This window comes from Polaromonas sp. P1_G1, assembly GCF_056405595.1.
In genome coordinates, this window is record NZ_JBFUBU010000005.1 from 1 (window position 1) to 114,011 (window position 114,011).

General features: G+C 64.6%; 99 protein-coding genes and 6 tRNA genes (1 of these 105 running past the window's edge). 35 read left to right on the forward strand and 70 right to left on the reverse strand.

What is annotated here, in order from left to right:
• Positions 1-53: 53 nt before the first annotated feature.
• Positions 54-770, forward strand: coding sequence for an aspartate/glutamate racemase family protein (locus AC1D1Y_RS02985; protein ID WP_477681050.1), 717 nt, complete (start codon positions 54-56; stop codon positions 768-770).
• Between the two features lie 60 nt (positions 771-830).
• Here the strand turns inward: AC1D1Y_RS02985 and AC1D1Y_RS02990 are convergent.
• The 12 genes from AC1D1Y_RS02990 to AC1D1Y_RS03045 all read right to left on the reverse strand — a co-directional run bounded on the left by AC1D1Y_RS02990 (position 831) and on the right by AC1D1Y_RS03045 (position 11,925).
• A tRNA-Pro gene (locus AC1D1Y_RS02990) sits at positions 831-907 on the reverse strand.
• Between the two features lie 36 nt (positions 908-943).
• A complete protein-coding gene (locus AC1D1Y_RS02995) occupies positions 944-1,447 on the reverse strand; it encodes a MerR family transcriptional regulator (RefSeq protein ID WP_477654612.1) in 504 nt (167 codons plus the stop codon).
• 173 nt (positions 1,448-1,620) lie between these two features.
• Positions 1,621-1,947 (reverse strand): integration host factor subunit alpha, encoded by a 327-nt coding sequence (locus tag AC1D1Y_RS03000; protein ID WP_477654611.1) that lies wholly within the window; start codon positions 1,945-1,947, stop codon positions 1,621-1,623.
• A gap of 48 nt (positions 1,948-1,995) precedes the next feature.
• On the reverse strand, positions 1,996-4,422 hold the full coding sequence (pheT, locus tag AC1D1Y_RS03005) for a phenylalanine--tRNA ligase subunit beta (RefSeq protein ID WP_477681051.1): 2,427 nt from the start codon (positions 4,420-4,422) through the stop codon (positions 1,996-1,998).
• Positions 4,423-4,458: 36 nt separating this feature from the next.
• Entirely contained in the window at positions 4,459-5,523 is a 1,065-nt protein-coding gene (pheS, locus tag AC1D1Y_RS03010; protein ID WP_477681052.1) for a phenylalanine--tRNA ligase subunit alpha, read from the reverse strand.
• 187 nt (positions 5,524-5,710) lie between these two features.
• The gene (rplT, locus tag AC1D1Y_RS03015) at positions 5,711-6,070 is read right to left on the reverse strand and encodes a 50S ribosomal protein L20 (RefSeq protein ID WP_477654608.1); all 360 of its coding nucleotides are present in this window, start codon (positions 6,068-6,070) and stop codon (positions 5,711-5,713) included.
• Between the two features lie 25 nt (positions 6,071-6,095).
• Positions 6,096-6,299, reverse strand: a complete 204-nt coding sequence (rpmI, locus tag AC1D1Y_RS03020; protein ID WP_007870723.1) for a 50S ribosomal protein L35 — start codon at positions 6,297-6,299, stop codon at positions 6,096-6,098.
• 255 nt (positions 6,300-6,554) lie between these two features.
• Positions 6,555-7,160, reverse strand: coding sequence for a translation initiation factor IF-3 (gene infC / locus AC1D1Y_RS03025; RefSeq protein ID WP_477681136.1), 606 nt, complete (start codon positions 7,158-7,160; stop codon positions 6,555-6,557).
• Between the two features lie 105 nt (positions 7,161-7,265).
• Positions 7,266-9,173 (reverse strand): threonine--tRNA ligase, encoded by a 1,908-nt coding sequence (thrS, locus tag AC1D1Y_RS03030; RefSeq protein WP_477681053.1) that lies wholly within the window; start codon positions 9,171-9,173, stop codon positions 7,266-7,268.
• A gap of 284 nt (positions 9,174-9,457) precedes the next feature.
• On the reverse strand, positions 9,458-9,637 hold the full coding sequence (locus tag AC1D1Y_RS03035) for a hypothetical protein (protein WP_153976329.1): 180 nt from the start codon (positions 9,635-9,637) through the stop codon (positions 9,458-9,460).
• A gap of 167 nt (positions 9,638-9,804) precedes the next feature.
• Entirely contained in the window at positions 9,805-11,124 is a 1,320-nt protein-coding gene (aceA, locus tag AC1D1Y_RS03040; RefSeq protein WP_477654605.1) for an isocitrate lyase, read from the reverse strand.
• 360 nt (positions 11,125-11,484) lie between these two features.
• The gene (locus AC1D1Y_RS03045) at positions 11,485-11,925 is read right to left on the reverse strand and encodes a gamma-glutamylcyclotransferase family protein (RefSeq protein ID WP_477681054.1); all 441 of its coding nucleotides are present in this window, start codon (positions 11,923-11,925) and stop codon (positions 11,485-11,487) included.
• A 135-nt stretch (positions 11,926-12,060) separates the two neighbouring features.
• Here AC1D1Y_RS03045 and AC1D1Y_RS03050 point away from each other — a divergent pair, with 135 nt between their 5' ends.
• Positions 12,061-13,008 (forward strand): DMT family transporter, encoded by a 948-nt coding sequence (locus tag AC1D1Y_RS03050; protein ID WP_477678912.1) that lies wholly within the window; start codon positions 12,061-12,063, stop codon positions 13,006-13,008.
• On the opposite strand, the gene AC1D1Y_RS03055 is transcribed toward AC1D1Y_RS03050, so the two are convergent.
• The 4 genes from AC1D1Y_RS03055 to AC1D1Y_RS03070 form a co-directional block, all read right to left on the reverse strand.
• Positions 12,953-13,831, reverse strand: coding sequence for an ABC transporter permease (locus AC1D1Y_RS03055; protein WP_477681055.1), 879 nt, complete (start codon positions 13,829-13,831; stop codon positions 12,953-12,955). The two genes, AC1D1Y_RS03050 and AC1D1Y_RS03055, sit on opposite strands and share 56 nt — an antisense overlap.
• A gap of 13 nt (positions 13,832-13,844) precedes the next feature.
• Positions 13,845-14,789 (reverse strand): ABC transporter permease, encoded by a 945-nt coding sequence (locus AC1D1Y_RS03060; protein ID WP_477681056.1) that lies wholly within the window; start codon positions 14,787-14,789, stop codon positions 13,845-13,847.
• A 36-nt stretch (positions 14,790-14,825) separates the two neighbouring features.
• Positions 14,826-15,932: an ABC transporter ATP-binding protein gene (locus AC1D1Y_RS03065; protein WP_477681057.1), complete on the reverse strand. Its 1,107-nt coding sequence runs from the start codon at positions 15,930-15,932 to the stop codon at positions 14,826-14,828.
• Positions 15,933-16,043: 111 nt separating this feature from the next.
• Positions 16,044-17,207 (reverse strand): extracellular solute-binding protein, encoded by a 1,164-nt coding sequence (locus AC1D1Y_RS03070; RefSeq protein WP_477681058.1) that lies wholly within the window; start codon positions 17,205-17,207, stop codon positions 16,044-16,046.
• Positions 17,208-17,457: 250 nt separating this feature from the next.
• On the opposite strand from AC1D1Y_RS03070, the gene AC1D1Y_RS03075 reads away from it, so the two are divergent.
• Positions 17,458-19,593, forward strand: coding sequence for an acyl-CoA dehydrogenase (locus tag AC1D1Y_RS03075; protein WP_477681059.1), 2,136 nt, complete (start codon positions 17,458-17,460; stop codon positions 19,591-19,593).
• 9 nt (positions 19,594-19,602) lie between these two features.
• Here the strand turns inward: AC1D1Y_RS03075 and AC1D1Y_RS03080 are convergent, their stop codons facing one another.
• The 6 genes from AC1D1Y_RS03080 to lgt form a co-directional block, all read right to left on the reverse strand.
• Entirely contained in the window at positions 19,603-21,123 is a 1,521-nt protein-coding gene (locus AC1D1Y_RS03080) for a malonate--CoA ligase (RefSeq protein ID WP_477681060.1), read from the reverse strand.
• Between the two features lie 3 nt (positions 21,124-21,126).
• The gene (locus tag AC1D1Y_RS03085) at positions 21,127-21,939 is read right to left on the reverse strand and encodes an enoyl-CoA hydratase/isomerase family protein (protein ID WP_477681061.1); all 813 of its coding nucleotides are present in this window, start codon (positions 21,937-21,939) and stop codon (positions 21,127-21,129) included.
• Positions 21,940-21,946: 7 nt separating this feature from the next.
• Entirely contained in the window at positions 21,947-22,945 is a 999-nt protein-coding gene (locus AC1D1Y_RS03090) for a Bug family tripartite tricarboxylate transporter substrate binding protein (RefSeq protein ID WP_477681062.1), read from the reverse strand.
• Positions 22,946-23,159: 214 nt separating this feature from the next.
• Positions 23,160-24,623: a malonyl-CoA decarboxylase domain-containing protein gene (locus AC1D1Y_RS03095; protein ID WP_477681063.1), complete on the reverse strand. Its 1,464-nt coding sequence runs from the start codon at positions 24,621-24,623 to the stop codon at positions 23,160-23,162.
• The gene (locus AC1D1Y_RS03100) at positions 24,620-25,288 is read right to left on the reverse strand and encodes a GntR family transcriptional regulator (protein WP_477654593.1); all 669 of its coding nucleotides are present in this window, start codon (positions 25,286-25,288) and stop codon (positions 24,620-24,622) included. Before AC1D1Y_RS03100 ends, AC1D1Y_RS03095 begins: the two co-directional genes overlap by 4 nt.
• Positions 25,289-25,569: 281 nt before the next feature.
• The gene (lgt, locus tag AC1D1Y_RS03105) at positions 25,570-26,385 is read right to left on the reverse strand and encodes a prolipoprotein diacylglyceryl transferase (protein ID WP_477681064.1); all 816 of its coding nucleotides are present in this window, start codon (positions 26,383-26,385) and stop codon (positions 25,570-25,572) included.
• An 82-nt stretch (positions 26,386-26,467) separates the two neighbouring features.
• Here lgt and AC1D1Y_RS03110 point away from each other — a divergent pair, with 82 nt between their 5' ends.
• A complete protein-coding gene (locus AC1D1Y_RS03110) occupies positions 26,468-27,058 on the forward strand; it encodes a DUF4124 domain-containing protein (protein WP_477681065.1) in 591 nt (196 codons plus the stop codon).
• Here AC1D1Y_RS03110 and AC1D1Y_RS03115 read toward each other — a convergent pair.
• A complete protein-coding gene (locus AC1D1Y_RS03115; protein WP_477681066.1) occupies positions 27,036-28,016 on the reverse strand; it encodes a LysR family transcriptional regulator in 981 nt (326 codons plus the stop codon). The two genes, AC1D1Y_RS03110 and AC1D1Y_RS03115, sit on opposite strands and share 23 nt — an antisense overlap.
• Before the next feature lie 128 nt (positions 28,017-28,144).
• On the opposite strand from AC1D1Y_RS03115, the gene ilvD reads away from it, so the two are divergent.
• Positions 28,145-29,845 (forward strand): dihydroxy-acid dehydratase, encoded by a 1,701-nt coding sequence (gene ilvD / locus AC1D1Y_RS03120; RefSeq protein ID WP_477681067.1) that lies wholly within the window; start codon positions 28,145-28,147, stop codon positions 29,843-29,845.
• Between the two features lie 146 nt (positions 29,846-29,991).
• On the opposite strand, the gene AC1D1Y_RS03125 is transcribed toward ilvD, so the two are convergent.
• A complete protein-coding gene (locus AC1D1Y_RS03125; protein WP_477654588.1) occupies positions 29,992-30,240 on the reverse strand; it encodes a TIGR04438 family Trp-rich protein in 249 nt (82 codons plus the stop codon).
• Between the two features lie 124 nt (positions 30,241-30,364).
• Here AC1D1Y_RS03125 and AC1D1Y_RS03130 point away from each other — a divergent pair, with 124 nt between their 5' ends.
• On the forward strand, positions 30,365-30,679 hold the full coding sequence (locus AC1D1Y_RS03130) for a c-type cytochrome (RefSeq protein ID WP_477681068.1): 315 nt from the start codon (positions 30,365-30,367) through the stop codon (positions 30,677-30,679).
• A gap of 60 nt (positions 30,680-30,739) precedes the next feature.
• Here the strand turns inward: AC1D1Y_RS03130 and acs are convergent, their stop codons facing one another.
• Complete coding sequence (acs, locus tag AC1D1Y_RS03135; RefSeq protein ID WP_477681069.1) at positions 30,740-32,737, reverse strand: acetate--CoA ligase; 1,998 nt, start codon at positions 32,735-32,737, stop codon at positions 30,740-30,742.
• Positions 32,738-32,888: 151 nt separating this feature from the next.
• Here acs and AC1D1Y_RS03140 point away from each other — a divergent pair, with 151 nt between their 5' ends.
• On the forward strand, positions 32,889-33,503 hold the full coding sequence (locus tag AC1D1Y_RS03140; RefSeq protein ID WP_477681070.1) for a YqhA family protein: 615 nt from the start codon (positions 32,889-32,891) through the stop codon (positions 33,501-33,503).
• A 3-nt stretch (positions 33,504-33,506) separates the two neighbouring features.
• On the opposite strand, the gene nhaA is transcribed toward AC1D1Y_RS03140, so the two are convergent.
• Entirely contained in the window at positions 33,507-34,703 is a 1,197-nt protein-coding gene (gene nhaA, locus AC1D1Y_RS03145; protein ID WP_477681071.1) for a Na+/H+ antiporter NhaA, read from the reverse strand.
• 200 nt (positions 34,704-34,903) lie between these two features.
• Positions 34,904-36,295, reverse strand: a complete 1,392-nt coding sequence (gene fumC, locus AC1D1Y_RS03150) for a class II fumarate hydratase (protein ID WP_477681072.1) — start codon at positions 36,293-36,295, stop codon at positions 34,904-34,906.
• A 171-nt stretch (positions 36,296-36,466) separates the two neighbouring features.
• Between fumC and AC1D1Y_RS03155 the strand changes: the two genes are divergently transcribed.
• From AC1D1Y_RS03155 to murI, 3 genes are read left to right on the forward strand one after another with little or no spacing between them, the layout of a single operon-like run.
• Positions 36,467-38,017 (forward strand): fumarate hydratase, encoded by a 1,551-nt coding sequence (locus AC1D1Y_RS03155; protein WP_477681073.1) that lies wholly within the window; start codon positions 36,467-36,469, stop codon positions 38,015-38,017.
• Positions 38,014-38,706, forward strand: a complete 693-nt coding sequence (locus AC1D1Y_RS03160) for a hypothetical protein (protein ID WP_477681074.1) — start codon at positions 38,014-38,016, stop codon at positions 38,704-38,706. Before AC1D1Y_RS03155 ends, AC1D1Y_RS03160 begins: the two co-directional genes overlap by 4 nt.
• On the forward strand, positions 38,703-39,515 hold the full coding sequence (murI, locus tag AC1D1Y_RS03165) for a glutamate racemase (RefSeq protein ID WP_477681075.1): 813 nt from the start codon (positions 38,703-38,705) through the stop codon (positions 39,513-39,515). The genes AC1D1Y_RS03160 and murI overlap by 4 nt, the downstream gene beginning before the upstream one ends.
• A gap of 7 nt (positions 39,516-39,522) precedes the next feature.
• On the opposite strand, the gene AC1D1Y_RS03170 is transcribed toward murI, so the two are convergent.
• Positions 39,523-40,518: a Bug family tripartite tricarboxylate transporter substrate binding protein gene (locus tag AC1D1Y_RS03170; protein WP_477681076.1), complete on the reverse strand. Its 996-nt coding sequence runs from the start codon at positions 40,516-40,518 to the stop codon at positions 39,523-39,525.
• 292 nt (positions 40,519-40,810) lie between these two features.
• Positions 40,811-41,716 carry a LysR substrate-binding domain-containing protein gene (locus tag AC1D1Y_RS03175; RefSeq protein ID WP_477681077.1) on the reverse strand — a complete coding sequence of 302 codons (906 nt, stop codon included), beginning with the start codon at positions 41,714-41,716 and terminating at the stop codon, positions 40,811-40,813.
• A gap of 131 nt (positions 41,717-41,847) precedes the next feature.
• On the opposite strand from AC1D1Y_RS03175, the gene AC1D1Y_RS03180 reads away from it, so the two are divergent.
• From AC1D1Y_RS03180 to AC1D1Y_RS03200, 5 genes are all read left to right on the forward strand, one after another.
• Positions 41,848-42,435 carry a cysteine dioxygenase family protein gene (locus tag AC1D1Y_RS03180; protein ID WP_477681078.1) on the forward strand — a complete coding sequence of 196 codons (588 nt, stop codon included), beginning with the start codon at positions 41,848-41,850 and terminating at the stop codon, positions 42,433-42,435.
• A 55-nt stretch (positions 42,436-42,490) separates the two neighbouring features.
• Positions 42,491-44,086, forward strand: a complete 1,596-nt coding sequence (locus tag AC1D1Y_RS03185) for a rhodanese-like domain-containing protein (protein ID WP_477681079.1) — start codon at positions 42,491-42,493, stop codon at positions 44,084-44,086.
• Between the two features lie 66 nt (positions 44,087-44,152).
• Positions 44,153-45,148, forward strand: coding sequence for a Bug family tripartite tricarboxylate transporter substrate binding protein (locus tag AC1D1Y_RS03190; protein ID WP_477654576.1), 996 nt, complete (start codon positions 44,153-44,155; stop codon positions 45,146-45,148).
• Between the two features lie 27 nt (positions 45,149-45,175).
• A complete protein-coding gene (gene metC / locus AC1D1Y_RS03195; protein WP_477681080.1) occupies positions 45,176-46,369 on the forward strand; it encodes a cystathionine beta-lyase in 1,194 nt (397 codons plus the stop codon).
• Between the two features lie 83 nt (positions 46,370-46,452).
• Positions 46,453-47,466: a YeiH family protein gene (locus AC1D1Y_RS03200; protein ID WP_477681081.1), complete on the forward strand. Its 1,014-nt coding sequence runs from the start codon at positions 46,453-46,455 to the stop codon at positions 47,464-47,466.
• A 16-nt stretch (positions 47,467-47,482) separates the two neighbouring features.
• Here the strand turns inward: AC1D1Y_RS03200 and oppF are convergent, their stop codons facing one another.
• From oppF to AC1D1Y_RS03240, 8 genes are all read right to left on the reverse strand, one after another.
• On the reverse strand, positions 47,483-48,469 hold the full coding sequence (gene oppF / locus AC1D1Y_RS03205) for a murein tripeptide/oligopeptide ABC transporter ATP binding protein OppF (protein WP_477681082.1): 987 nt from the start codon (positions 48,467-48,469) through the stop codon (positions 47,483-47,485).
• Positions 48,462-49,466 (reverse strand): oligopeptide/dipeptide ABC transporter ATP-binding protein, encoded by a 1,005-nt coding sequence (locus AC1D1Y_RS03210; protein ID WP_477681083.1) that lies wholly within the window; start codon positions 49,464-49,466, stop codon positions 48,462-48,464. The genes oppF and AC1D1Y_RS03210 overlap by 8 nt, the downstream gene beginning before the upstream one ends.
• 7 nt (positions 49,467-49,473) lie before the next feature.
• Complete coding sequence (locus AC1D1Y_RS03215; protein WP_477654571.1) at positions 49,474-50,403, reverse strand: ABC transporter permease subunit; 930 nt, start codon at positions 50,401-50,403, stop codon at positions 49,474-49,476.
• A 24-nt stretch (positions 50,404-50,427) separates the two neighbouring features.
• Positions 50,428-51,348: an oligopeptide ABC transporter permease OppB gene (oppB, locus tag AC1D1Y_RS03220; protein ID WP_477654570.1), complete on the reverse strand. Its 921-nt coding sequence runs from the start codon at positions 51,346-51,348 to the stop codon at positions 50,428-50,430.
• 154 nt (positions 51,349-51,502) lie between these two features.
• Positions 51,503-53,116 (reverse strand): peptide ABC transporter substrate-binding protein, encoded by a 1,614-nt coding sequence (locus AC1D1Y_RS03225; RefSeq protein ID WP_477681084.1) that lies wholly within the window; start codon positions 53,114-53,116, stop codon positions 51,503-51,505.
• Between the two features lie 339 nt (positions 53,117-53,455).
• Entirely contained in the window at positions 53,456-54,940 is a 1,485-nt protein-coding gene (locus tag AC1D1Y_RS03230) for an efflux transporter outer membrane subunit (protein ID WP_477681085.1), read from the reverse strand.
• Positions 54,933-58,112 (reverse strand): efflux RND transporter permease subunit, encoded by a 3,180-nt coding sequence (locus AC1D1Y_RS03235; protein WP_477681086.1) that lies wholly within the window; start codon positions 58,110-58,112, stop codon positions 54,933-54,935. Before AC1D1Y_RS03235 ends, AC1D1Y_RS03230 begins: the two co-directional genes overlap by 8 nt.
• Positions 58,113-58,124: 12 nt before the next feature.
• Positions 58,125-59,405 carry an efflux RND transporter periplasmic adaptor subunit gene (locus AC1D1Y_RS03240; RefSeq protein ID WP_477681087.1) on the reverse strand — a complete coding sequence of 427 codons (1,281 nt, stop codon included), beginning with the start codon at positions 59,403-59,405 and terminating at the stop codon, positions 58,125-58,127.
• Between the two features lie 182 nt (positions 59,406-59,587).
• Here AC1D1Y_RS03240 and AC1D1Y_RS03245 point away from each other — a divergent pair, with 182 nt between their 5' ends.
• Complete coding sequence (locus tag AC1D1Y_RS03245) at positions 59,588-60,259, forward strand: TetR family transcriptional regulator (protein WP_477681088.1); 672 nt, start codon at positions 59,588-59,590, stop codon at positions 60,257-60,259.
• Here AC1D1Y_RS03245 and AC1D1Y_RS03250 read toward each other — a convergent pair.
• The 11 genes from AC1D1Y_RS03250 to AC1D1Y_RS03300 form a co-directional block, all read right to left on the reverse strand.
• Entirely contained in the window at positions 60,256-60,888 is a 633-nt protein-coding gene (locus tag AC1D1Y_RS03250; protein WP_477654564.1) for a DUF6806 family protein, read from the reverse strand. The genes AC1D1Y_RS03245 and AC1D1Y_RS03250 overlap by 4 nt on opposite strands.
• A gap of 58 nt (positions 60,889-60,946) precedes the next feature.
• Positions 60,947-61,039: transfer RNA gene (locus AC1D1Y_RS03255), tRNA-Leu, on the reverse strand.
• 105 nt (positions 61,040-61,144) lie between these two features.
• Positions 61,145-61,218: transfer RNA gene (locus tag AC1D1Y_RS03260), tRNA-Cys, on the reverse strand.
• 97 nt (positions 61,219-61,315) lie between these two features.
• Positions 61,316-61,391, reverse strand: a tRNA-Gly gene (locus tag AC1D1Y_RS03265).
• 70 nt (positions 61,392-61,461) lie between these two features.
• A complete protein-coding gene (lon, locus tag AC1D1Y_RS03270) occupies positions 61,462-63,891 on the reverse strand; it encodes an endopeptidase La (RefSeq protein ID WP_477681089.1) in 2,430 nt (809 codons plus the stop codon).
• Between the two features lie 115 nt (positions 63,892-64,006).
• Positions 64,007-65,272 (reverse strand): ATP-dependent Clp protease ATP-binding subunit ClpX, encoded by a 1,266-nt coding sequence (gene clpX, locus AC1D1Y_RS03275; protein WP_436154012.1) that lies wholly within the window; start codon positions 65,270-65,272, stop codon positions 64,007-64,009.
• A 148-nt stretch (positions 65,273-65,420) separates the two neighbouring features.
• Positions 65,421-66,077: an ATP-dependent Clp endopeptidase proteolytic subunit ClpP gene (gene clpP / locus AC1D1Y_RS03280; RefSeq protein ID WP_305790672.1), complete on the reverse strand. Its 657-nt coding sequence runs from the start codon at positions 66,075-66,077 to the stop codon at positions 65,421-65,423.
• 167 nt (positions 66,078-66,244) lie between these two features.
• Positions 66,245-67,555: a trigger factor gene (gene tig / locus AC1D1Y_RS03285; protein WP_477681090.1), complete on the reverse strand. Its 1,311-nt coding sequence runs from the start codon at positions 67,553-67,555 to the stop codon at positions 66,245-66,247.
• A 115-nt stretch (positions 67,556-67,670) separates the two neighbouring features.
• Positions 67,671-67,757 (reverse strand) — tRNA-Leu (locus AC1D1Y_RS03290).
• 118 nt (positions 67,758-67,875) lie between these two features.
• Positions 67,876-71,121 carry an efflux RND transporter permease subunit gene (locus AC1D1Y_RS03295; RefSeq protein ID WP_477681091.1) on the reverse strand — a complete coding sequence of 1,082 codons (3,246 nt, stop codon included), beginning with the start codon at positions 71,119-71,121 and terminating at the stop codon, positions 67,876-67,878.
• A gap of 7 nt (positions 71,122-71,128) precedes the next feature.
• Positions 71,129-72,298 (reverse strand): efflux RND transporter periplasmic adaptor subunit, encoded by a 1,170-nt coding sequence (locus AC1D1Y_RS03300; protein WP_477681092.1) that lies wholly within the window; start codon positions 72,296-72,298, stop codon positions 71,129-71,131.
• Positions 72,299-72,420: 122 nt separating this feature from the next.
• Between AC1D1Y_RS03300 and hpnC the strand changes: the two genes are divergently transcribed.
• Genes hpnC through hpnE form a run of 3 tightly spaced genes read left to right on the forward strand, consistent with a single transcriptional unit; the run spans position 72,421 to position 75,466 of the window.
• Entirely contained in the window at positions 72,421-73,281 is an 861-nt protein-coding gene (gene hpnC / locus AC1D1Y_RS03305) for a squalene synthase HpnC (RefSeq protein WP_477681093.1), read from the forward strand.
• 59 nt (positions 73,282-73,340) lie between these two features.
• Entirely contained in the window at positions 73,341-74,183 is an 843-nt protein-coding gene (gene hpnD, locus AC1D1Y_RS03310) for a presqualene diphosphate synthase HpnD (protein WP_477681094.1), read from the forward strand.
• Between the two features lie 2 nt (positions 74,184-74,185).
• Complete coding sequence (hpnE, locus tag AC1D1Y_RS03315) at positions 74,186-75,466, forward strand: hydroxysqualene dehydroxylase HpnE (protein WP_477681095.1); 1,281 nt, start codon at positions 74,186-74,188, stop codon at positions 75,464-75,466.
• 24 nt (positions 75,467-75,490) lie between these two features.
• Here hpnE and AC1D1Y_RS03320 read toward each other — a convergent pair whose 3' ends face one another.
• Together AC1D1Y_RS03320 and AC1D1Y_RS03325 are read right to left on the reverse strand one after the other, a co-directional pair.
• Positions 75,491-76,123 (reverse strand): glutathione S-transferase family protein, encoded by a 633-nt coding sequence (locus tag AC1D1Y_RS03320; RefSeq protein WP_477681096.1) that lies wholly within the window; start codon positions 76,121-76,123, stop codon positions 75,491-75,493.
• A 40-nt stretch (positions 76,124-76,163) separates the two neighbouring features.
• Positions 76,164-76,859, reverse strand: a complete 696-nt coding sequence (locus AC1D1Y_RS03325) for an HAD family hydrolase (protein ID WP_477654555.1) — start codon at positions 76,857-76,859, stop codon at positions 76,164-76,166.
• A gap of 37 nt (positions 76,860-76,896) precedes the next feature.
• On the opposite strand from AC1D1Y_RS03325, the gene hemH reads away from it, so the two are divergent.
• Positions 76,897-78,030, forward strand: coding sequence for a ferrochelatase (gene hemH, locus AC1D1Y_RS03330; RefSeq protein ID WP_477681097.1), 1,134 nt, complete (start codon positions 76,897-76,899; stop codon positions 78,028-78,030).
• Between the two features lie 12 nt (positions 78,031-78,042).
• Here hemH and AC1D1Y_RS03335 read toward each other — a convergent pair whose 3' ends face one another.
• From AC1D1Y_RS03335 to AC1D1Y_RS03355, 5 genes are all read right to left on the reverse strand, one after another.
• Positions 78,043-79,020, reverse strand: a complete 978-nt coding sequence (locus AC1D1Y_RS03335; protein WP_477681098.1) for a Bug family tripartite tricarboxylate transporter substrate binding protein — start codon at positions 79,018-79,020, stop codon at positions 78,043-78,045.
• A 153-nt stretch (positions 79,021-79,173) separates the two neighbouring features.
• Positions 79,174-80,199: a Bug family tripartite tricarboxylate transporter substrate binding protein gene (locus AC1D1Y_RS03340; protein ID WP_477654552.1), complete on the reverse strand. Its 1,026-nt coding sequence runs from the start codon at positions 80,197-80,199 to the stop codon at positions 79,174-79,176.
• Positions 80,200-80,225: 26 nt separating this feature from the next.
• The gene (locus tag AC1D1Y_RS03345) at positions 80,226-81,728 is read right to left on the reverse strand and encodes a tripartite tricarboxylate transporter permease (RefSeq protein WP_477654551.1); all 1,503 of its coding nucleotides are present in this window, start codon (positions 81,726-81,728) and stop codon (positions 80,226-80,228) included.
• A gap of 1 nt (position 81,729) precedes the next feature.
• A complete protein-coding gene (locus AC1D1Y_RS03350; protein WP_477681099.1) occupies positions 81,730-82,248 on the reverse strand; it encodes a tripartite tricarboxylate transporter TctB family protein in 519 nt (172 codons plus the stop codon).
• Positions 82,249-82,373: 125 nt separating this feature from the next.
• Positions 82,374-83,333: a Bug family tripartite tricarboxylate transporter substrate binding protein gene (locus tag AC1D1Y_RS03355; RefSeq protein ID WP_477681100.1), complete on the reverse strand. Its 960-nt coding sequence runs from the start codon at positions 83,331-83,333 to the stop codon at positions 82,374-82,376.
• A 144-nt stretch (positions 83,334-83,477) separates the two neighbouring features.
• Between AC1D1Y_RS03355 and AC1D1Y_RS03360 the strand changes: the two genes are divergently transcribed.
• Genes AC1D1Y_RS03360 through AC1D1Y_RS03370 form a run of 3 tightly spaced genes read left to right on the forward strand, consistent with a single transcriptional unit; the run spans position 83,478 to position 86,099 of the window.
• Positions 83,478-84,182 (forward strand): response regulator transcription factor, encoded by a 705-nt coding sequence (locus AC1D1Y_RS03360; protein WP_477681101.1) that lies wholly within the window; start codon positions 83,478-83,480, stop codon positions 84,180-84,182.
• Positions 84,179-85,645, forward strand: a complete 1,467-nt coding sequence (locus AC1D1Y_RS03365) for a sensor histidine kinase (RefSeq protein WP_477681102.1) — start codon at positions 84,179-84,181, stop codon at positions 85,643-85,645. The genes AC1D1Y_RS03360 and AC1D1Y_RS03365 overlap by 4 nt, the downstream gene beginning before the upstream one ends.
• Positions 85,646-85,697: 52 nt before the next feature.
• On the forward strand, positions 85,698-86,099 hold the full coding sequence (locus AC1D1Y_RS03370) for an RNA-binding S4 domain-containing protein (protein ID WP_477681103.1): 402 nt from the start codon (positions 85,698-85,700) through the stop codon (positions 86,097-86,099).
• Between the two features lie 4 nt (positions 86,100-86,103).
• On the opposite strand, the gene AC1D1Y_RS03375 is transcribed toward AC1D1Y_RS03370, so the two are convergent.
• Together AC1D1Y_RS03375 and AC1D1Y_RS03380 are read right to left on the reverse strand one after the other, a co-directional pair.
• Positions 86,104-86,844, reverse strand: coding sequence for an aspartate/glutamate racemase family protein (locus AC1D1Y_RS03375; RefSeq protein ID WP_477681137.1), 741 nt, complete (start codon positions 86,842-86,844; stop codon positions 86,104-86,106).
• A 200-nt stretch (positions 86,845-87,044) separates the two neighbouring features.
• Complete coding sequence (locus AC1D1Y_RS03380) at positions 87,045-87,938, reverse strand: transporter substrate-binding domain-containing protein (protein ID WP_477654545.1); 894 nt, start codon at positions 87,936-87,938, stop codon at positions 87,045-87,047.
• 247 nt (positions 87,939-88,185) lie between these two features.
• On the opposite strand from AC1D1Y_RS03380, the gene AC1D1Y_RS03385 reads away from it, so the two are divergent.
• On the forward strand, positions 88,186-89,397 hold the full coding sequence (locus AC1D1Y_RS03385) for a D-amino acid dehydrogenase (protein WP_477681104.1): 1,212 nt from the start codon (positions 88,186-88,188) through the stop codon (positions 89,395-89,397).
• An 18-nt stretch (positions 89,398-89,415) separates the two neighbouring features.
• Here the strand turns inward: AC1D1Y_RS03385 and AC1D1Y_RS03390 are convergent, their stop codons facing one another.
• Positions 89,416-90,315: a LysR family transcriptional regulator gene (locus AC1D1Y_RS03390; RefSeq protein WP_436153990.1), complete on the reverse strand. Its 900-nt coding sequence runs from the start codon at positions 90,313-90,315 to the stop codon at positions 89,416-89,418.
• A 229-nt stretch (positions 90,316-90,544) separates the two neighbouring features.
• Between AC1D1Y_RS03390 and AC1D1Y_RS03395 the strand changes: the two genes are divergently transcribed.
• Complete coding sequence (locus AC1D1Y_RS03395) at positions 90,545-90,940, forward strand: response regulator (RefSeq protein WP_477678143.1); 396 nt, start codon at positions 90,545-90,547, stop codon at positions 90,938-90,940.
• Positions 90,941-90,958: 18 nt separating this feature from the next.
• Here the strand turns inward: AC1D1Y_RS03395 and AC1D1Y_RS03400 are convergent, their stop codons facing one another.
• A complete protein-coding gene (locus tag AC1D1Y_RS03400; protein ID WP_477681105.1) occupies positions 90,959-91,825 on the reverse strand; it encodes a LysR substrate-binding domain-containing protein in 867 nt (288 codons plus the stop codon).
• A 112-nt stretch (positions 91,826-91,937) separates the two neighbouring features.
• On the opposite strand from AC1D1Y_RS03400, the gene bla reads away from it, so the two are divergent.
• Positions 91,938-92,852: a class A beta-lactamase gene (gene bla, locus AC1D1Y_RS03405; RefSeq protein ID WP_477681106.1), complete on the forward strand. Its 915-nt coding sequence runs from the start codon at positions 91,938-91,940 to the stop codon at positions 92,850-92,852.
• A 32-nt stretch (positions 92,853-92,884) separates the two neighbouring features.
• Here bla and AC1D1Y_RS03410 read toward each other — a convergent pair whose 3' ends face one another.
• The 8 genes from AC1D1Y_RS03410 to cysS form a co-directional block, all read right to left on the reverse strand.
• On the reverse strand, positions 92,885-93,031 hold the full coding sequence (locus tag AC1D1Y_RS03410; RefSeq protein ID WP_477681107.1) for a hypothetical protein: 147 nt from the start codon (positions 93,029-93,031) through the stop codon (positions 92,885-92,887).
• 152 nt (positions 93,032-93,183) lie between these two features.
• Entirely contained in the window at positions 93,184-93,642 is a 459-nt protein-coding gene (locus AC1D1Y_RS03415) for an SRPBCC domain-containing protein (protein ID WP_477681108.1), read from the reverse strand.
• A 199-nt stretch (positions 93,643-93,841) separates the two neighbouring features.
• A tRNA-Ser gene (locus AC1D1Y_RS03420) sits at positions 93,842-93,934 on the reverse strand.
• A 35-nt stretch (positions 93,935-93,969) separates the two neighbouring features.
• Positions 93,970-95,238 (reverse strand): aspartate kinase, encoded by a 1,269-nt coding sequence (locus AC1D1Y_RS03425; protein ID WP_436153983.1) that lies wholly within the window; start codon positions 95,236-95,238, stop codon positions 93,970-93,972.
• Between the two features lie 133 nt (positions 95,239-95,371).
• On the reverse strand, positions 95,372-96,331 hold the full coding sequence (gene tilS, locus AC1D1Y_RS03430; RefSeq protein ID WP_477681109.1) for a tRNA lysidine(34) synthetase TilS: 960 nt from the start codon (positions 96,329-96,331) through the stop codon (positions 95,372-95,374).
• A 27-nt stretch (positions 96,332-96,358) separates the two neighbouring features.
• Positions 96,359-97,336, reverse strand: a complete 978-nt coding sequence (locus AC1D1Y_RS03435) for an acetyl-CoA carboxylase carboxyltransferase subunit alpha (RefSeq protein ID WP_477655711.1) — start codon at positions 97,334-97,336, stop codon at positions 96,359-96,361.
• A 27-nt stretch (positions 97,337-97,363) separates the two neighbouring features.
• A complete protein-coding gene (locus AC1D1Y_RS03440; RefSeq protein WP_477676946.1) occupies positions 97,364-98,071 on the reverse strand; it encodes a DNA-3-methyladenine glycosylase family protein in 708 nt (235 codons plus the stop codon).
• A gap of 61 nt (positions 98,072-98,132) precedes the next feature.
• Positions 98,133-99,509 carry a cysteine--tRNA ligase gene (cysS, locus tag AC1D1Y_RS03445; RefSeq protein WP_477681110.1) on the reverse strand — a complete coding sequence of 459 codons (1,377 nt, stop codon included), beginning with the start codon at positions 99,507-99,509 and terminating at the stop codon, positions 98,133-98,135.
• A 319-nt stretch (positions 99,510-99,828) separates the two neighbouring features.
• Here cysS and AC1D1Y_RS03450 point away from each other — a divergent pair, with 319 nt between their 5' ends.
• From AC1D1Y_RS03450 to AC1D1Y_RS03490, 9 genes are all read left to right on the forward strand, one after another.
• Positions 99,829-100,878 carry a tetratricopeptide repeat protein gene (locus AC1D1Y_RS03450; protein WP_477681111.1) on the forward strand — a complete coding sequence of 350 codons (1,050 nt, stop codon included), beginning with the start codon at positions 99,829-99,831 and terminating at the stop codon, positions 100,876-100,878.
• Between the two features lie 87 nt (positions 100,879-100,965).
• The gene (locus tag AC1D1Y_RS03455) at positions 100,966-102,204 is read left to right on the forward strand and encodes a L,D-transpeptidase family protein (RefSeq protein WP_477681112.1); all 1,239 of its coding nucleotides are present in this window, start codon (positions 100,966-100,968) and stop codon (positions 102,202-102,204) included.
• Positions 102,204-102,899 carry a peptidylprolyl isomerase gene (locus AC1D1Y_RS03460; protein WP_477681113.1) on the forward strand — a complete coding sequence of 232 codons (696 nt, stop codon included), beginning with the start codon at positions 102,204-102,206 and terminating at the stop codon, positions 102,897-102,899. Before AC1D1Y_RS03455 ends, AC1D1Y_RS03460 begins: the two co-directional genes overlap by 1 nt.
• Before the next feature lie 34 nt (positions 102,900-102,933).
• Positions 102,934-103,443 carry a peptidylprolyl isomerase gene (locus AC1D1Y_RS03465; RefSeq protein ID WP_477681114.1) on the forward strand — a complete coding sequence of 170 codons (510 nt, stop codon included), beginning with the start codon at positions 102,934-102,936 and terminating at the stop codon, positions 103,441-103,443.
• 12 nt (positions 103,444-103,455) lie between these two features.
• Positions 103,456-104,259: a UDP-2,3-diacylglucosamine diphosphatase gene (locus AC1D1Y_RS03470; protein WP_477681115.1), complete on the forward strand. Its 804-nt coding sequence runs from the start codon at positions 103,456-103,458 to the stop codon at positions 104,257-104,259.
• A gap of 52 nt (positions 104,260-104,311) precedes the next feature.
• Positions 104,312-105,082, forward strand: coding sequence for a M90 family metallopeptidase (locus tag AC1D1Y_RS03475; RefSeq protein ID WP_477681116.1), 771 nt, complete (start codon positions 104,312-104,314; stop codon positions 105,080-105,082).
• 130 nt (positions 105,083-105,212) lie between these two features.
• Complete coding sequence (locus AC1D1Y_RS03480; protein WP_477681117.1) at positions 105,213-106,100, forward strand: hypothetical protein; 888 nt, start codon at positions 105,213-105,215, stop codon at positions 106,098-106,100.
• Positions 106,101-106,135: 35 nt separating this feature from the next.
• Positions 106,136-106,747: a sigma-70 family RNA polymerase sigma factor gene (locus AC1D1Y_RS03485; RefSeq protein WP_477681118.1), complete on the forward strand. Its 612-nt coding sequence runs from the start codon at positions 106,136-106,138 to the stop codon at positions 106,745-106,747.
• Positions 106,744-107,901 (forward strand): ankyrin repeat domain-containing protein, encoded by a 1,158-nt coding sequence (locus tag AC1D1Y_RS03490; protein WP_477681119.1) that lies wholly within the window; start codon positions 106,744-106,746, stop codon positions 107,899-107,901. The genes AC1D1Y_RS03485 and AC1D1Y_RS03490 overlap by 4 nt, the downstream gene beginning before the upstream one ends.
• 24 nt (positions 107,902-107,925) lie before the next feature.
• Here AC1D1Y_RS03490 and trhA read toward each other — a convergent pair whose 3' ends face one another.
• The 3 genes from trhA to AC1D1Y_RS03505 all read right to left on the reverse strand — a co-directional run.
• Entirely contained in the window at positions 107,926-108,603 is a 678-nt protein-coding gene (trhA, locus tag AC1D1Y_RS03495) for a PAQR family membrane homeostasis protein TrhA (RefSeq protein WP_477681120.1), read from the reverse strand.
• Positions 108,600-111,437, reverse strand: coding sequence for a DUF349 domain-containing protein (locus AC1D1Y_RS03500; protein ID WP_477681121.1), 2,838 nt, complete (start codon positions 111,435-111,437; stop codon positions 108,600-108,602). The genes trhA and AC1D1Y_RS03500 overlap by 4 nt, the downstream gene beginning before the upstream one ends.
• A gap of 185 nt (positions 111,438-111,622) precedes the next feature.
• Positions 111,623-114,011, reverse strand: the 3' portion of a protein-coding gene (locus AC1D1Y_RS03505) for a DUF748 domain-containing protein (RefSeq protein ID WP_477681122.1). 1,610 nt of this gene lie beyond the right edge of the window; only the last 2,389 of its 3,999 coding nucleotides appear in the window; the start codon falls outside the window, past its right edge; it ends in the stop codon at positions 111,623-111,625.

Genomic DNA, 114,011 nt, shown 5'->3' on the forward strand with positions numbered 1-114,011 from the left:
GGTCAAACAGGCGCAAACAACCAGGCCATCGCACATCAACGCCCACCCAAGCCATGAACCCCACCCCCAAACCCCAGCACATCGGCATCGTCGGCTGTTCCGCGGAAGGCGCAGCGCTTTGCTACCAGACCATTTGCACCGAAGGCGCCAAACTGCTGGGCCCGCATGCCCATCCCGAGGTGTCCCTGCACACGCCCTCGCTGGCCGACTACATGGCCTGCATTTACCGGGACGACTGGCGCGGTGTCGGCGACGTCATGCTGGCCTCGGCCCACAAGCTTGCGGCGGCGGGCGCCGATTTCCTGATCTGCCCCGATAACACCATCCACCAGGCCTTCGCGCATGTCGAAGCACGCTCGCCCCTGCCCTGGCTGCACATCGCGGAAGTCGTCGCCGGAGAGGCTGCGCAACGCGGTTACCAGCGCATCGGCATCACCGGCACCCGATGGCTGGTGGGCAGCGAGGTCTATCCCGAGAAGTTCAGCGCGCGCGGGCTGGACTATCTTCGCCCCACGGACGCGGAACGCGACGAGATCAACCGCATCATCATGGATGAACTGGTTTATGGCGTCTTCACGCCCCAGGCGGTCGCGTATTTCCAGCAGGTGATGACCCGCATGAAAGGCGGGGGCTGCGACGCCGTGGTGCTGGGTTGCACCGAAATCCCGCTAATCATGAGCGATGCCAATTCGCCCCTGCCGACGCTGGATTCGACGCGTCTGTTGGCGCGGGCGGCGCTTCGCCGGGCGGTGCAGGGCGCGGCCGTGTAATTGCATCCAGAAACAAAAAAGCCGGTTAGCAAACGCTAACCGGCTCTCTGCTGGTTTTAATGGTCGGTGTGAAAGGATTCGAACCTTCGACCCCTTGCACCCCATGCAAGTGCGCTACCAGGCTGCGCCACACACCGACAAGCCTCAGATTATAGCCTGCCCCGAAGCGCTTCTCAGTGGTTGTTCCCGAGGAGATCGCGGATTTCGAACAACTCGCGACGCACAAGCTGCAGCCTTTGCTGCGCTGCGGTGCCCGTGGGCAAGTCAGACCCCTCACTGTCTTCAAAGTCGGAGTGGTCCGTCGAGTCCTCAAAATCGTCGAGTACCGAATCACCGCCTTCAAGCAGCGACTCCCCGCCTTCGAGCACTTCGACGCCGTCCAGCATGACCTCGCCATTGCGGCGCTTGTCGCGTTCGATCTGGACGATTTCCTGGAGTTTGTTGCGCGCGCCACTGATGGTGAAACCCTGGTCATAGAGCAGGTCACGGATGCGGCGGATCATGAGCACCTCGTGGTGCTGGTAGTAGCGGCGATTGCCGCGCCTTTTCATCGGGCGTAGCTGCGTAAACTCCTGCTCCCAATAACGGAGCACATGAGGTTTGACGCCGCACAAATCACTGACTTCACCGATAGTGAAATAGCGTTTCGCCGGGATGGGTGGAAGGGTTTTCTCCAATTAAATCAATGCGCTAAGGAGGAAACCTCTAAATCTACTCTAAGTCGAAAGTTAGCGCAAAGGGTTGCTGGGCTTTTTTGAAATCTGTTGTTCCGTCACACAGGTAACACCTAGTTACTAAGGTGATCGCCTTGGTGAAAATCACGCCGCAGAGGACCGGGCGCCGGCGGGACTCACTCGGCCGCGGTTTCGCCCTGGATTTGGTCTTTGAGCTTGTGGCTGGCGTGGAAGGTGACCACACGGCGGGCCTGGATGGGAATGGCCTCGCCGGTGCGGGGGTTGCGGCCGGGACGGGGGGCCTTGGTGCGGATCTGGAAATTGCCGAAACCGGAAATTTTCACGTCATTGCCGTCCACCAGACTGTCTGAAATCAGGTCGAAAAACGCGTCGATCATGTCCTTCGATTCGCGTTTATTGAGCCCGATCTGCTCAAACAGCAATTCGGCGAGGTGTGCCTTGGTCAGCGCCGGGGTTTCCAGGCTTTCTACAGAAAAATCCATGCGGCAGTGCTCCTGGCGTTTTTATTCTTGGAAGATTTCGTGGAAGCCTCAGGCACGCAAACGTGCCCCGAGTTGGCCTTGCAGATTCGCGAGAACCGCCTGAACGGCCGCCTCAATTTCCTCGTCGGTCAGTGTAGCGGTGTCGCTCGAAAGCACCAAGCGCACGGCCAGGCTTTTTTCGCCCAATTGCATGCTGGCGCTTGCTTGTTGCGGCCGGTAGACGTCGAACAAGGTCGCACCCTTGAGCAGGCCTTGCGTGGCGGCGCCATGGATGGTCCCCATGAGCGCGGCGTGCGTGACGCCCTCGGCCACGATGACGGCGATGTCGCGCTCCACGGGTTGCAGCTTGCTGACCTGCTTGAATTCGGGCACCTGGCGCTGCAAGACCGCGTCGAGGTCCAATTCGAACAACAGCGGTGCCTGGGCCAGGTCGTAGCCCTGGCGCCACTGCGGATGCAGTTCACCTACGAACCCGATCTGCTTGCCCGCCACAGAGACGCTGGCGCAGCGGCCGGGATGCATGGCGGGATGCGCGGCGGGGGCAAAAATCGCCTGCAGCGGCGCGAGCAAGGCTTCGACGTCACCCTTGATGTCGAAGAAATCCACCGCCTTGTCGGGCTGGCTCCAGTTCAGCGCAGCCCGCGGGCCGTAGGCCAAACCGGCCACGCGCATGGGCTGATTGAAGCCCGCCACGGTGGTGTCGGTGTTCTGGCTTTGGGCGTCTCGCAAGAAAACGCGGCCCAGCTCGAACACATTCACGCGGGACGCCTTGCGGTCCAGGTTGAACTTGAGCACCTGCAACAGCGAGCCCAGCAGCGAACTGCGCATCACGCTCATCTGGCTGGCAATCGGRTTCAGCAGCTTGATGGGRTTCGGGTTGCCGGCAAGCTCATGCTCCCAGCGCTCTTCCACAAAGCTGAAATTGATGGTTTCCTGGTAGCCCAGCGAAGCCAAAGCGCGGCGCACGCCAAAGGGGCTGCGCTCGGCCTCGGGGCGCAGCCGCGCCGTGATGGGCGCCAGCGGCGGCGTGTCGGGCAAATGGTTGTAGCCGACCATGCGCACCACTTCTTCGATGAGGTCTTCCTCTATCTGCAGGTCGAAGCGGTAGCTAGGAGGCGTCACGGTCAGCGTGCCCTCCCCTTGCGCCACCGGCAAGCCCAGGCGCTGGAGCGCATCCAGGCACTGTGCCTGCGTGAGCGGCATACCGATCACCTTGGCGGCTCGCGCGACGCGCAGGGTGACGGGCGCCGCCTTGGGCACATTGACCTGCTGGTCATCCATGGGGCCGCACACGGTTTCCGGCGTGCCGCAGATGTCGATGATCAGCTGGGTGATGCGTTCGATGTGCTCGACGGTCTGCCCGGGATCAACGCCGCGTTCGAAGCGATGGCCCGCATCGGTCGAGAAGTTGTAGCGGCGCGAGCGGCCGGCAATCGCCTTGGGCCACCAGAAAGCGGCCTCGACGTAGACGTGTTTCGTGTCGTCAGATACGGAAGTTGCGTCGCCGCCCATGATGCCAGCAAGCGATTCGACCTGTGCGTTGTCGGCGATGACACCGACCTTTTCATCGACCGTCACGGTATTGCCGTTCAGCAGCTTGAGCKKYTCGCCGGGCTTGCCCCAGCGSACGTCSAGMCCGCCRTGRATYTTGTCSAGGTCRAAGATGTGCGAGGGGCGGCCCAGCTCGAACATCACGTAGTTGGAGATGTCCACGAGCGCGGTCACGCTGCGCTGGCCGCAGCGGGCCAGGCGGTCCACCATCCATTGCGGCGTGGCAGCCTTCGTGTTGACGTTGCGCACCACGCGGCCGGAAAAGCGGCCGCACAGGTCGGCGGCGCTGATCTTGACAGGCACCTTGGTGGCATCAGCAGCGGCTACTGCAGGAAAAGACGGCGTATTGAGTGGAGCGCCGGTGAGCGCGGAGACTTCGCGCGCCACGCCATAGACGCTCAGGCAATGCGCGAGGTTGGGCGTGAGCTTGAGCGTGAACAAGGTGTCATCGAGCCGCAGGTGCTCGCGGATGTCCTGGCCCAGCGGCGCATCGGCGGCCAGTTCGAGCAGGCCGCCGTGGTCTTCGGAGAGCCTGAGTTCGCGCGCCGAGCACAGCATGCCCTGGCTTTCGACGCCGCGCAGCTTGCCGACCTTGATCAGGAAGGGTTTGCCGTCTTCGCCGGGTGGCAGTTCGGCACCGACGAGGGCGCAAGGCACCTTGATGCCGACGCGGGCATTGGGCGCGCCGCAGACGATGTTGAGCAGGCTGCCCTGCCCCACGTCGACCTGGCAGACACGCAGGCGGTCGGCGTCAGGATGCTGGACGGCTTCCTTGATTTCACCGACGACGATCTTGGTGAAAGGCGGCGCCACAGGCTTGAGCTCTTCGACCTCCAGGCCGGCCATGGTGAGGGTGTCGGCGAGCTGCTGGGTATCGAGCGGCGGGTTGCAGAATTCGCGCAACCAGGATTCTGGGAATTGCATGGTGAGGGACCTTGTTCTTGTTTTTGTTCTTGTGGCTTATGACTGGAACTGCGAGAGAAAACGGATGTCGCCGTCGAAGAACAGGCGCAGGTCGTTGACGCCGTAGCGCAGCATGGTCAGGCGGTCGGGGCCCATGCCGAAGGCAAAGCCGATGTATTTCTCGGGGTCCAGCCCCATGTTGCGCACCACGTTCGGGTGCACCTGGCCGGAGCCGGCCACTTCCAGCCAGCGGCCGGCGAGCGGGCCGGTCTGGAACTGGATGTCGATTTCGGCGCTGGGCTCGGTAAAGGGGAAAAAGCTGGGCCGAAAGCGCAGCACCAGGTCGTCGCTTTCAAAGAAGGTGCGGCAGAAATCGGTGAAGACGAACTTGAGGTCCTTGAAACTCACGTTCTCGCCTATCCACAGGCCTTCGCACTGGTGGAACATGGGTGAGTGAGTGGCGTCGCTGTCGACACGGTAGGTGCGGCCCGGCGCGATGACGCGTATCTCTGGCATGCGGCCGCCGGCATCAATCAGCGCGCGGTGCTTCTTGACATGCTGGACCGCATGGCGGATCTGCATGGGGCTGGTGTGGGTGCGCAGCAGGTTGGGCGCGGCTTCGGTGCCGCCCTCGACATAAAAGGTGTCGTGCATCGAGCGCGCCGGATGGTCTTCCGGTGTGTTGAGCGCGGTGAAATTGAACCAGTCCGTCTCGATCTCGGGGCCCTGGGCCACGTCGAAACCCATGGAACCGAAAATGCCTTCAATGCGTTCCAGTGTCAGTGACACGGGATGCAGGCCGCCCTGCACGCGCTGGCGGCCCGGCAGGCTCACATCAAGCGCTTCGGCTTTCAGCTGCTTTTGCAGCTCGGCGTCGGCCAGCGCCTGGCGGCGCTCGTTCAGCGCGGCTTCGATGGCCTGCTTGGCCAGGTTGATGGCAGCGCCGCGGGATTTTTTCTCTTCGACGCTGAGGGCCGCCATGCCCTTCATCAACTCGGTCACGCGGCCGGCCTTGCCCAGGAACTGCGCCTTGGCGTTTTCCAGGTCGGCGGGCGTGTGGGCCTGCGCAAAGCTGGCCTGGGCGCTGCTGACCAGTTCTTGGAGGGCATCAGGTTGGGTCATACGTTCTCTTGTTCGAAATACAAAACAGCGAAGGCGCTTTCGGCAGGACTCTCACCAAGCCGGCGGGCTGTGAGCGCTGCGGAAAGGGCCATGAAAAAAGGGCCAGAGCCTTTTCAAGCTCCAGCCCTTTATTTTCTTGCGTCGGCGGTGATTGATTCGATAGTCTCAATACCGCCTGGCCTGAAAATCAGGCGGCCAGCTTGGCTTTCACCTGTTCAACGATGGCGCCGAAAGCAGCGCTGTCATGGATGGCCATGTCGGACAGAACCTTGCGGTCGATCTCGATGCCGGCTTTCTTCAGGCCGTTGGCAAACTGGCTGTAGGTCAGGCCGAATGAACGGCTTGCAGCATTGATACGGGCGATCCACAACTGGCGGAACACGCGTTTCTTGGTACGGCGGTCACGGTAGGCATATTGCCCAGCCTTCATTACCGCTTCTTTGGCGATACGGAAGACGTTGCCGCGGCGGCCGCGGAAACCTTTTGCAAGGGTTAAAACTTTTTTGTGGCGGGCGCGAGCCGTTACACCACGTTTGACGCGAGGCATGTATGTACTCCTTGTTCGTCGTTAATTAAATGCCCTGGCCTGGGAGCATCTGTGCCATGTGACCCATATTGGTCTCATGAACAGTCACCGCACCACGCAGATGGCGTTTGTTTTTGGTGGTCTTCTTGGTCAGGATGTGACGTTTGAAGGCTTGGCCGCGCTTGACGGTACCACCCGGACGAACGCGGAAACGCTTTTTAGCGCCGCTCTTGGTCTTCATTTTGGGCATGTAGATGCTCCTTTTCATTTGTGCTCGTGAGGCGCTGCGAACCTTCCGCAGACTTGATGGCCCCGAGCCACTTGTAGTAGCGAGGTATGACCCTTGCCACTGCCGGCAGGCGTTTTTCAACACCCGCTGGTCGCGACAGGTTTGACCCCGTCACTTTCGGAGGAAGGCTTGTCGCCTGCCCTCACCGGAAACACCTTGCGGCATCCCCTACGGCCCGCCGGACGAATCCGGCAAACCAGTGTTCTTCTTCCTGCCTCAGGCCGCAGCCGAAGGCGCTGGAGCGGCGGTAGTTTCCGCTGCCGGCTTGCCGCCGGGCTTCTTGCGGCCCGGCGCGATCATCATGACCATCTGCCTGCCTTCAAGCTTGGGGAACTGCTCCACCACAATCAAATCCGCCAACTCGTCGCGAATGCGCGCCAGCAGGGCGAGGCCCAGTTCCTGGTGCGTGATTTCGCGGCCGCGAAAGCGCAAGGTGATCTTGCACTTGTCGCCCTCTTCCAAAAAGCGCTTGATGTTGCGCAATTTGATGTTGTAGTCCCCATCGTCAGTGCCGGGCCGGAATTTGACTTCCTTGATCTCGATCACTTTTTGCTTGGACTTCGCTTCCGCCGCCTTCTTCTGCTCGGCGTACTTGAACTTGCCGTAATCCATCAACCGGCACACGGGCGGAACCGCCGTGGGGGAGATTTCAACAAGGTCCACGTCGGCCTCACCTGCCAGGCGCAAGGCCTCCGCGATGCTGACAATGCCTAAAGGCTCGTTGTCCGGCCCACTCAGACGCACTTCGGGGGCCATGATTTCACGGTTCAAGCGGTGCTTGCGTTCTTCACGGTGACGGCGGTCACGAAATTCAGTAGCGATGGTTCTATCCTTTAACTCTTGCTATAAAAGCTATAGCGGCTTGCGCCCGTCCAGCATGGACGAGAAGCTTTAATGCCCACAAACTCGGAGGAATTCGTCAGCGATTCAGGCTTTTTGTGTGATGTCAGAAGCAATTTGCCGGGCAAATGCATCGAGAGGCATCACTCCAAGGTCTTTATTGCCCCGGGCGCGCACTGCTACAGATCCGGCTTCCTTCTCCTTGTCGCCTACGACCAGGATGTAAGGCAGCTTTTTCATCGAGTGCTCCCGTATTTTATACGTAATTTTCTCATTGCGCAGGTCCAGGTTGACCCTAAGCCCTTGATTTTGCAGCGTTTTGGCAACTTCCCGGGCATATTCGGCCTGGGAATCGGTGATATTGAGGACTGAAACCTGCTCGGGAGCAAGCCAGGTCGGCAACGCGCCGGCGTGTTCCTCGATCAAAATCCCGATAAAACGCTCCAGGCTGCCCACAATCGCGCGGTGCAGCATCACCGGCCGGTGGCGGTTGCCGTCTTCGCCGACGTATTCCGCGTCCAGGCGCTCCGGCATCGAAAAATCGACCTGCATGGTGCCGCACTGCCACTGGCGGCCAATGGCATCTTTCAGGGTGTATTCGATCTTGGGGCCGTAAAACGCACCGTCGCCGGGGGCGATTTCAAACTCGCAGCCGGACGCGCGCAGGCTTTCCATCAGCGCGTGCTCGGCCTTGTCCCAGCTTTCGTCCGAGCCGATGCGCGCTTCGGGGCGCGTGGCCACTTTGTAGATGATGTTCTTGAAGCCGAAATCGGTGTACACCTTCTGCAGCAAGGTCGTGTAGTCCACGCATTCCTTGAGAATCTGGTCCTCGGTGCAGAAAATATGGCCGTCGTCCTGCGTGAAGCCGCGCACGCGCATGATGCCGTGCAGCCCGCCCGAAGGTTCGTTGCGGTGGCACTGGCCGAATTCGCCGTAGCGCAGCGGCAGGTCGCGGTAGCTYTTGATSCCCTGCTTRWAGATCAGGATGTGGCCSGGRCAGTTCATGGGCTTGAGCGCGTATTCGCGCTTCTCGCTCTCGGTCGTGAACATGTTGTCGCGGTACTTGTCCCAGTGGCCGGTTTTCTCCCACAGCGTCTTGTCGATGATCTGCGGGCCTTTGACCTCCTGGTAGCCGTTGTCCTGGTAGACCTTGCGCATGTACTGCTCCACGCCCTGCCAGACCGTCCAGCCCTTGGGATGCCAGAACACCAGGCCGGGTGCATGGTCGTCGATATGGAACAGGTCCAGTTCCTTGCCGAGCTTGCGGTGGTCGCGTTTCTCGGCCTCCTCCAGCATCGTCAGGTATTGCTGCAGTTCGTCCTTGGTCGCCCAGGCCGTGCCGTAGACACGCTGCAGCATTTCATTGCGATGGTCACCGCGCCAGTAGGCGCCAGCCACTTTCATGAGTTTGAAGAACTTCAACTTGCCCGTGCTGGGCACGTGAGGCCCGCGGCACAGGTCTTCGAAGGCGCCTTCGCGGTAAAGCGACACGTCCTCGTTGGCGGGGATGCTGGCGATGATCTCGGCTTTGTAGTGCTCGCCGATGCTCTTGAAGTGCGCCACGGCCTCGTCGCGCGGCAACACGCGGCGGGTTACCGGCTCATCCTTGGCGGCGAGTTCCGTCATGCGCTTTTCGATCGCCACCAGGTCTTCCGGCGTGAACGGGCGCTTGTAGGAGAAATCGTAGAAAAACCCGTTCTCGATCACCGGGCCAATGGTGACCTGCGCATCCGGGAACAACTCCTTGACGGCGTAGGCCAGCAAGTGGGCCGTGGAATGGCGAATCATGTCCAGGCCATCAGCATCCTTGGCCGTGATGATTGAAACCGCACTGTCCTTGTCGATCAGGTAGCTGGTATCGACCACCTTGCCGTCGACCTTGCCGCCCAGGGCGGCTTTTGCCAGGCCGGCACCTATMGAGGCGGCGACTTCGGCGACCGTGACAGCTTGCGGGTATTCGCGCTTGGAGGCGTCGGGGAGCGTGATCTGGATCATGGGATGAAAATTTTTAGAGATAAAAATGAAGCAACAAAAAAGCGCGGAACATGCCGCGCTTTGATGGGGAAAATTGGATGAGAGCTATAAATTGTGTAGCTAACAATCACCAAGGGGTGCAGCCTAGCGCCCTGGATGACTCCAGAAAACGGACGAGGTCGTAGTTCGCGGTGTCATAACCCGAACGATCCTTCCTGTTTCCAGCTTGATTGATTGCATGCGCGTATTTTACGGCAGGTTGGCAAGACCCCGTCCGCGGCGCCCGTTCAGCGGTGCGCGACGCGCTATTGCGGCGAGCCCGGCGGCAAGAAGCCCAGGCCCAGGCAACGCGGGCATTCAGTGATGACGGTCTGCTTTTCGACTTCGAAATGCTCGTTGATGTTTTCGCTCTCGATGCGCAGCTCACCGGAACCCTCGCAATCGGGACAGGAAATACGCTTGAAACCCACGGTTAAGTCCGACACGGCAGCCCCTCCAGTTGATATTCAAAGTCGTGTTTTATGTAACAAGTTGAACTCTACGCCAAAAAGCACTCACAAAAAAGCCCGGATAGGCCCTAAGTTCCTGTCCGGGCTAAAGCCGCGCCCTTGAAGGCACAAGCGTCTGGGTAATTGTTGCGGGAGTGTTCAGTTCAGTGGAACTGCTCTTCTTCGGTGGAGCCGGTCAGCGCGGTCACGCTGGACTTGCCGCCCTGGATCACGGTGGTGACTTCGTCGAAGTAGCCGGTACCGACTTCCTGCTGGTGCGACACGAAGGTGTAGCCACGGTCGCGGGCAGCGAATTCGGGCTCTTGAACCTTCTCGACATAGGCTGACATGCCGCGTTTGACGTAGTCCTGAGCCAAATCGAACATGTTGTACCACATGGAATGGATGCCGGCCAGGGTGATGAACTGGTACTTGTAGCCCATTGCGCCCAGTTCTTTCTGGAACTTGGCAATGGTCGCGTCATCAAGGTTTTTCTTCCAGTTGAAGGACGGCGAGCAGTTGTAGGCCAGCATCTTGCCGGGGTGCACCTTGTGCACGGCGTCGGCAAACTTCTTGGCGAACTCGAGGTCGGGCGTGCCGGTTTCGCACCACACCAGATCGGCATAGTGGGCGTAGGCAATGGCGCGGCTGATGGCCTGGTCAATGCCTTTTTTCGTCTTGTAGAAACCTTCCGCCGTACGCTCGCCGGTGATGAAGGGCTTGTCGTTTTCGTCGTAATCGCTGGTCAGCAGGTCGGCCGCTTCAGCGTCAGTGCGGGCAATCACCAGCGTGGGCACGCCGCAGACGTCGGCAGCCATGCGGGCCGCCACCAGTTTTTGCACGGCTTCGGCCGTAGGCACCAGCACTTTGCCGCCCATGTGGCCGCATTTCTTCACCGAGGCGAGCTGGTCTTCCCAGTGCACACCGGCAGCGCCGGCCTTGATCATGGCCTTCATCAGTTCAAAGGCGTTGAGCACGCCGCCGAAACCGGCTTCGGCATCGGCCACGATGGGCGCGAAGTTGTCGATATAGCCCTTGTCGCCAGCATCGATGCCCTTGGAGTGCTGGATCTCGTCAGCACGGCGGAAGGTGTTGTTGATGCGCTCCACCACGGTAGGAACGGAGTCCACAGGGTACAGCGACTGGTCGGGGTACATGGAGGCGTAGCTGTTGTTGTCGGCGGCGACTTGCCAGCCCGACAGGTAAATCGCTTTGACGCCGGCCTTGACCTGCTGCATGGCCTGGCCGCCCGTCAGCGCGCCCAGGCAATTCACGTAAGGCTCGTTGTTGACCAGGTCCCAGAGTTTTTCGGCGCCGCGGCGTGCCAGCGTGTGCTCAATGGGGAAGGAACCGCGCAGGCGGACCACGTCGGCCGCGCTGTAACCGCGCTTGATGCCCTTCCAGCGGGGATTGGTGGCCCAGTCTTTTTCCAGGGCGGAAATCTGCTGGTCGCGGCTCAGTTGTTCAGTGAGGGTTTGTGGCATGGTGGGCTCCGTGGGTTAAAGAGAATTGAAGAAGAGAAAAAAGTGAATGCGATGAAGTCACTTTAAGTCTTCTACAAGACTTTGTGAAGCTCTTATGTCTTATATAAGACAAATTTAAAATCAAACAAAATCAACACTCTTCCGAATAAATACCGCAATATAAAATTCTATTTCTCGGATTGAGAAAATTTCCGCAGCGCACCATTTCACATTTTTATATTGTGAAATGAATTTATTGAATCGTGAAATATGAGGCAAAGCCACGAGCGGGCCCAACAGCGCCGCGAAGGCAGCCCGTGCTTCAATCCAATCAGAATGGATGCACGGTGCACGTATGCTCGCGGCAACACGCGCGGAAACTCAGGTTTTGCGGCCAGTACGGTGCAGCACCCAGTCGCCGCCAGCGATGACCGGCTTGCCCTGGGTGCGCTCAGGTGCGATTTCATAAAGGACGCACAAGAGCTCACGCGCTTCGCCTCGCGATCCGCTTGGCTCCGGGCTCGCGTCCAGCTGCACTACCACCTCGCGCTTGGCATATTCACCAGTTTGCTGCGGCCAGACCTCTTCGATTTCATCGAGCACGCGTTCCAGCTCGGCGCTGATGGCGTAGACCTCACCGTGCACCACACCTGGTCCGCCCAGCACCAAGCCTGGGTAGCTTCCCAGGTGGTGCATGACACCGGCCACTTGTGCCCGCCCTACCCAGCGTGGCGCGGGCGGCAAGCGGTTGATGTCCCGCTCTTCCCCTTTGCGCAGGGTGCCGTAGACAAAGACATGGCGAGTGATGGAAGAAGATGGCATCGCTTGGAATCCTGGGTATCGGAAGGCCTGTAAATCCAGCCCGGAAAATTAAGGCATGATTCCGGCCTGCCGGCATCCCTGCCAATCCCTCCAACCGGCGGGCCGCATGGCCGTGCAACAGGAACCCCCAGTTTAATGAACCGCATTGTGGCGTACGCCTGTCTTGGGCTCAGCATGTCGCTGGTGGGCAGCTACGTGGCGCTGTCCAAACCCCTGGTCGCCGCCCTCCCCGTCTTCCTGCTCGCCTGGTTGCGCTTTGGCATAGGCGGTGCGGCCATGCTGCGCTGGCTCAAAAAGCCCGCTGAAGAGATTCCCATGAGCCGGCAAACCGCCCGCCTGCTGTTCCTGGAGTCCTTCCTGGGCAACTTCCTGTTTTCCATCTGCATGCTGTTCGGCGTGAGCATGACCAGTGCCGTCGCGGCCGGCGTCATCATGGCCTCCATCCCGGCCGCCGTCGCGCTCATGAGCTGGCTGTTCCTGCGGGAGCGCATTGGCCTGCGGGTCTGGGGCGCAGTGGCCTGCGCCGTGGTTGGCATCGCGCTGGTGTCGCTGGCCAAAAATCCAGCGGCGGTGCACGCCGCAGCGGGGCCGCAAACCGACCCGGCGCCAAGCTACGCCTGGCTGGGCAACCTGCTGCTGGTGGGAGCGGTCCTGTGCGAAGCCTTCTATGCGGTGATCGGCAAGAAACTGACCGGCGTGCTGAGCCCCAAACGCATTTCAGCCTTGATCAACCTCTGGGGTTTTGCGCTCGTCACGCCGCTGGGGCTCTGGATGGCCTGGAGTTTTGACTTCGGCCGGGTTGCGCCGTCCTTGTGGCTGCTGCTGGTGTTTTATTCACTAGCCGCCAGTGTCTGGACGGTCTGGCTCTGGATGACGGGCCTCAAGACCATCCCTGCCAACGAGGCCGGTGTGTTTGCCGTGCTGCTGCCCATCAGCGCCGCCGCGGTCGGCGTCATGGTGCTGGGAGAAACACTGAACGCCACCCAGATCGGCGCCTTCGGCATTGCGCTGGCCGGCGTGGTGCTGGCTACTTTGCCGGGACGGGGTCTGGAAAAGCCTGTTCCGGTCGAGCCGCCGCACTGATTTCGCGGTCCAGCCGCTTTTGCCGGCGCATCACATAGATGCTGTAGCTGATGATGCCCAGCGACACCACGGTGATCAAAATCGTGGCCGCCGCGTAAATCGACGGGTTCACGCCGCGGCGGGCGTAGCTGAAGATCACCTGCGGCAGGGTCGTCACGCCCGGGCCCGACAAGAACTCCGAAATCACCACGTCGTCAAACGAGAGCGTGAAAGTCAGCAGCCAGGCCGACACCAGGGCCGGCGCGATATTGGGCAGGGTCACCAGAAAGAACACCTGCATGGGACGGCAGCCCAGGTCCATGGCGGCCTCTTCGAGGGTGCGGTCCATTTCACTGAGGCGCGACTGGATCACCACGGTGGCGTAGGCCATGCCCAGCAGGGTGTGGCCGGTCACGATGGTGATGAAGCCGCGATCGGGCCAGCCCACGGTGCGCTGCACCGCCACCATCAGCAGCAGCAAGGACAGCCCGATGATGACCTCGGGCATGACCAGCGGCGCATTCACCAGCCCGTAAAACAGCGTGCGCCCGGTGAAGCGCAGATAGCGCACCAGCACAAAGGCGGCAAAGCTGCCCAGCACCACCGACAGCGTGCCGGTAATCAGCGCCACCTTGAGCGAGAGAAAGAAGCCTTCGACCAGCCGCGAGTCCGCCAGCAAGGCCTCATACCAGCGCGTCGAGAAGCCGGTGAAGACGCCGTCCTGCCGCGTGCTGTTGAAAGAAAAGACGATCAGGAAGAACAGCGGGATGTAGAGGAACAGGTAAACCAGCCCCATCCAAAACCGGCCCACATTGTTTTCCACCAGTCGCGAAAAGCCCCTCATGCCGGTTTTCATCTCAGTGCCCTCCCCGCGCGTCGCGATCGCTGCTGGAGCGGTAATAAAAGGCCAGTGGCACCAGGATCAGCAGAATCATCACGACCGCCAGCGCGGAAGCGCGCGGCCAGTTGTTGCTGCTGAACATCTCGTCCCAGACCACGCGCCCAATCATGATGTTTTCGGCACCGCCCAGCAGCGATGGGATCACGAACTCGCCGACGCTGGGAATGAACACCAGCATGGAGCCGGCCACGATGCCGGATTTGCTGAGCGGCACGGTGATCAGCCAGAAAGCCTTCCAGGCGCTGGCGCCCAGGTCGTGCGCGGCCTCCAGCAGGCGGAAATCCATTTTCACCAGGTTGGCGTAGAGCGGCAGGATCATGAAGGGGCAGTACACATAGGTCATGCCCACCAGCATGGAGACGTCGGTGTAGAGCATCACCATGGGTTCCTGGATGATGCCCAGCGACAGCAGCAGGTTGTTGAGTACGCCTTGGTCGGCCAGGATGCCCTTCCAGGCGTAGACGCGCAGCAGGAAGGAGGTCCAGAACGGCAGCATCACCAGCATCAGCAAGGCTGGGCGGATCGCGGGCCGTGAGCGGGCGATGAAATAGGCAAAGGGGTAACCGATGACCAGGCAGGACAGCGTGGTGAGCAAGGCGTACTTCAGGGAGGTCTTGTAGGCCTCCATGTAAATCGTGTTGCCGAAGCCTCCTGCCGCACCCTGCGCGTTGTCGATGAAGATGGATGYGTAGTTGTTGTAGCGCAGCAGCACGTGCCACGATCCCTTGACCGTCTCAATCAGCGGTGCGAAGGGATCGACGCCGTTGCCCATGTCCGTCACGCTGATGCGCAGCAGGATCAGGAAAGGCAGCACAAAAAACAGCAGCAGCCAGACGTAAGGCACGGCGATGACGAAGCGCCGCCCGAGGTTGAGTTGAAGCCAGGAGGGGATGTTTTTCATCGCCGGGATTAAATCTTTGGGGCTGGTGGGCTGGACTTATTGCGTCAGCACCACCGGCGCGGAGCCATCCCACCAGAAGAAGACCTGGTCGTCCCAGGTGATCGTGTCGCTGTCGTGGCGCGTGGTGTTGGTCTCGGTGATCTTGAGGGTGCGGCCGCCAGCCGCTTCCACGATGAAGGTGTTGTAGCTGCCGAAGTAGGCGATCTCACGCACCTTGCCGGTGAACAGGTTGGTGCCGACGCCGGCCGGCCGGGTCTTGGCGATGTGGATCTTCTCGGGCCGCACCGCGATGGCGACCGACATGCCCAGCGTGCCGCTGATGCCGTGCCCCACACTCACCACGCCCTGGTCGGTGGTGACCTCGCAGCGGTCGGCCTCGTCCAGCGTGAGCTCGCCCTCCAGCATGTTGACGTTGCCGATGAAGTCGGCCACAAAGCGGCAATTGGGATGCTCGTAGATTTCCTTGGGCGTTCCAACCTGCAGCACGCGGCCGTGGCTCATCACGGCGATGCGCGAGGCCATGGCCATGGCTTCTTCCTGGTCGTGCGTCACCATGACGCAGGTCACGCCCACGGACTCCAGGATGTTGACCAGTTCGAACTGCGTGCGTTCACGCAGCTTTTTGTCCAGCGCACCCAGGGGCTCGTCGAGCAAAAGCAACTGGGGGCGCTTGGCCAGGCTGCGAGCCAAGGCCACGCGCTGCTGCTGCCCGCCGGAAAGCTGGTGCGGCTTGCGCTTGGCGAAGGCCTCGAGCTGGACCAGCTTGAGCATTTCCTGCACGCGGGCCGCGATTTCGCCCTTGGGCATGCCCTCGCGCTTGAGGCCGAAGGCAATGTTGTCCTCAACCGTCAGGTGCGGAAACAGCGCGTACGACTGGAACATCATGTTGATGGGCCGTTCGTAGGGCGGGAAGGAGGCGATGTCCACGCCGTCCAGGATGACCGCGCCGGAGGTCGGTTTCTCAAAACCCGCCAGCATGCGCAGCAGGGTCGATTTACCGCAGCCGGAGCTGCCGAGCAGTGCGAAGATTTCACCCTTGTGGATGGACAGCGAGACGTCGTCGACCGCCGCCACGCCGTCAAAGCGCTTGACCAGCTGGTCGGTCCGCAAATAGCCATCACCGGGCGATGGGGGCAGGTTCATGAACAGCGTTTCCTGTCGTCACCAAGATGAAAAAAAGCTGCGCACGCAAAGCATTGCGTGCACAGCCGGGTTCAGATTCAAATTACCGTTCGGCAAAAATCAGCGGAAAACTCACTTGCCTTTTTTGAAGGCGGTGAACACATTGCTCATGGACTCGCGGGCCTCATTGCTGAAGCTGGCCGGAGACACCATTTTCTTCAGGTTGTCCGGGTCGGGGAAGACAGCCTTGTCCTTGGCGATCTCAGGCTTGACGTTCGCCAGACTGGCCTTGTTGGCGGTGGCGTAGCCCAGTTCGTTGGTCAGGGATGCGGACACTTCCGGACGCAGCGAGTAGTTGATGAAGGCCAGCGCGTTGTTGGGGTGCTTGGCATCCTTGGGGATGGCCAGGGTGTCGAAGAAGATCAGGCCACCGGTGCTGGGCAGCAGGGCCTCGACATCGTTGCCGCTCTTGTTTTCCAGCGCGCGAGCGCGGGCGATGTTGATGTCGCCGGCCCAGGCCAGGGCCACGCAGGCCTTGCCACCGGCCAGGTCGTCAATCATGGTGCTGGAGAACATGCGGATGTGCGGACGCACCTTGGCCAGCATCTCGGCGGCCGCCTTGTGGTCGGCTGGGTCGTTGGAGTACGCGTTCTTGCCCAGGTAGTGCATAGCCGGCGGCAGCACTTCGGTGGGCGAGTCGAGGTAGGCGATGCCGCAGGCCTTGAGCTTGGCGGTGTAGACCGGGTTGAACACCAGGTCCCACGCGTTTTCCGGCATGGGCGTGGAGCCCAGGGCCTTGGTGACCTTGGCCTTGTTGATGCCGACCGTGGTGAAGCTCCAGGCCCAGGGCACGAGGTAGCCGTTGCCGGGGTCAATGGTGCCCAGCTTTTCCATGATGGCCGGGTCCAGGTTGCCGTAGTTGGCGATCTTGGTTTTGTCGAGCTTGGCGAGCAGGCCACCGTCGATCTGCGGCTTGGCGAACACGGCGCCGGGGACGACGATGTCATAGCCCGTGTTGCCGGCTACCAGCTTGGCGTGCAGGGCTTCGTTGTTCTCGAAAGTCTGGTAGTTGACCTTGATGCCGGTTTCCTTTTCGAAGTTGGCGATCATGTCCTTGGCGACATAGTCAGGCCAGTTGTAGACATTSAGCACCTTTTCCTCGGCGGCGACAGGCGCCGGTGCGCTCGCGGCGGCGGCCGGTGCCGCAGCGGCAGGCGCTTCGTCTTTTTTACCGCAGGCGGTCAGTGCCGCCACCAGCATGGCCGAAAACGCCCAATACCCTAGATGCTTTTTCATAATGTCCTCAACTCCTCTTATAAAAACTTGGAAGTAAAAACCAGGAAACACTAGCAAAAATCAGACCGGAGCAATTGTATAAGAGGGCCGAAGGGGCGGGAACCTTTCTTATGCGGCCTTTGCATGGGGCCTGCCGCGGCGGCCTGGCAAATCCGCCTACAGCAAAACGGGCCTAAGGCGCTAGGCGCCCTGCCCCTCTCCACGTACGCTTTTGGGGCAAGCTTTCACTCTCCTTTCCGAAAGATACCCCATGGGATTTGCCCACTGGCTAGGCCAGGCCGCCATGAAGCCCTTTGCCCGTGCATTGCCTGTGATGGGCGACACAGAGCGCGCAGCGCTTGAGGCGGGCACCGTTGGCTTCGAAGGCCGGCTGTTTTCAGGCCAACCCGACTTCGACGCCCTGCTGGCCGCCGGGCCCAATGTGCTCAGCGCCACGGAACAGGCCTTTCTGGACACAGAAGTCACCGCCCTCTGCGCCATGCTGGACGATTTCGCCATTGACCAGGCTGGCGACCTGCCCGCCGAGGTCTGGGCCTATATGCGCGAGCACCGCTTCTTCGGAATGATCATCCCCGAGGAGCATGGCGGGCTGGGTTTCAGCCACTACGCCCACGCCACCGTGGTCACGCGCATCGCCACCCTCAATATCTCCGCGGCCGTGACCGTCATGGTGCCCAACTCCCTGGGTCCGGCAGAGTTGCTGCTGCGCTACGGGACACCGGCACAGAAGCAGCATTACCTGCCGCGCCTGGCTGACGGCCGCGACCTGCCCTGCTTCGGGTTGACCTCGCCCTATGCGGGCTCCGATGCAGCCTCCATTCCCGACAGCGGCGTACTGGTCGAACGCGAGGTCGACGGCGCCATGGTGCGCGGCTTTAGCGTCAATTTTTCCAAGCGTTACATCACGCTGGCGCCGGTGGCCACTGTCGTCGGCCTGGCCTTCAACGCCATCGACGAAAGCCTGCCCGAAAGCCAGCGCCAGCTGGGCATCACCTGCGCGCTGATCCCCGTGCCGCAGCCCGGCATGGACATCGGCAGGCGGCACAGGCCCATGGATGCCGCCTTCATGAACGGCCCCATCGAGGGCCGCGAGGTCTTCATCCCCATGGACTGGGTCATAGGCGGCGAGGCCCGGGTCGGCCAGGGCTGGCGCATGCTGATGGAGTGCCTGGCCGCCGGGCGCGCGATTTCATTGCCGGCACTGGGCTCGGCCATGCAGCAAACCGCGCTCTTCGTCGCCAACGGCTACGGCCAGGTGCGTGAACAGTTCGGCCTCCCCATAGGCCGTTTTGACGCGATTGCCGGCGTGATCGCCGGGATGGCCTGCGAGCTTTACGCGACGGACGCCGCGCGCCGCTACACCGCGGCCGCGCTGGACAAGGGCGAGCAGCCCAGCGTGGCCAGCGCCATCCTGAAGGTGCACCTGACCGAAGCCGGCCGGCGCGCCGTCAGCCACGGCATGGACATCCTGGGGGGCAAGGGCATCATCCAGGGCCCGTCCAACCTGCTCTCCGTGGCCTACCGCGGCGCGCCCATCGCGATCACCGTGGAAGGCGCCAACATCCTGACCCGCTCGCTGATTATTTTCGGCCAGGGCGCGGTGCGCTGCCACCCCTACGTGATGAAGGAAATGCAGGCCGTGCAGGACAAGGACGCCGAAGCGTTGGGCCAGGCCTTGATGGGCCACGGCGGGCACGTGCTGCGCAACTTCTGGCACAGCATCGCGGGCGCACCACTGCGGGGCACGCCGCCGGCGGGCCTGGAAAAAGAAGCCCGGCTGATCGCCCGCCTGAGCAGCCAGTACGCGCTCACCTGCGACCTGGCCATGGGCCTGCTGGGTGGCAAACTCAAGCGCATGGAACTGCTGTCGGCCCGGCTGGGCGACGTGCTGGCCCACCTCTACATGGCCAGCGCCTGCGCCTGGCGCTATGCCGTTGAAAAGGACGGGGACATGCTGCCGGTGGCCAGGGCCGCGATTCGCATGCAGCTCGACGAAGCCGGCAATGCACTGGAAGCGCTGTATGCCAATTTCCCCTCGCCGCTGCGCCGTGTGGTGGGGGCCATGGTGCTCAACCGCAGCACCCGGCTGGCGCCGCTCCGGGATGCGCAGTTGCTGGAACTGGCGAAACTGCTGCGCACCCGCAAAGCGATCATGCGGCGCCTGTGCCCCGACCTGGCCACGCCGAGCAGCGGCGGCTTGCGCGATCTGATGGATGCGCTCGCGTTGGCAGAGCAACTGGGGGAAGAAACCGTGGCGCTCAACAAGGCCGTGCGCGGCCGCCAGTCCATGGAACGCGCCGCGCAAATATCAAGCAACCCTGAGCTGGCGCTGGCCTACCTTCGTGCGGCGGACAAGGTGATCCAGGTCGACGACTTCGCGCCGTAGAACCCGCCCTTAGGCGAACAAGCCCTTGTACTGCTCGCGCAGCAGATTCTTCTGCACCTTGCCCATGGTGTTGCGCGGCAGCTCAGTAACCACAAAACACTGCTTGGGAATCTTGAAGTTGGCCAGTTTGGACTTGAGTTCGCCCACGATCTGGCCGGCTTCCAGCGAAACGCCCGGCTTGGCGATCACCACGGCAACGCCTACTTCTCCAAAATCCGGGTGCGGCACGCCGACCAGCGCGCTTTCGGCCACGCCCGGCATGTCGTTGATGTAGCCCTCGATCTCCGCGGGGTAGACGTTGTAGCCCCCGCTGATGATGAGGTCCTTGCTGCGGCCCACGATGACGATGTAGCCGCGCTCGTCGATCTTGCCGACGTCGCCGGTCTTGAAGTAGCCGTCGGCCGTGAATTCTTCCTTGGTCTTCTCCGGCATGCGCCAGTAGCCCTTGAAAACGTTGGGGCCCTTGACCTGGATGCCGCCGATCTCGCCAGCCGGCAGGGACTTGCCGTCCTCGCCCTGCACGCGCAGGCTGACGCCGGGCAACGCAAAACCCACGGTGCCGCCGCGCCGCTCGGCGCCCTGGTAGGGATTGGACGTCAGCATCACCGTTTCGGACATGCCGTAGCGCTCCAGRATCGTGTGGCCGGTACGCTCCTTCCATTCGTTGAAGGTTTCGATCAGCAAAGGCGCCGATCCCGCGACGAAGAGCCGCATGTTGCGGCAGGCTTCACGGGTCAGGCCAGCCTCGGCCAGCAGGCGCACATACAGCGTGGGCACGCCCATGAACACCGTGGCCTCGGGCAGTTTTTGCACCACAAGCTTGGGATCAAACTTCGAGAGCCAGATCATCTTGCTGCCGTTGATCAACGCGCCGTGGATGGCGACAAACAGGCCGTGCACGTGAAAAATCGGCAAGGCATGGATCAGCACGTCGCCCTTCTTCCAGCCCCAGTAGTCTTTCAGCACCAGCGCGTTGCTCAGCATGTTGCCGTGCGTCAGCATCGCGCCTTTGCTGCGGCCCGTGGTGCCGCTGGTGTAAAGGATGGCGGCCAGGTCGTCGGCCTGGCGTGCCACGGCTTCATGCTTGTCGCTGCAGTGCGCGGCGCGGTCGAGCAGCGAGCCGGTACGGTCGTCGTCGAGCGTGAAGACGTTCTGCGTGCCGGCCTTGAAGGCGATCTTGCTGACCCAGCCGAAGTTCTTGCTGCTGCACACCATGACCGAAGGCTCAGCATTGCCGATGAAGTATTCGATCTCGGCGCTCTGGTAAGCCGTGTTGAGCGGCAAAAACACATAGCCGGCGCGCAGGGTCGCCAGGTAAAGCATCATGGCTTCCACCGACTTTTCGACCTGCACCGCCACGCGGGCCCCTTCTGGCAAGCCCAGCGAGGCCAGCAGGTTGGCCATCATCGCGGTGCCGCGTTCGAGGTCGCGCCATGAATAGCGCAGGCCGTTGTCGGTTTCGACGGCGGTCTCATCGAGCGAAGAGGGAAAGGCGGCTCGCAGCGCCGAAAAAAGGTTATGGTTTTTCATGGGTCAGGCTGTCGGTGGAGTGGATGCAGGGGCCCGGCCGTCAAACCGGGGCGGGCGTTTTTCAACAAAGGCCGTGACACCCTCCCGGTGTTCGGGCGATGCGGCGTAGCGGTAAGCACCCGCGGTCAAATCATTCACGGCTTGCGCGTTGCCTGCTGCGGCCAAGACCCTGAAGGCCTGCTTGTTCAGTCGCGCCGCGCCAGGCGCCAGGGCGGCGGCGCTCGCCGCGCAAGCCAGGGCCGCCGCGCCCGCCTCATGGGCCGGCGCCACCTGGTTGAGGAAGCCGCGCTGCTTCATCTCGGCGGCATCCAGTACGGCGGCCGACAGCAGCATTTCGCGCGCCGTCAGTTCGCCCGCCGCGCGCATCACCAGCGCGGCCTCGCGCGGCGCCATCGGAAACCCAAGCTTTGCGATGGGCGCACCGAACTTCGCCGTGTCGCCGGCGACGCGCATGTCGCAGCAGCTGGCAATTTCCAGGCCGGCGCCCATGCAGTTGCCGTCGATCTGAGCAACCATGGGAACGTCGCAATCCAGCATGGCTTGCAGGCCGCCCCACACATCTTTCTCGTGAAACTCGCGCAGGGCGGCTTCTTCAAACCGGAAGCCGGCGTATTCGGAAATGTCGCCTCCCGCGCAAAAGTGCCCGCCCTCGCCTCGCACCAGCACGCAGCGCAAGTCATTGCCCTGCTGGATGCGCTCGAAAATCGCACGCAGCTCGCGCCACATGGCGCGGCTCATGGCATTGAGCTTGCCGGGGTGGGACAGGGTCACAAAGGCCAGGGAGTCTTTCACCTCCAGCAAGACGGCTCCGGTCATCAAGCGGTCATTCGAGTTTGGCGCCGGAGGCTTTCACCACGGCAGACCAGCGCTTGACTTCGCTGCTCACGAAAGCGCCGAACTGCTGCGGCGTGAGGTTGCCGAAGTCGGCGCCGTTGCTGGCCCAGATGGCTTTGAGTTCGTCGGTGGTGGCGGCTTTGCGCAGGTCGTCGACGATGCGCGCCTGCACGTCGGCCGGCGTACCCTTGGGCGCCCACATGCCGTACCAGGTGGTCACGGTGTAGTCGGGCAGGCCCAACTCGCCCGCGCAGGGCACATCCGGGAAGGCCGGGTTGCGTTTGGTGCCGGACACCATCAGCGCCTTGATGCGCCCACCCTTGATGTGGTTGGCGGAGGAACCCAGGCCGTCAAACATCATGTCGACATTGCCCGAAATCAAATCCTGCAGGGCCGGGCCCGCGCCGCGGTAGGGAATGTGGGTGATGAAGGTCTTGGTCTGCTGCTTGAACAGTTCCCCGGCGAGGTGATGCGAAGTGCCAGCGCCGGCCGATCCGTAGTTGTACTTGCCCGGTGCCTTGCGCACAGCTTCAAGGTAGGCCTTGAAATCGGCGAACGGCAGGTTGCGGGGGTTGACCACCAGCACCTGCGGCACATTGGCCATCAGGGCCAGCGGCACAAAGTCCTTTTCGATGTCGTAGTCGAGTTTTGGATACATCGAAGGGGCAATGGTGTGGTGCACCGCGCCCATGAACAGCGTATAGCCGTCGGGCTGGGCCCTGGCGGCGATGCTGGCCCCCAGCGTGCCGCCGGCGCCACCGCGGTTGTCGATGATGAGCTGCTTGMCGSTCAGCTTCGCGAACTGGGCGGACAGTGGGCGGGCAAAGGCATCCGTGCCACCGCCGGCCGGAAACGGCACGATCATCGTCACCGGCTTGGTCGGCCAGGCCGACTGGGCGTGGCTGCCGAAAGACAGTGTCGCGGCGCCGGCGGCTGCGGCGCGCAAGATGTCTCGCCGGGAGGCCCGGGCGTGAAAGCTGAAAGTCATTGTTGTCTCCTGTCGTTGTTGAAATCAGAAAAAGCAAGCCGGAAGTTCACCCGCGATGAACCCAAACCTGCCGCTACCCAAACCGCTCTCAAGAGTCGCTCACAAAACCCAGCGAAGCGGTCCTGGCTAGGCGCGTCGCCGCAGACAGTGCACCAGCACGGCAAGGCGGCGCAACAACGCCAGGAGGGTTTTGTGAGCGACTCTAAGTACACGTTTAAATGTACAAATCTTCTATGTCCCCTGACACGGGGATTTCCCCCTGTGCCAGCTGCGCGCGGTGCCTGTCCAGGCGCTTGAGGTCATAGAGGTAATTCACCATCAGGCCGTACGATTGCTTGAGCCCCTTGGGCGTCGGGTCGCCGGCCCAGTTGATGCGCTCCACGCGCGCGCCGTTGCCCAGGTGGAAGCGCGCCACCGGGTCCAGCGGCTTGCCCTCTTCCATCGCCCTTCCCAGGTAATGGGCGGCGCAATGCAACAGCATTTTTCGCACCGGTGATTTCTCGCCGAGCGAAAGCGGGTCCTCGATCGCCGTGAAGAAATGCCCGGCACCCGGCGGCTCGAAGCCAACGGCACGGCCCAGCGCGCTGCGCTCCTTGTCGCCCAACTTCTCCAGCATGGCAGCGGCATTTTTGCCCAGCCAGCTGCGAAAGCCCGGAATCGGCGACAACGTGGCGAAAGTCTTGAGCTTGGGGAATTCTTCCTTCAGGCTTTCGACCACGCGCTTGATCAACGAATCGCCAAAGCTCACGCCGCGCAGGCCGGCCTGGGTGTTGCTGATGGAATAAAAAATCGCGGTGGTGGCGCGGCTCAGGTCCGAAGGCGCGGCCAGTTCGTCAAGCAGCGGCATGATGTCGCCCGCGATGCGCTCGACCATGGCGACCTCCACGAAGATCAGCGGCACTTCGGGCAGCCGCGGGTGGAAGAAGCCRTAGCAGCGSCGGTCGSTGTCGAGCCGGTTCTTCACGTCGGCCCAGCCCTTGATGTCGTGCACCGCCTCGTACTTGATGAGTTTTTCGATCAGCGAAGCCGGCGAGTCCCAGGTAATGCGGCGCAAGTCGAGAAAGCCGACGTCGAACCAGGTGGAGAACATGTATTCCATCTCGACGTCCAGCGCCAGCAGGCGCTTGTCGGACTTGAGGCTGGGCTGCATCTCGGCCCGCATGTCGACCAGGAACTGGATGCCGCCCGGATAGACGCTGAAACGCTGCAGCAGGCGCCGGCGCGGCGACACTGTGGCGCGCCTGTAACGCACCTCTGCCACCGCCTCTTCGGGCGTGCCCACCGCGGCCGCGAACTGCGCCTGCGCGGCCTTGACCTTTTGCGGGTTGGCGACGAACTGTTCGCTCATGAGCATCCACAGGTCGCGCCGGCGCGCTGTGGTGGCGCCTTCGTACCAGGCGGCGATGGCCATGGCGCGACGGCCGCCCTCGACCTCGCTCACGCGCGGATCGATGATGGCCTGCAGTTCCTGCAAAGTGCGGCGCAGCACGCGCGGCGACAGCGCCTCGTCCTTTTGGCTCAGCGTGGCTTGCAGCCGCTCGTGTGTGCTGCGCGCGGGCAGCGCTGCGCTCGCCGCCGTCTTTTTGCCGGCGACCGGTGCAGGCACCGCGGACGTCCCGGCCTTGTCGCCCGCCGTGAAACGCGAGACGTTGCGGGTGAGCCAGTCGGCGGCGCTCATGAAGCCACCCGGGAGCGCTGGTTGCGGGCCAGTTCACGCAGCGCTTCGCGCTGGCGCGTCAGGTGCGTGCGCATGGCGGCTTCGGCCCCTTCGCTGTCGCGGCTCTTGAGGGCGGCGAACACCGTCATGTGCTCCGACAGGCTTTGCGCCAGCCGGCCCGGCGCGTGCAGTTGCTGCAGCCGCGCGAGCTTCAGTATCTTGCGCAGGTCGGCGATGGCCTGGGCCAGCCAGCGGTTGTTGGCCAGCAGGATGATGGCCTCATGGATCGCGAAGTTGGTGGCGTAGTAATCATTGATGCGGCCGGCTGCCGCGTGGCTGTTCAGCCTCTCGTGCAAATTGGTGAGCGCCGCGAGATCGGCATCGGTGGCATTGCGAGCTGCCTCGTAGGCGCAGCGCCCTTCCAGCAGCGCGATCACCGGGAAGATGTCGTCGAGGTCCTGCTCGGTCACCTCGTTGACGAAGCAGCCGCGCCGCGGCTCATGGCGCAGCAGGCCTTCCGAAGTCAGCACTTTGAGCGCCTCTCGCAGCGGTGTGCGCGAGATTTCCAGGCGTTCGCACAGCGCGACCTCATCCAGGAAGCTTCCGGGCGCAAACTGGCCCGCGAAGATCTGCTCGCGCAGGGTATCGGCGACCTCCTGGTGCAGTGAACTCTGGACAAGACGCATGGCATGACCCTTTGACTGACCTGATCCGCCGCGTGGCGGAACCCTTGCAGAACACCCGCGTTGCTGCAGGTGGTTCGAACCTTCAATCGAGCAGTAATTTCAAGTAATTACCTGTAATTATGGAAAAGAACGCCTTTTTGATCAAGAGGATGTGCGTGAAAACGACAGGGAGAAACCCTAGCGGGGCCATGGCCCTGGCACCAGGCCCACGTCAAGCGCTCCAGGCCTACTGGACTGAAGCCGGGTACCAGTCTCTCAATCAAAGACGGCTYGCAAAGCCCTCAGGCCGGTTCAGCGCGCTTTGTCGCCCATATCCACAGCCAGGCGCCGCCGGCAATCATGGGAACGCACAGCCACTGGCCCATGCTCATGCCCAGGGCCAGGATGCCGAGAAACTCGTCCGGCTCGCGGAAAAACTCGGCGATGAACCGGAACACGCCATACCCCAGCAGGAAGGCGCCCGACACCTGGCCCGTCTTGCGCGGCTTGCGCGCGTACAGCCACAGCAGCACGAAGAGCAGCAAGCCCTCCAGCAGGAACTGGTAGACCTGCGAGGGATGGCGCGGCTGCATGGAGCCGCTGCCCGGAAACACCATGCCCCATGGCAAGGCCGGGTCGCTGAAACGCCCCCACAGTTCACCATTGATGAAATTGCCGACACGCCCCGCCGCCAGCCCCGTCGGCACGCAAGGCGCCACAAAATCCATCACCTGCAGCCAGGGCCGCTGGCGCGAGCGCGCAAACCACCACTGCGAAGCCAGCACACCCAGCATGCCACCGTGAAAGCTCATGCCGCCCTGCCACACAAAAAATATCTCCAGCGGATGCGTGAGGTAGTAGCCCGGCTTGTAGAAAAGGCAATACCCGAGCCGTCCACCCACCACCACCCCCATGACCCCCAGGAATAGCATGTCCTCGATGTCCCTGCGCGACCAGGCGCCCGGGCCGGAGATGGAAACAAAGGGCTGGTGCCGCAACCGCCGCGTCGCCAGGAAAAAAAACAGGCCAAAGGCCGCCAGGTAGGTCAGGCCGTACCAGTGGATGCCAAGCGGGCCGAGTTGCAGCGCGACGGGATTGATTTGCGGGTGGATGAGCATGGGCGGTATTTTGCACGCAAGCCTCGTAGGAAAGGGCTTACGCGAGCCCTACACTACATCCAACGCCGTACCGGACCTCGCCATGCGCCACTCATTCCGCCCTGCCCTCGTTGCCAGCCTGGGCCTGTTTCTGATGCACCACGCTACGGCACAGGTTTACCAATGCCTTGATGCGGGCGGAAAAAAGGTGTTCTCACAAATACCGTGCGCGACCCAGGGGGGCGGCAGCGAAAAACTCATCATGCGCGCGCGCACCGCCGCTGCGCCAGTGGCGCCGGCCGATGACATGCCGGCGCCAGGCAAGCCAGGTTCGCTCTACGGCAACGGCAACGGCGGCGGCGCACCCAAGGACTGGGCTGCGGAAAATGCAGCGGCAGATGCCCGTTTAGCGGCTGCCGAGCGGTCCAGCGACGGGTCGCGCCAGGCCACGCCCTCGCTGGGAGGCCTGCGCAAAGGCAGCACCCAAACCCAGGCGCAGCTCTCCGACAAGCAGATCATTGCCAATTGCGAGGCCAACCACGGCGCACGCTGCAGCAGCGCCGGCGAAATCGCCCAGCGCAGAATGGAGCAGCGTGAACTCAGCCCGGCGGAAAGACAGCAGCAGCAAAGCGCGGTGGCCGCGCGCCGGCAACGCCAGCAGGACGAAGCCTTTAACCGCTCTCAGCGTCGATAAAAGCCATAAAGCGCGCTAGTGCCGGGTTGGCATTGGCAACCGGCCAGACCAAGCTCGTTTCGCAGCCGGGCACCACCACCGAAGCGCCCCGCGCACCACCACGCGCGGAAGGCCTGCCGGCAGGCACGCTGCGGTACACCACACCCGGCCGCTGGAACTGCCGCACGCTCTCGGGCACCCAGGCCACGCCGAGGCCGGCGGATACCAGGTTCACGATGGTCTGCATCTGGATGGCTTCCTGGGCCACCCGCGGCAGGCAGCCCGAGGCGTGGTACATCGCAAAAATCGCGTCGTAAAGCGACGGCAGGATGCGCCGCGGGAAAATCACCAGCGGCTGGTCCAGCAGGTCCGAAACGGTGAGCGACACCTGGCTTGCCAAGGCGCTCTGCCCGGGCACGGCGAGCACCAAGGGGTCCTGGCTGATGCGCCGATGGGCCAGGCCGGGCGGCGCGAAACCAGGGGAATGCAGCATGAAGCCGGCGTCGATCTCGCCGCGCTCAAAAGCCTGCAACTGCACGTCACCGGTCGCCTCTACCAACTCCAGTTGCACCTTCGGGTAGTGCTCGCGAAAGGCCAGCACCCAGCGCGGCAGCAGGTCGAACCCCACCGTGGAAACAAAGGCCAGCCGCAGGCGCCCGGCCTCGCCGTCGGCACTGGCTCGCGCATACGCGGGTAGCGCCAGGGCACGCGCCAGCAGGTCGCGCGCCTCCGGTACCAGGGCCGCGCCCGCCGCCGTGAGCCGCACGCTGCGCTTGGTGCGGTCGAACAGCCTGACGCCCAGCAAAGACTCCAGCTGCGCGATAGCCTGCGTAAGCGGCGGCTGGGTCATGTTCAGGCCCTGGGCCGCGCGGCCGAAGTGGAGTTCCTCGGCCACGGCCAGGAACTGGCGCCACAGGCGCAGCTCGATCAGGGGCGGCTTACGGGAAGCCGCGTCGACGGTGCTGGAATGATCTCTCATATGCAGTACATATTAATAGATCATAAATAATGGATTGGAAAGAATCAATCAAAGCACGCATACTCTGCTTTTCCGATACAGCCCCCGCACCTGAGGTGCAGAGCCAAAATCCACCCACGAGACACGCCATGAACACAAAGACCGTCAACATCGTCCCCAACCCTCGCAGCAGAAACATCACCGAGGGCAAATCGCGCGCGCCCAACCGATCCATGTACTACGCCATGGGCTACGAAGCCGACGACTTCAAGAAACCGATGATCGGCGTGGCCAACGGCCACAGCACCATCACGCCCTGCAATAGCGGCCTGCAAAAACTGGCGGACGCGGCGATCGCCGGCATCGAGGAGGCCGGCGGCAACGCGCAGGTCTTCGGCACACCGACGATTTCCGACGGAATGGCCATGGGCACCGAGGGCATGAAGTATTCGCTGGTGAGCCGCGAAGTGATCTCGGACTGCATCGAAACCTGCGTACAGGGCCAGTGGATGGACGGTGTGCTGGTGGTCGGCGGCTGCGACAAGAACATGCCGGGCGGCCTGATGGGCATGCTGCGCGCCAACGTGCCTGCGATCTACGTCTACGGCGGCACCATACTGCCGGGCACTTACAAGGGCAAGGACCTCAACATCGTCAGCGTGTTCGAAGCCGTGGGCGAGAACGCCGCCGGCCGCATGAGCGACGAAGACCTGCTGCAGATCGAGCGCCGCGCCATTCCCGGCACCGGCAGCTGTGGCGGCATGTACACGGCCAACACCATGTCCAGCGCTTTCGAAGCGCTCGGCATTTCGCTGCCCTACTCCAGCACCATGGCCAACCCGCATGACGAGAAAATGAACTCGGCCAGGGAGTCGGCCAAGGTCCTGGTCGAGGCCATCAAGAAAGACATCAAGCCGCGCGACATCGTCACCAAGAAGGCGATTGAAAACGCGGTCGCCGTGATCATGGCGACCGGGGGCTCCACCAACGCCGTACTGCACTTCCTGGCCATCGCCCACACGGCCGGCGTCGAATGGACGATCGACGACTTCGAGCGCGTGCGCCAGCGCACGCCAGTGCTATGCGACCTCAAGCCCTCCGGCAAATACCTCGCGGTCGACCTGCACCGCGCCGGCGGCATTCCACAGGTCATGAAGACGCTGCTGGCTGCCGGCCTGCTGCACGGCGACTGCCTGACGATCTCCGGCCAGACCATCGCCGAGACGCTCAAGGATGTGCCCGAGGTCCCGCGCGCCGACCAGGACGTGATCCGCCCCATCGACAAACCCATGTACGCCCAGGGCCACCTGGCCATCCTCAAGGGCAACCTCTCCCCCGAAGGCTGCGTCGCCAAGATCACCGGCCTGAAAAACCCGGTCATGACCGGCCCGGCGCGCGTGTTTGATGATGAGCAGTCGGCCCTGGCCGCCATCCTGGCCGGCAAGATCAAGGCCGGCGATGTGATGGTGCTGCGTTACCTCGGCCCCAAGGGCGGCCCAGGCATGCCTGAGATGCTGGCCCCCACCGGCGCGCTGATAGGCGCCGGCCTCGGCGAAAGCGTAGGCCTGATCACCGACGGCCGTTTCTCCGGCGGCACTTGGGGCATGGTGGTCGGCCACGTCGCGCCCGAAGCGGCGGCCGGCGGCAACATCGCCTTTATCCACGAAGGCGACTCCATCACCATCGATTCCAAACAGCTGCTGCTGCAGCTCAACATCAGCGATGAAGAACTGGCAAAACGCAAAGTCGGCTGGAAGGCCCCGGCGCCGCGCTACACACGCGGCGTGCAGGCCAAGTTCGCCTTCAATGCCTCCAGCGCCAGCAAGGGCGCGGTGCTGGACGACTATTGAGCACCTGATTCCAGCCCACTGAAACGATAAGAGCCCGTGAAGTTACAGACTTCACGGGCTCTTTGCTTTGGGACGCCCCGCCTTTGACGTAAGGCAGATAGATTGGATGGCGTAAGCTGATTGAAAGGACTTGATGCGGCGCCGGCTTATTTTTTCTTCTTCTTGGCCGACAGCATGCCCATGGCGTCGCGCTGTTTGTCGATACGGTCTTGCCTGCGCTTGTCCATCTTGTCGACCTCCCTGCGCTTGGTGTAGCCCGACGCGTCCGCGTACCACCACCATAGCGCGGCCAGCAAAAACGGCGACAGCACGATGAACCAGCTCCATGTGGCAACCGGGCCGATCTCCAGGTATTTCAGGGCCAACCCGACAATGCCAAGCAATAAAAAATACATGTTTCTCTCCTGAAATATCGACCCGGGCCAAGGGGTATCCCCTTGAAACAAGGGTCAACCGGCACCACTACAATCACGTTAATTGACTGTAACCGAATCCATAACTCCCCCACGAGGACAATCCATGAAACGCATTCTTTCAGCAATCGCTTTTGTGACCGCGGGTTTTGCCGTGTCGATGCCCGCTCTGGCCGACCTGCAACTGGCCACAGCCAAGAACTGCATGGCCTGCCATGCGGTCGACAAAAAGCTGGTGGGGCCGTCTTACAAGGATGTCGCCACCAAGTACGCCGGCCAGAAAGACGCCGCCGACAAGCTGGCCACCAAAATCATCAAGGGCGGTTCGGGCGTCTGGGGCCCTGTGCCCATGCCCGCCAATGCACAGGTCAACCCTGAAGAAGCCAAGAAGCTGGCCGCCTGGGTTCTGGCAACCAAGTAAGCGGTTTACGCCTCCCAAAAAAGCCCGTCATTGACGGGCTTTTTTTATGCGCGCCTCAGATCATTGCTTTTCAGCCAACTGCTCCAAAATCGCCGGATTTTCCAAGGTGGAAGTATCCTGCGTGATCGCCTCGCCTTTGGCGATGCCGCGCAGCAGGCGGCGCATGATTTTGCCGCTTCGCGTCTTGGGCAGGTTGTCGCCGAAGCGGATGTCCTTGGGTTTGGCGATGGGGCCGATTTCCTTACCGACCCAATCGCGCAGCTCCTTGGCGATCGCCTTGGCCTCGTCGCCCGTGGGACGCGAGCGCTTGAGCACCACGAAGGCCACGATAGCCTCGCCGGTCAGGTCGTCGGGCCGCCCCACCACGGCGGCTTCGGCCACCAGCGCGGAGTGCGCCACCAGCGCCGATTCGATTTCCATCGTACCCATGCGGTGGCCCGAGACGTTCAGCACGTCGTCGATGCGGCCGGTGATGCGGAAGTAGCCGTTCTCGGCATTGCGCACCGCGCCGTCGCCAGCCAGGTAAATCSTGCCGCCCATTTCCTCGGGGAAATAACTCTTCTTGAAACGCTCCGGGTCGTTCCAGATGGTGCGGATCATGGATGGCCAGGGGCGCTTGACGACCAGCATGCCGCCCGATCCGTTGGGCAGGTCCTTGCCGGTTTCGTCGACGATGGCGGTCATGATGCCGGGCAATGGCAAGGTGCAGCTGCCGGGCACCAGCGGCGTGGCTCCGGGCAGCGGCGTGATCATGTGGCCGCCGGTCTCGGTTTGCCAGAAGGTGTCCACGATGGGGCAGCGCTCGCCGCCCACGTTTTTGTAGTACCACATCCAGGCTTCGGGGTTGATGGGCTCACCGACCGAACCCAGGATGCGCAGGCTGCTCAGGTCCGAGCGCGCAGGGTGCACTTTTTCATCGGCCTCGGCGGCCTTGATCAGTGATCGGATCGCCGTGGGCGCCGTGTAGAAAATCGTGACCTTGTGCTTTTCGATCATCTGCCAGAAGCGGCCGGCGTTCGGGAAAGTCGGGATACCCTCGAAGATGATCTGTGTCGCGCCGGCCGCCAGCGGGCCGTAGGCCACATAGGTGTGACCGGTGATCCAGCCGATGTCGGCCGTGCACCAGAACACGTCGGCCGGCTGGATGTCGAAAGTCCAGTCCATCGTGAGCTTGGCCCAGAGCAGGTAGCCGCCCGTGCTGTGTTGCACGCCCTTGGGTTTGCCGGTCGAGCCCGAGGTGTAAAGAATGAAGAGCGGGTGCTCGGCGCCGACAAATTCAGGCTCGCACACCGGCGCAGCCTTAGCGGTGATCTCGTGCATCAGGCTGTCGCGCCCGGCCACCATATTGCAGGCCGTGGCGGTGCGCTGGTAGACGATCACGTTCTTGATCGACTCGCAGCCGCCCATGGCGATGCCTTCATCGACGATGGCCTTGAGCGGCAATTCCTTGCCGCCGCGCAGCTGGTAGTTGGCCGTGATGACGGCCACCGCGCCGGCGTCCTGGATGCGCTCCTGCAGGCTCTTGGCCGAGAAGCCGCCGAACACCACCGAATGCGTGGCGCCTATGCGCGCGCAGGCCTGCATGGCCACCACACCCTCAACCGTCATCGGCATGTAGATGATGACGCGGTCGCCCTTCTTGATGCCCGCGCCCTTGAGCGCGCTGGCGAACTGGCTGACCTTGGCGTGCAGTTCCTTGTAGGTGACGTTCGTGACCTTGCCGTCATCGCTCTCGAAAATGATGGCTTTCTTGTTTTCGGTCGGCGTGCCCAGGTGGCGGTCCAGGCAGTTGTAGGAAGCGTTGAGCTCGCCGTCGGCGAACCATTTGTAAAACGGCGCGCTGGACTCGTCCAGCGTCTGGGTGAACGGCTTTTTCCAGCTGAGGTTTTCACGCGCCAGGCGCGCCCAGAAACCTTCGAAATCTTTTTCAGCTTCAGCGCACAGGGCCTGGTAGGCCGGCATGCCCGAAATGCGCGCCGCTTTCACGGTGGCGGGGGCAGGCGGGAAAATGCGATTTTCAACCAGGGTCGATTCGATCGCGGAATTGGGGGCGCTCATTGTTTATGTCTCCTGTTTGTCACTGAATGCGTGGTACTGTCTTCTGCGGCACTTACAAGCCACTGACTGGCTTGAACCTTACAAAAAGGCATCGAATCGGGGGTGGCCGCCGCCCTCTTACAATGCCGCAACCTTCCCAGCTTACGCCATCATGACTGAACCTACCCAGACCCCAAGCACCGGCAAGATTTCCCCGCTCCGCCCCCTACCCAACCTGATTTTCGCCAGCCGCTGGCTGCAGCTGCCGCTCTATCTCGGGCTGATCGCCGCGCAGGCGGTATACGTAGTGCATTTTCTGGTCGAGTTGTGGCACCTGATCGAAGCCGCCTTCGGCAGCCAGACCGCCCTGCAGTCGCTGATCACCAGCATCGGCTACAAGACCGCCATACCCGTCGTGACGCTCAACGAGACGGTCATCATGCTGGTGGTGCTGGCGCTGATCGACGTGGTSATGATYTCCAACCTGCTGATCATGGTCATCGTGGGCGGCTACGAAACTTTTGTGAGCCGCATGAACCTCGAAGGCCACCGCGACCAGCCCGAATGGCTGAGCCATGTGAACGCCTCGGTACTCAAAGTCAAGCTGGCCACGGCCATCATCGGCATCAGCTCCATCCACCTGCTGAAAACCTTCATCAACGCCGACAACTACACCGACAAAGTCCTGATCGCGCAGACGGTGATCCACATCACCTTCCTGCTGTCGGCCATTGCGATTGCCTATACCGACAAGATCATGTCGGGCATCGCCGCGCAAAAGCACTGAGTCTTATTCGGCCTTGCCCGGCCCCTTGGGGCCGCCTCGCAGCAGCAACAGCGTGCCCGCCACGCCGGAGAGCAGCGAGCCGCAAAGCACGCCCAGCTTGAGTTGCGTTTCGTAGCCGGCGTCCTGCCCGGCGAAAGCCAGCGTGCCTATGAACAAGCTCATGGTGAAACCCACACCGCAGAGCAGGCAGACACCCATAAATTGCCGCCAGCTGGATTCAGCCGGCAAGCGCGCACCGGCAAAGCGGATCAGCAGCCAAGAAGCGCCAAACACCCCGACCGCCTTGCCCACCAGCAGGCCGGCCGTGATACCCAGAGGCACGCTTTGAAGCAGCGTGCCCATCGTCACCCCCTGCAATGAAACTCCCGCGTTGGCAAATGCGAACATGGGCAACACCGCAAAAGCCACCCAGGGGTGCAGCGCGTGCTCCGCCGCCTTAAGCGGCGAACCCCCTTTTCCGTCCGACAGGGGAATTGCCAGCGCGGTGATGACGCCCGCCAGCGTGGCATGAATCCCCGACTTGTAAACAAACAGCCAGATCACCAGCCCCACCGCCACGTAAGGTCCTGTCGCCATGACTTTCATCCGGTTAAAGGCCAGCAGAACCAGCCCGCCCAGACCCGCGGCAAGCAACGCAGCCACCGACAAGGCATCGGTATAGAAGAAGGCGATGATCAGGATGGCGCCCAGGTCGTCAATGATGGCGACGGCCGTCAAGAACACCTTGAGCGAGACCGGCACGCGGCTGCCCAGCAAGACCAGGATGCCCAGCGCAAAGGCAATGTCCGTAGCCGCCGGAATCGCCCAGCCGCGCATGGCGACGGGGTCGCCCGCGTTGATGGCCATATAGATCAGCGCCGGCGCCACCATGCCGCCCAGCGCGGCGCCTGCCGGCAACAAAGCCTGGCTGCGCGAAGCCAGCTCGCCATCGAGCAGCTCACGCTTGATCTCCAGCCCCACCAGGAAGAAAAACACCGCCATCCACAGGTCATTGACCCAGTGCAGCAAGGACTTGGAAAGCACCAGCAGGTCGCCACCCACACGCACCTCACCCGGCAGTTGCACAAACCGGTTGTAGGCTTCTCCCCATGGCGAGTTGCTGACCACCAGCGCCAGCACGGCCGCCAGCGCCAGCACCACGCCGGAAAGCGACTGCGAATAGATGAACTGGTTGAGGGTGCGGTGGACGAATTTGAGCATGGCCCATTGTCCCAGACGCAGGCAACCGACGCGCCCACCCTTCCCGTGCCAGCAGGCGCCGCGGAACTGGCTTTGCCAGACCGCAGGCGCCGTCCCCTGCAAGGGGGGAAGGCGCTACACGAAGTGAGCGTCCGACGGGGGGGTGCCTACCTACCCCTGCAAGGGGGGAACAGGCTACACGCAGTGAGCCTGGACGGGGGTCAGACCATATCTCCCGGAACTACCCATTCGTCAAACTGCTCGCCCGTGACATAACCCGAGGCCAGCGCCGCGTCGCGCAGGCTGCTGCCTTCCTTGTGCGCCTTCTTGGCGATGAAGGCGGCCTTGTCGTAGCCGATGTGGGTGTTCAGCGCCGTCACCAGCATCAGCGAGCGATCCACCAGTTCGGCGATGCGTTCGCGGTTCGGCTCTATGCCCACGGCACATTGGTCGTTGAAGCTCACCATGCCGTCGGCCAGCAGGCGCACGCTCTGCAGGAAGTTGTGCGCCACCATGGGACGGAACACATTGAGCTCGAAGTTGCCCGAAGCGCCGCCGAAGTTGATGGCCACGTCGTTGCCGAACACCTGGGCCGCCAGCATGGTGACGGCTTCGCTCTGCGTCGGGTTGACCTTGCCCGGCATGATGGACGAGCCGGGCTCGTTCTCGGGAATGCTGAGTTCGCCGATACCGCTGCGCGGTCCGCTGGCCAGCCAGCGCACGTCGTTGGCGATTTTCATCATGCTGGCCGCCAGGGTCTTGAGCGCGCCGTGCGCGTGCACCAGGCCGTCCACCGAGGCCATGGCCTCGAACTTGTTGGGCGCCGTGACGAAGGGCAGGCCTGTGAGCGCCGCCAGCTCGGCCGCCACCTGCTCGGCATAACCCTTGGGCGCGTTCAGGCCGGTGCCCACGGCGGTGCCGCCCAGCGCCAGCTCGCACAGGTGCGGCAAGGCGGCGCGCACGTGCTTGTCGCCGTGGTCCAGTTGCGCGACGTAGCCCGAGAACTCCTGGCCCAGCGTGAGYGGCGTGGCGTCCTGCAGGTGCGTGCGGCCTATCTTGACGATGCTGTCGAAGTCCTTGGCTTTTTTCGCCAGCGTGGCGCGCAACTTCGCGATGGCCGGCAGCAGCTTGTGCGTCAGCGCCTCCACCGCGGCCACGTGCATGGCGGTCGGGAACACGTCATTGGACGACTGGCTGCGGTTGACGTCGTCGTTGGGATGGACCAGCCGGCCTTCGCCGCGCTCGCCGCCCAGGATTTCGCTGGCGCGGTTGGCCAGCACCTCGTTGACGTTCATATTGGTCTGCGTGCCCGAGCCGGTCTGCCAGACCACCAGCGGGAACTCGTCCGCATGCTTGCCGGCGATCACCTCGTCGGCGGCGGCCACGATGGCTTTTGTTTTCTTCTCGTCCTGCAGGCCCAGCGCATGGTTGACCCTGGCCGAAGATCGCTTGACCTGGGCCAGCGCCTTGATGATCTCGCGCGGCTGCTGCTCGCCCGAGATGTCGAAATTCTGCAGCGAACGCTGCGTCTGCGCGCCCCACAGTTTGCCGGAAGGCACTTCGATGGGCCCGAAGGTATCGCGCTCGGTGCGCGTGCTGCTGCTTGTCGTCATGGAATGTCCTGCGCTGTCAAAAAGAAGGGAGAAAGTCGGAGTATGACGGCAAACAAGAAAGATTCTCATCTAAGGGGTTTTGCCAAAAGCCGCCGGCCGGCCCCGGGTGCCGAGGGCGGATAATTACGGGGTTTGCCCGAAATCCCCTAAAACGACGATCCCCACCCCACCATGACCACGATCAAGCAAGCCGACCTCATCGAGTCCGTAGCCGCCGCGCTGCAGTACATCAGCTACTACCACCCCACCGACTACATCGCCCACCTGGCACGCGCCTACGAGCGCGAACAAAGCCCGGCCGCCAAAGACGCGATCGCGCAGATCCTCACCAACAGCAAGATGAGCGCCACCGGCCAGCGCCCCATCTGCCAGGACACCGGCATCGTCAACGTGTTCCTGAAAGTCGGCATGGACGTGCGCTGGGAAGGCTTCAGCGGAAGCCTTGACGACGCCATCAACGAAGGCGTGCGCCGCGGCTACAACCACCCGGACAACACCCTGCGCGCGTCGGTCGTCGCCGACCCGCAGTTCGACCGCAAGAACACCAAGGACAACACGCCGGCGGTGATCTTCACCGAGCTGGTGCCCGGCGACAAGGTCGACGTCACCGTGGCCGCGAAAGGCGGCGGCAGCGAAAACAAAAGCAAGCTGGTGATGCTCAACCCCGGCGACTCGGTGGTCGACTGGGTGCTCAAGACCGTGCCCACCATGGGCGCCGGCTGGTGCCCGCCCGGCATGCTGGGCATAGGCATAGGCGGCACCGCCGAAAAAGCCGTGCTGATGGCCAAGGAAAGCCTGATGGACGACCTCGACATGTATGAGCTGCAGGCCAAATCATCTTCGGGCGCCAAACTCAGCAAGACCGAAGAACTGCGCCTCGAATTGTTCGAAAAAGTCAACGCGCTGGGCATAGGCGCGCAGGGCCTGGGCGGCCTCACCACCGTGCTCGACATCAAGATCAAGATGTACCCCACGCACGCGGCCAGCAAACCCGTCGCGATGATCCCCAACTGCGCCGCCACGCGTCACGCCCACTTCGTGATGGACGGCAGCGGCCCGGTCTACCTGGACCCGCCGTCGCTGGACCTGTGGCCCAACGTGAACTGGGCGCCCGACTACAACAAAAGCAAAAAGGTCGACCTCAACACGCTCACGAAAGAAGAGGTTGCGAGCTGGAAACCCAGCCAGACCCTGCTGCTCAGCGGCAAGATGCTGACCGGCCGCGACGCCGCSCACAAGCGCATYCAGSAMATGCTGGCYAAGGGYGAAAARCTGCCSGTSGAYTTCACCAAYCGYGTCATCTAYTACGTCGGCCCGGTCGATCCGGTGCGCGACGAAGCCGTAGGCCCGGCCGGCCCGACCACCTCCACCCGCATGGACGGCTTCACCGAAATGATGCTGGCCGAGACCGGCCTGATCTCGATGATCGGCAAGTCCGAGCGCGGCCCGGTGGCCATCGAAGCCATCAAGAAGCACAAAAGCGCTTACCTGATGGCCGTCGGCGGCGCCGCCTACCTGGTCAGCAAGGCCATCAAGACCGCCAAGGTGGTGGGCTTTGCCGACCTCGGCATGGAAGCGATCTACGAATTCGACGTGGTCGACATGCCGGTCACCGTCGCGGTCGATGCGGGCGGCACCAGCGCGCACATCACAGGCCCGGCCGAGTGGCAGAAGAAGATCGCAACCGGCGAGTTCAAAGGCATCACGGTTGCCGCCAATTGAGCCTGAGCAAAATGCCCGGCTTCAAAAACGTGCTCGTCTGCGCAACGCTGTCGTTGCTGTGCAACCTGGGTTGGTCACAAACCGCGTGCCAGATCAAGGTGTTCCAGAATGATGCTGAGGTGACCGCCACTAATTCGGGTGGTGTTCTGCAATACCGGCTTTACCCTGCTGAATTCCGGCTTGAAGTGTTGCCGGCCGCCTGCTATCCCAGCATCGCGACCATTCCGACGACTGACATCGCCAGGCAAATCGCGGAAAAGCCCCTGATTTATTCCCATCGCCTCATGTATTTGGGTGCCGCGCGAAAGGAAGATGGCGACAAGTTGTTGTGGTGGGCCCGCACGGAGCTCAGTCCTGAACTTTTGGAGTCACCCGCCCCCAATACCTTTGACGGCAAGCAGTACCTTCAGCTCTGCGACGAACTGAAGTTTTGCCCCAAGGTTTTCCCCATATTTTCATCAAATCATCCGTTCACCGGCTCCGAGACCGGCTCGAAGTCCGAGGCGGTTTTCAGGCGCTTGAGCGACTCCCAGACTTTGGACAGCGCCAAGGGCAAATCATTGCTCAGCGTTATCTATACCTTGTGGCGCGCCCTGCCGTCTGAGTACCCAATGGCCGACCCGAGGCAATTGCTCTTCAGGCCACACTTTGTCAGGTTTGACTTCCTGGAGAGCGGCCCTAAACCGTGACACTCAAACCAGGCAGATCTGCCTGCGTCGGCGTATTCGACAGCGGCGTGGGCGGCCTCAGCATCCTCAAGACGCTGCGGACGCAACTGCCCTCAGAGAATTTTGTCTATCTGGCCGACGCCGGATTCGCGCCTTATGGCGAGCGCGGCGACGCTTTTGTCATTGAGCGCACGCGCGCCATTGTGCGAAAGCTGCGCGACGAGCATGCCATCAAGGCGCTGGTGATCGCCTGCAACACCGCGACGGCGGCCGCCGTCCACCTGGTGCGAACCGAGCACCCGGACCTGCCGCTGGTCGGCGTGGAGCCGGCGCTCAAGCCGGCCGTTGCCTTGAGCCGCACACGCCGCATCGGCATGATGGCGACCCGCGGTACGGTGGCCAGCACCAAGCTGCGCGCCCTGCACGACTCGCTGAAAGACCAGGCGGAATTCATCCTGCAGCCTTGCGACGGCCTGGCCGATGCGATCCAGAACCACGATGTCGCGCGCATCCACGCCTTGTGCGCGCGATACACGGAGGCCATCGGGCCGTTCGGCAAGCAGGCAGGGCAAGTCGACACCCTGGTGCTGGGCTGCACGCACTACGCTTTCGCCTGGGACGCATTGCAGGCGCTGGTGGGCCCCGACGTCAGCCTGATCGAAACCGGCGAGCCGGTCGCGCGGCAGACGCGCCGTTTGCTCCAGGCCGCCGGGCAGTTGCAGCCGGACGAAATACCCGGCCGCGTAACCCTGCTGACAACAGGCTCACAAGAAGCGCTGGAAGCGGCCGCGCAGCGCTGGCTAGGATTGCCAGCGCCGGAGCAACGTTGAACGGAAGTTACTGCGGTTTCAGTCCGACGTTGCGCGCCAGGGTGCGCCAGCGTTCGGACTCCGACCGGAGGAAGCCGCGCAACTGGTCGCGCGAAGTGCCCTTCATTTCCACACCCAGGGCCGACATGCGCTCCACTACCTTGAGGTCCGACATGGCGGTGAGGAGCTCCAGGCGAAGCCGCTCGGTGACTTCAAGCGGCGTGGTCGCCGGAGCCACCAATGCCCACCACTGGGCGACGTCCATGTTCTTGAGGCYGAGTTCCGTCATCGTCGGCAGGGAACGCAGGATGGGGACATCGGAGCGCTTGCGGCCCGTCACCGCCAGCGCCTTCACCTTGCCCGCGGCCATCAGGCTGGAGCCGGTCGCCAGCGTGGCGAAATAGGAAGACACCTGGCCAGCAGCAAGATCCACCATGGCCGGCGCGCCGCCGCGGTAAGGCACCATGTTGAACTTGATTTTGGTTTCCTGGGAGAACAGCTCACCCACCAGGTGGCTGATGGAGCCGGTGCCGCTGTTCGCCATGGCGGGCGGCCCGCCCTTGGTGGTCGAGGCGGCTTTCAGGAAAGTCTTGAAGTCGGCGTTTTCAGGGCCCATGCCGGTAAACAGCACCATGGGCGAGGTGCCCACCAGCGTGATCGGCGTGAAGTCGCGCAGCATGTCGTAAGGCAGGTTGGCGACGACAGCAGGCGCATACACATGGGACAGCTCGACAATCGCCAGCGTGTAGCCGTCAGGCGCCGACTTGGCGACCTGGTCGATGCCGACGTGGCCCGCGCCGCCCGGCTTGTTGTCGACGATCACAGGCTGCTTCAGGCTCTCGGTCAGGCGCTGCGCAAGCACCCGGGTAATGGCGTCGGTGCTGCCGCCGGTCGCCCAGGGAACGACGATCTTGATCGGCTTGTCGGGGTAGGCGGCCCATGCGGGTGAGGCGCCAAGCGCCAGGGTGGCCGCGGAGCCAGCAAGCAGGGTGCGCCGCTTGATGGGAAACGATGAAACAGACATGAACTCTCCTTGCAATTGTTCTCAGATACGCTGCAACCCCAACCCATGTCGGGCATCGCCGGCGTGCGGCAAGCGTACACCTCGAAACATGCAAGCTCCGCATTCGTGTGCGAGTTCAGCCTCTTTCAATCTCTTCATGTGGCTTGCGTCCAACATTTTGTTACGGCGTTTTCTTCGGGATCGTATGGCCGCCGTTGATTCACGCGCACGCGCTCTTTAGAAGTAAGAAAAAAGTCGACAAGATGCGGCCAGGCCCTGGACACCTCGGCCCTGCGCCCTTGCAGGGCGGGTGTCAGATTCCCCTGGCCGGGGGCCGCGCCGGGGAGGCTGGGTCCGCCGCGCTGCGAATCAAACCAAGGTTGGCCTTGAGCATCTCAAACACCTTGCGCGTCACCGGGTTGATGACGTTGCGGCGAATGAAAAGGTAATAGTCGAGGTCGGGCAGGCGCGGCAGGCCGTCGGTTTCGCCCAGCACACGCAGGTCGCTGCCCGCCGTCTCGATGCCGCGCGCGGTCACGCCCAGCCCCGCGCGCAGCGCCGCCTTGATGCCGATCAGGCTGGACGCGGTGTAGCTTGGCGTCCATGGGATGCCGGCGGCGTCCAGCGCCTCACGCGCCAGCCGGTGGAACACGCTGGGGCCTTCCACCAGGATCAGCGGCACCGGCTTGGTGCGGTCGTGCACATAACTCGCCGAGCATAGCCACACCGTCGGAGAGGTACGCAGCACCACGCCGTCCAGCCCCGGGTCGTTGCGGTTGGAGATGCTCATGTCGATCTCGCCGCGCTTGAGCGATTCCATCAGGAAGGGGCTGCGTCCCACGTGGATGTCGAGCTGCAGCAAAGGCGAGACGCGCGCCACCTGCGCCAGCAAGGTCGGCAGCATGTTGTCGGCCACGTCGTGCGGCGCGCCTATGCGCAGCACGCCCTCGAGGTTGCCCTGCTGCAGGCTGCGCAGCGCATCGTCGTTGATGGCCAGCAGGTGGCGCGCGTATTCGAGCAACTTGTGGCCGTGCGGCGTCAAGCGCTTGCTTCGGCCGTGCTTTTCAAACAGCGGGTGGCCGATCTGGTCCTCCAGGCGCTGCATCTGCTGCGTCACCGCCGACTGCGTCTTGCCCAGCTGGACGGCGGCGCCGGCAAAGCTGTCCTGCTCGTCTATAGCGACCAGGGACCGCAGCAATTCCAGGTCAAGGGTTTTCATGCAAGGGCCTCCACGGCAGCGTCTTCATATTACGAATGCTAATGCGTTTATCTCTATTTCTGAGTTGTTTGAAAAATATGACTTGACTATATTAGGCCCACCAAACCGCAATTTCACTCAGGAACATGCCCATGAACGCAGCAGCAGAGCGCAACCAGGTGGTTGGCGCCGCCATTCAAAACATTAAAGTTATTGTTGGAAGCGGCGAGGCGACACGCCCCTCCCTGGCCAAGGTCCTGGCGGTGCTGAACCAGCTGGCCGGCCGCAAGGACCTGTGGAGCGACGCCGATTTCAATGCGCCCGTCAGCCCCGAACTGCAGGCGCGCTACCTGATCGCCGAAGACGCCGACCAGAGCTTTGCGCTGTACCTCAACGTGATGCGCCCCGGCAAGCGCATCGTGCCGCACAACCACACCACCTGGGCCTGCATCAGCGCCGTGGAAGGCACGGAACTCAACCGCGTGTACGAGCGCCAGGACGACGGCTCCGCGCCCGGCAAGGCACAGCTCAAAGAGGTCAGCTCGGTCGTGGTCGAGCCCGGCACCGGCATCGCGCTGCTGCCCGAAGACATCCACTCGGTGGAGATTCCCGCCGGCCAGGTGATACGCCACCTGCACATGTACGGCCGCGCGCTCGAAACCCTGACCTCGCGCACCAGCTACGACATGGAAAAAGGCACGTACGAGACCATGGGCATCGGCGTGCAGACCCGCCGCTGATCACCCGCACCTTCTTTCCTTTTTCGACTTTTCTGAACTCACACACCCTCATTCCATGACACGTTTTGTAGACGCGGCCACGCTCAAAGCCTGGTTGCACGACGGCGAGGAAATCGCCTTGTTCGATGTGCGCGAGCACGGCCAATACGGCCAGTCGCATTTGTTTTACGGCATCCCTCTGCCCTACAGCCGGCTCGAGCTGGACGCTCCGCGCCTGGCGCCGCGCAAGGGGGTGCGAGTCGTGGTCTATGACGGCGACGGCAGCAGTGCGGCGCCCCTGGCCGCCGGCCGCTTCAGCGCGCTCGGCTACGGCAACGTGCAAGTGCTCCAAGGCGGCACGGCCGGCTGGCAGGCCGCCGGCTTCGCGCTGTTTGCCGGCGTCAACGTGCCGTCCAAGACTTTCGGCGAACTCGCCGAACAGGTCTACCACACACCCCGCGTCAGCGCGACCGAACTGGCCGCCATGCTGGAACGCAAGGACGACGTCGTGGTGCTGGACGGGCGGCCGTTTTCGGAGTTCCGCAAGATGAACATCCCGACGGCGATCAGCTGCCCCAACGGCGAGCTGGCTCTGCGCATCCGCGACCTGGTGCCCAGCGAAAGCACCCACATCGTCATCAACTGCGCGGGCCGCACGCGCAGCATCATAGGCGCGCAGACCTTGATCAACCTGGGTGTGCGCAACCCCGTGTCGGCGCTCGAAAACGGCACCCAGGGCTGGTATCTGGCCGACCTGAAACTCGAGCACGGCGGCACACGCCGCTACCCCGAAGCGGCCCAGCCTCAAGGGACCGCCGGCATGCGTGCCGCGGCCCAGGCGCTGGGCCAGCGCTTTGGCGTGCCCATCGTCGACGCGCAGACGGTTCGCGGCTGGGCGGGCGACGCGCATCGCACGCTTTTCCTGTGTGACGTCCGCAGCCCCGAGGAATTTGCGCAAGGCAGCCTGCCCGGCGCGCAGCACACGCCCGGCGGCCAGCTGATCCAGGCCACCGACCAGTACGTGGGTGTGCGCAAGGCCCGGCTGGTGCTGTTCGACAACGACGGCATGCGCGCGCTCACGGTGGCGAGCTGGCTGCGCCAGCTGGGCCACGACGCCAGCGTGCTGGACCAGGGCCTGGCCAGCGGCCTGGCCTTGCCCGCCGCGGCACCCGTGGCCCTGCCCGCGCTTCCCGCCACCAGCGCGCAGGCGCTGATGGACGGCCTGGCCGACGGCAGCTTCGCCGCCATAGACCTGCGCCCCAGCATGCAGTTCCGCCAGAAGCACATCGCGGGCACGCGCTGGTCGATACGGCCGCGCCTGGCAGCGGCCCTGGCCGGTGAACACCGCCCGGTGGTACTGATCGCCGACGAGCCCGCCGTGGCCGCCTGCGCTGCCGTCGACCTGCAAGCGCTGGGACTGAAGGCCAGCCTGCTGCAAGGCGGCCTGGACGCCTGGCAGCAGGCCGGCCTGCCGCTGCAGGCTTCCGAAAACATTCCGGCCGACAGTGACTGCATCGACTACCTGTTCTTCGTGCACGACCGGCACGACGGCAACAAGGAAGCGGCACGCCAGTACCTCGCCTGGGAAGTCAACCTGATCGGGCAGCTGGACGCGCAGGAACTGAAGGCATTTCACTTTCCCGACGCCACGGCCGCGCACGCACACGCCTGAGCCCCGCCGGCCCGGCGACCCCATTTTTCTTTTCCACTTTTTGCTTCCATCCATTCAGGAGCCCCCATGTTTGCCAAGCTGAAATTCACCGCCGCCTCGCTCTGCTGCGCCCTGCTCGCCGTACACGGCGCCGCCTCCGCGCAGCCCATGCCCCAGGTCGGCGGTTTCCCGAACCAGGCCATCAAGTTTGTGTCGCCCTTCCCCGCCGGCGGCGGCAATGACGCCACCACGCGTTTTGTGACCACCCGCCTGTCCGACATCACCGGCCAGACCGCCATCGTCGACAACCGCGGCGGCGCCGGCGGCAACATTGGCGCCAAGGCCGTGGCCGATGCCAAACCCGACGGCTACACCGTGCTCACCGGCCAGGTATCGCTGATGGCCGTCAACCCCACGCTGTACGCATCGCCCGGCTTCGACCCGCTGAAAAACTTCCTGCCCATCACCCAGATCAACGCCGCGCCCCTGGTGCTGGTGGTGCCCAGCAATTCGCCGCTCAAAAGCTTCGCCGATCTGGCCGCACAGACCAAAGCCCCCGGCGGACGTGTCACCTATGCCACGCCCGGCAACGGAACGCTCTCGCACCTGGTCGGCGTGGTCCTCGAAAAAGACAGCGGCATCGGCATGACCCACGTGCCCTACAAGGGCGCGGCGCCGGCCATCACCGACCTGCTGGGCGGCCAGGTGGACGTGCTCATCACCTCCACCGCCTCCGTGTCCAGCTTCATCCAGAACGGCAAGATGCGCGCACTGGCCGTCACCAGCCCGCGCCGCATCGGCGTGTTCACCAAGGTGCCGACGCTCGAAGAGCTGGGCTACAAGAACACCACCTTTGAAGACTGGTACGGTTTCTTCGCGCCGGCCGGCACGCCGCCCGAGCGCGTGGCCTACCTGCACGACAGCATCGTGCGTTCCCTGAAGACGCCGGAAGTCAGCAAGCTGATCACCGACGGCGGCAGCGAAGTGGTCGGCAACACGTCGGCGGCCTTTGCCGCGCAGCTCAAGGCGGACATCGCCCGCTGGTCGCGCGTCGTCAAACTGTCGGGCGCCAAGCTAGACTGATCGCTCATTCACCAAGGCTTTCCCGACATGAACAAAAAATCGCCGCCGGCAGCTTCCCCCCTGACCCGCCTGGTCCACGCCGGCAAGCAACCGGTCTTTGAGGGCGGGCGGCCGGTCAACCCGCCCGTGGTGCGCGCCAGCACCGTGCTGTTCGACAGCACGGCGCACCAGCGCGAGATGCGCCAGCGGCGCGGCGAAGAGCGTGTGTTCACCTATGGGGCCCGCGGCAACCCGACCAACTACGCGCTGGAAGACCTGGTGAGCGAACTCGAAGGCGCATATCGCACACGGCTGTTCCCCACGGGCCTGGCCGCCATTGCCATGACGCTGCTGGCCTACCTCAAGCCCGGCGACCATGTGCTGATGTCGGACAGCGTCTACGAACCGGCGCGCAAGCTGGTCGACTCCTTCCTCACGCCCTACAACATCCGCTGCACTTTTTTTGCGGCCGACGGCAGCGACGTGGAAGAAAAAATGGAAGCCGGCACGCGCATGGTTTACACCGAGTGCCCGGGCTCGCTGGTCTACGAGATGTGCGACCTGCCGCGCCTGGCCGCCATCGCCCATGCGCGGGGAGCGCTGCTGGTGGCCGACAACACCTGGGGATCGGGCCATCAGTATCGGCCGCTGGCGCTGGGCGCCGACGTGTCCGTCATGGCCGCCACCAAATACCTGTCGGGCCATTCCGACGTGATGATGGGCACCGTCGCCACCACGCAAGCCGCGTGGCAGGCGCTGAACGAGCGTAGCGACGCCTTCGGCATGACGGTGAGCCCCGACGACGCCTACCTGGTGCTGCGCGGCGTGCGCAGCATGGCCGCGCGCCTGGCCCTGCATGAAAGCCACGCGCTGAAAGTGGCGGCCTGGCTGCAGGCGCGCAGCGAGGTAGCCACCGTGTTCTGCCCGGCCCTGCCCGGCGACCCGGGCCATGCCCTCTGGCAGCGCGACTGCAAGGGCACCAACGGCCTGCTGTCTTTTGAGCTTCAGCAGGGATTCGACCAGGCCGCCGCCGAGCGGCTGATCGACGGCTTGCGGCTGTTCGGCCTGGGCGCGTCCTGGGGCGGCTATGAAAGCCTGGTCACGCTGGCCAACCTGCGCAATGCCCGCAGCGTGACCGACTGGTCGGGCCGCGGCCAGATCATCCGGCTGCACATCGGGCTCGAGGACCCGGCCGACCTGCTAGCCGACTTGCAGCAGGGCTTCGCCGCACTGCAAACCTGAGCACCGGGGCCTTCAGGCCCCTACCCCCTCGCGCCTCCTGGGGCGCCTTTCCTTCTTCGCTTTTTCACGAGGTTTGCACGACCATGCCCAGCCCTGCGCGCCCCTGGCTCCTCCACGCCCGCAGCCTCTGGCCCGGCCTGGCTTTGCCGCTGCTCATCATGTTGGCGGCGACTTTTCTTTCAGAGCACTACGGCGGCCCGCAGCTGCTTTACGCGCTGTTGTTCGGCCTGGCCTTTCACTTCCTGTACCAGGACGCGCGCTGCAAGCCCGGCATCGAGTTCTGCGCCAGGACGCTGCTGCGCATAGGCGTGGCCCTGCTGGGCGCGCGCATCACGCTGGCGCAAATCGGGCAGTTGGGCATAGGGCCGCTGGCCACCGCCGTGATCGCCATTGCCAGCGCCATCGCGCTGGGCGCCTGGCTGGCGCGGCGCCTGGGCCTGAGCACCGACTTCGGCCTGCTCTGCGGCGCCGCCGTGTCGATCTGCGGCGCTTCAGCGGCCCTGGCCGTGGCGGCGGTGATGCCCAAAACGCAGGACAACGAGCGCCACACGCTGCTGACCGTGGTCGGCGTCACCGGACTGTCGACGCTGGCGATGGTCAGCTACCCGCTGCTGGCCAGACTCCTGCGGCTGGACGACGCCGGCGCCGGCATTTTCCTGGGCGGGACCATCCACGACGTGGCGCAGGTCGTGGGCGCGGGCCTGATGATGTCGCACGAGACCGGCGACGTCGCGGTGATCGTCAAGCTGTTTCGCGTCACCTTGCTGGTGCCCGTGGTGGCGGTGCTGGCCTGGTACTGGCGGCGGCGCAGCAGCGGCACCGGCGATGCCGGCCCGCGCACGCCGCTGCTGCCTTTTTTCCTGGTCGGCTTCATGGCGCTGGTGCTGGCCAACAGCCTGGGTGTGGTCACGCCGCGGATCAACGAGGCGCTGGGCCAGGTCTCGCGCATCTGCCTGGTGGTCGCCATCGCGGCGCTGGGCATCAAGACCTCGTTCGAGGAACTGGTCAAGCTCGGCTGGCGGCCCATGGCGCTGATGCTGGCAGAGACCCTGTGGCTGGTCGCCATTTTTGCGGTCTACCTGTGCTTCCTTCGGTGACCCACCGTTAGGAAGGTCAGGCCAGCAGGCAGGCCGCTTCGGTCTGGTCACTCAGGCGGCGCAGCGCCGGTACCTCCTCGGCACAGCGCGCAATCGCCAGCGGGCAGCGCGTGCGGAACACGCATCCCGAAGGCGGCGCCATGGGTGAAGGCAAATCGCCCTGCAGCAGCTGGATGACTTTTTTGCGTTCCAGTGCCGGGTCGGGAATCGGGATGGCCGACAGCAGGGCCCGGGTGTAGGGGTGGCGCGGCGCCGCGTACAGCGCTTTTTTGTGGGCCACTTCCATCTCACGGCCGAGGTACATCACCAGGATGCGGTCGCTGATGTGTTTGACGACGGCCAGGTCGTGGGCGATGAAGATCAAGGCCAGGCCCATGGTTTTTTGCAGTTCCTTGAGCAGGTTGATGATCTGCGCCTGGATGGAAACGTCGAGCGCCGACACCGGCTCGTCGCAGATGATGAGCTTGGGCTCCAGGATCAGCGCGCGCGCAATGCCTATGCGCTGGCACTGGCCGCCGGAGAACTCGTGCGGGTAGCGGTTGATCTGCTGCGGCATCAGGCCGACACGGCCCATCATGGCTTTCACGCGCTGCATCACCTCGGCCTCGGGCATCGCGGGGCGGTGCGTGCGCAAAGGCTCGGCGATGATTTGCGCAATGGTCATGCGCGGGTCCAGCGAGGCCAGCGGGTCCTGGAAGATCATCTGGATGTCGGCCCTGGCTGCCTGCCAGGTTTCGCTGGAGGCCCCCGCCATCTCCCGGCCCATCCAGACAATGCTGCCGGCGGTGGCCGGGATCAGGTTCAGCACCGCGCGCGCCAGGGTCGACTTGCCGCAGCCCGACTCGCCCACCACGCCCAGGGTTTCACCCGCGTGGATGTCGAAGGAGACGCCGTCCACGGCCTTGAGGATGCGGGCCGGCGACCAGGGCCAGGCGCCCCCCTTGATCCGGAAATGCACTTTGAGATCGCGTACCGACAGGATGGGTGGAGCAGGCTCACGCATGGCTGGCCTCCTTCACCACTAGCTCCGAGACTGCCTGGACGGACCGGTGGCAGGCCCGCAGCACGGCCGGATCGTGTTCGGCCGGCAGCAGCGCGGGCAGCAGGTCCACGCATTGCGCGCTGGCCAGGGTGCAGCGCTCGCTGAACGGGCAGCCGCTGGGCAGCTTCGCCATATTGGGCGGCGCGCCGGGAATGGCGACCAGCACCTCCTCTTCCGCGTCCAGCCGCGGGATCGCGCCCAGCAGGCCGACGGTATAGGGATGCGAGGCGCGGTAAAAAATACTGTCGGCGCTGCCCTGCTCCATCACGCGCCCGCCGTAAAGCACCATCACCTCGTCGCACAGGCCCGCCACCACGCCCAGGTCGTGCGTGATCATGACAATGGCGGTGCCGAAGTCGCGCTGCAGCTCGCGCAGCAAGGCGATGATCTGCGCTTGCACCGTCACGTCTAGAGCGGTCGTGGGTTCGTCGGCGATCAGCACCTCGGGCTCACACAGCAAGGCCATGGCGATCATCACGCGCTGGCGCATGCCGCCCGAAAACTCGTGCGGGTACAGGCCGATGCGGCCCGCCGCATCGGGAATCTTCACGGCGTCAAGCAACTGCACCGAGCAGGCGCGCGCCGCCTTGCGGTCCAGGCCCTTGTGGAATTGCAGCACCTCGGTCATCTGCCGCTCCACCGTCAGGTAAGGGTTGAGCGAGGTCATGGGATCCTGGAAGATCATGGCCACGCGGTTGCCGCGTATCTTGTTGAGTTCGGCTGGCTTCATGGCCAGCAGGTCCCGGCCCTGGTACAAGGCCTGGCCGGTGGCCTTGCCGTTGCTGGCGAGCAGGCCCATCATGGCCAGCACGCTCTGGCTTTTGCCGGAGCCGCTTTCGCCGACGATGCCCAGGGTCTGGCCCCGGTCCAGCGAAAAATTGATGCCGTTGACGGCGTAGACCAGCCCGTCCTGGGTCTGGAACTGGACGCCGAGATTCTTGACTTCGATCAGGCTCATGGCGTGCTCAGCGTTCCTTGGGGTCCAGCGCATCGCGCAGGCCGTCCCCGATGTAGTTGAAGCAATAAAGGGTCAGCGACAGCAGGCCGGCCGGGAACAGCAGCATCCAGGACGAGACCTCCATGACGGACGCGCCATCGTGAATCAGCACGCCCCAGCTCGTCATGGGCTCCTGGATGCCCAGCCCCAGAAAGGACAGCACCGACTCCACCAGGATCACGGCCGGCACGGTGACCGTGGTGTAGATCACCACGATACCCAGCAGGTTGGGCACGATGTGCTGGAAGATGATGCGCCGCGTCGGCACGCCCAGCGCGCGCGCGGCTTCAATGAACTCGCGCGAACGCAGCGACAGGGTCTGGCCGCGCACCACGCGCGCCATGTCCATCCAGGAGAACACCGTGATGGTGATCACCACCAGGTAGAAGGCGCGGCCCAGGATGGTCACCATCAGGAGGGCGATCAGCAGGTAGGGCACGGCATACATCATGTCGACCACGCGCATCATGAAGGCATCCACCCTGCCGCCCAGAAAGCCCGCCGTGGCGCCCCAGACAATGCCCAGCGTGACGGCCGACAGCGTGGCCAGGAAGCCCACCATCAGCGACACGCGGCCGCCGACCAGGCTGCGCACCAGCAGGTCGCGGCCCGACTCGTCGGTGCCGAAAAAATGCGCATTCTTGAGCGTGGGCGGCAGGCTCATGGCGTCCCAGTCGGCGGCGTCGAAGGCATGCGGCAGCAGCCACGGCCCGGCGATGCAGGCCAGGGTGATGAATGTGAGAAGGCACAGGCTGAACACCGCCGCCTTGTTGCGCAAAAAGCGCGTCCGCGCATCGTCCCAGGGGCTGCGCCCCGCGATATCGGCCGGTGCCGTTCGCAGCGTATTGCCCAGCGCCGCGGCCAGCCGGTCTTGTTTGTCTTTGTTCCTGAACAGCATTGGGGGGTCGCTTCAAGAGTGGCTTCAGTAGCGGATCTTCGGGTCAAGCAAGGCGTAGGCCAGGTCGACCAGCAGGTTCAGCGTCACGGCGATCACGGTCACCAGCACCACCAGGCCCAGCACCAGGGTGTAGTCGCGGTTGGCCGCGCCGTTGACGATGAGCTTGCCGATGCCGGGCAGCGAGAACACCGATTCGGTCACGATGGCCGCGGTGATCGATGAAATCGCCAACGGGCCCATGACGGACACCACCGGCAGCAGCGCGGGCTTGAGGGCGTGGCGCAGGATGATGGTGCGCGTGGGCAGGCCCTTGGCGCGCGCGGTGCGTATGAAATTGCTGTGCAGCACCTCGATCAGGCTGCCGCGCATGACGCGCCCTATGGTCGCCACGTTGATGAAGATCAGCAGCAGCATGGGCAGCACCATGAAGCGCGGCGAAAAGTCGTCCCAGCCGCCGGCCGGCGCGACCTTGAGCCATACGGCGAACACCAGGATCAGCACCGGGCCGATCACAAAAGAGGGAAACACATGGCCCGCGTTGCCGAGCAACATGACCCCATAGTCGATGGCGCTGTTCTGCCGCAGGGCGGCCATAGTGCCGAGGAAGACCCCGACAAACAGCGAGATGAGAATGGCGCCCCCGCCTATCGCCGCGGACACCGGCAGCGCCTTGGCCACCAGCTCATTGACCGACCAGTCGGCATAACGGAAAGATGCGCCCAGGTCGCCGTGCAGCAGGCTGTTGAGGTAGTACAGGTACTGCTGCCACAGCGGCAGGTCGAGGTGGTATTTGGCCTGGAGGTTGGCCAGCACCGCCGCGGAGACCTTGCGCTCGTCGTCGAAGGGTCCGCCCGGCGTGCCGTGCAGCAGGAGGTAGCAGACGGTGACGACGGCCAGCAAGGTCGGGATCGTCGCCAGGATGCGCCTGAAGGTGTAAGACCACATGGGGAATCTCCGGGCTAGTCAGTGTGAGCGCATGAAGGTGTGGGCCGGGTACAGCTTAGCCCTGAACCGCCTGCAAGGCATCAGAATATTTCGGGAAATGGAAGAAGCGGATCAGGGACGGGCAGGCGCGGCGGCGCCTGCCCCATGGCCGTCGTCAGTGCTTGACGATGTACAGGTCCTTGCCGCGGTAGCGGTCCAGCGCGTTGGTGGTCGAATAACCGCCCACATAGGGCTTGACCAGGCGCGGTACGGTGTACTGCAGCAGCGGGATGATCGGGTAGTCTTCCATGATCATCTTCGCCGCCTGGGTCAGCAGCACCTTGCGCTTGGCCGGGTCCAGTTGCTGGTTGCCTTCGTCGATCAGCGCGGAAGCCTTGCGGTTGCAGCTGTTGTGGTAGTTCTGGTCGGAGTCGCATTGCACCAGCGTGAGCCAGGTGGTGGCGTCGTTGTAGTCGGCGATCCAGCCATTGCGGGCGATCTGGTAGTCCTTGTCGGTGCGCTTCTTGATCAGGACCTTGAACTCCATGGCGTCGAGTTCCACGTCCAGGCCCAGCTTGGTCTTCCACTCGGAAGCCGCGAAGATGGCCATCTTCTTGTGGTAATCACTGGTGTTGTAGGAGAACTTTAGTTTGGTGCCGGCCGGAAGCGCGGCTTCCTTGAGCAATTTTTTAGCTTCGGCAATGCGTTTGTCGGCGGGCCACTTGGCCCAGTCGTAGACGGTGACGTCGGCGCCCGAGGTGCCCTTGACGATCACGCCGTAGGCCGGGGTCTGCCCGTCTGCCGTGACGCGCTGCGCCAGGATGTCGCGGTCCAGCGCCATCGACAGCGCCTTGCGCACACGGATGTCCTTGAGGGCCGGGTCCGCGTTGTTCAGCGAGTAGTAGCGCAGGCCCAGCATGTCGGTGTTGCGGATTTCCTTGGGGTACTGCGCCTTGTACTTGTCGTAAGTCCCGGGCGGGAGCTGGTAGACCCAGTCGTTCTCGCCCGACTCATAAAGCTTGACGTCGGCATTGCCGTCCTCGACCGAGAGGTAGGTGATCTTGGTGAGCTGAACGTTCTTGGCATCCCAGTACGTGGGATTCTTGGCCAGGATGATCTTGCTGTTGACCTGCCAGTCCTTCAACGAGAAGGCGCCGTTGTTCACCATGTTGGCGGGCCGGGTCCAGTCCTTGCCGAATTTTTCGATGGTGGCCTTGTGCAGGGGCGCCAGCTGGGGGTTGGACACGACTTCGGGCAGGAAGCTGACGGGGAAAGGCGTCTTGATTTCCAGGGTGTAGGGATCGACGGCCTTGACGCCCAGTTCGGTGACGGGTTTCTTGCCTTCGATGATCTCTTTCGCATTGAGCAGGAAGACGCCGTAGGTGGAAGCGTACTTSGAGGCTGTCGCCGGGTCGACGAAACGGCGCATGCTGTAGATGAAATCGTCGGCCGTCACGGCGTCGCCGTTGGACCACTTGGCGTTTTTGCGCAGCTTGAAGACCCAGGTTTGCGGGTCGACCTGCTTCCAGCTCTCGGCCACGCCGGGCACGATCTTGCCGTTGTTGTCCGCGGCGCACAGTCCTTCGAACATCTCGCGGATCACGTTGTTGGCCGGAACGCCGGTCGCCAGCGCGGCGTCCAGGGTTTCGGGCTCGGAGCCGTTGTTGCGGACCAGCTCCTGGGTCTCATGCAGTTTCACGCCGGCGGGCACCGTGGCCGCGGCGGCCAGGCCGGCGAAGGCCAGCAGCACAGCGCCGGCCAGGGTTTTCATCGTCCAGTTTGGGTTCATGCTGGTTGCACTCCTTGAATAAAACTGGCGGGCTTGTGGCCCGCCGTGGTGGGTGGAGCGTCTCGCCTCCCGTGGGGGTGGCCAGACGTTTGGCCTGTCGGTCGGCGCGAATATACCGCCGCCCCGGAGGCCGCTCCGTAGGGAGTAACCCTTCAGCAATTAGCGTGCCTTGTCACTTGAGAGACCCCGCATGGCAGGCCTGGGCATGGATACATTCGGCACACCTGCTAACAAATGAATTCCAATTCCGGGATGCGCACAGCGACCTCAGCCGCAGCCGGGAATAAAAAAGCCCGCCCCCTTTGAACAGGGAGCGGGCTGATTTAACGACGACCGGCTTCAGCGGCTGAGCTGGGTGTCGGACTTCAGGCTCAGGGCCGGCTCGGGAGGCGGCTCCTTCCAGCCACCGCCCAGCGTCTTGTACAGCGTGACCTGGCTTTGCAGCTGGGCCAGGCGAGTCTGCACCACGGCCTGGCGCGCGGTGAACAATGCGCGCTGCGCGTCGAGCTGGTCCAGGTAGCTGGCCACGCCGTTCTGGTAGCGCAGGTCGGCCAGCTTGAAGCGTGTGGCCTCGGCATTCGCCTGGGCCTGCTGGGCGCGCAGCTGTTCACCCAGGGTGGCGCGGCCGGCCAGGGCATCGGCCACTTCGCGGAAAGCCGTCTGGATGGACTTCTCGTACTGGGCGATGGCGATGTCACGCCCGGCGTTGGCCGAATCCAGGCCCGCGCGGTTGCGGCCCGCGTCGAACAGCGGCAGGATCAACTGCGGCGCCATGGTCCAGCCATAGGAACCGCTCTTGAAGAGGCCGTTCAGGTGCGAACTGGCGCTGCCGGCGCTGGCCGTAAGCGAAATGCGCGGGAAAAATGCCGCGCGCGCCGCGCCTATGTCGGCATTGGCGGACAGCAGCAACTGCTCGGCCTGGCGCACGTCGGGGCGCCGCGTCAGCAGGTCAGAAGGCAGGCCCGCGGGCACGTCGACCATCAAGGGCGCATCGGCCAGGCCTTTGCCGGCCGGCAGGGCCACGGCCAGCTCGCCGGTGAGGGGTTGCCCGATCAGCAAGGTCAGTGCATTCTGGTCCAGCGCGCGCTGGCGCACCTGCTGGGCCAGCGAGACACGGGCCGCCTCGGTCAGCGACTCGGCCTGGCGGAAGTCCAGTTCCGAGGTGACGCCGTTGTCAAAACGCAGCTTGCTGAGCTTGAAGGATTCCTCGCGTGTCACCAGCGTCTGCTGCGTGATCGCCAGCAGTTCTTCATCGGCCAGCAGGCTCAGGTAGGTATTGGCCACCGCGGCGATCAGGCTGATCTGGGTGGTCTTGCGCCCTTCTTCCGTCGCCAGGTACTGAGCCAGCGCCGCCTCCTTGAGGCTGGCGACGCGGCCGAAGAAATCCAGCTCGTAGGACGTCATCAGCAAACCGCCGGTGTAGGCGCTGGTGATGCTGCCGTTGCCATTGGCATTGGGCTGGCGCGAACCGGTGATGCCGGCGTTGATGGTCGGGAACTGGTCGGCGCGCTGGATCCGATATTGCGCACGCGCCTGCTCGATGTTGAGCACGGCGATGCGCAGGTCGCGGTTGTTGCGCAGCGCGGCGTCGATCAGCTTGCGCAGCTGCGGGTCGCTGAAAAACGCCTGCCACTCGATGTCGGCCGCGGCCGGCGTGTTGGCGGTGGGCTGTGTCTGCGCCGACTCTGCGATCCAGCCCGAGGCGGTGGGGTATTGGTCGGCCACCGGGGCGGCCGGCCGTTCGTACTTCGGGATCATCGAGCAGCCGGCGAGCAGTGCCGCCGCGCCCAGCGCCAGAAGTTGTGGGAGCCTTGTCTTAGTCATGGGCCTTGCCTTCATTTCCTTCCTCTCCGCTGATGCCTGCCGCTTTGGCATGCTCGGAATACATCCTGTTCTGCCGTTCGCTGCCCTTGAAGAGGCYGCGCACCACCACAAAGAACACGGGGACAAAAATCACCGCCAGGGCCGTGCCGGTGATCATGCCGCCAATCACGCCGGTGCCGATGGCGCGCTGGCTCGCGGAGCCCGCGCCCGAGGCGATGACCAGCGGCACCACGCCCAGGCCGAAGGCCAGCGAGGTCATGACGATGGGGCGGAACCGCAAGTGGGCCGCCGCCAGCGCGGACTCGATCACGCCCCTGCCCTGCGCCTGCAGGTCCTTGGCGAATTCGATGATCAGAATCGCGTTCTTCGCCGACAGGCCGATGATGGTGATCAGGCCGACCTGGAAGTACACATCGTTCGCGTAGCTGCGGAACAAGGTGGCGAGCAGCACACCGATCACACCCAGCGGCACGACCAGGATCACGGCCAGCGGAATGCTCCAGCTCTCGTACAGCGCGGCCAGGCACAGGAACACCGCCAGGATGGCGAAGCCGTAGAGCAGCGTGGCCTGGGAGCCGGCGAGTTTTTCCTCACGCGACTGGCCGGTCCATTCAAAGCCGAAGCCCTGGGGCAACTGGGCCGCGAGCTTTTCCATCTCGGCCATCGCGGCGCCGGTGCTGTAGCCCGGCGCGGCGCTGCCGCCTATGCGCATCGCGGGGTAGCCGTTGTAGCGCACGGTCTGCATGGCRCCGGTGATCCAGCGCGTGCTGGCAAAAGCCGACAGCGGCACAGGCTGGCCCTTGCTGTTGCTGGCGTTGAGCCTGAGCAGGTCGTCGGGCTGCATACGCGCCGGCGCGTCGGCCTGCACCACCACGCGCTGCAAGCGGCCCTGGTTCGGGAAGTCGTTCACATAGCTGGAGCCCAGCGAGGTCGACAGCACCGAGTTGATCGAGTCGAAGGTGACGCCCAGCGCGTTGGCCTTGTCGCGGTCGATGTCGATCTGCAACTGGGGCGCGTCTTCCAGGCCGTCGGGGCGCACCTGCGCGAGCACCGAGCTCTTGGACGCCAGGCCCAGCAACTGGTTACGCGCATTGACAAGGGCCTGGTGGCCCGCGCCGCCGCGGTCCTGCAGGCGGAAGCTGAAACCAGAAGCCGTGCCGAGTTCAGGAATCGGCGGCGGGCTCAGCGGGTAGATGAAGGCGTCACGCACACCCATGAGCGCACCGAAGGCGCGGCCCGCCACGGCGCTGGCCGAGTGCTGTTCGCCGTCGCGCTCCTTCCAGTCCTTGAGCGTCACGAAGGCAAGCGCGGCATTCTGGCCCTGGCCGGAGAAGCTGAAGCCAAGCACGCCGACCATGCTTTCGACTTCGGGCTGCTTGAGCATGAAGCCCTCGACGGTCTGCATCACCGAGAGCGTGCGCTCGTAGGTCGCGCCCGGCGGCAGCTGCACGTTCACCAGCAGGTTGCCCTGGTCTTCGTTGGGCAGGAAGGAGGTGGGCAGGCGCAGGTAGACCACCGCCACCGCGCCGATGATGGCCACGTAGATGATGAGGTAGCGCGCCGCGCGCTTGAGGATGCGCGCGACCATGCTTTCATAGCTCTTGGCCGTGCGCGAAAAACCGCGGTTGAACCAGCCGAAGAAACCGGTCTTGGCATGGTGGTGCCCGGCTTCGACCGGCTTGAGCAACGTGGCGCACAGCGCCGGCGTGAGCGACAGGGCCATGAAGGCCGAGAAAGCGATGGACGAGACCATCACCGCCGAGAACTGGCGGTAGATGTTGCCGGTCGAGCCCGCGAAGAAGGCCAGCGGAACGAACACCGAAATCAGCACCACAGTCACGCCGATGATGGCGCCCGAAATCTGGCCCATGGCTTTGCGGGTCGCCTCCAGCGGTGGCAGGCCCTCCTCGGTCATGATGCGTTCGACGTTCTCGACCACTACGATCGCATCGTCCACCACGATACCGATGACCAGCACCATGCCGAACATGGTCAGCACGTTGATTGAGAACCCGAGCGCCAGCAGCGTGGCAAAGGTGCCCAGCAGCGCGATAGGCACGACGATGGTCGGGATGATGGTGTAGCGCCAGTTYTGCAGGAACAGGAACATCACCAGGAACACCAGYRCCACSGCYTCGAMCAGSGTCTCGGCCACTTGCGAGATCGAGATCTTGACGAAGCGCGAACTGTCGTAGGGGATGCTCCACTTCATGCCTTGCGGGAAGTAGCGCTCGAGTTCGGTCATCTTCTCACGCACGGCCTTGGCCGAGGCCAGGGCATTGCCGCTGGGCGCGAGCTGCACGCCGATACCGATGGCCTGCTTGCCGTTCAGGCGCGCCGACGTCGCGTAAGACTGGCCGCCGAGTTCGATGCGCGCGACGTCCTTGAGGCGCACCGCCGAGCCGTCGGTGTTGGCGCGCAGCACGATGTTGCCGAACTGCTCGACGTTGGCGAGCTGGCCATTGACCACCACCGTGGCCGCGATGCCCTGCCCCGCCACATTGGGCCGGTCGCCGATGCTGCCGGCGGATACCTGGGCATTCTGGGCGCGGATCGCAGTGTTGACGTCGTTCGCCGAGAGGCTGACGCCGCGCAGCTTGGCCGGGTCCAGCCAGATGCGCATGGCGCGTTCGCTGCCAAACAGCTGGGCCTGGCCGATGCCTTTGACACGCTGCAGTTCAGGCACGATGTTGCGCGAAGCATAGTCGCCCAGCGCAACGGGGTCATGCGCCGGGTTGTCGGACGAGAGCATGGTGAACAGCAGGAAGTTGGAGCGCGACTTGTCGACGCGCACGCCTTGCTGCGTCACCGCGGCGGGCAGGCGCGGCGAGGCGCGCGAGAGCCGGTTCTGCACGTCCACCTGCGCCAGGTCGGGGTTGGTGCCGGGCTCAAAGCTCAGCGTAATGCTGCCGGTGCCGTCGGCCTGCGCAACCGACTCCATGTAAATGAGGCCGGGCGAACCGTTCATTTCGCGTTCGATCACCGACAGCACGCTGTCCTCCAGCGTCTGGGCCGAAGCGCCCGGGTAGGCGGTATTGACGACGATGGCGGGCGGCGCCACCGGCGGGTACTGGGAGATCGGCAGCTGCGTGATCGCCACGCCACCCATCACCAGGATGAACAATGCGATCACCCAGGCAAAGATCGGCCGATCAATGAAAAACTTGGCCATGTGCTGGGCTCCTTACTTCGCTGCCGCGGATGCTGCGGAAGCGGCGGGTTTCGCGGCGGATGCGCCTGATGCCGGCGCCGCCGGGGAGGACGCCGCGCCAGCCGCTGGCTTGGCGCCGGGCGCCTGCCACGGCACGGGCTTGACGGTGGCGCCGGGCTGCAGTTTCTGGAAGCCGTCGACCATGACCTGCTCACCGGTCTTCAGGCCGTCCAGCACCACCCACTGGTTGCCCTGGGCCGAACCGATCTTGATGGTGCGCGGGCTGACTTTGCCGTCGGCGCCCACCACCATGACGGTGTCGCCCTGCGCCGTGCGCGTGACGGCTTGCTGCGGCAAGGTGACGGCATTGCTGGCTTGCGCCTGCTCCAGGCGCACGCGCACGTAGAGGCCCGGCAGCAGCTGGCCGCCGGGGTTGGGGACTTCGGCGCGCAGGGTGATCTGCCCGGTCGTGGCGTCGACTGTCAGGTCGGAAAACAGCAGGCGGCCGGGACGCGCGTATTCGCTGCCGTCTTCGAGCACGACGCGCACGCTGGCGGCTTCGGCGCCGCTGGCGCGCTTGAACTGGCCGCTGTCCATCGCGGCGCGCAGCTTCATGATTTCGGGCGCCGATTGCGTGAAGTTGACGTACATGGGGTTGATTTGCTGGATCACGGCAAGCTGCGTGGCCTCGCCCTGCCCGACCAGCGCGCCTTCGGTCACCAGTGCGCGGCCGATGCGGCCCGAGATCGGCGCCGTCACCGAGGCGTAGCCCAGGTTGATGCTGGCAGTCTGCACGCTGGCCTTGCCCACCGCCACGTCGGCTTCGGCCTGCTTCTGCGCGGCCACGGCGGTGGCGTATTCCTGCTTGCTGACGGCGTTGGCTTCGACCAGCGGCTTGTAGCGCTCGGCCAGCGAGGTGGCCTGTGCCAGATTGGCTTCGGCGCGGGCCTGGCTGGCCTTGGCGCTGGCGGCCGCGGCCGCGTAGGGTGCGGCATCAATGCTGAACAGCTGCTGGCCTTCCTTGACGTCGCTGCCCTCGCGGAACAGGCGCTTTTGCAAGATGCCGGCGGCGCGCGCCCTGACTTCTGCGACGCGCGAAGCTTCCAGGCGGCCGGGCAGTTCGGTGATCAGGCCCACGTCGCCCTGTGTGACCGTGACCACACCGACTTCAGCTGGCGGCGGCGCCCCGCSGGGGGCGCCGCCGCCTTTGCCGCATCCGGCCAGGAGCAAGGCCAGTGCCGCTGCGACAGCAAGAGGCTGGTATTTCAGGAGTTGAGGGGGTACAAATGAAGGGGCAACGCGAAACTTGGGCATGCTATTCCTCGAAATTTTGGGAAAAAAGCGCAAAGCGGGAGAGGCAGTCGGTAATTGAGGCAAAGCTCATTCACCGAAAACGAAAAGAATAAGGGTTTTTGCGAGTGTTATAGTTTACATACATTTATGAATGTATAACAACAATCCGGGGATTTACCCGGAATTTACCTTGGAGGCAGTCAATGGCCCGTCGAACAAAAGAAGAAGCTTTGGCCACCCGCCACAAGCTGCTGGATGCGGCTGAGCACCTGTTTCAATCCCAAGGGGTATCGCGCACCAGCCTGCAGGACATCGCCCGGCGGGCAGGCGCCACCCGCGGCGCCGTTTACTGGCACTTCAAGGACAAGGCGGACCTGTTCAACGCGATGATGGAGCGGGTCACGCTGCCCCTGGAAGAGTCCTTCAACCATGAGAACGAAAAACAGGAAACCCCGGGCGAAGCCGGCCTCAACGCGATAGAGCGGATACGGCTTTCCACCGTCAATGCCCTGAGGCAGATCGTGACCGATGCGCAGACCCGCCGGGTGTTTGAGGTCGCGACGCAGAAAGTCGAATATGTGGAGGAACTCCAGGCCGTCCGCCTGCGCCACCTGGCGGTGCGCAGCGGCTTTCTGGAACGCATCCAGCAAGGCATGGAAACCGCCGCCGGCCAGATGAGCCTGACCTTGCCGGTGCCAGCATCGGTGGGCGCGCAGGGCCTGCATGCCCTCATTGACGGAATCATCCAGAACTGGCTGCTGGACCCGCAGGCCTTTGACCTGCTTGAAGTGGGCCAGTGCGCGATTGACGTCTATCTGCGCGGTCTGGGCTTTCCCGGGGAGGCGTCCCCAGGAGCCGCTTGCGATCCTGCCTAGTGCAGATGCCTTGGCTTGCGGCCGCCGCCGTGGCCTGAGCCGCCCTGCGGCCCGCCCAGCCCGCGTGGCGGCTTGCCAAGCTGCATGGAGTTGACCAAGGCGTCAAAGCGCTGCTCGAACAGTTTGTCGACCGCCGCCACGACCTCGCCAAGCTCGGAACCGTCGAAATGACGCTCCATCAGGCCAATCATGTCCTGCACCAGCAGGTCGCGCTGGACCTGCATGATGGCGGCCGGGGTCGGGCCGACGAAGTACATCGCGAAATCGTCACGCGCTTCTTCATCCTCGTCGCTTTCGTCCTCGTCGAAGTCGGAATCGTAAAACGTCACTTCGATGGGCGCGCCCGCCTCGGCAAGATCGTTGAGCCCCATGCACATTTCGTCGAGCGCCTGGCGGAAGTCTTCATCGCCCGGCACCGTCCAGCACATCTGCAGCAAATGCTTTTGGACGTCGAAACGGATGCCCGGCTCTTCCTCATAGGCGCTCGCGGCGGCCGCCGCCAGGGATTTGGAACCCGCGTACTTCCACAGCGGCTTCAGGGCCTCCTGCAGCTGCTCAAAGGTAACGTCCACACGCAAAGGCACTTCGCCGTGCACGTGGATCTCAAAAGGTGTGTTGTAACGGGACATGATGGAATTTATCTTACCCAGTTTTCAAAAGCGCGCCCGGCACATGGGTGAGCCGCTGTGGTGCCTGAGACCGGWATCGAACCGGTACGCCCGCTATTCACGAAGCGGCGGATTTTAAGTCCGCTGTGTCTACCTATTTCACCACTCAGGCTCAAACGCTTTACGCAAGGCTCCGTGCAGAACATCCGGCCAAGCGTCTCACAACGTATTGTCAAACAAAAAAGCCCCATGGCTGGGGCTGATTGCAGGGGTTTGGTGGAGGCGCGGCCCGGAGTCGAACCGGGCTAGCCGGATTTGCAATCCGGTACATAACCGCTTTGTTACCGCGCCGTGTTCTGTCTGCCTCGGCAAGCCCACTGGCTTGCCGATTATTTATATGAAACCCCCAATGAAAAAGGACAGCATTTTGAAGTGCTGCCCTTTAAATTGGAGCGGGAGAAGAGTCTCGAACTCTCGACCTCAACCTTGGCAAGGTTGCGCTCTACCAACTGAGCTACTCCCGCGATAACAGCCTCAAATTATAGCGTAGTTTTTTGGCTTTTCCAAACTGTCCAAAAAAACTTTGCCAAAGACTTAATGTTTGACCGTGCCCGCGGCTTCCGTCGGCGCAACCGCGGCGGCCGGCGCGGCAACGGCGGCCTCTTCGTCCGTCAGGGGAACAGGCTGGCGCTCAAGCGCGACCTGCAGCACCTGGTCTATCCATTTCACGGGCACGATCTCCAGGCCGCTTTTGACGTTGTCGGGAATCTCCTGCAGGTCCTTGGCATTTTCCTCGGGGATCAGCACGGTCTTGATTCCGCCGCGCAATGCCGCCAGCAGTTTTTCCTTCAGGCCGCCGATCGCCGTGACTTCACCACGCAGCGTGATCTCGCCCGTCATGGCCACATCGCCGCGCACCGGGATGCCTGTCATCGCGGAAACAAAAGCCGTCGTCATCGCGGCGCCGGCGCTTGGGCCGTCCTTGGGCGTCGCACCATCGGGCACGTGGATGTGGATGTCGCGCTTTTCGAACATCTCGTCCTTGATGCCGAGCATTTTGGAGCGGCTGCGCACCACGGTGCGCGCGGCTTCCACGGATTCCTTCATGACGTCGCCCAGCGAACCGGTGCGCGTGATCACGCCCTTGCCGGGCATCATGGCGGCTTCGATGGTCAGCAGGTCGCCGCCGACTTCGGTCCATGCCAGGCCCACGACCTGGCCGACCTGGTTTTGCTGCTCGGCGCGGCCGTAGTTGAATTTGCGCACGCCCAGGAAATCGTTGAGGTTGTCCGGCGTGACGATGACCTTGGGCTCCATCTTCTTGAGCTGGATGCCCTTGATGACCTTGCGGCAGATCTTGGAGAGYTCGCGTTCCAGCGARCGCACGCCRGCTTCGCGSGTGTAGTAGCGCACGATGTCGCGCACGGCCTGCTCCTGCACTTCCAGCTCGTCTTCCTTCACGCCGTTGTTCTTGACCTGCTTGGGCAGCAGGTAGCGCATGGCGATGCTGGTTTTTTCATCTTCGGTGTAGCCGGACAGGCGGATGACTTCCATGCGGTCCAGCAGGGCCGGCGGAATGTTCATCGAGTTCGAGGTGGCCACGAACATCACGTCGCTCAGGTCGAAGTCGACCTCGACGTAGTGGTCGCCGAAGGTGTGGTTCTGTTCCGGGTCCAGCACCTCGAGCAACGCGCTGGAAGGGTCGCCGCGGAAGTCGGTACCCAGCTTGTCGATCTCATCGAGCAGGAACAGCGGGTTGCGCGTGCCGGCCTTGGTCAGGCTCTGCAGCACCTTGCCAGGCAAGGCGCCGATGTAGGTGCGGCGATGGCCGCGGATTTCCGCCTCGTCGCGCATGCCGCCCAGGGCCATGCGCACATACTTGCGGCCGGTCGCCTTCGCGATGGACTGTCCCAGCGAGGTCTTGCCCACGCCGGGAGGCCCCACGAGGCACAGGATGGGCGCCTTGAGCTTGTCGACGCGCTGCTGCACCGCGAGGTATTCGACGATGCGGTCCTTGACCTTCTCGAGCCCGTAGTGGTCTTCGTTGAGCACGTTCTCGGCATTGCCCAGGTCGTGCTTGATCTTGGTCTTCTTGCTCCAGGGCAGGCCGGTCAGCACGTCGATGTAGGTGCGCACCACCGTCGCCTCGGCGGACATGGGCGACATGAGCTTGAGCTTCTTGAGCTCGCTCTCGGCCTTCTTGCGCGCTTCCTGCGGCATCTTGGCGGACTTGATCTTCTTTTCGATCTCTTCGATGTCAGCGCCCTCTTCGCCTTCGCCCAGTTCCTTCTGGATGGCCTTGACCTGCTCGTTGAGGTAGAAGTCGCGCTGGTTCTTTTCCATCTGGCGCTTCACGCGGCCGCGGATTTTCTTGTCGACGTTGAGGATGTCGACCTCGCGCTCGAGCTGCTCGTAGAGGTTCTCGAGCCGCGCCTTGACATTGGCCAAGTCCAGGATCACCTGCTTCGCGTCGAGCTTGAGGGGCAGGTGCGCGGCAATCGTGTCGGCCAGGCGGCCGGCGTCGTCGATGCTGGAGATCGACGTGAGGATCTCCGGCGGGATTTTTTTGTTCAGCTTGACGTAGTGGTCGAACTGCTGCATCACCGCGCGGCGCAGGGCCTCGATTTCGCTGGTCTTGTCGCCGGCGATCACGACCACCGTTTCGACGGGCGTCACGTTGGCGGAGAAATGCTGCTCGCCCTCTTCAATCTTGTTGACGGTGGCGCGCTGCTGGCCTTCGACCAGCACCTTCACCGTGCCGTCGGGCAGCTTGAGCAGTTGCAGGATGGTGGCGACGCAGCCGACTTCAAACATGTCCTCGACGGAGGGCTCGTCCTTGGCGGCGGCTTTTTGCGCCACCAGCATGATGCGGCGCTCGGCCTCCATCGCCGACTCCAGCGCCTTGATGCTCTTGGGACGGCCCACGAACAGCGGGATCACCATGTGCGGAAACACCACCACGTCCCGCAAGGGCAGGAGAGGCAGGTCGATGGGGGTGGAAGGCAATGAAGTTTGTCCGGACATATAAACCTTAAACGTTGGCCGTGGCAGCCAGTTGCATGGCCCGGCGAAACACAATCAACCCAGACATGGGGCGCGGGAGGCGCTTTTCAAGCATTCCGGCCAGCCTTTGTGATGCTCAGGCTTTCTTGGCCGCTTCTCGGTAGACCAGCAAGGGGGCCTTGCTTTCCTCGATTGTGGACTCGTCCACGACAACCTTGTCGACATTGCTGGCATTGGGCAGGTCAAACATGGTGTCGATCAGCGACTGCTCCAGGATGGAACGCAGGCCGCGAGCGCCAGTCTTGCGGGCCAGGGCCTTGCGCGCGATGGCCTTGAGCGCGGACGGGCGGATCTCGAGATCCACACCCTCCATGGCCAGCAACTTGCTGAACTGCTTGACCACGGCATTTTTCGGCTCGGTCAGGATCTGCACCAGCGCATCTTCACTGAGTTCGGCCARCGTGGCGACCACGGGCATGCGACCCACCAGCTCGGGGATCAGGCCGAACTTGATCAGGTCTTCCGGCTCGACTTCCTTGAAGGCGTCGGTCAGGGTGCGGGACTTCTTGCTTTTGACGGTCGCCCCGAACCCCATGCCCGAGGCTTCGGTGCGGTTTTCAATGACTTTTTCCAGGCCGGCGAAGGCGCCGCCGCAGATGAACAGGATGTTGGTGGTGTCCACCTGCAGGAAGTCCTGGTTCGGATGCTTGCGGCCGCCCTGCGGCGGCACCGAGGCCATGGTGCCTTCGATCAGCTTGAGCAGCGCCTGCTGCACGCCCTCGCCCGACACGTCGCGCGTGATGGAGGGGTTGTCGGACTTGCGCGAGATCTTGTCGATTTCATCGATGTAGACGATGCCCTGCTGGGCACGCTCGACTTCGTAGTTGCAGCTTTGCAGCAGCTTCTGGATGATGTTTTCGACGTCCTCGCCCACGTAACCGGCTTCGGTCAGCGTGGTGGCATCGGCCATCACGAAAGGCACGTTGAGCGTGCGCGCCAGGGTCTGGGCCAGCAGGGTTTTGCCCGAGCCGGTGGGGCCGATCAACAAGATGTTGCTCTTGGTCAGCTCCACGTCGTCTTTTTTGGCTTTTTCCTTGTGGCGCAGGCGTTTGTAGTGGTTGTACACCGCCACGGCCAGCGTGCGCTTGGCCGGCTCCTGGCCGATCACATAGCCGTCCAGCGTCCCTTTGATTTCCAGGGGGGTGGGCAAATCGGTGCGGGTTTCGCGGACATCTTCGCCGGCGGGAAGTTCGTCGCGGATGATCTCGTTGCAGAGATCGATGCATTCGTCGCAGATGAATACCGAGGGGCCAGCGATCAGTTTTTTAACTTCGTGCTGACTTTTACCGCAAAAAGAGCAGTGCAAAGTCTTTTCGCTGGAGGAGCCTTTTTTCTCGGCCATTGGTGGGGATGCCTTTAAGGTGCCTGGAGGGAACTGTTACCTAATGATAACCAATAAAAAAACGGCGTTTCTGTTACAGAAAACGCCGTTGTTGCTGAGCAACTTGAGGGGTTTAAGCCGTTTTGGCCGGCTTTACCGCCCCTGACGCTCAGGGCCGCTTGGCGATGACCTGGTCGACCAGGCCGTATTCCTTGGCTTCGTCCGCAAACATGAAATAGTCCCGTTCAGTATCGCGTTCGATCTTTTCAACCGGCTGGCCGCAGTTGGCTGCCATGATCCGGTTGAGCTGGTCACGCGTCTTGAGGATGTCGCGGGCGTGGATTTCGATGTCCGTCGCCTGGCCTTGCGCGCCGCCCGAGGGCTGGTGAATCATCACGCGCGAGTTCGGCAGCGAGAAGCGCTTGCCCTTGGTGCCGGCCGACAGCAGGAAAGCGCCCATGCTGGCCGCCATGCCCACGCACAGGGTGGAGACGTCGGGCTTGATGAACTGCATGGTGTCGTAAATCGCCATGCCGGCCGTCACGGAACCGCCTGGCGAGTTGATGTAGAAGGAAATGTCCTTGTCCGGGTTTTCGCTTTCCAGGAACAGCAGCTGGGCCACTACCAGGTTGGCGGTCTGGTCGTTGACTGGACCCACCAGGAAGATCACGCGCTCTTTGAGCAGGCGCGAGTAAATGTCGTAGGAGCGCTCGCCGCGGCCGGACTGCTCGATGACCATGGGCACCATGCCCAGGCCTTGCGCATCCTGGGCGCCGGCTTGCGGGCCGGTATAGGCGCCGCCGTAAATACTGTTTCGGACCATCATGTTTTCTCCAGAGATGTTTGTACTGTACCCAAAAACTCCATCAGGCAGTTTCGGCGGGGGCTGACAGCGGGCTCACAGGCCGCCAAGCCGTAGCCCAATGAAATTGGGGCCTGCGCCGCAAAGCACAAGCCCCAGGATCAGGAAAGATCAGGGAAGGCCGTGAAGAATCAGTTCTGGCCCATCAGGTCGTCGAAGGAAATGGCTTTTTCGGTGACCTTGGCCTTGCCCAGCACGAAGTCGGTGACGTTGTTTTCGATCACAACGGCCTCGACTTCGGCCATGCGGCGGTTGTCGCTCAGGTACCAGCGCACCACATCCTGCGGTTTCTCGTAGCTGGCAGCCAGCTCTTCGATGTGAGCCTTGAGCTGGTCAGGCTTGGCCTGCAGGTCGTTGGTGCGCACCAGCTCGGCCACCACAAGGCCCAGGCGCACGCGCTTTTCGGCTTGCGGGCGGAAGATTTCTTCGGGGATCGGCGCCTTGTCTGCGTCCTTGATGCCGCGCTGCTTCAGGTCGGCGCGCGCGCCTTCGATCATGCGGTCCAGTTCAGCCTGCACGCTGGACTTGGGCAGGTCGAGTTCGGCGTTGGCGACCAGCGCGTCCATCACGGCGTTCTTGTTGCGGGCCAGCAGGCGGAACTTGACTTCACGCTCGAGGTTTTTCTTGATGTCGGCGCGCAGGCCTTCGACCGTCGCGTCGGCAATGCCCAGCGACTTCGCCAGTGCTTCGTTGACTTCGGGCAGGTGGGCGGCCTCGACCTTCTTGACCGTCACGAGGAAGTCGGCCTGTTTGCCGGCCACGTCCTTGCCGTGGTAGTCGGCCGGGAAGTTCAGCGGGAAGGTCTTGCTTTCGCCGGTCTTCATGCCGCGCACGGCGTCTTCGAATTCCTTGAGCATCTGGCCGTCGCCGATCAGGAACTGGTAGTCCTCGGCCTTGCCGCCGGCGAAGGGCTCGCCGTCGATCTTGCCTTCAAAGTCGATGGTGGCGCGGTCGCCGTCCTGCGCGGGCGCATCGGCTGCGCGCTGGGCGAAGGTGCGGCGCTGCTTGCGCAGGATGTCCAGGGTCTTGTCGATGGCCGCGTCGCTGACGTCGGCGCTGACTTTTTCCACCTGGGCGCCCGACAGGTCGGCGATCTTGACTTCGGGATAGACCTCGAACACCGCGTCGAACGCGAGTTCGCCTTCGGGGGCGCCCTCTTTTTCGCTGATGCGGGGCTGGCCGGCGACGCGCAGCTTGGCTTCGTTGGCGGCCACGGCGAAGGCTTCACCGACCTTGTCGTTCATGACTTCGTAGTGCACCGAATAGCCGTAGCGCTGGGCCACGACGTTCATCGGGACCTTGCCGGGACGGAAGCCGTCCATCTTGACCGTGCGGGCCAGGCGCTTCAGGCGGGTGTCAACTTCCGACTGGATGGTGTTGACGGGCAGCGTGAGCGTCATTTTGCGCTCGAGCTTTTCAAGGGTTTCAACAGTCACGGCCATGATGGTCTTCCTAAGATCAAAAAATAGTCAAAACAGGTTTTCACCTGGCATGTCGCGGGTTTTCCGCAACGCCTGAGCGCATGGACGCAAGAACTGCCGCCCGCAAGCCTCAGGGTGGTGCGCGGGGGGGGACTCGAACCCCCACACCATTGCTGGCGTCAGGACCTAAACCTGGTGCGTCTACCAATTTCGCCACCCGCGCGCCGGAAATAAAAACGGGAATCCGAAAAACCTCCGAATCCCCGCTTGAAATCGGTCAACTCTCTATTTTAGCCGGTATCGCGCCCGGTTTTTGCGTCCGGGCGGGCGGCCGGGAAGAATCAGGCTGGCAGTGGTGTTTCAGCCGGATGCGGCTTCATTTCCTGTTTATCTTCGCGTTTGACGCGGAACCAGGCCGCATACATGGCCGGCAAGGCCAGCAGCGTCAGTACCGTCGCTACGATCAGGCCGCCCATGATGGCAACGGCCATCGGCCCCCAGAACACGCTGCGCGACAGCGGGATCATGGCCAATACCGCAGCGGCGGCCGTCAGCACGATGGGCCGCAGCCGGCGAACGGCCGACTCGACGATCGCGTCCCATGTCGGCACCCCGCGGGCGCGGTCCTGCTCGATCTGGTCGATCAGGATCACTGAGTTGCGGATGATCATGCCAAACAGCGCGATCACGCCCAGCAGCGCGACGAAACCGAACGGCCGGTTCAGTACCAGCAGCGCTCCGGCCACGCCTGCGATGCCCATGAAACCCGTCAAAAAGGCGAGGATCGAACGGCTGAAGCTGTGCAGTTGCAGCATCAGAAGGGTCAGCACGATGAACAGCGCGACCGGCAGCCCCGCCACGATCGACGACGAACCCTTGCTGCTTTCCTCCACCGCGCCGGCCACCTGGATGCGGTAGCCCGTCATGCCCTTGTCCAGCCATTTGGCCTCCAGCGCCTTGAGCTTGGGCATCAGTTCCTGCGTGACGGTGGCACCCTGCAGGCCTTCGACGATGTCGCTCTGGACCGTGATGGCGTAGTCGCGGTTTTCGCGCCACATCACGCCCGGCTCCCAGGTGAACACCGGCTTGGCGATCTGGGTGAGCGGGATCGATTTGCCCGACGCCGTGGGCAGGTAGGCATTGCCGATGTCGGTGATCGCGTTGCGCTCGTCCAGCGGCTGGCGCAGCACGATGTCGATCAGCTTGTCGCCCTCGCGGAACTGGCCCACCTGTGTACCCGCCAGGATGGTGCGCGAGGCCTGGGCGATCGACTGGCTGGTCACGCCCATCGCGCGCGCCTTGGCCTGGTCCACCTCAAGGCGCAGCACCTTGACCGACTCATTCCAGTTGTCGTTCACGCCGCGCGTGTTGCCGCTTTCGCGCATCACCGCCTTGACCTCGTCGGCACGCTCGCGCAGCACCAGCGGGTCTATACCCACCACGCGGAACTGCACCGGGTAAGGCACAGGCGGGCCGTTGGGCAGCAGCTTGACGCGGCCRCGCACCTCGGGGAATTCKGTGGCCAGCAAGGCCGGCAGCTTGATGCGCAGCGATTCGCGCACCTTCAGGTCCTTGGGCAGCACGATCATCTGCGAGACGTTGGTCTGCGGAAAAACCTGGTCCAGCGGCAAATAAAAGCGCGGCACGCCCGAACCTATCCAGGTGCTGACCGTGGTGACGCCCTCTTCCTTCATCAGGCGCTGTTCCACGCGCCTGGCGGTGGCTTCGTTGGCGGCAAAAGAGGTGCCTTCAGGGAACCAGATGTCGACCATGATCTCGGGCCGGCTGGAATCAGGGAARAACTGCTGCTGCACCTTGCCCATGCCGACGATGCCCAGGGCGAAGATCAACACCGTGGATCCGATGGTGATCCAGCGATGCTGCACGCACCAGTTCACCGTCTTGCGAAAGTTGCTGTAGAACGGGCTGTCGAACATTTCGTGCGGGCTGTCCTTGCCGGCGGCCACTTCCTGTACATGCGGCGGCACCTTGAGCAACAGCGTCCCCAGGTAGGGCACGAAATACACCGAGACGATCCAGCTCAGCACCAGCGCGATCACCGTCACCGCGAAAATCGCGAAGGTGTATTCACCGGTCGTGGATTTGGCCAGGCCGATGGGCAGAAAGCCCGCGGCGGTGATCAGCGTGCCCGTCAGCATGGGCATGGCGGTGATCTCGTAGGCGAAGGTGGCGGCGCGCACCTTGTCGTAGCCTTCTTCCATCTTGCGCACCATCATCTCGACGGCAATGATGGCGTCGTCCACCAGCAGGCCCAGCGCGATGATCAGCGAGCCCAGCGAGATCTTGTGCAGACCTATGCCGTAGTACCACATGGCCAGAAAAGTCAGGCTCAGCACCAGCGGGATGGTGATACCCACCACCAGGCCGGGCCGCATGTCGATGTAATAACGCTTCCACAGCGGCAACGGGCCCCCGCCATTGGTCGGGCGCTTGTGAAAACCCAGGCTGATGAAGCTCACCGCCAGCACGATCACCACGGCCTCGATCAGCACGCGCACGAATTCATTGACCGAGGTGGCCACCGCCTTGGGCTGGTTCTGCACGTTCACGAGCTTGATGCCGGCAGGCAGGGTTTTTTCGATGCGGCCTGACAGCGCCGTGAGCGACTTGCCCAGCGCGATGATGTCGCCGCCCTTGGCCATGGAAACGCCCAATGCGATCACTTCTTTGCCCTGGTGGTGCACCTTCACGGAAGGCGGGTCCACATAACCGCGCTTGATCTCGGCGATGTCGCCCAGCTGCAGCTGGCCGCCCGAGCTGCCGCGTATCGGCATGGCGCGCAGCTGCTCTATCACCTCGAACTGGCCCGCCACGCGCACCTGCACCACGTCCAGCGGCGTCTGCACCGCGCCGGCCGACTCGATCGCGTTTTGCTGGCCGAGCTGGGCCAGCACCTGGTTCAGGTCCAGCCCCAGTTGCGCCAGGCGCTTTTGCGAAATCTCGATGAAAACTTTTTCATCCTGCACACCGAAGAGCTCTACCTTGCTCACGTCAGGCACGCGCAGCAGTTGCTGGCGCACATCGTCGGCGAAGGTTTTGACCTCGGCATAGTTGAAGCCGTCGGATTCGAGCGCGTAGATCACGCCGTAAACGTCGCCAAACTCATCGTTGAAGAACGGCCCCTGGATGCCGCCCGGCAAGGTGCCGCGCATGTCACCTATCTTCTTGCGCACCGAATACCAGACGTTGGCGACTTCGGCCGGCTTGGAGGAGTCCTTGATCTGGAAAATGATCTGCGACTCACCGGGCTTGGAATAGCTGCGAATGCGGTCGGAATATGGCGCTTCCTGCAGCGTGCGCTCCAGCTTGTCGGTGACCTGCTCGGCCACCTGCTGCGCCGTRGCGCCYGGCCARTAGGTGCGCACCACCATGGCGCGGAAGGTGAAGGGCGGGTCCTCGTCCTGCCCGAGCTGGAAGTAGGACGCGAAGCCCAGGATCATCAGCACCAGCAGCAGGTAACGCGTGAGCGCCGGATGGTCCAGTGCCCATTTGGAAAGATTGAAGCGGGTCGAGGGCGAAGCGAGTTCGCCGGCAGGGCTGTTGCCGTCTTGGTGGGCTTGCGTCATGGCCGCCTCACTTCGCGCCGGAGGCAGCGGATGCGGGCGCCGAAGCGGCGCCGGCGGAGACCGGAGTCACTCCCGCCGCTTGCACCGGCGTGGCACCGGCCAGGGCCACACTGGGCTGGTAGAGCGTGACCTTCTGGCCCGGCGACAGCACATGCACGCCGGCACTCACCACCAGCATGCCCGGCTGCAGCCCGGCCCCCACGACCACCTCGTTGCCGTCGGCCGTCGCGACCTGGATGATCTGCGGCTTGACCGTCATGGTGGCCTTGTCGACCACCCAAACAGCCGTGGCCTTGCCTTCCTGGCGCAAGGCCGTGGTCGGGAGCTTGATCACCGGCGCGCCCACGGCACCACCCGATTCAGGCACCACATACACCGTGGCGCCCAGAGGCGGCGGCTCCTTGGCATCGATAGAAACCTTGATGGTGTAGGTGCGCGTGACCGGGTCGCTGCTGGCGGCCACTTCGCGGACCTTGCCGGCCAGGTCGGCGTTTTGTGACCAGACACGTATCTTCACCGCCGAGCCGGTCTTGATGCCGGCCACTTTGTCCTCGGGCACCGAGAACACCACATCGCGCACACCGTCAGCCGCGATACGCACCACCGGCGCGCCCGCTGTCACGACCTGGCCCGGTTCGGCCTCAATGGCGGTCACCACACCCGATACATCAGCGACCAGCGCCGCGTAATTGGCCTGGTTGCCCTGCACCGCGAACTGCGACTGCGCCTGCTCGAGCTGGGCTTGCGCCGCCTTGAGCGTGGTTTCACGGCGTTCCAGTTCGGCGCCGCTGATGAAGTTCTGCTCCTTGAGCTCCTTGTAGCGCTTGAAGTCGGCGGCCGCGAGGTCGCGGTTGGTGGCCGCCGCATTCACCTGGGCACGGGCCGCGTCGGCGGCCAGCTTGTAATCCTGCGGGTCCAACTGGGCCAAAACCTGCCCGGCCTTCACGCGTTGGCCCAGTTCGGCCTGGCGCTTGATGATCTTGCCGCCGACCCGAAAGCCCAGCCTGGACTCGACCTGGGCTTTGACCTCGCCCGCATATTCGTGGCTGGACGAAAACGCGTTGATCCCCACGGTGACCACCTTTACGGCGCGAACCGGTTCCTCAGGTGGGGCGGACTTGGAACAGGCTGCCAGCAACACGGCGGCGCCCACCAGGGAGAAAACGGTTTTATTCATGGTCGGATGGGTGTGAAAACTCGGACGGCAAGCAGCCAGGAAAAGCTTGTAAAACTCACTACTGACTGACCGGTTAGTAATCTAGGGTAAATGCCAGGGCTTGTCAAGCGACAATCGCCCGCATGACCCCAGGCCTCCAACAGCCCAGCGCGCCCGTACCTCTTCAGGGGGTGTCGCACTACGAAAACTTCCCTGTCGCCTCGCTGCTGTGCCCGCCACGCCTGCGCCCACCCATCGCGGCGATTTACTGGTTCGCCCGCACGGCCGACGACATTGCCGACGAGGGCGACGCAACGCCGCAGGCCCGCCTCGCCGACCTCGCCGCCTACCGCGCCGACCTGATGGCGACCGCGGTAGGCCTGCCCGCCTCGTCGCGCTGGGCTGCGGTCTTCGGGCAACTGAAACCCCAGCTGGCCCGGTTTGAACTTCCCGTCAACCTGCTGGCCGACCTGCTCAGCGCCTTCGAGCAGGATGCGGTCAAGCAGCGCTATGCCGATGAGGCGGAACTGCTGGATTACTGCAAGCGCTCGGCCAACCCCGTGGGCAGGCTGCTGCTGCACCTCTACGGCCTGCAGGACGCGGCGTCTCTGCAAATGAGCGACGAGATCTGCACCGCCCTGCAACTGATCAATTTCTGGCAAGACCTCGGCGTGGACATCCCGCGCGGCCGCATCTACCTGCCCGCCGACGCGTGGGCCCGCCACAGCGTCGACGAAGCGCAACTGCTGACGTTGCAGGCCAGCCCGTCCACCACAGCGCTGATCGCCGAGCATGTGTACGCCGCCCGCGCGATGATGCTCAGGGGCGCGCCCCTGGCCAAAAAGATACCCGGACGCGGCGGCTGGGAACTGCGCCTGGTGGTGCAAGGCGGCCTGCGCATCCTGGACAAGATAGAAGCACAGGGCTTCACCACCCTGCAGCGGCGTCCCAGGCTCAATCCCTGGGACCTCGTGGTGATGGGCTGGCGCGCGCTGTTCATGTAGCCAGTGCAGGTCCGCTCGAGCCTCCTTGGCCGCGCGCGAACCCATGTGACAATTACCGCATGACGCCTGAGCAGTATGTCCAGCAAAAAGCCGCCGCATCCGGCAGCAGTTTCTATTACGCCTTCCTGTTTTTACCCAAAGAGCGCCGCGCCGCCATCACGGCCTTCTACGCTTTTTGCCGCGAGATCGACGACGTGGTCGACGAGGTCACCGATCCCGGCGTGGCCCGCACCAAGCTGGCCTGGTGGCAAACCGAAGTCCTCAAGTCCTATGCCGGCGAGCCGACGCATCCGGTGATGAAAGCGCTGATGCCGCTGGCCGCCACCTACCGCATCGAGGCACGCCACCTGCAGGCCGTGATCGACGGCTGCCAGATGGACCTGGAGCAAAACCGCTACCTTGATTTCCCCGGCCTCAAACAGTATTGCCACCTGGTAGCCGGCATCGTGGGTGAAGTGGCCGCGCGCATTTTCGGCCAGACCGACGAGGCCACCACGGCCTACGCCCACAAGCTGGGCCTGGCTTTCCAGCTCACCAACATCATCCGCGACGTGGGCGAAGACGCCATGCGCGGGCGCATCTACCTGCCCGTCAATGAACTGCAACAGTTTGACGTGAAAGCGCACGAACTCCTCAAGCGCCAGTATTCGGATCGCTTCAGCGCACTCATGAAATTCCAGACCGAGCGCGCCCTCGCGCTCTACGACGAAGCACTGGCCATGCTGCCCGAAGCCGACCGCCGCGCGCAAAAGCCCGGCCTTATGATGGCCAGCATCTACCGCACGCTGCTGCGTGAAATCGCCGCCGACGGCTACCAGGTGCTGCACCAGCGGGTAAGCCTCACGCCGCTGCGCAAATTCTGGTTGGCGTGGAAAACCCAGGCATTTGGCAAGGTTGTCTAAAAATGAGAGTAGCAGTGATAGGCGCAGGCTGGGCCGGCTGCGCGRCCGCCGTGGAAGCCACACGCCTGGGCTACCAGGCCACGCTGTTTGAAACCACTCGCATCGCGGGCGGGCGGGCGCGCCGCGTGGGCGGCACCCTGTCGGGTGAGCCGGTGGTGCTCGACAACGGCCAGCACATCCTGATAGGCGCCTACGCCGAAACGCTGCGCCTGATGAAGGACCTGGGCGTGGACGCCGACGCCGCGCTGCTGCGGATGCCCCTGACCTTGCAATTCCCCGACGGCGACGGCCTGAAGCTGCCGCAACTCCCGGCCCCGCTCGACGCGCTGGCCGGCATTCTCCTGGCGCACGGATGGCCCCTGGGCGACAAGCTCTCCATGCTCAAGGTCGCGATCAGCTGGCAGCTCAAAAAATTCCAGTGCGAACCCGGGCAGTCGGTCGCCGACCTGTGCAGTGGCCTGGCGCCCGGCGCCATGGCCGCGCTGATCGAACCGCTGTGCGTCTCGGCGCTCAACACACCCGCCGCACGCGCCAGCGGCCAGGTCTTCCTGCGCGTGATGCGCGATGCACTGTTCTCGGAAAGCGGCGGTTCCAACCTGCTGCTGCCGCGCACCGACCTCAGCACCCTGCTGCCCGACGCGGCGCTGGCCTGGCTGGCCGCGCAAGGCAGCGCGCCGCAGCTTGGCGCGCGCGTACAGGCCATCGCCCCCCTTGGTTCAGGTTGGGTCGTGAGCACCGACACCAGCGCGGCCTTCGACTGCGTGGTGCTGGCCTGTCCACCGCAGGAAGCCGCGCGGCTGGTTGAAGGCAGCGGCGTGGCCGCGGTGGACTGGCTGGCACAGGCGCAGGGCCTGCAGCACGAGGCCCTGACAACCGTCTATGCCTACGCTTCGGGCGCGCGCCTGCCGCTACCCATGCTGGCCCTGCCCTCCAATGCCGCGGAGCCGGCCCAATTCGTGTTTGACCGCGGGCAACTCGGCGGCCCTGCCGGCTTGCTGGCTTTTGTGATCAGTGCCAGTACTGGCGACAGCGCCACGCTGACCGCGCAGGTGCTGGCGCAGGCGAAAGCGCAACTGTGGCATCTGGGGCTGGGCGGGATGCAGGCAGTGCAAACCATTGTCGAGAAGCGCGCCACCTTTGCCTGCACGCCCGGCCTGCAGCGCCCCGGTGCCGAGGTCGCGCCAGGCCTCTATGCCTGCGGCGACTACATCGCCGGGCCCTACCCCGCCACGCTGGAAGGCGCGGTGCGMTCAGGGCTGGAAGCCGCGCGGCACCTGCACTGAAACGGACTTCCCTGGCGCGCAGGCTCAGGCGGTCTTCGCCATCAAACGCACCGTGCGGTAAGCCGGCCGCGACAGGCAGCGCTGCAGCCATTCATCCACGCGCGGGCATTGCGCCATCAGGCCGGCCGCGCCCTGCACCCAGGCCAGAACAGATGCCACGCAGATATCGGCCGCGGTAAAGCGCTCGCCGGCCAGGTAGGGGCGTGCCTGCAGGTGCTGGTCGAGCACCCGCAAAGGCGTCAGCAGATGCCGCTCGGCATCGTCGGCCAGCTGGGGCTTGCGGCGGTCCGCCGGCATCATGATGCGGTGCATCAAAAACGCCAGCGCGTCTTTCTCGCACTCGGTCACCACCCAGAAGCTCCAGCGCAGAATCTCGGCCTGCTCTGCATGGTTTTGCGCGGCCAGCAGCGGTGCATCCGGCGTCTTGAAGCGCTCGGCCAGGTAGAGCACGCAGGCCATGGACTCCCAGACCAGCACACCGCCGTCGTCCACCACGGGGATGCGGCCGTTCGGGTTGATGGCGAGAAATTCCGGCGTGCGCGTGGCGCCGCCCGCGTAGGGCAGCGCGATGTGTTCGTGGGCCAGTCCCATTTCGTGAACCAGCCACAGCGGGCGCGCCGCGCGCGAGGCGGCCGTGCCGTAGATCTTGAGCGTCATGAAAGCCCCTTCGAGAAAAGCCCCGGAGTGCCGGCCCGCGTCAGCGCGGGAACAGGTCGCACAACTCCGTCAGCGTGGTCACCGTTTCATGCGGCACGGCCGGGTGGGCCCACAGCTGGTCGGAGCGGTTGACCCAGACCGTCTGCATGCCGCAATTGAGCGCGCCCAGCACGTCCAGCGTCGCATCGTCGCCCACATGCAGCACCTCGGCCGGCAATACCTCCACCGCGCCCGCGGCGGCATGGAAGATGCGCGGGTCGGGTTTGCCCACGCCGAACTGCTGGGCGCTGATGCTGGCCTTGAAATAGCTGTCGATGCCAATGCGCTTGACGTCGGCATTCCCGTTGGACACCGCCACCAGCGGGTAGCGGCCGGACAGGAATTCGAGCGCCAGCACCGCATCCTCAAACAGGGTGACCTTGTTGCGCTCGTCGTAAAAAACATCGAATGCAGGCTCGGCCAGCAAGGGATCTTCGCGCGAGCGGTACAGCGCCAGCCGTATCGCCTCGCGGCGTATGGCGCTGAGGTTGTACTTGAGCTCGGGACGCGAGCGCGTGACGTGCTCGCGGATTTCGTGCCGCGCGGCGGGGTTGGAGAACAGCGCCGCGGTCATGGGCGCATGCTGGCTCAGCCAGTCGTCCAGTGCTTTCTCGGCTCTTTCGATGGCCGGCCAGATAGGCCACAAGGTGTCATCGAGGTCTAGCGTGATGGCTTTGATGGTGGTCAGGTCAAGCATGCATGGTCAAGGGCAAATGGATAAGGGAGAATAACCCATGTCTTTTCGCCCCCGCTTCGCTTCCGAACCTCCCTTCTCCCACGGCGCACCGCCCGTCGGCCCGGCCGCTTCTTCCACCACCGCCGTCCTGCTGTGCAACCTGGGAACCCCTGATGAAGCCACGGCGCCGGCGCTGCGCCGCTACCTCGCCGAATTCCTGAGCGACCCGCGTGTGGTCGAAATCCCCAAGCCGCTGTGGTGGCTGATCCTGCACGGCATCATCCTGCGCGTGCGGCCCAAAAAGTCGGCCGCCAAATACGCCAGCATCTGGATGAAGGAAGGCTCGCCGTTGCGGGTCTGGACGCAGAAGCAGGCTGTCATGCTGCGCGGCTACCTCGCGGTGCGCGGCCATCCCGTTGAAGTGCGCTACGCCATGCGCTACGGCAGCCCCTCCATCGCCTCGCAGCTAGACCAGCTCAAGGCCGATGGCGTGGAGCGCGTGCTCATCCTGCCGGCCTACCCGCAATACAGCGGCACCACCACGGCCAGCGTTTTCGACGCGGTCTACCGCTGGGCGTCGCGGATTCGCCGCATCCCCGAGTTCCGCTTCGTCAACCATTACCACGACCATGAGGGCTATATCAAGGCGCTGGCCGTCCGCGTGCGCGAGCACTGGCGCACCCAGGGCCGCGCCGAACAGCTGGTCATGAGCTTTCACGGCGTGCCCGAACGCACGCTGGCGCTGGGCGATCCCTACCACTGCGAATGCCACAAGACCGCGCGCCTGCTGGCCGCCCAGCTGGGCCTGGAGCCCGCGCAGTACAAGGTCACCTTCCAGTCACGCTTCGGCAAGGCCAAATGGCTGCAGCCCTATACCGAACCCACGCTGGTGGCCATGGCGCAAGCCGGCGTCAAGCGGGTCGACCTGGTCTGCCCGGGTTTCACCGGCGACTGCCTGGAGACGTTGGAAGAGATCAATATGGAAGCGCGTGAAGCCTTTCTGCACGCGGGCGGCAAGGAGTTCGGCTACATCCCCTGCCTCAACGACAGCCACGATTGGATCGCCGGGCTGGCGGAAATCGCGCAGCAGCACCTGGCGGGCTGGCCGGTGCAGCAAGCCGATGCCGCAGACACCGCCAGGGCAAAGGCAGCTTCGCGCGAGCGGGCCCTGGCCCTGGGCGCGGCTAAGTAAGCCCTCGGGTCTTTAGGCTTTGAGCTTGAGCAGCTGCACCATCAGCTGCGTCGTCTTCACATCGAAGTCGATGAAGTTGCCGAGGTCCGGCCCCGACATCCAGGACTGCTCCCAATAGCTTTCCTTGAGCGTCTTCTTCCACAGCTCATAGGCCAGCGAGGCCTTCACGCCCTCCACCATCTCGGCCTGGCGCGCGGCCGGCACGCCGGCGCCGGTGAACACGGCGCGCCAGTTGGTGAGGTCGACGTCCAGGCCCTGCTCGCGCACCGACTTGACGCCGTAAGCGGCTTTTTTGGAAGAGACGCCGAGGGCGCGCAGCTTGCCGCCGGCCAGCTCCGCCCTGAAAGTGCCGAAGCTGGAAACACCGGCCGCCGCCTTGCCGCCCATCACCGCGTCCACCAGCTCGAAGTTGCGCGCGAACGGCAGGTAGACCGCGTCCTCTGGCCTGGCACCGGCGGCTTTTGCCAGCAGTCCCGCGAACACATGGTCGGCGCCGCCCACCGCGCCTATGGCCATGGTCGTCTGTTTGGCATTGGTACGCAGACGCTCCACCAGTTCGTTGATGGTCTTGATCGGCGAGGCGGCCGCCACCACCACTACCGGGTAGTCGCTGGTCAGGCGCGCCACGGGCTTGACCTTGGTAAGGTCCACGACCGGCTTTTGCAGCGCGATCGCACCGACGAGGTTGCTGTCGCCCATAAAAAGCGTGTTGGGATCGGCGTTGTACTTCTGCACATACCAGGCCAGCCCGGCGGTGCCGTTGCCGCCTTCCTTGTTTTCGTACTCGATCTCGTCGCTCAGGCCCTGGCCCACCAGCGCATCGCCCAGGGCGCGGCCGGCTTCATCGAGTGAGGTGCGGGACATGGCGGGAATAACGATGCGCAGCTTGGGCGCCAGTTTGCCCTTGGGCGCGGGCTGGGCCCAAAGCGGTGCGGCCACTCCAAGCCCGGCGAGTCCGCCGAGAACCGTGCGTCGTTGGATAGTCAGCATGTTTTCCCTCCAAGGCCATGGTAGATGCAGTTTTCAGGCAATGGGTAGGTGTTTCATCCAGTACCCGGTCATTTGCATCTGAGCACTTTCCATGCCACACGCAGCGCGCACCAGCGCGGCGCAGGGCCCGGCGCGCAGCCGGGCCTGCGTGGCTCAGGCCTTGAGCTTGAGCAGGTGCACCATGACCCGCGAAGTGGTCAGGTCAAAGTCGATAAAGCTCGCGAGGCTGGGGCCCGACAGCAGCGAAGACTCCCAGTGGTTCTGCTTCAGCGTTTTCTGCCAGGACTCATGGCCTGTGGCGGCCTTCACGGCTTCCAGCATTTCCGCCTGGCGGGCTTCCGTCACGTTCTGGCCGGTGAACACACCGCGCCAGTTGGCCATGTCCACGTCCACCCCTTGCTCGCGGATGGAGGGGATGCCGAACACCGTGCGCTTGGACGACACACCGATGGCGCGCAGCTTGCCGCTGGCCAGTTCGTCGGCGAATTCGCTGTAACCGGAGATACCGGCCGCCGCCTTGCCGCTGAGCACGGCCTGCACCACCTCGGCGCCGCCGGCAAAGGGCAGGTACACCAGCTCTTCCGGCTTGCTGCCGGCCGCGCGGGTGAACACCCCGGCGAACACGTGGTCCACGCCGCCGGCGGAGCCGCCCGCGATGGGAACATCCTTGGGATTGGCGCGCATGCGCCCGGCCAGGTCGGCGATGGTGCGCACCGGCGAGTTGGCGGCGACCACCACCACGAGGTAGTCGCTGGTCAGGCGCGCGATGGGCCGGATGCGGCTCATGTCGACGGCGGGCTTCTGCAAGGCGACCGCGCCCACCATGACCATGCCGCCCATCAGCAAGGTGTTGGGGTCGGCGCTGTATTTTTCGGCGTAGTAGGACAGGCCTATGGTGCCGCCCTTGCCGCCCTTGTTTTCATACTCGATCTCATCCGTCGCGCCGGCGCCCACGAGGGCCGTGCCCAGGGCGCGGCCGGTCTGGTCCCAGCCGCCGCCGGCATTGGCCGGGATCACGATGCGCAGCTTGGGCGCCAGTTTGGCCGCCCGGGCTTTGGGCTGTGCGCCCGCCGCCGGCGGCTTGGCCGCCGTCTGCGCCCACGCGGGGATGGCCCCGCCCAGTGTCGCCAGTCCCAGCCCTATCCCTCCCAGGGCCGCGCGTCGTTTGAGGTTCAGCATGTCGTCTCCTTCTGTGGTTGGAACTTTCAGCTTGCGGTCTTCCTCGTCGTCCAGTACTTGGCCAGGCGCGGGAGCACCAGCACCGCCACCACGATCACGACCAGCGTGATCGACATGGGGCGCTGGAAGAACACCATGGCGCTGCCCTCGCCTATCGACATGGCGTTGCGCAGCTGCGCTTCGGCCAGGGGGCCGAGGATCATGCCGACCACCACGGGCGCGGTGGGGAAGTCGAACCGGCGCATCAGCACGCCCAGCAGGCCGATGGCATAGAGCAGGAACAAATCGAACGCGCTCTGCCGCATGCCGTAGGCGCCCACCGTCGCAAAAATCAGGATGCCCGCATAGAGCTGCGGCTTGGGGATTTTCAGCAGCTTGACCCACAGGCCCACCATGGGCAGGTTGAGCACCAGCAACATGACGTTGCCGATATAGAGCGAAGCGATCAGCGCCCACACCAGCGCGGCGGAGGTGGTGAAAAGCTGCGGCCCGGGCTGGATGCCGTAGTTCTGGAACGCGCCCAGCAGGATGGCCGTGGTGTTGGAGGTCGGGATGCCCAGCGTGAGCAGCGGAATCAGCGCCGCCGTTACCGTGGCGTTGTTGGCCGCCTCGGGGCCGGCCACACCTTCGATGGCGCCTTTGGTGCCGAACTCGGCCCTGATCTCAGGGCTTGCGAGCTTCTTTTCCGTGGCGTAGCTCAGGAAGGTCGGTATCTCGGTGCCACCGGCCGGAATGCAGCCGAAAGGCGTGCCGATCGCGGTACCGCGCAGCCAGGCCGGAATCGATCGCTTCCAGTCGGCCTTGGTCATGTGCACGCGGCTGAGCTTGTTCTGGTCTTCCACCGTTTTGCCCTCATAGAGCACGGCATAGAGCACTTCCGCCACCGCGAACAGGCCGACCGCCACCAGCACGATTTCAATGCCGTCGAGCAGCTCCGGGATGCCCCCGGTGTAACGGCCCTGGCCCGAGATCTGGTCCAGGCCGACGCAGCCGGCGGCCAGGCCGACCAGCAACGCCGTCATGCCGCGCAAGGTGCTTTTGCCCAGCACGGCGCTCACCGTGGTGAAGGCCAGCAGCATCAGCAGGAAATACTCGGGCGGACCAAGCTTGACCGCGAACTCCGCCACAAAGGGCGCGAACAGCGTGACGATGACGGTGGCGATGGTGCCGGCAAAAAACGAGCCGATCGCTGCCGTGGCGAGCGCGGCGCCGGCGCGCCCGCTCTTGGCCATCTTGTTGCCCTCCATGGCCGTGACCATGCTGGCGGTTTCGCCGGGCGTGTTCAGCAGAATGGAGGTGGTGGAGCCGCCGTACATGGCGCCGTAGTAGATGCCCGAGAAGAAGATCATCGAGGCGGTGATGTCGACCTTGGCGGTGATGGGCAGCAGCATGGCCACCGCCACCGCCGGGCCTATGCCGGGCAGCACGCCCACGGCAGTACCCAGGGCACAACCCACCAGGCACCAGAGCAAATTGACCGGCGTGATCGCTGTCGCGAAACCCGCCATCAGGGCATTGAAGATTTCCATATCAGATCCACCCCGTGCTGGTCAGGCCTGGCAAGTTAATGGCCAGGAATTTCGTGAACATCCAGAACACCGGCGCGGAAATCAGCAGGCCCACGACAAAGTCGATGACCCAGGTACGCGGCGCATTGACGCCGGTCTGGCCGCCCGCGCGGCGCAAGCCTTGCACCGCCAGCAGGTAGCACAGCGTGCAGCTCAGGATGAAGCCTATGGTGGTGATCAGCGCCGCATTGAGCAACAGCCCCGCCGAGACCCAGACGAAACCCGGCCAGTAGGCCTGGTCGGCGCCCGGGGGCGCATCGAGTTCGCGAAAGCCGCCGTTGCGCGCTTCCCAGATGATCCAGGCGCCGCAGACCGTGAGCCCGATGGAGACCAGCCAGGGAAGGAAGTTGGGGCCGACGCCGCCGTAGCCGGCTTCGGACGAGATGCCGATCGCGCCGAAGGCCAGCGCGAGGCCGGTCAGCAGCACGCCAGCGCCGACCAGGGTTTGCGGCCAGGCGGCCGAGGGATCTGAGTTTGTCATCGTTATAGTTCCCGAAAGACGTGGGGCGGACACAAGCAGTCTGGCGGTACGCCGCCCTTTCGTCAAATTTCATGCAATTTGAGTCCGGGGCGGCGTTCCGCCGCTACACGCGAAAGCGTGAAGGGTCAGACCATGCCGGACTTGACCATGGTGGCACGCAGGGCGGCGAAGTCGTCGTCGACGAACTTGGCGAAAGCCTCGCCAGACAGGACGGCCGGCGTCCAGTCGTTCTTCTTGACGGCTTCAGCCCAGGCCGGCGATTTCAGCGCGGCCAGCACCAGGTCGGTCAGGGCCTTGCGCTGCTCGGCCGTGATGCCGGGCGCGCCGTAGACACCGCGCCAGTTACCGATTTCCACGTCGATGCCCTGCTCCTTGAGCGTGGGCACGTCCACGCCGGGAAGGCGCTTGCCGGATGTCACGGCGATGGCGCGCATCTTGCCGGCCTTGATGTACTCGGCGAACTCGCTGTAGCCGCTGCCGCCCACCGTGACGTTGCCGCCCAGGATGGCCGCCGTGGCCTCACCGCCGCCGCGGAAGGCGACGTAGTTGATCTTGGAAGGATCGGCGCCGACCTTCTGCGCGATCATGGCCGCGGCGATGTGCTCGGTGGAACCGCGCGAACCGCCGCCCCATTTCACGCTGCCGGGGTCTTTCTTGAGCTGGTCGACCACGTCCTTCATGGTCTTGAAGGGCGAATTGGCGGGCAGCACGAAGACGTTGTATTCGCTGGACAGGCGCGCGATCGGCGTGGCCTGCGACAGGCTGACCGGCGGCTTGCCGGTGATCAAGCCACCCAGCATCACGGCGCCCATCACCATCAGCGCGTTGGGGTCGCCCTTGGAGCCGTTCACGAACTGGGCCAGGCCCAGCGCGCCGGCGGCGCCGCCTTWGTTGTCGTAGGTGACGGTGTCGGCCACCTTGGCGTCGGTCATCGCCTTGCCGAGCGCACGGCCCGTGGTGTCCCAACCGCCGCCGGGATTGGCGGGAATCAACATCTTGATGTTGGAGGCTGCAAGGGCCGACATGGGCAAGGCACCGGTCGCGGCCAGGGCCGCCAGGGATTTGAGAAAGGTATCGCGACGCATGTAGATGTCTCCTGTGGAATGGGCGCCCGGGGGCGCCCGGATGGCTGATAACCCGCCTATCATGCACCCCCTGGCTGTCAAACGGCTGTCCGCCGGGACTGGGGAAAGTGCTAATGTCTAGGGCCTGTTAACAGGCCCCAACCCATGATGCCCACCCTGATTCCCACGGTCAAACTGCTGCTGGTGGAGGACGACGCCTCCATGCAGGCGGCGCTGCAGCGCGCCCTGGGCCGGCGCGGCATGGAGGTTTCCGGCTGCACCGATGGGCGGCAAGCCCTGGCGCAGTGGACGGCCACGCAGCCCGACGTCGTGGTACTGGACCTGACCCTGCCCGGCCTGGACGGCCTGCAGGTGCTGGCGCAGGCGCGCGGCCAGGGGCTGACGACCCCGGTGCTGATCCTCACGGCCCGCGGCACCGTCGGTGACCGCATCGTCGGCCTGAATACCGGCGCCGACGACTACCTGCCCAAACCCTTTGACCTGGACGAACTCGAGGCGCGGCTGCGCGCCCTGAGCCGGCGCCGCCCCGCGGCCGGGACGGATCCCGGCGCCGCGCCGCAGTTCGTGGGCCACCTGCGTTATGACCGGGAAAGCGGCGCCATCTACCATCGCGACCAGGTACTGGAACTCACGCCGCGCGAGCTGGCCCTGCTGCAGACCCTGATCGCCAAGCCTGGCCATGCCGTGTCCAAGGAGCGGCTCTTCGAGCTGGTGTTTCCCGGCGAAACCGACGTGCAGTACGAGGCCGTCGAAGTGGTGGTCTACCGGCTCCGCAAAAAGCTCGCCCACACCGGCGTCACGCTGGTCACGCTGCGCGGCCTGGGCTACCTGCTGAAAGTGGATGCATGAGCGGCCGGGACCCCGAGCCGCTGGATCATTCGGCCCCTGAAAGCCCTGCGTCGCGTACAGCCACTGTCCAGCGAGCGATTTCCCTCAGACGGTATCTACTGACCGGCATCCTCCTTCCCGTCGGCGTGCTGATCATCGTGAACACCGCCAGCCTGTACCGCCAGGCGCTGGCCGCGGTCAACACCGCCTACGACCGCACCCTGCTGGCCTCGGCCAAGTCCATCGGCGAACAGCTCGACGTGACCGGCTACGACGAGCAGTCGGAACTGCGCGTGACCGTGCCCTACGCCGCATTGGAAGCCTTCGAGGCCGACAACCAGAGCCGCTTGTTCTACCGGGTGTCCAGCCTCAAGGGAGACGTGGTTTCCGGTTTTGCGCAGCTGCCTTTCTGGCATGGGGAGATCCCGATCCGCCCGCCGTATTCGGCGCTGGTGGATTTTTACGACGACGTGTTCCGCGAGGAACCGGTCCGGGTGGCCGTGCTGCTGCAGCCGGTGGCCAGCGGCAAGGGCCGCGCCATGGCAGTGGTGCAGGTGGCCGAGACGCTGGAGCTGCGCAAGACGCTGGCGCGCAAGATCCTGTTCGATACCTTGTGGCGCCAGGCCATCCTGCTGGCGGTGATCGCCCTGGTCGCGGTGGTGGTGGTGCAGCGCGCCACCCGGCCGGTGCGCCGGCTCAGCGCCGAACTCAAGGCGCGCCCCGAGGGTGACCTGACGGCCATCGCCGCGCCCGACGCGCCGCGCGAGCTGCTGCCGCTGATCGAGGCGACCAACCAGGTCATGGGCCGCCTGCAGCACCTGCTGGACAACCAGAAGCGCTTTGTGCGGGACGCGGCCCACCAGCTGCGCACGCCACTGGCGGTGCTCAAGGTTCAAGTGCAGTCAGCGCTGCGCGGCGACATGGAGGCGCGCGACGCGCTCGGCGAGATCAACCAGACCGTGGACCGCGCCACCCTTCTGGCCAACCAGATGCTGGCCCTGGCCAAGGTGGAGCAGTTGCGCCAGCAGGCCGACCTGCAGGCCATAGACCTGGCACAGGTGGTGCGCTCGGTGGCGCTGGACCTCTCGCCGCTGATCGCCGAAAAAGACATCGATTTCGAGATTGAAACCGTGCCCGCGCAGGTCCGCTCGCATGAATGGATGCTGGGCGAACTCACGCGCAACCTGCTGCACAACGCCATCAAGCACACGCCGGCTGGCGGCACGCTGGCCGTGCGCATCGTGCGCGATGCCAGCTTTGTCGCGATGACCCTCAGCGACAGCGGGCCCGGCGTGTCGGCCGAATTGTCGGCGCGGCTTTACGAGCCGTTTTCGGCGGGTGACGTGCGCCACGGCTCCGGCCTGGGCCTGGCCATCTGCCGCGAGATCGTCGAGACCATGCACGGCAGCATCACCCTGGAAAACCGGGTCGTGCACGGCCAGGTGACCGGGCTGGACGCGGTGGTCCGCCTGCCTACGGCTTGAAGCGCCCACGCGCCCGACAGGGGTGTTGGGTATTGGTTCAAAATAGCCGCCAATGGATAAATTGCGCATCGACAAATGGCTGTGGGCGGCCCGCTTTTACAAAACCCGTGCGCTCGCAGTCGAGGAAATCGACAAGGGCCGGGTCAAGGTCAACGGCATCGAGGTCAAGCCCGCGCGCGAGGTCAAGTCCGGCGATACCGTGTCACTGCGCCAGGGCCAGGTCAATCGCACCGTGGTGGTACTCGGCATCAGCAGCCAGCGCGGCTCAGCCCCGGTGGCCCAGCAGCTCTATGAAGAAACCGAAGAAAGCCTGCGCCTGAAAGCCGAGGCGGCCGAGCAGCGCCGCCTGGCGGGCGATCCGGCCGGCACCCAGGAGCACGGCCGCCCCACCAAGCGCGACCGCCGCACGCTCGACAAGGCCTGGAATAACCGCTGGAGCGCCTCCGCCGACTGAAGCTTCAGGCAGTGGCGTACGCGCGCTGGGCCAAAGCCTGGGCCAGCAACGCGGCCGGGTCCACCAGGTCCAGCGCCTCCATGCCGGGCACCGCGCTGAGCGCCAGCGGTATTTCGGTGCAACCCAGGATCAGCGTGGAAAGCCCATGCCGCGTGGCCAGCGCCCCGGCAACGCCCGCGAAGCATTCACGCGCCAGGGCCATATTGCCCACCTTCACGCCGTCGTAGATGCCACGCATCAGTTGTTCGCGCTCGTCCGCCGAAGGGATGTGGCATTGAAGCCCCGCCTGGCGCAGCGCCTGGTCGTAGAGCCCCGCGCGGTAAGTGCCTTCGGTGGCCAGCAGGCCCACTTCCCGCACACCGCGCGCGGCCAAGGTATGCGCGACCTCGCGGGCCACGTGCAGCACTTCGATCTGCGGAAAGCGCTCCTGCAACTGGCCGTGCCAGGCATGGGCCGTGTTGCAGGCCACCGCCACCGTGGTGGCGCCCAGCGCCGCGAGTTTGCCCACGGCCTGCAACATCGGGTCCAACGGCTGGTGGCCGCCCGGCCCGGGTAACTCCAGCGCCGTGCTGCGGTCGGGCACCGGCACCTGGGCCAGCCAGTGCTCGGGAAAGCCCTGGTCCGACACGGGGATGTCCAAGGCGCGCATGTGGTTCGCGCAGGCCTGGACAAACAGGCGAGCGAAGTCCGCGCCCGCGGCTGGCCCCATGCCGCCCAGGATGCCGACCACGCGGGTTTTATGCATGCCCCGCCTTTCAATGCTGCTCATGGCTTGAACTCCAAAACACAAATATCCCCACCTGTTCACGCACGCACCCATCCGCAGGAGCGCATGGCTCCGGCCCGGGATTCATATTGGGGAAGAGAGGCTGCCGGCCCGACCGGGCGCGGCAGCTGTGAAAGCAAAGTGGCGGGAAGCGGCGCGCGGCGCCCCCGCCATCAGGCTTACATCGCCGGCTTGTCGCTCAGCGCTTTCAGGTTGGCCTTGAGGTCTTCGCTCATGGGCAGGTTCAGGTTCACACCCTTGGGTGGGATCGGCGAGGTGAACCACTTGGCGTACATCTTGGCGAATTCACCGGACTTCATCAGGCGGGTGATGGTGCCGTCGACCAACTTCTTGAACTCGGGGTCGTCCTTGCGCAGCATGCAGGCATAGGGCTCGACTTGCAGCGAGTCGCCGACGACTTCCAGCGACGCCGGGTTCTTGGAGTTGGCCATCAGGCCGAACAGCAGAATGTCGTCCATGGCAAAAGCCACGGCGCGGTCGCTCTCAACGAGCAGCAGCGAGTCGTCATGGTCCTTGCCCAGGATCAGCTGCATGTCCAGCTTTTTGTCGGCGCTGTACTTGCGGATCACCTGTGCGTTGGTGGTGCCGGTGGTGCTGGCGACCGTCTTTTTGGCCAGGTCGGCGTAGTTCTTGATGCCGGACGATTTTTTGACCAGCAGGCGTGTGCCGGTGTAGAAATGGTTGATGGCAAAAGCCACGTCCTTGCCGCGCGCGGTGTTGTTGGTGGTCGAGCCGCACTCCAGGTCGTAGGTGCCGTTGACCAGCAGCGGGATGCGGTTCTGCGACGTCACGGGCATGTAGGCGACTTCCAGGTTGGGCTTCTTGAGCTTCTTGCGGACGTCGTCAATGATGGCTTCGGTCAGTTCAGCGGAAAAGCCCACGGAGGTCTTGGAGCCGATCAGGTAGCTGAAAGGCACCGATGCCTCGCGGTAGGACACCGTGATCTTGTTGCTGTCGGCGACCTTTTTCAGCGTCGGGGCGGTCTGCGCGCCTGCGGTGGCGGCCAGGCCGGCTGTCAGCAGCACGGCGGTCATGAGGTGGGTCAATTTCATGCTTGTCCTTTCGGGGGCGGTAAGTGGGTCGTTTCGGGAAACTGGCATCGCTAGTGTAGGAACAGCCGCGCCAGGCGTGTCATTCATTTTCACGTCAAACCCATGACAAAAACTCATGGTTTACCCAAGCGCATCGCCATGGCGCCAAGGGCATAACCGCAGGTCATGGCCGGTGGCGAATTCAGCATTGTTCAAACCCGCGCGCGCTGCGTACAGTGGCGCCCATCCAAGGAACAAAAAGGTTTTTATGCATGTGTGCGTGCTCGGCGCGGGAATCGTGGGACTCGCGACCGCCTACAGCTTGCGCCGCGCCGGCCATGAGGTCACGGTGGTGGACCGCGCCAGCCCCGGCAGCGGCGCCAGCGGCGGCAACGGCGCCCAGTTGAGCTACTCCTATGTCCAGCCGCTGGCCGACCCGGCCATCTGGCGGCAGTTGCCCAAGCTGCTGCTGTCGCCCTCTTCGCCGTTCAAGCTGCGACCGCGCCTGGACATGCGCCAGTGGCTCTGGGGACTGCAGTTCCTGGCCGCGTGCAACAGCAAGACCTCGCGCAACACCACGGGCCAGCTGCTTTCGCTGGCAGCCCTGAGCCGCCAGTCTTTCGATGCCATGATGGCCGAGGAAAAACTCGATTGTGATTTCTCCGCCACCGGCAAGCTGGTGCTGTATTCCAGCGAGGACGCCTTCGCGGCCGCCCGCCGCCAAATGCTGCTGCAGCGTGAACTGGGCAGCACGCAGGAAGCCGTCAACGCCGACCGCTGCGTGGAGATCGAACCCGCGCTGAAAAGCCGCCACGCGCAGATCGCCGGCGCCATTTACACGCCCGGCGAATGCGCCGCCGACTGCCAGAAGACCTGCGACGCCCTGCTCCTGGTGCTGCGTCGGATGGGTGTGCGTTTTTTGCTGGACACACCGGTCGAGCAACTGGTGCAGCGCGGCAAGTCCATCGCGGCCGTGGCCACGCCGCAGGGCCACATCGAAGCCGAGCGCTTCGTCATGGCGCTGGGCGCCGACTCGGCCCTGATGGCCCGCGACCTGGGCCTGCGCCTGCCGGTCTACCCGCTCAAGGGCTACAGCATCACCGTGGACGTCGCCCCTGAAGAGCATGCCGCGCCTTCGGTCAGCGTGACCGACAGCGCGCGCAAGGTGGTGTTCGCCCGCATAGGTTCGCGCCTGCGCGTGGCCGGCATGGCCGAACTCTCGGGCTACGACACGGCCGTGGACCCGGCGCAGATCGCTTCGCTGAAAGCCTCGACCCAAACGGTGTTCCCGGCCTGCAGCCGTTTCGACGAACTGAACCCCTGGGCCGGCATGCGCCCGGCCACACCCACCGGACTGCCGGTGATAGGCCGGCATGCCAAGGGGCCGGACAACCTGCTGTTCAACACCGGGCACGGCGCGCTGGGCTTCACCCTGGCGTTTGGCTCTGCGCAGCGCATCAGCCGCATGATCGCGCGCTGACCGGCGTCCAACGCGCGCTCAGGCGCGCTGCGTCAGGGCTTGCTGGAAGCAGCGCACAAACGCCCTGACAGCCACCGAGCCCGGTTTTCCGGCCGGCAGCAAGGCCTTGATGGGCACGGGAATCAAGGGCTCCAGCTCGAGCACATCCACGCGCGACGGATCGGCCGAGGCCGCGGTGCAGGTGTCGATCACGGCGATGCCCAAGCCGTGGTGGGCCAGCGCCAGCGCCGAATGGTAGGTCTGCACCGTGATGGGGAACTGCAGGCCCACGCCGGCCTCGCGGCAGGCCTGGTTGAGGCTGCGGCCCACCGGGTCCAGCGCGTCCAGCCCGACCACCGGCGACTTGCCCAGGTCGGCCAGCGTGACGCTGCCGCGCTTGACCAGGCGCGAAGCCAGCATGCCCTTGGGCGCCACGCACACCATACGGCCGTCGGCCAGGTGCTCCTGCGCGAGCGCCGAATGCGCGACCGGGCTAAAAAGGAAGCCRACGTCGGCCTCCTGCAAAGCGAGTGCCGAGACGATTTGCGGCGAATGCAGGGCCTGCAGCGTGATGGCCACGTCCGCATGCTTGACGCGAAACAGCTTGATGGCGTGCGGCAGGATTTCATAGCTCAGCGCCAGCACCGTCAGGATACGCAACTCTTTGGCGCTGTCGCCGGTCTTGAGGTTGGCGGCCAGGCGCTGCACTTCGTCGAGCTGGGCGAACAGGCGCTCGATGTGCGGGTATAGCGTCAGCGCTTCGGAGGTCGGCGTCAGCCGGCCCTTGCTGCGCTGGAACAGCGCGAAGCCCAGCTGCAGTTCCGCGTGCTGCAGGATGCGGCTCACGGCCGGCTGTGTGACGTTGATCAGGCGCGCGGCCCCGCTTACGCTGCCGGTCAGCATGACGGCGTTGAAGACTTCGATGTGGCGCAGGCGCATGGTGGATTCCGTAGTCTGTTTCGGCGGGGGAACACCGCGGATTATGGCGAACGCGACTTTTGCGACCGGCACCGGCCCGTAAAAGCACTCCTGCGGCGCACGGCGCGGGCATTATTCACGCTTTGTTTCAAAATCACAGGCCCACGTTTTTCCCAAGTCGGGAATGGGCATCCGCTCAGTACACTGCAGCGTATCCTCCCGGACCCCAAATCCCCCGTACCTCAGCTGCATGCGCCTCAGAATCTACCTGGTTGAAGACAGCCCCGTCATCCGCGACAGCCTCTCGGAATCGCTGGAGGAATTGGCGCGGGCGCGCATCGTCGGCTGGGCCAGCAGCGAAACCGAAGCCGTTCAGTGGCTCAAGGGCAACAAGGCCTCCTGGGACCTCGCCATCGTGGACCTGTTCCTGCTCGAGGGCAGCGGCCTGGGCGTGGTGATGAATTGCCGCGAGAGGGACCTGCGGCAAAAGGTGATTGTGCTCACCAACTACGCCACACCCGCGGTGCGCGAACGCTGCCTGGCCATAGGCGCCGATGCGGTGTTCGACAAATCCAACGAGATTGAGGAGTTCACCCGCTACGCACTCGAGGAAGTCGAGCGGGTCGCGGGCTCCACGCGGTGGTGAGGCCGGCGCGCCGGCAAATCACACCTCGGCCGCGGCTGCCGCCAGCAGCCAGTCCCTGAAGATGCGCATGCCGGCCGTGGCCCGCCGCGATTTGAGCCGGGTCAGCCAGTAGCCGCCGGTTTCTATCTCCACCGCGAACGGCCGCACCAGGCGCCCGCCGCGCAGTTCGCGCGCGAACATGCTCACCGGCAGCAGCGCCACGCCGGCGCCCTGCGCCGCCGCCTCGGCCATGGTGAGAGACGAATCAAACACCACGCCCCTGACCAGCGGGCAGGCGGCACCGGCCGCGGCAAACCAGCGCGCCCATTCATCGGCCCGGTAGGAGCGCAGCAGCAGTTCCCGGGCCAGGTCGGCGGGCTGGCGCAAGCCCTGGGCTATCGCGGGCGAGCACACGGCCGACAAGGGTGACGCCAGCAAGGGCTCGGCCTCGGTGCCGTGCCAGGCGCCGTCGCCGAAGCGGATCGCATAGTCCAGGCCTTCGCCGGCCAGGTCGACCCGGTTGTTGTTGGTGAAGAGGCGGAAGTCGATGAAGGGGTGGGCCCGCTGGAAGTCGCACAGGCGCGGAATCAGCCAGCCCACGGCAAAGGTGCCCACAGCGCCCACCGTCAGCACTTCGCGGAATTGCCCATCCTTGAACTGCTCCAGCACCGAGCCCATGCGGCCGAAGGACTCCGCAAGCACCGGCAATAACGCCAGGCCCTCGTCGGTCAGCGCCAACCCGCGCGGCAGGCGGCGAAACAGCGGCACGCCCATGCGCTCCTCGAGGTTCTTCACATGCTGGCTGATGGCGGTCTGCGTCACGTTCAGCTCGTCGGCGGCGCGGGTAAAGCTCAGGTGCCGGGCCGACACTTCGAAGGCGCGCAGCGCATTGAGAGGAAGATGCATAGCCGTTTTAGCCCCAGATTTACTTATGGATGACCTCGATTATTGCCGATTGCCCTCTCACCAGGCCCTTGTTATCGTCACGGCCTTGTTTATCAATTTCAGAGGAAAACTCATGCAAAGACGGCAATTTTCAGGCGCATTGGGCGGATTTTTGGCTGCGGCAGGTCTGTCCGCTTACACCCAGAAATCATTGGGCGCCGATACCAGTCCCGCCAATACCAGCCCGGCCGCCGTCACCCAGCGCCTGGCCGCCATCGAACAGGCCAGCGGCGGCCGGCTGGGCGTTTCTATCCTCGACACCGGTAGCGGCGCCAGGTACGGCTACCGCGCCGGTGAACACTTTCCCCTGTGCAGCACCTTCAAGCTGCTGGCGGCCGCCCTGGTGCTGCACCGCGTTGATACGGGCCAGGAGCAACTGGCACGCAGAATCCCCATCTCGGCCGGCGACATCCTGCCCCACTCGCCCACCACACAGCTGCATATAGGCCCGCAAGGCCTGCCCATGGCGGCGCTGTGCGAGGCGTCCATCGTCGTCAGCGACAACGCCGCCGCCAACCTGATGCTGGCCAGCTTCGGCGGCCCGGCCGGGCTCACAGCCTATTTGCGCAGCCTGGGTGACAGCGTGACGCGGCTGGATCGCATAGAGCCCGAGCTCAACGAATCGGCGCCTGGCGACCCGCGCGACACCACGACGCCCGAGGCCATGCTGGAGACCATGCGCAAGCTCACGCTGGGCACGGCGCTGTCGGACGCGTCGCGCCAGCTGATCGTTCAATGGCTGCAAGGCAACACCACCGGTGATCGCCGCCTGCGCGCCCTGCTGCCGCACGGCTGGCGCGTCGGCGACAAGACCGGGTCCGGCGCTCGCGGCTCCACCAACGACGTGGGCCTGCTATGGCCGCCAGGGGGACGCGCGCCTTTGCTGGTGGCGGCCTACCTTACGGAGACGAAACAAGCGGCGGCGCAGCGTGATGCTACGCTGGCCAGGGTGGGCCAACTCGCGGCTTCGCTGGTATCGGCAGGTTGAGGCAGGCCGCCGAAAATTCAGACGCACCCGGCCTACAACAATTGCATGGCCACATAGGCGACCACACACACCGAGAAGACCAGCGCGATGATGGCCAGCAGCCCGGCGAGCTGCGCCATACCCCAGCCTCTTTTATCGGAGGGCAATTTGAGGGTTTTCTGCGGGCGGAGCTTGGACATACTTTGATTCTCCCCAGCCGCACAAGGGTGGGCGTGGGAAAAATCCATGTCCCGGCTTCAGCCTGGCGCTGACAGAACCGTAAGATTTTGTGCACTGCTGCACTGCGCCAGTGGGCGGGCTTTACGCGCCTGGTGCCCGTGCAATGGAAGGGTCAGGCGCCGCGGGCACGGCCTATCAACTCCGCCTTGTCTTTCACCAGGCTAAGCGAAGCCCCCGTTTCGAGAAGAACCTTCAGGTCGCACAAGACAATGCTGAATCCCTCAGTGGCATTGACCACCGGATCCGTGCCGCCGTCGCGCCCAAAGCCCCGGACCTCCACGCCGGCGGTCGTGATGCCTGGCCRCTCCTCGGAGAAGGTCATGTCGACGTCCAGCCCGCCCTCGGACCAGGTAAAGGCGATGCGGCGCGGCGCATCGAAGGCTGTGACCTGCACACGTTCCGTGGCGCCGGGCACCATGAATTGCCACTCGACCTGGGCGCCCTCGCTGAGCGGGCCGGTGGTGTCTTTCAGCCAGAACTTTTTGATGAGTTCGGGTTGGACGAAGGCGTTGAATACGTCTGGTGCAGGACGCCGGATGAGCATCTCCGCCCGGGCAATTAGCTCAGCCATGGAAGCCTCCTTCAAACAGGTACGCGCTGGATGATTTGCAAGCTCTACGATATTCACGGCCGGGCCGCGGTCTGTCGGATGGATCCGATGCCTTTGTAGGGATGCGCCCGGAAGAGAATTCATCGGCCGATATCTGACGGCGGAATCAGACGGGCAAAAAAAACCGACTCTGCCCCATGCGGGAGAGAGTCGGTAGTCTTGGCGGARACGGAGGGATTCGAACCCTCGATGAGGCTCTACACCCCATACTCCCTTAGCAGGGGAGCACCTTCGGCCACTCGGTCACGTTTCCAATAAATCGATTATCTCACGACTTCCCGGCCATTTTCAGGCGGAAGGCTGGTCCAGGTCAAAAGCCTTGTGCAGGGCCCGCACCGCGAGTTCCATGTACTTCTCGTCGATGACAACGGAGGTCTTGATTTCGCTGGTGGAGATCATCTGGATGTTGATGCCTTCCTCGCTCAGCACGCGGAACATCTTGCTGGCGATGCCGACGTGGCTGCGCATGCCGATGCCGACGATGCTGACCTTGCAGATCTTGGCATCGCCGGTGACTTCCTGCGCGCCCAGCTTGGGGACGACTTGGGTCTTGAGCAGGTCGACGGCCTTGGAGTAGTCGTTGCGGTGGACGGTGAAGCTGAAGTCGGTCTTGCCGTCCTTGCTGATGTTCTGGATGATGACGTCGACTTCGATGTTGGCGTCGGCGATGGCGCCCAGGATCTGGTAGGCGATGCCGGGGGTGTCGGGCACGCCGAGCACGGAGATTTTGGCTTCATCGCGGTTGAAAGCGATGCCCGATACGATGGCTTGTTCCATGTTTTCGTCTTCCTCAAAGCTGATCAAAGTGCCTGACTTGGCCTCTTCGTTGATGTCGATGTCCCACTCGGTGAAGCTGGACAGCACGCGCAGCGGCACCTTGTACTTGCCGGCGAATTCCACCGAGCGGATCTGCAGCACCTTGGAGCCCATGGAGGCCATCTCCAGCATCTCCTCGAAGCTCACGGTGTGCAGGCGCCGCGCCTCGGGCACCACACGCGGGTCGGTGGTGTAGACGCCGTCGACGTCGGTGTAGATCAGGCATTCGTGGGCCTTGAGCGCCGCGGCGATGGCCACCGCCGAGGTGTCGGAGCCGCCGCGGCCCAGCGTGGTGACGTTGCCGCCCTCGTCCACGCCCTGGAAGCCGGTGATGATGACGACCTTGCCGGCATCGAGGTCGGCGCGCACGCGTTCGTCGTCAATGGACTCGATGCGGGCCTTGGTGTAGGCATTGTTGGTCTTGATGGTGACCTGCCAGCCGGCATAGCTCACGGCCTGCATGCCCTCGGCCTGCAGCGCAATGGCCAGCAGCGCGCTGGAGGCCTGCTCGCCGGTAGCGGCCAGGGCGTCTAGTTCGCGGCTGTAGGCATCGCCGGCTTTGGCAGGCGCCAGTTCCTTGGCCAGGCCCAGCAGGCGATTGGTTTCGCCACTCATGGCGCTGGGGACGACGACCATCTGGTGGCCGGCCCGCGCCCACTTGGCCACGCGTTTGGCCACGTTGCGGATACGCTCTGTCGAGCCCATCGACGTGCCGCCGTATTTATGAACGATCAATGCCATTTTCAGGGGGTCAATCAGGAAGTTATTGCGGATTTTTTGGTGGCTGTTACCGGCAAAAAGCGCTGTTTGACAGGCTTTTAGCGGCTCTGCGGCGCCAGCAAAGCCTTCAATTATACCTAGGACTACTAGCTGGTTAAGCGGGCTTATCAGCCGCCGCCTCGTAGCGCAGCACCGCGCCGGCCCTCGTGACGTGGCCCATCGCCACCTTGAGATGAATGCGGTGCCCGCGCGTGCTGCAGGCGGCAATCTGCGAGAGCAATTGCTCGAGCTGCGCGGCGCTGGGCGTGGCGCCGTGGGACTCCAGCAGCCAGTGGCGCAGCACATTGGCCTGGCGCGGCGCGGAAAGCGCCTGCAGCGCTGCGATGGCGGGCGGTGCGCCGACGCGCGCCAGGTCTTCGCGGGCCAACTCGGCCAGCAAAGCCTGCGCCTGGGCGGCATGTTGGGCGCTGCGGGCGAAGGTTTCACGAAACTGCGGAAAGGATTCGGCCAGGGCCGGCAACAGGCGGGCGCGGATGCGGTTGCGGGTGTAGCGCTCGTCGCTGTTGGTCGGGTCGTCGACAAACGGGATTTTCTGTTCGACCAGCCAGCCCCGCAACGCCGCCGCGGGAATTTGCAGCAGCGGCCGCAGGAACAGCACACCACCGCGCTCAAAGCGCGCCGCCATCGAGGCCAGGCCCGGCAGGCCCGCACCGCGGCTCAAGGCCAGCAGCAGGGTCTCGACCTGGTCGTCGGCATGCTGGCCCAGCAGCACAGCGGACAGGCCTTTTTCGGTGGCGGCCTGCGCCAGCGCGGCGTAACGCGCCAGCCGCGCGGCATCCTCGGGGCTCTGGCCGGCCGCGTTGCCGGCCTGCACACGCAGCACCTCAAGCGGGACGTTCAGGCGCGCGCAAGTGGCTTCGCACACGCGCACAAATTCCTCGGCGGCGGCCTGCAGGCCGTGATGGATGTGCAGGGCCGTGACCCGCCCTGGCCAGCGTTGCACGGCCGCCAGCAGCAAGGCCGTGGAATCGGCGCCGCCGCTGTAGGCCACGCCCAGCGGAAAAACGGGATCAAGGGAGTCCAGCGCTGCCAGCGCCGGGTTGGGGTTGCTCACGCCGTGCCTGGCGCGCAGCCAGCCGGCTTATTTGGCGTCGGCTTTGGTGTCGGTGAAACGGCCATAGCTTTGCAGGCGTTCATAGCGGCGGTCCAGCAGTTCCTTGACCTTCAGGTCGCTGACCTGGCGGAAGGCGTCGTTGAGGGCCCGCTTGAGGAAAGCCGCCATCTGCTTGTGGTCGCGGTGCGCGCCGCCCACGGGCTCGTTGACGATCTTGTCGATCACGCCCAGGGCCTTGAGCCGGTGCGCGGTGATGCCCAGCGCCTCAGCGGCCTCCTGCGCCTTGTCGGAGGTCTTCCAGAGGATGGAGGCGCAGCCTTCAGGGCTGATGACGGAGTAAATCGAGTACTGCAGCATGACAACCTGGTCGGCCACCGAAATGGCCAGCGCACCGCCGGAGCCGCCTTCGCCGATGATGGTGGTGATGATGGGCACTTCGAGCTGCGCCATTTCGAAGATATTGCGGCCGATCGCCTCGGACTGGCCGCGCTCCTCGGCGTCGATGCCGGGGTAGGCGCCGGGCGTGTCGACGAAGGTGAACACCGGCAGCTTGAACTTCTCGGCGGTTTTCATCAGGCGCAGCGCCTTGCGATAGCCCTCGGGCTTGCTCATGCCGAAATTGCGCAGGCCGCGCTCTTTGGTGTCGCGGCCCTTCTGGTGGCCCAGCACCATGCAGGCGGTGCCGTTGAAACGGGCCAGGCCGCCGACGATGGAGAGGTCGTCGGAGAAGTGCCGGTCGCCGTGCAGCTCCACGAAATCGGTGAAGATTTCGTTGATGTAGTCCAGGGTGTAGGGACGCTCGGCGTGGCGGGCAATCTTGGTGATTTGCCAGGGCGTCAGGTCGCTGTAGATATCTTTGGTGAGTTGCTGGCTCTTTTTGGCCAGTTGGTCGATCTCTTCGGAGATGTCGACGGCGGACTCGGTTTGTACGTAGCGCAGTTCTTCGATTTTTCCTTCGAGCTCCGCGATCGGTTGCTCGAAATCAAGAAAGGTCTTCTTCGCCATGTGCTGCTCCTCAAGGCTTCCTGAAACTTAAATCTGCTCGGTACCCGCGGGGGTACCCAGGACCGGTAATGGGTCCAAAGAGCGCCAAATATACCAAGTTGCGACACTGCAGTACGGCGCCCAGGCGGCGGCCACCTCGCGCGCGTCGCTGCGGCTGACCGATTCGCCGGAAAAATAGTTCTGGCTGATGCCGCTGATCAGGCCGACGTCGTCCAGCGGCAGGACGTTGGGACGCATCAGGTAAAAAATCAAAAACATCTCGGCCGTCCAGCGGCCGATGCCGCGGATCGCCACCAGCTCGGCGATGATGGCCTCATCGTCCATGGACTGCCAGTCCTTCACGTGCACCGTGCCGGCATCGAAGTTGATGGCCAGGTCGACGAGGTATTCGACCTTGCGCGAGCTCAGACCCGCGGCCCGCATGTCGTCGACCTTGAGCCTGAGCACGTTGGCCGGCGTCATTTTTTTGGGCAGGGCCTGAAAACGGTGCCAGACGGTCTGCGCGGCCTTGACCGAGATTTGCTGTCCCACGATGCTGCGCGCCAGGGTGCCGAAGGCGTCACCGCGGGCCTGCAGGCAGGCGTCGCCGAACTGCGGGATCAACCGCTTCATGACCCGGTCTTTTTTGACCAGGTGCTTGCAGGCCTCGGCCCAGTAGGCGGGAACCGCGGCGACCGGGCCCGGCACGTCGGCCAGCTCGGCACTGGCGGGGCCGCTTTTGACGACCTGCTTCATGGCGCCCTGCGCAATGTCTGCGGGGTTGACAAGGGTTCGCGGCCGCGCGTGTAGTCAAAGGTCACGACTGGGCCTCCCAGGTGGTGCCTGCGGCGGAGTCCTTGAGCACAATGCCCTGGGCCAGCAAATCCTGGCGGATACGGTCGGCTTCGGCGAAGTTTTTGGCGGCCTTGGCGGCGGCGCGCTGCGCGATCAGGCCCTGGATGCTGGCCTCGTCCAGGCCGGCACCGGCCTGCAGGTAAGCGCCGGGCTCGCCCTGCAGCAGGCCCAGGCAGGCGCCCAGGCTCTTGAGCAGCCCCGCCAGCCCAGGCGAGCGCGTCTTGTTGACTTCGCCGGCCAGGTCGAACAGCACGGCCACCGCCTCGGGCGTGCCGAAATCCTCGTCCATGGCCGCCTTGAAGCGGGCAGCAAACGGGTTGGCCCAATCGATGGCGACAGCGTCCGCCGTGACCCCGGCCAGCGCGGTGTACAGGCGCTTGAGCGCGTTGCGGGCGTCGTCCAGGTGGGCGTCGCTGTAGTTGAGGGCGCTGCGGTAATGCGTGCGCACCAGGAAGAAACGGATGGTTTCGGCGTCGTACTGGGTCAGCACTTCGCGGATGGTGAAGAAGTTGCCCAGCGACTTGGACATTTTTTCATTGTCCACGCGCACAAAGCCGTTGTGCACCCAGAAGCGGGCCAGCGGCTTGCCGTTCGCGCCCTCGCTCTGGGCGATCTCGTTTTCGTGGTGCGGGAACTGCAGGTCGGCGCCGCCGCCGTGCAGGTCAAAGGTCTCGCCCAGGGTCTGGCAGCTCATGGCCGAGCACTCGATGTGCCAGCCGGGACGGCCGGGGCCGTAGTCGCTGTTCCATTTGGCGTCATCGGGTTCGGTGGGCTTGGCGCTTTTCCAGAGCACGAAGTCCAGCGGGTCGTCCTTGCCGTCCAGCACGGCCACGCGCTCGCCGGCCCGCAACTCGTCCAGCGACTTGCCGGAGAGCTTGCCGTAGCCCGGGAACTTGCGAACCGAATAATTCATGTCGCCGCTGGAGCCGCGGTAAGCGAGTCCCTTTTTCTCCAGGGTGCCGATCATGGCCAGCATCTGCGGCACGTACTCGGTGGCGCGCGGCTCGAGCGACGGCGGCTCCATGCCCAGCGCGCCTATGTCTTTGTGCATRGCTTCGATCATCTCGTCGGTCAGCGCCCGGATGGTGATGCCGCGCTCGACCGCCCGCTTGATGATCTTGTCGTCGATGTCCGTGATGTTGCGCACATAGGTCACGCGCAGGCCGCTGGCCTTGAACCAGCGCTGCACCACGTCGAAGGCCATCATCATGCGCGCATGGCCGATGTGGCACAGGTCGTAAATCGTCATGCCGCAGACATACATGCGCACATGGCCGGGTTCCAGGGGGGAAAATTCTTCCACGGCACGCGACAGCGTGTTGTAAATGCGAAGGCTCATGAAAATTGGGGTGGCGGGAGACGTCGGTCGAAAACCGACTATCGGTCGGACAAGGAAACAGGAAGGTTTATCTCACGGATGCCGGGGGCGGGCAAGGGCCGATCGGCGTACGCGCCAAAACGTGCGATAAAAAGGAAAAGTACGGAATCCGGGCGGCCATGGACTATACCCCCTCAGCTACAATCAGCCAGTATATCCAGCCCGATGGACAACATTCAGCGGCCTCTTCGGCCACCTGAAAGCCGGGCTGTTTGGAGCGATTTTCTGCCCATGGCCATCAAACGGCCCCAGGGGACCCAAAACAATAGCGAGAGTTCTTATGCCCACGCAAAACTTTTTAAAACGCAAACCCCTGTCAGCCGCGCTGCGCCTGCTCGTGGTGGCGGCCGCACTGTCGATGTCCGCGGCCCACGCCGACGACTACGCGGATGTCAGCCGCCTGATGCGCGCCGGCCAGTATCCCGAGGCACTCGCCAAGGTCGACCAGTACCTCGCCAGCAAACCGCGCGACCCGCAGATGCGTTTCTTCAAAGGCGTGATCCAGACCGAAACCGGCAAGACCAACGACGCGATCACCACCTTCACCAAGATCACCGAAGACTATCCCGAACTCCCCGAGCCCTACAACAACATGGCCGTCCTGTACGCCGGCCAGAGCCAGTTYGACAAGGCCCGCGCSGCGCTGGAAATGGCCATCCGCACCAACCCCAGCTACGCCACCGCGCACGAAAACCTCGGCGACGTCTATGCCCGCCTGGCCAGCCAGGCTTACAGCAAGGCGCTGCAGCTGGACGGCGGCAATGCGGCCGTCCCGCCCAAGCTGGCCCTGATCCGCAACCTGTTCTCCGCCGACGCCAAGGCCCAGCCGCAAGCCGCCGCCAAACCCGCCGCCGGCGCGCAGGCTTCCGGCCCGGTGTCGGCCGCACCGGCCGCCAAGCCCGCGCCTGCCGCAACTACTCCCGTTGTAGTGCCAGCCCCCGCCGCAACACCGGCCCCGGCTCCCACGCCAGCGCCTGCCGCCGCAACCGGCTCCGAGAAAGAAGTCGAAGCCGCCGTGCACGCCYGGGCCCAGGCTTGGTCCAACAAGGACATGAGCGGCTACCTCGGCAGCTACGGCCAGAGTTTCGACCCGCCCGGCAAGCAGGCCCGCAAAGCCTGGGAAGAAGACCGCCGCGCGCGCATCGTCGGCAAATCCAAAATCAACGTGAAGCTATCCAGCCTGTCCGTCACGGTGCAGGGCGCCAAGGCCACGGCCAGGTTCAAACAGGACTACAGCGCCGATTCGCTGAACATCTCCAGCCGCAAGACCCTGGACCTCGCCAAGGTCGGTGATCGCTGGGTGATCGTCAAGGAATCCACAGGCGGTTGATCGCCGGCGGCCGACCTGACCCCCGTGTATTGCCCTGCCCGTCCTCGCCTCCTCTTCACCGGCCGGCAACCCGCTTTGGAAACCAGCATGAAGAAGGTGCTCACAGCCCTTTTTTTCATGGCCCCTTGCCTGGTGCCGGCGCTTGCGCCCGCACGCGCAGAGGCCGCCACCAAGGCCACGGCGCGCGCGACCGCCTCGCCGCAACGCGAGCCGCGCGACGGCGAAGCCGAAGCCCGGCTGATTGAAATCTACAAACTGATAGGCCAGGCCAATCCGCGCGAAGCGTTGCGCAAGGCCGAAAACCTGGTCAAGGACCACCCCAACTTCCAGCTCGCGCAACTGGTCTACGGCGACCTGCTGGCCGGCTTCACGCGCCCGCTGCGCGCGCCCGGTGACTTGCCCGAAATCACCGCCAGCAAAGCCGCGGCCCCGTTGCTGGCTGAGCTGCGCCAGGAGTCGCTGCTGCGGCTGCGCGCGCTGCGCGAGCGCCCGGCGCCGGGCACCGTACCCTCGCAGTTCCTGGTCCTGTCGCCACGCAACAAGCACGCGATCGCCGTCGACGCCTCCAGGTCGCGCCTGTACCTGTTTGAAAACACCGCCACCGGCATCAAACTGGTGGCCGACTACTACATCTCGGTCGGCAAGTCCGGCATCGAAAAATCCGTCGAAGGCGACCTGCGCACGCCGGTCGGGGTGTACTTCATCACCAGCAACCTGAACCCAAAATCGCTGCGCGACTTCTACGGCTCGGGCGCGCTGCCCATCAACTACCCCAACCAGCTCGACGTCAAGCGCGGCAAAACCGGCGGCGGCATCTGGCTGCACGGCACGCCGCCGGCGCAATTTTCGCGGGCGCCGCTGTCCACCGACGGCTGCGTGGTGCTGGCCAACCCCGACCTGGAGCGCATCATCCGCACCGTCGAGGTGCGCAGCACGCCCGTCGTCATCGCGCACAACCTCAAATGGGTGGCGCCGCAATCGCTCACGGCCGATAGCAAGTCCTTTGAAAGCGTGCTGCAGGGCTGGCACAGCGCCAAGTCCAGCGGCGACATCGCCAGGCTCACCGCCTGGTACGCCCCCGACTTCACGAGCTACGGCAAGACCCTGGCCGAATGGACACCGGCCCTGCAGACCGAGATCAAACAACTGGGCGGGCGCGACATCCAGCTCAAGGACGTGTCTTACCTGCGCTGGACCGACAGCACCGACACGATGGTGGTAACCTTTGGCGAACTGGTCAAAGGCGCCAAGACAGGCCGCACCAAACGCCAGTACTGGATCCGCCAGGGCAGCCAGTGGAAAATATTCTTTGAAGGAACCATTTGATGGCAGTTCACCCCGCCTTTTTGCCCCTGCGCCGCGCCTTGCTGGCCGCAGCCGCGGCAGGCCTGGCCTTCGCGGCCGGCCCGGCGCTCGCGCAAAGCGCGCCCAAGGTCAAGTTCGTCACCAGCGAAGGCGACTTCATGGTCGAGGTCTACCCCGACAAAGCCCCCAAGACCGTTGAAAATTTCCTCCAGTACGTCAAGGACAAGCACTACGACGGCACGATTTTTCACCGCGTGATAAGCAACTTCATGGTGCAGGGCGGCGGCTACGACGCCACCTACGCCGAGAAGAAGACGCGCCCGCCGGTGCCGCATGAGGGCCGCGAGGCGCTCGCCAAGGGCGGCCCCAAGAACGTCGTCGGCACCCTGGCCATGGCGCGCACCAACGACCCCAATTCGGCCTCGTCGCAGTTCTTCATCAACGTGCAAGACAACGATTTCCTGAACCCCACCGTCATCCCGCCCGGCGACCCGGTGCCCAAATTCGAGTACCAGGGCCGCGTCTATGAAAACACGCCGCGCGCGCAACTCGTCAACGCGCCCCAGCTCTACGGCTACACCGTGTTCGGCAAGGTCGTCAGCGGCATGGACGTCGTCAACAAAATCAAGTCGGTGCCGACAGGCGCGGGCGGTCCCTTCCCGACCGACGTTCCCAAAACGCCGGTCCTCATCAAATCAGCAACCCTCGTCAATTAATTCATTCATTGACCTTCCCCTACAGGACACCATCATGAGCAAACCCAGAGTCGAACTGCACATCGCCGAATACGGCGTCATCACACTGGAGCTGGACGACGCCAAGGCGCCCAAGACCGTCGCCAACTTCCTGAACTACGTCAAGAAGGGCCACTACGCCAATACCGTGTTTCACCGCGTGATCCCCGGCTTCATGGTGCAGGGCGGCGGTTTCGAACCCGGCATGAAACAAAAGCCCACCGACGGCGAAATCGAGAACGAAGCCAACAACGGGCTGAAGAACGACAACTACACCGTTGCCATGGCTCGCACCAACGCGCCGCACTCGGCCAGTTCACAGTTCTTCATCAACGTGGCCGACAACGGCTTCCTGAACCACACCGCACCCAGCGCTTCGGGCTGGGGCTATGCCGTGTTCGGCAAGGTGATTGCCGGCACCGACGTGGTCGACAAGATCAAGGCCGTCAAGACCGGCCGCAAAGGCTTTCATGACGACGTCCCGATGGAAGACGTGATCATCCAGAGAGCCATCTCGCTGGACTGAGCCCAGCCGCCGGTGAACACCCCCCAGGCCGTCCCCCAGATCGCGGAGCTTTTGGCGCCGCCGTCTTGGCGCACGGTCGATTTCATTTCCGACCTGCACCTGCAGGCCGGCGAACCGGCCACCTTCGAGGCCTGGCGGCATTACCTGGAAAGCACGCCCGCCGACGCGGTCTTCATCCTGGGCGACCTGTTTGAAGTCTGGGTCGGCGACGATGCCGTCGGTGAAGATCTGGCTTCTCCCGCCGCCGCTTTTGATGCGCGCTGCGCGCAGGCCATGGGCGAAGCAGCCGGGCGGCTGGCGCTGTTCTTCATGCACGGCAACCGCGACTTCCTGGTCGGCCAGACCCTGATGGACCTGTGCAACACCACCTTGCTGCACGACCCGACCGTGCTTGAGTTTCCCGCGGGCTCGGGCCGGCGCTGGCTGCTCTCGCACGGTGATGCCCTGTGCCTTGACGACACCGACTACATGGAATTCCGCCGGCAGGTGCGCAGCCCCGAGTGGCAGCACGCCTTCCTGGCCAAGCCGCTGGCCGAGCGCCAGGACATCGCGCGCGCGCTGCGCCGGCAAAGCGAGGCGCGCAAGCAATCAGGCGCGTCCTATGCAGACGTCGATGCCGAGGCCGCCCGCCAGTGGCTGCGCGCGGCCAAGGCCCCCACGCTGATCCACGGCCACACCCACAAGCCGGCGCTGCACGATCTGGGCGACGGCCTCTCGCGCGTGGTGCTCAGCGACTGGGACCTGGCCGCCCCTGTGCCGCGCGCCGATGTGCTGCGCCTGGGCGCCGGCGGCTTGCAGCGCATTGCCCTGTGCTGACTTCTTTTCATTTTTTGTTTTTCGCCTTGCCCCTGACCAAGACACCCACCCCATGCTGAACTGGTTACGAACGCTGGGGCGCCAGAGCGCCCCCACCAAGACCATTCCCGACACCCTGTGGATGGACACCTTGCTGCAGTTCCCCTTCCTGGCCCGCCGCCCGGTGACCGAACTGCAGCAGCTGCACGAAATGGCCGGGAAATTCCTCAAACAAAAGGAGTTCACCGGCGCCCACGGCCTGCAGGTCACCGACGAAATGGCCGTGGCGATCGCCGCGCAGGCCTGCCTGCCGGTTCTGCACCTGGGCTTGCGCTGGTATGACGACTTCAAGGGCATCGTGGTGCACCCCGGCGCCATGCTGGCGCGCCGCGAAGTCACCGACCAGGCCGGCGTGGTGCACCGCTACAGCGAAACCCTGCTGGGCGAAGCCATGGACGGCGGCCCCGTCACCTTGAGCTGGCAGGAGGTCGCCGCCGCGGGCGGCGCGGCCGAGCACGGGCACAACGTCGTGATCCACGAATTCATCCACAAGATCGACATGCGCGACGGCGCGGCCGACGGCTGCCCGCCTCTCCCCACCCGCAGCGCGCTGAGCGCATGGCATTCGGTGATGCAGCCGGCCTTTGACGAGTTTTGCGAAAAAGTCGCCATGGCCAAGCGCTTCGGCGCCGCGCCGCCGTGGCTGGACGACTACGGCGCGGGCTCCCCGGCCGAGTTTTTCGCCGTGGCCTGCGAGGCCTACTTCGTCAACCGCGAACGTTTCACCCAGGATTTCGCGCCGATGACGATGTTGTTCGATAAATTCTTCATTCCCGCCAAATAACAGGTGAAAACGGCACCGAAGCCCCGTTTCCGGGGTTTTCCAAGCGGCTCTAGACATCTTCCTACCGCTCCTTAACCCCTTTCCCCCGCCTGCTTCGTTTCATAGGGCTCCACTACCTTCCGGAGCCCCCATGAAACCCCATCTCCTCCCCGCTTCCCTCCTGCTGGCCTTGTCCGCCTGGGCCCCGCCGGCGCAAGCCGTCGGACGCCTGGCCGACATCACCGTGATAGACCGCAACACCGGCGCCACGCTGCCGCTGTACTACCACCGCGGCGACTACTGGGTGGCCGGCCAGTACGGCGCCAAATACGCGATCGCCGTGCGCAACAAGCTCGGCGAGCGGGTGCTGGCCGTGACCGCCGTCGACGGCGTCAACGTGCTGAGCGGCGAAACCGCCGCCTGGGACCAGACCGGTTATGTGTTTTCACCCTGGCAGCAATACCAGGTGACGGGCTGGCGCAAAAGCAGCAGCGAAGTCGCGGCCTTCGAGTTTTCCGCGCTCGGAGACTCTTACGCCGGCCGCACCAGCAGGCCGGCCAACGTCGGCGTGATCGGCGTGGCGCTCTTTCGCGAACGGCTGCCCGAGCCGGTGGCCCAGGCGCCCGCCTATTCCAGTCGCGACCGCAGCGAACGCGAGGCCGACGCACCCGCCAGCCTGCGCAGCGCCCCAGCCCCGGCGGCCCCCGCAGCGGAATCACTGGCCGAGCGCATCATGGGCGGCGCGGACGCGTCAGCTTCCGCCGAGGGCGCGCTCAGGAAACAGCAGGCCGCCCCGATGCCGGCGCCCAAGCTGGGAACCGGCCACGGCGCCCGCGAAAGCTCGGTGGTGTCGCACACCAGCTTCGCGCGCCTGCAGGCCCAGCCCAACGAGGTGATCCGCATCCGTTACGACAGCCGCGAGAACCTGGTTGCTGCCGGTGTGATCCGCGAATCAGCACCGACGATTCCCAATCCCAATCCTTTCCCGGAATCAGGCAACGCATCCTATGTCCCAGATCCACCACTGCGCCGGTACTGAAGAAATGCCGCCGCCGCGCCGTGATAATCTGGCGCATGCCCAGTGCGCCCCCGTCCGACGACGCAGCCGAAGACAGCGACGAATCGCTGATGCTGCGCTATGCGGCAGGCGACATCACGGCTTTCGATGCGCTCTACGCGCGCCACGAGCTCGGCGTGTGGCGTTATGTGTTTCGCAGCGTGCGGGTGCAGGCGGTGGCTGACGACCTGCTGCAGGACGTGTGGTTTGCGGTGGCCCGCAGCRCACCCACCTACAAGGTGTCTGCGCGCTTCAAGACCTGGCTGTTCACCATGGCGCACAACCGGCTGATTGATTACTTTCGCACCGCGCGGCACCATGTGAGCATTGACGGCAACGGCGGTGACGACGGTGAAGGCGGCGAGAGCCCCGGCCTGGGCGACACGCTGGCCGCCGATTCGGGCTTCGGCCCCTTGCGCCGGCTGGAGTCCAGCGAGCAGGCGGCGGCCTTGATTGCCGCGGTCGAGCGCCTGCCCCGCGAACAGCGCGAGGCCTTCCTGCTGCAGGCCGAAGCCGGCCTCAGCGTGGAGGAGATCGCCGCCGCCACCGGCGTGAATTTCGAGACCGCAAAAAGCCGCCTGCGCTATGCACGAAACAGCCTGCGCCAGCAGCTACAGGAGTTTGCATGACAGAGCCTGACCGCAGCGATGAGCTGACGCAGCGCTACCGCGAAGCCAGCGCGCAGGATGCGCGCCGGCCCGGCGCGCACGTGCGGGATGCGGTGCGCGCCCATGCGCAGATGGTGATCGCTGCCGGCCGGCAAACCCAGGCCACTGGCAACACCGCTCCCACCCCCCCCGCCGCCAACCAGTCGCGCTGGAAAATCTCCGCCCTGGCCAGCCTCGCGCTGGCCGGCCTGACCGGGCTGCTGGTGCTGCAATTCGACCGCGGCACGGACGAGGAAAAAGACCTGGCCTTCGGCCAGCCCAGCGCGAGCGCACCACCGGCAGCGGCTACGGCCCCATCCACCCCACCGGCCCCGGCGGCCGCGGATGCTGCAGCGCCGCAAGCACCCCAGGCTGGCAGCCGCAGCGCCAAAGCCAGGCAAACTGAAGGTCCTCCAGCAGAACCGAAAGCGCCCCCCGCACCCGTCGCACCCGCGGCGAAAAAATCCACAACCCAGCCGTCCTTCAGCGGCTCGACGGCACCCAAGGCGGAAGCCGAAGCTGCGCGGCCGCCCCCGCCAAGCCCGGCGCCTTCACCGGCGGCCCCGCCGCCACCCGCGCCGGAGACCGCCGCCGCACAGGAAAACCTGCTGCCCGATCGATCTGTACGCCGGTCAGAGACCGTGAWGGGCGGGCTGGCAGCCTCCCCGGCACCTGCGCAGCAGGCCGCACCTCCCGCCGCAGCGGTCCAGCCCTCTGCTCCTGTGGCTGCGCCTGCGCCCGCCGCGCCCGCTGCGGCGGCACCCGCCGCAGCCGCGCGTGCCGCCGCGGCGCCGCAAGAGAAGCGGGAAAGGCAAAGCCCGCCAGAGGCCCTCTTCCTGAAGGAAGCGCCGGGCATACCCAAACTGGCGGGCGCGTTGCAGAACGCGGCGCGCGCGGGCAACCTGCCCCAAGTGGAACGCCTGCTCCAGCAAGGCGCCGCCCTCAATGCGGCCGATGCGGCGGGCCGCACACCCTTGATACTGGCTGCCATGCAGGGGCATACGGCCGTGGTCCAGCGGCTGCTGGCGGCGGGCGCGAACACCGCGCTGATTGACCACGACGGCTTGAACGCGCTGCAGCATGCGCGTCGGCAGGGCTACGACGGAATTGCCCACTTGATCGAAGCCGCGCGCTAAGCCTGCAGCGCCAAGAGCGGAGTTTCAGCCCGCGTAATACAGCACGGCCACACAGTGGCAGGCCGTGCCGGCCGCCACGAACAGGTGCCAGATGAAGTGCCCGTAGCGCAGCCTGGAATCGGTGGCGAAAAAGCCCACGCCCAGGGTGTAGAACAGGCCGCCGGCCACCAGCCAGAACAGGCCCCAGCCCGGAATGAGTTCCAGCATCGGCTTGACGGCGATCACGGCAATCCATCCCATCGCGAGGTAGAGCGCCGTGGACACGCGCGGGTAGCGTATGCCCGCGACGGCCTTCACCGCCACGCCGGCCAGCGCCATGGTCCAGACCAGGCCGAACAGCGTCCAACCCCAGGGCCCGCGCAGCACGCCCAGCGTGAACGGCGTGTAGGTGCCGGCAATCAGCAGGTAGATCGCGCCGTGGTCCAGGACCTGGAACACGCTCTTGGCACGCGCGGCACGCACCGCCGGCAGCGCGTGGTACAGCATGGAGGTGAAATACAGCAGCACCATGGTGGCAGCGAACACCGAGGCGCCCGCAATATCGATGGCATCACCTTGCCGCGCGCTGGCCAGCACCAGGAAAGGCGCGGCCGCCAGCGCGGCGAGCAGCGCCACGCCGTGGCTGACGCTGTTGGCGATTTCCTCGCCCAAGCTCTGCTGCCGCTCCTCCGGCAGCGCCACAGCAGCGGCAACACCGCTCATCGTTTAAGCAGCGCCTTCAGCACGTTCTGCACGCGCCTGGCGTTGCCGGCGTCGAAGTCGGCCGCCAGCACCCGGGCCGTGTCTTCGCCCCAGGTCTCGGTCGGCGCGGGCGCGTTGCGTTTGGTCAGCAGTTGCAGTTGCAGCATGCGGCGCGCGCTGATGTGCTCGGCGGGCGTGGGCAGATCGGCGGCGATCTCCAGGCGCAGCAACGCTTCGGAAGCGTCCTTGCCCGAAGGCGTGCTGACCGCCTGCACCCAGCGGCTGCGCACCGCCGGCGGCACGGCCTTGCCGAGTTCCTGCGCGCTGGGCAGTTGCGCCGGGTCGCGTTTTTCCCAGGCCGTGAGCAGGTGGGTCAGCACCTCGCCGTGCGCCTGCATGGCGAGCTTTTTCAGGGCCTGGTTGGCCGCTTCAAAAGCCTCGCGCTGGGCGCGGAAGGCGGCATCGCCCAGGCGCGGGCCGCGCTCTTCAAAGGCCGGCCGGTCGCTGCCACGCGAGCCGCGGTCGTCACGGCCCGGGCGGGCGTCACGGCTGTCGCGGTCGGGGCGGTAGGGTTCGAATTTGTTGTCGGTGCTCTGCCGCGGGCCGGCGGGTTTGCCGCCCGGGCGCGCGTCCTTGCGGTCACCGAACTTGCCGCCGCGGCCCGCAGCCGCTGGCTCGGCCTTTTTCATGCCGGGGCGGTCGTCACCGCGCCGTGCCACAACTGGCTTGGGCGCGGGCTTGGGTGCGGATGGCGGCTCGGCGGGCGCGCTGGCCGGTTCGCCGGCTTCGGCGAATTCAGCGGCGGCAGCGGCTTCCGCCTCGGCCGCGGGCTCAGCCGGCGCCTCGGGTGTGGCTTCAGCGGCCTCGCCGGCTGGCGCGACAGGTGCGCTTTCGGATGCGGCCAGCGCGGCCTCCACGGAAGGCGTGGCTGCGGCGACGGGCGCCGGTGCGGCAGCGGGCGCTGCAGCCACAGGCACCTGGCCGCGCACGATGGCTTCGAGCGCCTTGGCGGCGGCGTGGATTTTCTGGGCGTCGCCGCTGGCGGTGGCTGCTTCCACGGCCTTGGAGGCTTCGAGCACCATGCGGTCGTATTCGCCCAGGGCCGCGGCGGCTTTTTCGCGCTCGGCGGTCTTGCGCTGGAAGGCGTCGTCTATGGGCTTGCGGAAAGCATCCCACATCTTCTGTTCCTGCTTGCGCTCGATGGGCACGGCCTGGGCCTCGTGCTGCCAACGCTGCTGCAGCGACTTGACGGCGTCTATGCGTAGCTGCGGCTCGGCGCCCAGCACGGCGGCCTCTTCAATCATGGCCTTGCGGCGCGCGATGCTCTCAGTGCGCGCAGCGGTCAGCGCGGCGTCGGCCTGCTCCATGGCGGCCTTCCACACGGGCTGGATCTCGGCAAAAGCCTTTTCGCCCAGGTGACCGGCCTCGCGCCATTTCTCGACAAAGCCGTTGAGACTGCGGATGTGATGCTTCCAGTCGGTGTTGCCCTTGTTGGCTTCGGCCCAGGCCAGCACTTCGTCGATCAGCAGCTTGCGCTCGGCCTTGACGGCCTCGCTTTGCTCTTTCACCTTCTCGAGCCAGGCCTCGACGACCTTGTGGGCTTCGTTGCAGGCGTCGTCGAAACGCTTCCACAGCGCGTGGTTGGGCGTGCCGCCCTGGTCGCTGGTCTTCCACTGCTCGCGCATGGCGCGCAGGGCTTCCTGCTGCTTGCGTCCGCCCAGCGGCTTGGCCACCAGCGCTTCGGCCTTGACGACCAGTTCCTCACGGATCTGGTCGGCGCGCCAGCGCTGCCAGCCTTCGAGTTCGCCGGCCGCGGTGAGCGCGGCGTGCGCGGCGGACTCGAGCTTGCTGTCGATGTTGCGGATGTTTTCCTTCAGCGCCTGGCGCAGCTCGGCCGCGACCTTGGGCGTGGACTTGCCGTGGCCTTCGGTGACTTCATGCTCAAGCTTGGCCAGCGCGGCCTGCACGATGGCCGAGGATTTTTCGCGCATTTCCTTGAGCACGGCCGGGTCGATTTTGGCTTTGGGCGCACGCGCGGGCGCCTCGCCTTCGGCGGGAGCCTGGCCGCGGGCGGCGCGCAATTCGTCGGCCCACACGGGCACGGCAGGCAATGGCGCGGCGGTATCTTCAGCAGCCTTCTGGGCCTGCGCGAGCGCGCCCTGGAAGGCGTCCCACACGGCGAGCAACTGCGCGCGCGATGCGTCAAGCAGTGGCGGGAATTTGGCGTCCACGCTGGCCCAATTGGCGTCTTGCGTGATTTCACCGGCTTGCGACTGCCAGTGCGTGACATCGCCGCGCAGGGATTCGAGGGCGGCTTCGGCATCGCGCCATGGCTTGAGCGACAGCACTTCGGTGCGCTGGGCCAGCAACACGGCGGCTTCGCGCTGCACCTGGGTGCGGTGCTGCAGGTCTTCAATGGTCTTGACGCGCTCGGCCAGCTGCGCCTTGAGGCCGGCCAGCGGCTCCTTGGACAGGGGCGCGCCGGCTTTGGCGGCATCGCGCTGCCAGGCCAGGGCATCGGCCAGGTTGAGCTTGGTAGCGGCCAGCAGCGCCTGGGCCTTCTCGGCCCATTCGGCGGCCACGGCTTCCTGGCCCTTGCTGCGCTTGATCTCGTCGAGTTTTTCCTTCAGCGGCTTGGCCGCGCCCTTGTCGCGGTTGGCGAGGTCCTTGTAGACCTCGGCCATCTGCTCGGCCGTGGGCTCGGTCGCCAGCCAGGTGCGGATGCGCGCGGCGCGCTCGCCGGAGGTGGGCGCGGAAAACGCGCCGCCGGTCAGGCCGTCCAGCGGATGGGCTTCGGCTTGCTTGGTGGTGGGCGTTTTCACGGCGGGGGTGTCGGGTTTGGAAGATTTAAACATGGGAGCGCAAGGTCAAAAAATAAATGTCGCCAGCCACAAAGCTCCCTCGGGAATGGGACGCTTTGCGGAGGGCGGCAGGTGTTGGAGTGGATGGGAGGCCGCGCCGCGCAACCCGCGTTGCGCGCACTGGCCCTGGAGCCCATAAAAGCTTTATCAATAAAGCACTGGCGCTATTTTCGCCTTTTTTAAGGCATCGCCAAATTCAGCTCCGCGCGGGGCGTCCATTTGGCCTCTGGCGGGATGGTTTTGGCGGCGCCCAGGAACAGCCTTTCAGGCGGCAGGTCGCGCGAAGCGAGGTAATCTTTCACCGCCACGCCTCGCTGCACGGCCAGCTCGCGCATGGCGTCGTCATTGACCTGGATGTCGGCCAGCAGCAGTTTTTCCATCTCGGGCACGGGCAGGTCCCTGGCCAGGCCGATCAGGTTGCGCGGCTTGGGCATGTCGGCGCGTTTGTAGACTTCCTTGAGCAAAGCCGGGTATTCGGCCGGGCTGATGCTGACGGCGGCCGAGGTGGTGCCGCCCTCCTTCACGGTGATGCGGCGCTTTTCGGCGCGCACCAGGGCGTCCAGCCGTTCACGCTTGAAACCCTCGCGCTCGGCCTCCACGCTGCTGGTGCCCACCACGGTGAGCCTGAGCGAGGGCCTGTCGGCCAGGGCCTTGGCGACCTTGTCCAGCCCGGCCTTGGCCTCGGGGCCCAGTTCGGCGCTGCCGGCGGCAAAGCCCACGGTGCTGAGCTCGTCTCCACCGCCGCCGAAGGCGTTGGCCAGCAGGCTGAAAGGCGCGGTGATGGCTTTCACGATCACGTTGACGATGACCTTGACGATGACGGGGCCGAGGCTGAACTGCGGGTCGTTGAGCGAGCCGCTGATGGGCAGGTCGATATCGATCACGCCGTTGCGGTCGGCCAGCAGCGCCACCGCCAGCTTGACCGGCAGGCTGGCGGTGGAGCCCGGCACCTTCTCGCCGAAGCTCAGCTGGTTCAGGATGACCTTGTTGGTGGCGGTGAGCTTTCCGTCGGGCTGCACCAGGTAGCTCACGTCGACGCTGAGCTTGCCGCGCTCTATGCCGTAGCCCGAATACTTGACGGAGTACGGCGACAGCGGCGGCAGCTCCAGGTCGCGCACCTTGCCCTTGATGTCCAGCGCCAGCGGCTTGGCCAGCGGGTTGAGCTTGCCCAGGATTTCCAGCGAGGCCGTGCCTTCGGCGCGCCCGCGCAATTCGAGGTCTGCCATGGCAGGCGCCGCTGCGGCACCGCCGGCCGGCGCCGCGGGCGGCACCGACGAAAAGGCGCTGAGCTTGCCGGTCAAATCGCTAAGGTCGGCCGAATAATTGGGTTTGACGAAGCGGTCGGAAAACAGCACCTTGCCGTTGATCAGGCTGATGGGGCCGAAGCTCACGACGGGCGGCAAGGCCGCCGCGGCCTGCCCGCCTTTTGCATCGGCGGCAAGCGTTTTCGGCGAGGCAGTTGGGGCGGATGCCGGCGCGGCGGCCGGGCTCGGCGTGCCGCCGGCCACCGCCGGCTCCTTCGATTTGACCAGGTCCTGCAGGTTGATGCGGCCGTCGGGCATGACGATCACGCGCGCGAAAAAGTCGCTCAGCACCGTTTCCTTTACCTCTACCCGCGTCGCCTTGGCCGGGTCCAGCGCCACATGGAAGCCGCGCAGGTTCAGCGCTTTCCAGGCCAGCAGGTCTTCGCTGGGGGCCAGCGTGTTGGCGCGGAACTCTTCCAGCGACACGTCGCCCGTCACCTGGGCCTGCGGCCCGGCCGGCAACTGGCGGTACGCCACCTTGCCCTTGAAGCTGGCATCGGCGCGCAGCAGCTCGATATTGAGGGTATCGGCGAAATAAGGCTCAAAAGCCTGCACCGGCAGCCGGTCGACCAGCAGGCGCCCCTGGGCCTGCAGGGGGGCCAATCCCAGGCTGCCGTTGAAGTCCACCTTGCCGGGCTCGAAGCGGCCGGCCGCCAGGCGCAGCGAGGCGGTCAGCGGCATGGGCTTCGCGGCCAGGGCCCGGGACGCCGGCCTGTCGTCCAGCAGCAGCCCGCCCAGTTGGGCCTTGGCGGCGGTGACCTCGAAGGCCACCGGCCTGACGCCGGCCTTGTCGGAAAACGACATGGCGCCGCCTTCAAGCTGCACATCGCTGATGGCCACGGCCCAGGAGGGCGCGGAGGCGCGGGTGGCCGCATCGGTGGGCGGCGGGGGTGACGGCGGCAAGGTGGCCTTGCCGGGGCTGACCATCCAGCGCTCGTACATCCAGCGCTTGTCGCTGTCGCGGTCGACCAGGGCCCTGGGCTGGGTCAGCTGCAGCCTGGCGGCCTTGAAGCTCTGGCCGGTGACGTCGATGTCCACCTGCGCCAGGTCCACACGCTTGACCGACACCAGCGAGACCCTGCCCTGGGCCAGTTGCACCTCGCTGACTGCGACCTGCGGCGCCGTGAGCCGCAGCAGCTGGGGCTTGTCGCCGCTCGCCGCCTGCCAGTGAATGCCCAGCTCGGCATCGAGCTGGCCGTTCAGCGCCGGCAGCAGGAACTGGCCCACGTATTTGGCCGCCATGCCCAGCGGCCAGGCCGCCACC

What these genes read in the sequence shown, in the direction of transcription:
- AC1D1Y_RS03045 (WP_477681054.1), bottom strand. Translation starts at nt 11,925, where the DNA reads ATGCCATCTTCTTCCATCACTCGCCATGTCTTTGTCTACGGCACCCTG.
- AC1D1Y_RS03480 (WP_477681117.1), top strand. Translation starts at nt 105,213, where the DNA reads ATGAAACCCCATCTCCTCCCCGCTTCCCTCCTGCTGGCCTTGTCCGCC.
- clpP (WP_305790672.1), bottom strand. Translation starts at nt 66,077, where the DNA reads ATGATGGTCCGAAACAGTATTTACGGCGGCGCCTATACCGGCCCGCAA.
- AC1D1Y_RS03250 (WP_477654564.1), bottom strand. Translation starts at nt 60,888, where the DNA reads ATGTCCCGTTACAACACACCTTTTGAGATCCACGTGCACGGCGAAGTG.
- AC1D1Y_RS03440 (WP_477676946.1), bottom strand. Translation starts at nt 98,071, where the DNA reads ATGAAGCAGGTCGTCAAAAGCGGCCCCGCCAGTGCCGAGCTGGCCGAC.
- oppB (WP_477654570.1), bottom strand. Translation starts at nt 51,348, where the DNA reads ATGTGGTCTTACACCTTCAGGCGCATCCTGGCGACGATCCCGACCTTG.
- AC1D1Y_RS03125 (WP_477654588.1), bottom strand. Translation starts at nt 30,240, where the DNA reads ATGTATTTTTTATTGCTTGGCATTGTCGGGTTGGCCCTGAAATACCTG.
- AC1D1Y_RS03345 (WP_477654551.1), bottom strand. Translation starts at nt 81,728, where the DNA reads ATGGAAATCTTCAATGCCCTGATGGCGGGTTTCGCGACAGCGATCACG.
- trhA (WP_477681120.1), bottom strand. Translation starts at nt 108,603, where the DNA reads ATGAGCGGTGTTGCCGCTGCTGTGGCGCTGCCGGAGGAGCGGCAGCAG.
- pheS (WP_477681052.1), bottom strand. Translation starts at nt 5,523, where the DNA reads ATGACCCAACCTGATGCCCTCCAAGAACTGGTCAGCAGCGCCCAGGCC.
- AC1D1Y_RS03210 (WP_477681083.1), bottom strand. Translation starts at nt 49,466, where the DNA reads ATGAGCCTGATCGAAGTCAAGAATCTCGGCGTCCAGTTCCAGACCCAG.
- AC1D1Y_RS03375 (WP_477681137.1), bottom strand. Translation starts at nt 86,844, where the DNA reads ATGCATAAAACCCGCGTGGTCGGCATCCTGGGCGGCATGGGGCCAGCC.
- AC1D1Y_RS03200 (WP_477681081.1), top strand. Translation starts at nt 46,453, where the DNA reads ATGCCCAGCCCTGCGCGCCCCTGGCTCCTCCACGCCCGCAGCCTCTGG.
- AC1D1Y_RS03395 (WP_477678143.1), top strand. Translation starts at nt 90,545, where the DNA reads ATGCGCCTCAGAATCTACCTGGTTGAAGACAGCCCCGTCATCCGCGAC.
- AC1D1Y_RS03465 (WP_477681114.1), top strand. Translation starts at nt 102,934, where the DNA reads ATGAGCAAACCCAGAGTCGAACTGCACATCGCCGAATACGGCGTCATC.
- AC1D1Y_RS03340 (WP_477654552.1), bottom strand. Translation starts at nt 80,199, where the DNA reads ATGCTGAACCTCAAACGACGCGCGGCCCTGGGAGGGATAGGGCTGGGA.
- ilvD (WP_477681067.1), top strand. Translation starts at nt 28,145, where the DNA reads ATGAACACAAAGACCGTCAACATCGTCCCCAACCCTCGCAGCAGAAAC.
- AC1D1Y_RS03380 (WP_477654545.1), bottom strand. Translation starts at nt 87,938, where the DNA reads ATGAAATTGACCCACCTCATGACCGCCGTGCTGCTGACAGCCGGCCTG.
- AC1D1Y_RS03190 (WP_477654576.1), top strand. Translation starts at nt 44,153, where the DNA reads ATGTTTGCCAAGCTGAAATTCACCGCCGCCTCGCTCTGCTGCGCCCTG.
- AC1D1Y_RS03175 (WP_477681077.1), bottom strand. Translation starts at nt 41,716, where the DNA reads ATGAAAACCCTTGACCTGGAATTGCTGCGGTCCCTGGTCGCTATAGAC.
- AC1D1Y_RS03475 (WP_477681116.1), top strand. Translation starts at nt 104,312, where the DNA reads ATGCTGAACTGGTTACGAACGCTGGGGCGCCAGAGCGCCCCCACCAAG.
- AC1D1Y_RS03400 (WP_477681105.1), bottom strand. Translation starts at nt 91,825, where the DNA reads ATGCATCTTCCTCTCAATGCGCTGCGCGCCTTCGAAGTGTCGGCCCGG.
- bla (WP_477681106.1), top strand. Translation starts at nt 91,938, where the DNA reads ATGCAAAGACGGCAATTTTCAGGCGCATTGGGCGGATTTTTGGCTGCG.
- AC1D1Y_RS03455 (WP_477681112.1), top strand. Translation starts at nt 100,966, where the DNA reads ATGAAGAAGGTGCTCACAGCCCTTTTTTTCATGGCCCCTTGCCTGGTG.
- AC1D1Y_RS03370 (WP_477681103.1), top strand. Translation starts at nt 85,698, where the DNA reads ATGGATAAATTGCGCATCGACAAATGGCTGTGGGCGGCCCGCTTTTAC.
- AC1D1Y_RS03085 (WP_477681061.1), bottom strand. Translation starts at nt 21,939, where the DNA reads ATGACCGGAGCCGTCTTGCTGGAGGTGAAAGACTCCCTGGCCTTTGTG.
- AC1D1Y_RS03110 (WP_477681065.1), top strand. Translation starts at nt 26,468, where the DNA reads ATGCGCCACTCATTCCGCCCTGCCCTCGTTGCCAGCCTGGGCCTGTTT.
- AC1D1Y_RS03180 (WP_477681078.1), top strand. Translation starts at nt 41,848, where the DNA reads ATGAACGCAGCAGCAGAGCGCAACCAGGTGGTTGGCGCCGCCATTCAA.
- metC (WP_477681080.1), top strand. Translation starts at nt 45,176, where the DNA reads ATGAACAAAAAATCGCCGCCGGCAGCTTCCCCCCTGACCCGCCTGGTC.
- AC1D1Y_RS03245 (WP_477681088.1), top strand. Translation starts at nt 59,588, where the DNA reads ATGGCCCGTCGAACAAAAGAAGAAGCTTTGGCCACCCGCCACAAGCTG.
- AC1D1Y_RS03500 (WP_477681121.1), bottom strand. Translation starts at nt 111,437, where the DNA reads ATGTTTAAATCTTCCAAACCCGACACCCCCGCCGTGAAAACGCCCACC.
- AC1D1Y_RS03230 (WP_477681085.1), bottom strand. Translation starts at nt 54,940, where the DNA reads ATGACTAAGACAAGGCTCCCACAACTTCTGGCGCTGGGCGCGGCGGCA.
- AC1D1Y_RS03075 (WP_477681059.1), top strand. Translation starts at nt 17,458, where the DNA reads ATGGGATTTGCCCACTGGCTAGGCCAGGCCGCCATGAAGCCCTTTGCC.
- AC1D1Y_RS03350 (WP_477681099.1), bottom strand. Translation starts at nt 82,248, where the DNA reads ATGACAAACTCAGATCCCTCGGCCGCCTGGCCGCAAACCCTGGTCGGC.
- AC1D1Y_RS03000 (WP_477654611.1), bottom strand. Translation starts at nt 1,947, where the DNA reads ATGGATTTTTCTGTAGAAAGCCTGGAAACCCCGGCGCTGACCAAGGCA.
- AC1D1Y_RS03320 (WP_477681096.1), bottom strand. Translation starts at nt 76,123, where the DNA reads ATGACGCTCAAGATCTACGGCACGGCCGCCTCGCGCGCGGCGCGCCCG.
- hemH (WP_477681097.1), top strand. Translation starts at nt 76,897, where the DNA reads ATGTCTTTTCGCCCCCGCTTCGCTTCCGAACCTCCCTTCTCCCACGGC.
- AC1D1Y_RS03065 (WP_477681057.1), bottom strand. Translation starts at nt 15,932, where the DNA reads ATGAACCTGCCCCCATCGCCCGGTGATGGCTATTTGCGGACCGACCAG.
- AC1D1Y_RS03365 (WP_477681102.1), top strand. Translation starts at nt 84,179, where the DNA reads ATGAGCGGCCGGGACCCCGAGCCGCTGGATCATTCGGCCCCTGAAAGC.
- AC1D1Y_RS03130 (WP_477681068.1), top strand. Translation starts at nt 30,365, where the DNA reads ATGAAACGCATTCTTTCAGCAATCGCTTTTGTGACCGCGGGTTTTGCC.
- AC1D1Y_RS03335 (WP_477681098.1), bottom strand. Translation starts at nt 79,020, where the DNA reads ATGCTGACTATCCAACGACGCACGGTTCTCGGCGGACTCGCCGGGCTT.
- AC1D1Y_RS03460 (WP_477681113.1), top strand. Translation starts at nt 102,204, where the DNA reads ATGGCAGTTCACCCCGCCTTTTTGCCCCTGCGCCGCGCCTTGCTGGCC.
- AC1D1Y_RS03435 (WP_477655711.1), bottom strand. Translation starts at nt 97,336, where the DNA reads ATGGCGAAGAAGACCTTTCTTGATTTCGAGCAACCGATCGCGGAGCTC.
- AC1D1Y_RS03385 (WP_477681104.1), top strand. Translation starts at nt 88,186, where the DNA reads ATGCATGTGTGCGTGCTCGGCGCGGGAATCGTGGGACTCGCGACCGCC.
- AC1D1Y_RS03100 (WP_477654593.1), bottom strand. Translation starts at nt 25,288, where the DNA reads ATGCGTCTTGTCCAGAGTTCACTGCACCAGGAGGTCGCCGATACCCTG.
- nhaA (WP_477681071.1), bottom strand. Translation starts at nt 34,703, where the DNA reads ATGCTCAAATTCGTCCACCGCACCCTCAACCAGTTCATCTATTCGCAG.
- AC1D1Y_RS03325 (WP_477654555.1), bottom strand. Translation starts at nt 76,859, where the DNA reads ATGCTTGACCTGACCACCATCAAAGCCATCACGCTAGACCTCGATGAC.
- AC1D1Y_RS03215 (WP_477654571.1), bottom strand. Translation starts at nt 50,403, where the DNA reads ATGCTGTTCAGGAACAAAGACAAACAAGACCGGCTGGCCGCGGCGCTG.
- rplT (WP_477654608.1), bottom strand. Translation starts at nt 6,070, where the DNA reads ATGCCTCGCGTCAAACGTGGTGTAACGGCTCGCGCCCGCCACAAAAAA.
- AC1D1Y_RS03050 (WP_477678912.1), top strand. Translation starts at nt 12,061, where the DNA reads ATGAACCGCATTGTGGCGTACGCCTGTCTTGGGCTCAGCATGTCGCTG.
- oppF (WP_477681082.1), bottom strand. Translation starts at nt 48,469, where the DNA reads ATGCGTGAGCCTGCTCCACCCATCCTGTCGGTACGCGATCTCAAAGTG.
- rpmI (WP_007870723.1), bottom strand. Translation starts at nt 6,299, where the DNA reads ATGCCCAAAATGAAGACCAAGAGCGGCGCTAAAAAGCGTTTCCGCGTT.
- lgt (WP_477681064.1), bottom strand. Translation starts at nt 26,385, where the DNA reads ATGCTCATCCACCCGCAAATCAATCCCGTCGCGCTGCAACTCGGCCCG.
- AC1D1Y_RS03185 (WP_477681079.1), top strand. Translation starts at nt 42,491, where the DNA reads ATGACACGTTTTGTAGACGCGGCCACGCTCAAAGCCTGGTTGCACGAC.
- AC1D1Y_RS03055 (WP_477681055.1), bottom strand. Translation starts at nt 13,831, where the DNA reads ATGAGGGGCTTTTCGCGACTGGTGGAAAACAATGTGGGCCGGTTTTGG.
- hpnC (WP_477681093.1), top strand. Translation starts at nt 72,421, where the DNA reads ATGACCCCAGGCCTCCAACAGCCCAGCGCGCCCGTACCTCTTCAGGGG.
- AC1D1Y_RS03410 (WP_477681107.1), bottom strand. Translation starts at nt 93,031, where the DNA reads ATGTCCAAGCTCCGCCCGCAGAAAACCCTCAAATTGCCCTCCGATAAA.
- AC1D1Y_RS02985 (WP_477681050.1), top strand. Translation starts at nt 54, where the DNA reads ATGAACCCCACCCCCAAACCCCAGCACATCGGCATCGTCGGCTGTTCC.
- tig (WP_477681090.1), bottom strand. Translation starts at nt 67,555, where the DNA reads ATGGCCGTGACTGTTGAAACCCTTGAAAAGCTCGAGCGCAAAATGACG.
- hpnD (WP_477681094.1), top strand. Translation starts at nt 73,341, where the DNA reads ATGACGCCTGAGCAGTATGTCCAGCAAAAAGCCGCCGCATCCGGCAGC.
- AC1D1Y_RS03115 (WP_477681066.1), bottom strand. Translation starts at nt 28,016, where the DNA reads ATGAGAGATCATTCCAGCACCGTCGACGCGGCTTCCCGTAAGCCGCCC.
- AC1D1Y_RS03425 (WP_436153983.1), bottom strand. Translation starts at nt 95,238, where the DNA reads ATGGCATTGATCGTTCATAAATACGGCGGCACGTCGATGGGCTCGACA.
- AC1D1Y_RS03300 (WP_477681092.1), bottom strand. Translation starts at nt 72,298, where the DNA reads ATGAATAAAACCGTTTTCTCCCTGGTGGGCGCCGCCGTGTTGCTGGCA.
- AC1D1Y_RS03360 (WP_477681101.1), top strand. Translation starts at nt 83,478, where the DNA reads ATGATGCCCACCCTGATTCCCACGGTCAAACTGCTGCTGGTGGAGGAC.
- aceA (WP_477654605.1), bottom strand. Translation starts at nt 11,124, where the DNA reads ATGCCACAAACCCTCACTGAACAACTGAGCCGCGACCAGCAGATTTCC.